The sequence below is a fragment of the Bradyrhizobium sp. C9 genome, assembly GCF_002532045.1.
Taxonomy (GTDB): Bacteria; Pseudomonadota; Alphaproteobacteria; order Rhizobiales; family Xanthobacteraceae; genus Bradyrhizobium.
Genome location: NZ_NWTG01000014.1, coordinates 1 through 113,345, shown reverse-complemented (window position 1 = coordinate 113,345; position 113,345 = coordinate 1). Strand labels below are relative to the sequence as shown.

Here is a 113,345-nt window from a genome sequence, read left to right as displayed (position 1 = left end):
GCCAACACCGACGCGCAGGCGCTGACCATGTCGAAGGCGCAGCGCATCATCCAGATGGGCACCCAGGTCACCCAGGGCCTCGGCGCCGGTTCGCAGCCCGATGTTGGCGCTGCCGCCGCGCAGGAGGTGATGGACGAGCTGCGCGATCACCTCACCGGCGCCAACATGGTGTTCGTCACCGCCGGCATGGGCGGCGGCACCGGCACCGGGGCAGCGCCCGTGATCGCCAAGGCTGCCCGCGAGATGGGAATCCTCACCGTCGGTGTGGTGACGAAGCCGTTCCACTTCGAGGGTCAGCGCCGGATGCGCACCGCCGAGCACGGCATCTCCGAGCTCCACAAGGTGGTCGACACGCTGCTGATCATCCCGAACCAGAACCTGTTCCGGGTCGCCAACGAGAAGACCACCTTCGCCGACGCGTTCGCGATGGCCGACCAGGTGCTGTACTCGGGCGTCGCCTGCATTACCGACCTGATGGTCAAGGAAGGCCTGATCAACCTCGACTTCGCCGACGTCCGCGCCGTGATGCGGGAAATGGGCAAGGCGATGATGGGCACCGGCGAGGCCACCGGCGAGAAGCGCGCGCTGACCGCCGCCGAAGCTGCGATCGCCAACCCGCTGATCGACGATAGCTCGATGAAGGGCGCCCGCGGCCTGTTGATCTCGATCACGGGCGGCAAGGACCTCACCCTGTTCGAGGTCGACGAAGCCGCAACCCGCATCCGCGAAGAAGTCGATGCCGACGCCAACATCATCGTCGGCGCCACCTTCGACGAATCGCTCGACGGCGTCATCCGCGTCTCGGTGGTCGCAACCGGTATCGAGCAGGCCGCGATCGCCTCCCGCGCCCAGGCTCCCGCACAGCAGGCGGGCGGATCGCCCGAGAGCCGGCTGGCCGATCTGACCGCTCGCCTGCGCGCCGACAATCAGCGGATGGCCGAGCGCGCCCAGAAGCTGGAGCCGCCGACGGGCGTGACGGTTGCTCCGATTGCAGCTCCCGCCGCAGCCCAGCAGCGTCCGGCCGTCGAGCGCGCCGCGCTCGCGGCAATCGCTGCCGCCGTTGCCCCGGACAGCGCATCGGCTCAGGCGCCGATGCAGCCCGGGTCCTACGGTGACGTTACCGTGCGGCCGATCGCCCAGAAGCCCACCCTGTTCCCGGACCACGAGGCGGCCCGTGCCGAACAGCACGAGCCGATGCCGCCCGAGACCTTCATCCCGCAGGCGGCGGAGCGGTCGCCGGTCCGTGCCCCGCGGATGCCGAAGTTCGAGGATCTGCCGATGCCGGCGCAGGCGGAGATCCGCCAGGCCAGCGGTGACGGCGAGGCAGAGCACCCACAGAAGACCCGGCTGTCGCTGCTGCAGCGGCTGGCCAATGTCGGCCTCGGCCGCCGCGACGAAGAGACCGAGCCGCCGATCGCGGCCCGTGCCTCGGGTCCGGCGATGCCGACGATGCCGCCGCTGCCCGAGCGCAAGGCGGCCCGCAACGTCGCCCAACAGATCTCGGCGAACGAATCGCCGGTATCGGAATATGCGAAACGCCCGGCGCCGCAAGGTTTGGATGCCCATGGCCGCCAAGCGCCTGTTGCACCGGCGCCACAGGGTGACGACCATCTTGATATCCCGGCCTTCCTGCGCCGGCAGGCAAACTGAAGTTTGTTACAACCTTGGCGACGAAGAAGGCCTCGGCGGGGAACCGCCGAGGCCTTCTCCTTTTGGCGGGCAGGCGGTTGCGTCGGATAAACAAGCAACTGATTTTAAATGATTAATTATTATTTCGGTGGTCAGATGGCCACTCGCCGAGGGTCGTTTTCGCTGCCGCAATTTGGTTAACCTTGGGCGCGAATGCGGCAGAGGTGGGGTAACAATCGGTAAACAAGCGTGAGTTGGCGCGCTTTAGGGCAATCACTATGGTCTGCCCGGACTTGGGGAGCTCAAGCGAGTCGGCCTTGGGGAAGTTTGGCCACTTGAATTGAGCGAAGTCGGGTAGTGGGCATTATCGAATGAAGTTCAGCCGTCAGACAACGCTTCAGTCGCAAGCCACCGTGACTGGCGTAGGCGTTCATTCCGGTCTTTCTGCCAGTCTCACGCTGGGACCTGCACCTGTCGATGCAGGTTATATTTTTATCCGCACCGGCCTCGACGGTGCCGACCGCGAAATCCACGCCGACGCCGATGCTGTGATCGCCACCGAGTTTTCGACGGTGCTGGGTGACCGCGAAGGGCCCCTGGTTTCCACCGCGGAACATGTGCTCGCTGCGCTGCGCGGTATGGGCATCGACAACGCTACCATCGAAGTCGATGGACCCGAAGTTCCAATCATGGACGGCAGCTCGGCTGCCTTCGTTGCCGCCATCGAGCAGGCCGGCATCGTCACCCAACCCGCCGTGCGCCGCTTCATCCAGGTGTTGAAGCCGGTGCAGGTCAAGATCGGCGAAGCGCTCGGCGAGCTGCGTCCGTTTGCCGGCGGATTCCGGGCCGAGGTCGAGATTGATTTCGCCAACCCGGTGATCGGCCGCCAGAGCTTCTTCTTCGACCTGTCACCGGAAAGCTTCCGCCGCGACGTCGCCCGCGCCCGGACGTTCGGATGCATCAGCGACACCGCGCGGCTCTGGAGCGCGGGTTTCGCGCTCGGCGCCAGCTTCGACAACACGGTGGTGTTCGACGATACCCGGCTGCTCAATGCTGAGGGCCTGCGCTACAGCGACGAATGCGTCCGCCACAAGGTGCTCGACGTGATCGGCGATCTCGCGCTGGCCGGCCTGCCGCTGCTTGGCAGCTACCGTTCGGTCCGGGGCGGTCACAAGCTCAACAACGCAGTGCTGAAGGCGCTGCTCGCCGACCGCAGCGCCTGGCGCGTGGTCGAAGCGGAGACCGCCCGGCGGCCGGTCCGTGGCCATGTCGAGGCCGGTGCAGGCACCGTAGGCGGTCTCGTCGCCCCTGCCTACGGCCCGGACGTGTCCTGATCGCCCAATTCCTGATCGCCTGGCCGGTCGACCCCAATTTCCGTAATAACCACAGCAGGCTGTGAGCTTCGCCGGGTCGCCTTATTCCCGGCGGATTGGCTCCCTATTCGGTTGGTCGACGGTCATTTTTCGGTTAAACAGGCCCGCGGTTGCCTTGATACGGCGCCAACGGTGCGAGAGATATTGCATCCATGATCGCGGTTCATGGGTGGAGTGGGGTCGCCGTTAACCGCATCAAAGGCGTCAGGTTTTACAATCCATGTCGGCAATGCGTATGGCGCTCGAACCACGCTCTTCTTCTGACGTCTCCGGCCTGACCAAGGCCGCGCGCGCGCTGCGTTTCGCGGCGGGCCTGATCGTGCTGGCACTGCCGCTGAGCGGCTGCGGCACCGGCGCGCTGTGGGACAAGTTCATGGCCAAGGACGACACGTTCGTCGATGAGCCCGCGGACAAGCTCTACAATGAGGGCTTGTACATGATGAACGAGAAGAAGGACCTGAAGGCCGCTTCGAAGAAGTTCGAGGAAGTCGACCGTCAGCATCCCTATTCGGACTGGGCGCGCAAGTCGCTCCTGATGTCGGCCTATTCGTACTATCAGGCGGGCGACTACGACAGCTGCATCGGCTCCGCCACCCGCTACGTAACGCTGCATCCCGGTAGCCCGGACGCCTCCTACGCCCAGTACCTGATCGCGGCATCGCATTTCGACCAGATCCCGGACATCTCGCGCGACCAGAGTCGTACCGAGAAGGCGATCGCGGCGCTCGAAGAGGTGGTGCGCAAATATCCGACCTCGGAATACGCCACCCAGGCCAAGAACAAGATCCAAGCCGCGCGCGACCAGCTCGCCGGCAAGGAGATGGCGGTCGGGCGCTATTACATCGAGAAGCGCGACTTCACCGCCGCGATCAACCGCTTCAAGACCGTCGTCACCCAGTACCAGACCACCCGCCACGTCGAAGAGGCGCTCTACCGGCTCACCGAAGCCTATATGGCGATCGGCATCGCCGGCGAGGCGCAGACCGCCGCCGCGGTGCTCGGCCACAATTTTCCAGACAGCCGCTGGTACAAGGACGCATATAATCTAGTAAAGTCCGGCGGTCTCGAGCCGAGCGAGAATCAGGGATCCTGGATCAGCAGGACCTTCAAGAAGATAGGTCTCGGCTAGGAATTGTCCTCGCATGCTGGCCCGTCTGTCGATCCGTGACATCGTCCTGATCGAACGGCTTGATATCGAATTTTCCCGTGGCCTGGCGGTGCTAACCGGCGAGACCGGCGCCGGCAAATCCATCCTGCTTGATGCCTTCGCGCTGGCGCTCGGCGGCCGCGGCGATGCCGGACTGGTGCGCCATGGCGCCGAGCAGGGCCAGGTCACCGCCACCTTCGGTGTCCCGAAGGGGCACCCGGCCGCAAAAATCCTCGCCGAGAACGGCCTCGACGACACCGGTGAAATGATCCTGCGCCGCGTGCAGCTCGCCGACGGCCGCACCCGCGCCTTCATCAACGACCAGGCAATCAGCGTGCAGACCCTGAAGGCGGTCGGCGCGGTCCTGGTCGAGATCCACGGCCAGCACGACGAACGTGCTCTGGTCGACGCCTCCACCCATCGCCAGCTGCTCGATGCCTTCGCCGGCCACGAGAAGGACGTCGCGGCGCTGGAGGCGCTGTGGGAGATCAGGCGGACCGCGAGCACCGCGCTCGAAGAGCATCGCGCCGGCATGGAGCGCGCCGCGCGCGAGGCCGACTATCTGCGCCATGCCTCCCAGGAGCTGAAGACGCTGGCGCCGAAGGAGGGCGAGGAGACCGAGCTCGCCAATCGCCGCACCACCATGATGCAGGGCGAGAAGGTCGCGACCGATCTGCGCGAGGCGCAGGAGGCGATCGGCGGCTCGCATTCGCCGGTGTCGGCCCTGTCGGCCGCAGTGCGGCGGCTGGAGCGGCGCGCTGCCAACGCGCCCAGCCTGATCGAGCCGGCGGTGAAGGCGATCGATATCGCGATCAACGCGCTGGAAGAGGCCGACCAGCATCTCCACGCTGCGCTGGCCGCGACCGACTTCGATCCGGCCGAGCTCGAGCGCATCGAGGAGCGGCTGTTCGCGCTGCGGGCCGCCTCGCGCAAATATTCGACACCGGTCGATCTGCTGGCGGCGCTGGCGGCGCAATACGCCGGTGACGTCGCGCTGATCGATGCCGGCGCGGACCAGCTGAAGAAGCTGGAAGCGGCCGCCACTGAGGCCGACAAGCGCTATGGGGCGGCGGCGGCGAAGCTCTCGGCGGCGCGCGTCAAGGCGGCCGAGAAGCTCAACAAGGCCGTCAATGCCGAGCTCGCGCCACTCAAGCTCGAGCGTGCGAAATTCATGACCCAGGTCGAGGCCAATGCCGCCGCGCCGGGGCCGCAGGGCATCGACCGCGTCGAGTTCTGGGTTCAGACCAATCCGGGCACCAAGCCGGGGCCAATGATGAAGGTCGCCTCCGGCGGTGAGCTGTCGCGCTTCCTGCTGGCGCTGAAGGTCGTGCTGGCCGATCGCGGCTCGGCGCCGACTTTGGTGTTCGACGAAATCGACACCGGTGTGGGCGGCGCGGTGGCGGATGCGATCGGCTCGCGGCTGGCGCGTCTCGCCGGCAAGGTGCAGGTGATGGCGGTGACGCATGCGCCGCAGGTCGCAGCTCGCGCCAGCCAGCATCTTCTGATCTCCAAGGATGCGCTCGACAAGGGCAAGCGCGTCGCCACCCGCGTCAACGCGCTCGCCGCCGACCACCGCCGCGAGGAGATCGCGCGCATGCTGGCCGGCGCCGAGATCACCGCGGAGGCGAGGGCCGCGGCGGAACGGCTGCTCAGGGCGGCGAGCTAGTCTGCCGATGGCTGCCAAGGCGAAGAAAGCGCTGGTCGACGTCGACAAGCTCACCAAGGCCCAGGCCAAGGTCGAGCACATGCGGCTTTCGCTCGAGATCGAGGGGCACAACGAGCGCTACTACCAGAAGGACGCGCCGACCGTATCCGATGCGGCCTACGACGCGTTGCGGCAGCGCCTGGAAGCAATCGAGGCCAGGTTTCCCGATCTCGTCACCAAGGACTCGCCGACCCAGACGGTCGGCGCTGCGCCGGCCCGCGGCTTTGCCAAGGTGCAGCACGTCGTTCCGATGCTGTCGCTCGGCAACGCATTCAGCGACGAGGACGTCACCGAATTCGTCGAACGTATCAGGCGCTTTCTCAAGCTGGACTCCGACCACATTCCGGCGTTGGTCGCCGAGCCGAAGATCGACGGCCTGTCGCTCTCGCTGCGCTACGAAAATGGCGAACTGGTCCGCGCCGCGACGCGTGGCGACGGCTTCACCGGCGAGGATGTCACCGCCAACGTCCGGACCATCAAGGACATTCCGCACACCCTGAAGGGACGCAACGTTCCCGCAGCCTGCGAAATGCGCGGCGAAGTCTACATGCTCAAGAAGGACTTCCTTGAGCTGAACAAGAAGCAGGCCGCGGCCGACGACACGGTGTTTGCCAATCCGCGCAATTCGGCGGCGGGCTCGCTGCGCCAGAAAGACGTCTCGATCACCGCGTCACGACCGCTGAAATTCTTCGCCTATACATGGGGCGAGATGAGCGAGCCACCCGCCGACACCCAGCACGGCATGCTGGAGTGGATGGACAGAGCAGGCTTCGTGGTCAATCCGCTGATCACGCTCTGCAAGAGCGTCGATGACGTCCTGAAATTCTACAACAAGATCGGCGAGGAGCGGGCTTCGCTCGGCTACGACATTGACGGCGTGGTCTACAAGGTCGACCGCCTCGACTGGCAGGAGCGGCTCGGCTTCGTGTCGCGCAGCCCGCGCTGGGCCATCGCACACAAATTCGCGGCCGAACAGGCAACGACGATTCTCAAGGGGATCGATATCCAGGTCGGGCGCACGGGTGCGATGACGCCGGTCGCGCGGCTCGAGCCGGTGACGGTCGGCGGCGTCGTGGTTTCGAACGCGACCCTGCACAACGAGGACTACATCAAGGGCATCGGCAACGACGGCAATCCGATCCGGGACGGCGTCGATCTCCGCGTCGACGACACCGTCGTCGTGCAGCGCGCCGGCGACGTCATCCCCCAGGTCGTCGGCGTCGTGCTGGACAAACGGCCGAAGAGTGCAAAGCCGTACAAGTTTCCGGACACTTGCCCGGTGTGCGGCAGCCACGCGATCCGCGAGGAAGGCGAGGCGGTGCGCCGCTGCACCGGCGCGCTGATCTGTCCGGCGCAGGCAGTCGAGCGGCTGAAGCATTTCGTGTCGCGCCTTGCTTTCGATATCGATGGTCTCGGCGAGAAGCAGATCCAGGAATTCTACGAGGACGGGCTGGTGATGTCGCCGGTCGACATCTTCACCCTTCGCGAGCGAGACCAACGTTCGACCAGAAAGCTGATGGAGCGCGAAGGCTACGGCGAAACCTCGGTGCGCAACCTGTTCGACGCGATCGACGCCCGCCGCAACATCGAGCTGCACCGGTTGATCTTCGCGCTCGGCATTCGCCATGTCGGCGAAGGTAACGCCAAGCTGCTCGCGCGCCACTACCACACGATCGAGAATTTCCGTGCGGCGATGCTGGCCGCCGCCAAGGGCAGTACGGACGAGGAGAACACCACCGAAGCCTACCAGGACCTCAACGATATCGATGGCGTCGGCGAGATCGTCGCCGATGCGGTGGTCGAGTTCTTTGCCGAGCCGCGCAACGTCAAGGCGCTCGGCGAATTGTTGCGGCAGATCGAGGTGAAGCCCGCCGAGCAGCCGCGCAAGAGCTCGCCTGTCTCGGACAAGACCGTGGTGTTCACGGGGTCGCTGACCAAATTCACCCGTGACGAGGCCAAGGCGATGGCCGAACGTCTCGGCGCCAAGGTCGCGGGCTCGGTTTCAAAAAAGACCGACTACGTCGTCGCCGGCGAAGAGGCAGGCTCGAAGTTGACCAAGGCGCGCGAGCTCGGCGTTGCGGTGCTGACCGAAGACGAGTGGATGAAGCTGATCGAGGAGTAGGGTGCGCGCAGCAGTGCCGCGTTCTCCGCTGTCGTCCTCCGCGAAAGCTGGGGACCCGGTATTCCAGAGACAGTCATTGTTGAGCCGATAGGCCGCGGCGGACTGGATCCCCCGCATGTGCAGGGGGTGACGAGCTGGGGGTGAGCGCCCCTCACATCATGCCCTGCTCGTCTTCCTCGGCCTGCGCGATCAATTCTTCGCTCACCACCACGTTCCGTCGCGGTACCACGAAGATCATGGTGCAGGCGCAGGCCAGCGAGATCGCGAACAGCGCCGACGTCAGCGGCAGGGTGGTGGTGGAGTGGCCGCCGAGATAGGCACCGAACTGCGAGATCAGCGAACCGATGCCCTGCTGCAGGAAGCCCATCGCGCCGGAGGCGGTGCCGGCGGCCTCGGGGCGGATGCTGATGGCGCCGGCAGCGGAGTTGGCCATCACGAAGGCATTGGCGACCATCACGATCATCTGGGTGCCGAACAGCCAGAGCGGCGCCTGGTTTACTCCAGTGAAACTCCAGATCAGGTTCAAGAGACTGCCGCCGACCTGCAGCGCGAGCCCGAACCAGATCAGTCTCTCCAGCGAGTGGCGCGGCGCGAAGCGGACGCACAGCAGATTGCCGATGAAGTAGCCGAACCCCGTCATCGCGAACCACGCGCCGTATTCGGCGCTGCTGCGGCCCATCTGGGTGACGACGATATAGGGACCGCCGCCGGCGAAGGCGAAGATGATCTGTGACGCCAGCACCTGGCACAGCAGATAGCCGACGAAGGCGCGGCTTCGCAGCAGTTTGCCGAGGTCGCCGCGGAAGCTGGAGCTGTCGGCGCGGTCGCGGCGGGTTTCGGGCAGTGCCAGCGCGATGAAGATCGTCACGGTCAGCGACGCCGCGGTGATGAAATAGAGGATCGCGCGCCAGCCGAATGCGGTCTCCAAAAGACCGCCGGTGAGCGGGCTCACCATCTGCGCGATCATCAGCGCGGCGACGACGAGGCTGATCATGGCGCCGACCCGCTCGCGCGGATAGAGATCGCGGATGATGGCGCGGCTGATCACCATGCCGCTGGCGCCGCCAAGCGCCTGGAAGAAGCGCGCCGCGATCAGCTGCGGCAGGGTCTCGGCGAAGTCGGAGCCGATGCCGGCCACCACCATCAGGCCGAGGCCCGCGAGCAGCACCGGACGGCGGCCGAACTTGTCGGACAGCGGTCCCATGATCAGCTGCGAGAGCGCGATGCCGACCATGTAGAGCGACACCGTCATCTGCGCGATGGAAATGTCGCGGCCAAACGTGGTCGCCAGCGCCGGCAGCGCTGGAACCAGCATGTAGAGCGAGATCGGCGCGACGCCCGTCATCACGACGAGCATCAGCAGCATGACCTTCGATGTCGCGATGTTGTGTGTGGCCGCGCCGGGCGGCTTGCCCATCACGCCGTGCATTCAGGTCCGATCCAGCATTGTGGAACGACTGTAGCGTGCCCGTTCGCGCGGAATACGGGTGTTTCGGCATACGCCCATGCATTTCGGGCGACGAAGCGAGGTAGTTTCGCCTCGCGCAACATCTACACTGTCGTCCCGGCCTGCGCCGGGACGACGCCGGGGGTGGGGGCCGAGGCGCGCCGCTACTACTTCAACGCCGCGGTCGCCTCGTCGAGCCACAGCTTGGTGGCATTGTCGTCGAGATGCGGACGCACCACGCGGGCGACGCGGGCGTGGTAGTCGTTGAGCCAGCTCAACTCGGCGTCGCTCAGCATGCTGACCTCGATCAGTCGGCGATCGATCGGCGCCAGGGTCAGCGTCTCGAATGCGTTGACCGGCTTCTCGGCGCCGGCGATGTCGGTGCCGATCACCAGCTCGAGGTTCTCGATCCGGATCCCGTAGGCGTCGGTCTTGTAGTAGCCGGGCTCGTTGGACAGGATCATGCCGCGCTTCAGCGGCGTGGTCCCGAGCTTGGAGATCCGCGCCGGCCCTTCATGGACGCTGAGATAGCTGCCGACGCCGTGGCCGGTGCCGTGCTCGAAATCGATCCCGGCCTGCCAGAGATGTTGCCGCGCGAAGCTGTCGAGCTGCGCGCCGGTGGTGCCGTCAGGGAAGATCGCGCGGGCGATCGCGATATGGCCGCGCAGCACGCGGGTGAAGCGGTCGCGCATCTCGTCGGTCGGCTTGCCGATCGCGATGGTGCGGGTGACGTCGGTGGTGCCGTCCTCATATTGCGCGCCGGAATCGATCAGCAGGAGATCGCCGGGCGCGATACGGCGGTTGCTCTTGCGCGTCACGCGATAATGCACGATGGCGCCGTTTGGCCCGGTGCCGGCGATCGTCGGGAACGAGACGTCCTTGAGCGCGCCGGTCTGGCGGCGGAAGGTTTCCAGCGCCTCGACGGTATCGATCTCGGTGAGGTGGCCGGATGGCGCCTCGCGGTCGACCCAAGCGAGGAAGCGGACGAGCGCCACCGCGTCGCGCTGATGCGCCGTGCGCGTGCCGTCGATCTCGGTGAGGTTCTTGACTGCCTTCAGCAGGCTGACCGGATCGCTGCCGCGCACCGGCTTGCCGCCGGCGCCGGAGATCAGGCGGCTCAACGCATCGGCCGCGGTCGCGCTGTCGAGTGCGATCGAGGCGCCGCGTTTGGCAAGCTCGGTCAGTTTTGTCGTCAGCGCCGCCGGCTCCTCGACATCGGCGGACTGCTCGAGATGGTCGCGGGTCGCGTTGGACAGCTTGCGGTGATCGATGAACACCAGCGGCCGGCCGTCCTTCGGCACCAGCGCGTAGGACAGCGGCAGCGGCGTATGCGAGACGTCGGCGCCGCGGATGTTGAAGGTCCACGCCACCGCGTGGCTGTCGGAGAGCACCAGCGCATCGACGCCGAGCTTGTTGATCTCGAGCCGGATGCGCTTCAGCTTCTCGGCCTCGATCTCGCCGGAGAACTGCGTGCCGTGGATCGCGACCGGGCCGAGCGGCGGCGCCGGCCGTTCGTGCCAGACCGTATCGACCGGATTGCCGTCGACGGCGACCAGTTCGGCGCCGGCCTTGGCGCAGGCCGCCGCCAGCCGTTCGGCTGCCGCAGAAGTGTGCAGCCAAGGGTCAAATCCTAGGCGGTCGCCGGCTGCCAGGTGCCGGGTCAGCCAGTGCTCAGGCGGCGGCTCGACCAGCGGCTCGACCTGCCAGGCCTTGCGATCGACCTGCTTGCCGGCCTGCAGCGTGTAGCGCCCGTCAACGAACAGGGCGGCTTCCTTGCCCAGCACGATCGCGAGCCCGGCCGATCCGGTGAAGCCGGTCAGCCAGGCAAGCCGCTCCTCGGACGCCGCAACATACTCATTCTGCTGCTGATCGGCGCGCGGAACCACAAACCCGGTCAGCTTGCGCCGCGCCAATTCCTCGCGCAGTGCACTTAAGCGCGCGGTCAGCGCCACGCCGCCTTCGGGCTCTTCGAACGTTTGGAAATGGGCTTCGAACATCGCCTTTGCACTCTCTTCGGATGCAGCATGATCTTCGCGCCGACGCGCTGAGGCATGACCACATTTTTGGCATTACTTATGCTTGAATCATGGCATAGTTGAAATGACTGGACGATGTCCACCATCGCCGGTCAAGTGTGCGGGGGGTGTCCAGGAGTGTCTCAACTCAACGGTGAGGAGATGCACGATGCCTGCATTCACGTTTGAGAAGATCTCGCCGCCGGTCCGTCGCGGGCCGATCGCGCCGATCGAGCAGAAGCAACGTGGCGTCATCGTGCAGATGCTCGACCGTTTGGTCGCGACGCGCGCCAGGCGCGCAGCCGGTCAAGACAAGGTCGACACGCCCGGCCGCGATTCCGCAGCATCCGAATAACCAACTTCCAGATCGCGTTTAAGGCGCGAGGTTGGACGTCTTCGCCACCGTCACATTGACGACCCGGGTGCCGTCGAGTTCACGCACGATCCGCTCATCGGGGCCGACGACACCCAGATCGAATTCGCGCTCCGCCGTCAGCAACGTGATGCGTTGACCGACGATCACGACCACGGTCATGTCGAGCGGCTCGCCGGATATCGCCCATTCCCTGAGCTCGTTGCGAAACGGCCGCCTGCGCCAGGCGTCGGGGAAGCCCGGATCGCATCTGACCTCGAGGCCGTCGTCCGACGTGGTCAGGACGAGCTTTGATCTCGAGGGCTTCCAGTGCTCCTCCAGCAATTCGTTGACCAGCCAGACGCAGCTGAACGCGCGGCACTCCGCCGGCCGGCTTGGATAGATCCGGCAGCCGCGCCCCGGCCTGCAATGCGCACACCAAGCGTTGGCCGGCTTCGCCAGCTGCTCGATCGCCATCACCTTGCAGCAGAGCGTGCAGTCGCCGCACTGTCTGCCGGCGGCGGTCATGTCACCTGACCGAGCGCAGCAGCAGGCTGCTCCAACCCTCGATCTTCAGATGCCGCAGCGGCACCAGCCCGCGGGCGCGATAGGCGGCGATGACCGCCGGTGCCTGGTGCGTCAGCAGGCCCGAGAGGATGACCTGAGCGGATGACGCGAGGTGTCGGGCCATCGGCCCTGCCAGTTGGCGCAGCGGATTGGCGAGGATGTTGGCGAGCACCAGATCGAACGGCCCGTCCTCGGCAAACCGCGGCGCGGCAAAGCCGGTGGCACGGATCACATCGACCAGATGTCCTGCCCCGTTGAGCCGGGCATTCTCCTCGGCGACCCGGACCGACGGCGGGTCGATGTCGCTTGCCAGCACCTTGCGATGTTGTGCCTTGGCAGCGGCAATCCCCAGCACGCCGGTCCCGGTGCCCAGATCGAGCATCCGCCGGGGCTGATAGGCCTTCAGCACATGGTCGAGCAGCAGCAGGCAGCCGCGCGTGGTGCCGTGATGGCCGGTGCCGAAGGCGAGCGCTGCCTCGATCTCGATCCCGAGCTTGTTTGGCGGTATCCTGTGCCGGTCATGCTGGCCATGGACGATGAACCGGCCGGCCGCAACCGGGACCAGATCTTCCAGGCTTGCCTTGACCCAGTCCTTCGCTTCGATCGTGTCAAATACCAAAGTTGATGCGACATCCTGCCGCGACACCACCTGACCGACCAGCTCGCGCAGCAGGGCCTGGTCCGGCGCCTCGGCAAAGTGGACAGTAACGTCCCAGCGGCCGTCCGGCCGCTCGAAGGCCGCAAAAGCCGCCTGATCCTCAAAATACAGCTCGGAAAGCGCGTCGACCACCCGTCTTGCGGTCGATTCGTCCGGAAGAGTGATGCTGGCGCGGTGTGTCGGCGGGGTCATATCGGAGGCCGGTAGCGCGGTTTTTGTTAAAATATCAAGCCTGATTCAATCGAATATCGCGAGAATTGATAGGTTCCCGATTCAGGCAACTTTAGATTTCACCGTAGTAGTACCGGTTCCGGAACCGGGAACTCCCCTGTTCCAGGCATCACAACCAAGGGCAGGGCTGCCATGAAGACTCTTTTCGTTAGATTTTTGCACAATGAATCCGGGGCGACCGCGATCGAATATGGACTGATTGCGACCGGTATCGCTATCGCCATCATCGCTGCGGTGAATGGCGTCGGCACGAACTTGAGTGGGACGTTCAACACGGTCGCCAGCTCGCTCAAGTAATTTCGCGGACGGCGTTCTCGAGCAGCACCGGGCTATGAGGCCCGGTGTTTTCTTTTTGACAGGTTGTCCACAGCGCCTCGCGCAGCCAGTCCACAGGACATCCAGGGCGTCGTCCCGGAATTGTCGGCCCCTGTTCCACAGGCAGTCCACCGGGATGCTCACCGATTGTCCTGCCGAGGGACACAAGGCCTGACCACGGTCAGCCCACAGCTTCTCAACAGACCTGTCCACAGCTTGGCCTGGCCACGGTCGCGGCGCCCGACGCGGTCCGCTCTACGTGAACAGCGCACGATGGTCGGCGAGCACCGCCCGCGCGGCGTTGTGCCCCGGGGCGCCGGTGACCCCGCCGCCGGGATGGGCGCCCGAGCCGCAATGGTAGAGACCGCGCAGCGGTCCGCGGTAGTCGGCATGGCCGAGCATCGGACGCGCCGAGAACAGCTGGTTCAAGGTCAGTGCACCGTGAAAGATGTCGCCACCGAGCAAGCCGAACTGCCGCTCGAGGTCGAGCGGCGACAGGATCTGGCGGCCGATCACACTGCCTGCGAAGCCGGGAGCGTAGTGATCGACGGTTGCGATCATCAGGTCGGCGACCTCTTCGCGATGGTCGTCCCATGATTTGCCATCCGGCAATTGCGGCGCGACGTGCTGGCAGAACAGGCTCGCGACGTGCTGGCCCGGCGGGCTCAAACTGCCGTCGAGCGTCGAGGGGATCAGCACCTCGACGACGGGCGCGCGGCTCCAGCCGAACTCACGTGCATCGCGCCAGGCGCGATCCATGTAGCCGAGAGCGGGCGCGATGATGATCCCTGCGGTGAGGTGATCGCCCGGGCCGGGCAGCGCCGTGAACGAGGGCAGGGCGCTGAGCGCCACGTTCATCCTGAACGTGCCGGAGCCGTTCTGCCATCGCGCGATGCGGGTGCGAAATTCGCTCGCCAGCGCGCCCTCCGGCACCAGGCGCGTGTACAGCAGCTTCGGGTTGACGTTGGAGACGACATATCTGGCGCGCATTGTCTCGCCGTTGTCGAGGATGACGCCCGTGGCGCGATCCTTCTCGACGATCACCTCGCGGACACCAGCATCGGTTTCGATCTCGACACCATGGCTGCGCGCGGCGTGCGCCATCGCCTGGGTGATCGCGCCCATGCCGCCGATCGCGTGGCCCCAGACACCCTTCTTGCCGTTCACCTCGCCGAACGCATGGTGCAGCATCACATAGGCCGAACCGGCCGCGTAAGGGCTGGCATAGTTGCCGACGATGGCATCGAAGCCGAACAGCGCCTTGACGAGGTCGTTCTCGAAGCGCTCGTCGAGCATCTCACCGGCCGAGCGGGTGAACAGGTCGAGCAGATTGCGCTGCTGCTCGAGCGACAGCCGCCGCAGAATGTTGGCGGTGCCAAGCGCGTTGAAGGCTTCACTCAGCGCGCCAAGGCCAAAACCCTCGACCAGGTTCGGCGGCGCGCGCAGCACGAATTGGCGCAGCACGTCGGCGATGGCTTCAAGTTCCCTCGAGAATACTCTGATTGCGGCTGCGTCGTGCGGGCTCAGCCTTTCGACCGATTGCTGGGTGCGGCCTTCGCCGGTCAGCAGGTAGCTGCCGTCGGGTGCAGGGAGGAAGTTCTGCGCGCGGCGCTCGACGATCCTGAGGCCGTGCTCGGCAAGTTTCAGGTCGGAGATGATTTGCGGGTTGAGCAGGCTCACCGTGTAGGCGGCGACCGAATTGCGGAAACCCGGACAGAACTCTTCGGTGACGGCGGCGCCGCCGACCACCGTGCGGCGCTCGACGATCCTGACCTTGAGCCCGGCCATCGCGAGATAAGCCGCGCAGGTGAGGCCGTTGTGCCCCGCACCGATGATGACGACGTCGACTTCATGATTGGACATGGTGCTTCTATAGGCCGGATGATCTCATCCGGCCACCGTCGCATCCGGCGGGTCACAAAACCGTACCGATCCGGATACGATAATTCGACCGCGATGGTGCGGGCCGTGAGCCCCCACCGGGGCAGCCAGGGCGCCTCGTTCGTTCCGGGTTGCCAAGCCGTGGAGTGCAAATGCCGTTTGTTTTTGATCAAACTCAAATCGAGTGGCCCGACGACGATTCCGATCTGCCGCCGCCGCGTGCCGACCAGTTCGTCTATCTGCCGGCGCCGGAATATGGCGGGCAACACGACCCCGTTCAATTTTCCCTGGACGTCCCGCCGGAACCGCCGGCGCCGGACAAGGTGCCGGTTTCGCGACCGAGCCTGTGGGATCGCCTGCGCGGCCGCAAATCTCCGGCTGCGCCGAATCCGCAGGCGACGGCAGCCTGGCATGCCGCACGCGCCGCGCAGGCCGTCTTTGTCCGGCAGCGTTTGCTCGCTGCGGTCGTTCCGGTGCTCGCCGATCTCGGCGTGCGGCAACTCTACTGTCGCTATGACGGTGGCAACGACGAGGGATTCACCTGGCTCGAGGGTGCTACGCTTCAGGACGGCACGCGCATCGCCACCGCGGAACTGGTCGATCAACTCGTCGCGCGCAAACTGCTCGACCGGCTGGTCGCGCGCGGTGTGACGCGCCGGTACGACGGCAGGAGCGAGCGCGACCAGATCGACTCCTTTGTTCACGACTGGCTGTGCTCGGAGTTTGCGACGCTGCTGCTCGGCAGCGGCTATGGCACCGGCGAGCATGTCCTGTACGGCGCGTTCACGGTCGATCTCGACGCGGGCACCGTGACCGACGACCCCACCGCCGATGCGGTCACAAGCAACGTCGAGATCACGAGGTAGCCTGCGATGGCGCATCCCTATCATCATGCCGTGCGTTCCGCGCGCCTGTTCGGCGGTGTTGCCGAGGATTACCTGCCGATCCACGATTGGTTCGACGAGAGCAAGGCGCATCTCGCCGACGTGCGGCACCGCGCGCTGCGTCATCACAGCGAAGGCATCTTCCTCTGCGAGAAGATCTTCGGTGCCACGCTGACCAACAGCGCCGGCAAGCAGGTGCCGGTACGGACCGTCGGCGAACAGCACGTCAAGGACGATCTCGGCTGGATCCCCTCGGTCAAGGATTGGCTGCAACATCTGGAAATGCAGCCATGGATGGGACGAACGCCGTTCCGGCCGCAGATGGACGAAGCCGCTGCGCTCACCGGCGCGACAAGTTCGACAGATGATGTTGTAACCGGCTGAACCGCTCAAGCGATTGGCATCGGTGGCCGTGTTGCCCGCTGCGTGGCGCTATGATTCAATGCAATGCATGTGCCCGGTGTTGATCTGCCGGATCGTGACCGGGAGTATCCATGTCGTCTGAGCCGTCCGCCTCGCGAAACCGGCTGGTGCTGGTTGTCTACACCGCAGCGATATTCGTCAGCGCCCTGTTGCTGTTCTCGGTTCAGCCGTTGTTCACCAAGATGGTGCTGCCGCGGCTCGGCGGCTCGCCGGCGGTGTGGTCGGTGGCGATGGTGTTCTTCCAGTCGCTGCTGCTCGGCGGCTACGCCTACGCGCATCTCCTGATGAAGCTGAACAGTCGCATTGTGCCGATCGTGGTGCATCTGGTGCTGCTCGTCATCGCGCTACTGACACTGCCGCTCTCGATCAAAAGCGGCTGGGGCGAGCCGCCGACCTCGGGCTACGCGGTCTGGCTGCTCGGCTTGTTCGCGGTCTCGATCGGCCTGCCGTTCTTCGCGCTCGCCGCCAACAATCCGCTGCTGCAGGCCTGGTTCGTGCGCACCGGCCACCCCAACGGCCCCGACCCGTATTTTCTCTATGCGTCCTCGAACATCGGCAGCTTCCTGGCGCTATTGTCCTATCCGGTGCTGCTCGAGCCGATGTTCACGTTGCGCACCCAGAACCTGATCTGGACCGGCGGCTATGGCCTGCTGATCGTCCTGATCGCGGCTTGCGGCGCGCTGCTGTTGCGGTCGCCGGCCCATGCCGCGGCGCGCGACACGCAAGGTGATGATGTAAATGCGCCGCCGCCGTCCTGGCCGCGGCGGGCGCGCTGGATCTTCCTGGCCGCCGTGCCGTCGGGCCTCTTGATCGCGGTGACGGCGCACATCTCGACCGACGTCGCGGCCGCGCCCTTGCTCTGGGTGCTGCCGCTGTCGCTGTATCTGCTGACCTGGGTGCTGGTGTTCCAGTCGCGGCCACTGCTGCCGCACAAATGGATGCTGCTGGCACAGCCGCTGGCGATTGCCGGCGTCGTGATCCTGCTCGCGGTCGGCGGCGAGCAGAACCTGCTGCTCACGCTCGGCGGCCATCAGCTCTGCTTCTTCGTCATCGCGATGGCCTGCCATGGCGAACTCGCGCGCACCCGTCCCGCGGCGAAATACCTCACCGGCTTCTACGTCGCGCTGTCGTTCGGCGGCATGGTCGGCGGCCTGTTCGCGGGGCTGATCGCGCCGTTCACCTTCTCGTGGATCGCCGAATATCCGATCCTGCTGGCGCTCGCGGCGCTGTGCCGTCCGCCCGGCGGCGCGGAGCGGCTGCCGCGCTGGAGCGCCTGGTACTGGCCGTTCCTTGCGATGCTGGCGGTGGCGCTGATCGCGCCGAGCTATTCGGCCGGCGACATCTTCAACTGGTTCGATGACCACCGGGTGTGGGTGATCGGCGCAGTCGGTGTGCTTTCAGCGCTGCTCGCGCTCGCACTGAATGCCAATCGCTGGAAAATCTTCGCCACCGTCGTGGTCGCGCTGGTGGTGCTGCGCGCCTATCCATCGGACGACGGCCGCGTCGAGACCGTGCGCAGCTTCTTCGGCGTGCACAAGATCGTGGTGACGCCGAACGGGCAGTACCACGTGCTGATGCACGGGACCACGATCCACGGCGCCGAGAAGTTCAAGAACGACGACGGCACGCCGGTCACCGGAAAGCCGGAACCGATCAGTTACTATCACAAGGACGGCGGCATCGGGCGGGCGATCACCGCAATCCGCGAGCGCAAGGGCGCGCCGCTGAAGGTGGCTGTCATCGGGCTTGGCTCGGGGACGCTGACTTGTTCATCGCTCCCCGGCGAGGACTGGCGCTTCTTCGAGATCGACCAGTCGATGGTCGATACCGCGCGCGACCCGAAATACTTCACCTACATCCAGAGCTGCGAGCCGAATCTGAAGCCTGTGATCGGCGATGCGCGGCTGACCTTCGCCAAGGAGCCGGACGGCGTCTACGATCTCATCATCGTCGACGCCTATTCGTCGGACGCGATCCCGATCCATCTCGCGACCGAGCAGGCGATGGCGATCTACAAGGAGAAGCTGGCGCCGCAGGGCGCGGTCGTGATGCACGTCTCCAACCGGCATCTCGAACTTGCCAGCGTCGTGGTCGGCATTGCGGACGCCAACGACATGAAGAGCTGGGTCTATAGCGAGGATTCCGGGCGCGACAACGAGTACATCTTCTCGACCTCGGTCGTGGTCTCCGCGCGCGAGGACGCCGATGTCGGCAAGCTTGCATCGTCGGACGTCTGGACTGAGACCGACGCCAACGAGAAGCAGCGGGTCTGGACCGACGACTATTCGAATGTGCTGGGCGCAGTCTACCGGCGCCTGCGCGACGGCGAGCAGTAGGTTCGATCGTCGTCAGGCGCCGGCGTCACTACGGCGCGCAATGGGCGATGATCCTCGGTGGCGCGCAGTCGGCGCTGGCCGGTGGCTACATGATCAGCCAGTCGCCGTCTGCGCGATAGCTATTTCTTCTCCGGTGCTGTCGTCGCGGAGGCGGGTGTCGAAGCAGCGAGCAGCGGCATCGTCGGCGAGGTCTCGTCGGCGTCCTCGTCGAGGAATTGCTCCACGCCGGCCTGGATCGACGATTTCGCGCTGTCGGGGCCGCGGTCGCTGAGGTCGTTGTGGTGGAATTCGGTCCTGACCACCTTGATGCCGAGCCTGGCGCAGGTTTCGTCGTCAGGCACGACGCCCGGATCGGCCTTGAACACCGGGTCCCTGGAGCGGAACGACAGGATCTTGATCTTGCTGTCGGTGATGAAGGGGACGCGCAGATTGTCCAGCGTCACGACCTTCTTGACGAGGTCGGGGTGCTGCTTGGCGAAATACATCGAGATATCGCCGCCGTTGGAATGACCGATCAGCGTCAGCTGGCGATAGTTTGCGTTCGGATAGAGCTTCTTCAGCTCGTCGATCGCATACATGATGTTGAAGACGCCGCGATTATATTGCATGCGGCGGCCGACATATTCCTCGCCGACCTTGGTCACCATCGGCGCATCGCTGTCGAGATCATGCTGAATGCTGATCACGAGATAGCCGCGTGATGCGAACACGTTGGTGAGGAACGAGTACTCAGTGTTCCTGACGGTGTTGCCGTGGCTCAGGATCGCGACCGGCAGCTCGATCATCTCGGCCATCGCCTGCATTTGCCGGTCGCGCCGGACCGCGACCTCGACCGTGACGTTGCGATCGTCGCGCAGAACGTCGTGGAACGTCAGCGTCGTGCGACGGATGGCCCATCTGTCCGTCGTGAAATAGCCGGCCATCGCCACGATGCACAGGCAAAGGACAATGATGCCCCGTTTCATGTCGACCTCTGATATTGCCTACGCGACCCGCGCTTCGCCCTGGCTTCATGGGGCATTCCGCGTGAATCGGCCTCCAGGGGGCCAAGGCGGGCGCTCTTGCCGCCGAATATCGGGGTAATTTTACAATCAGATGACAGCGCGACAACGGGTCGCGGCGGACCACGACGCGGGCCTTTTGCGGCGGTCACAAGCGGGTGAGGGGAGCGTGAACTGACGGCGCTGCCTGCGGCGCCGTCAGCGGACCAGGCTATTCAGTCCTGATAGTTGTTGCCGTAGAAGCCGCGTTGCTGCTGCTGGTAGTAGGAGCGCGGCTGATAGTAGCCTTGCGGCGCCGCCGCGTAGCCCTGGTTGCCGTAGTACTGTTGCTGGCCATAGGCCTGCGCGTCGTAGACGCGGCGGCTTGACGGCGGCGCCGGGTAGCGCTGCGCGGTCGAGCTGCCGTCGGCCGGATAGATGTAGCCGTCGTCGACGCGGGCCTGTGCCGCCGGATATTCGCGCGGCTGCGGTGTCAGGACGACAGGGTCGCCGGCGGCGGCGGTGCCGTACTGCTCGTCCTGCTGCGGCGCGCGGCGGGCGACGGCGGTGCCGTTGCGCCCACGCGGATTGCGTGCCAACGCGACCTGCGCCGAGCCGGTGAGCGTCACCGTGGTGTTGAGCACGCCTTCCTTCTGGACCAGCGCGTAGAGCGTCGATGCGTTGTCGCGCGACAGCCGCACGCAGCCATGCGAGGCCGGCGTGCCGAGGCGGCCGACCGAGTCGGTGCCGTGGATCGCGTGCCCGATCTTGGTGAAGAAGATCGAGTGCGGCATCGGCGCGTCGTCGAATTCCTTGGAGTAATGATCCTCTTCCATGCGGAAGGCGCGGAAGGTGCCGTTCGGCGTTTCGCGCGAGGGGATGCCGCTCGAGACCGGCCAGTGATAGCGAGCGACGCCGTCGACCGCGACGGTCATCTGCTGGTTGTCCTTGTCGATGGTGATATCGACCTTGGCCTGCGCGGCGCCGGCCGTGAAAAGCATCACGGAAGTGAACGCAATGAGGAACGAACGCATTTTACCTTTGGCCTCCAGGCCCGATCGCAGTAGCGGCTCTCCGTCCCCGCAACCAATATGCACGGAATCCGAGTTTGGTTCCAGTCGCGGACCCCGTGCATCGTTAATCCCGCACGCGGCGCAAACAAGGCCGAAGCCGGGCTCTCCTGTCACGGCGGGCTGACATTTTCGCGAGCGGGCCGCGACAACGGCCCCGGTCGGTCACCGCTACGCAACCATTTGGCCGCATGGGCGTTTCACAATCCCGCCCCGGCGGCGCATTCGCGCCGCGCATCAAGGAACCAAGATGAACAACACCAAGGTTAAGACCGCGGCCGTCGTCCCAGCCGGCCTTTCCGCGCGGCTCCTGCTTGCGGCCGCAGCCCTCGCTTTGGCACTGGTGACGGTCCCCCGTGCCGGCCATGCCCAGGGCATCGTCCGCGGCGCGCATGAGGGCGCCTATGAGGGTAATCGGGCCGCCGGTCCGATCGGCGGCGTGGTCGGCGGAGCCGTCGGTGCCGGCGTCGGCGGCGCCATGGGCGCGGTCAAGGGCGTGTTCGGTATCCCGGATCGCGGCTACCGCCGTGGCCACCGCTGCCGCGGCTATTACCGCCACGGCCATTTCCATTGCTACTGATCGTTGAAGAACCTGTAGCCCGGATTTCGCTGCGCTTCATCCGGCCTACAAATGTCAGTTCTTCAGCCGGTAGCCGGTCCGGAAGATCCACGCCACGATCACCATGCAGGCGATCAGGAAGCCCGCAGTCATGCCGAGGCTGAGCCCGACGCTGACATCGGCGATCTCATAGAAGCTCCAGCGAAAGCCGGAGATCAGATAGACCACCGGATTGAACAGCGTGAGGGTGCGCCAGCCCGACGGCAGCATGTTCACCGAGTAGAAGCTGCCGCCGAGGAAGGTGAGCGGCGTCACCACCAGCATCGGGATCATTTGCAGCTTCTCGAAGCCGTCGGCCCAGATGCCGATGATGAAGCCGAACAGGCTGAAGGTGACGGCCGTCAGCACCAGGAAGGTCAGCATCCAGACCGGATGCTGGATATGCAGGGGTACGAAAAGTCCGGCGGTCGCCAGGATGATCAGGCCGAGGATGATCGACTTGGTGGCGGCCGCGCCGACATAGCCGATGACGATCTCGAAATAAGAGATCGGCGCCGACAGGATCTCGTAGATCGTGCCGGCGAATTTCGGGAAGTAGATGCCGAACGAGGCGTTCGAGATGCTCTGGGTCAGCACCGACAGCATCACGAGCCCCGGCACGATGAAGGTGCCGTAGCTGACGCCCTCAACCTCGGTGATGCGCGAGCCGATCGCAGCGCCGAACACCACGAAATACAGCGAGGTCGAGACTACCGGCGAGACGATGCTCTGCAGCAGCGTGCGCCAGGTGCGCGCCATTTCGAACAGGTAGATCGCCCGGATTGCGCGGTAGTTCATGGCGCCCTCACGAGGCTGACGAAGATGTCTTCGAGGGAGCTCTGCCTGGTATCGAGATCGGAGATCCGGACGCCGGCATTGCGCAGATCGTTGAGCAGGCTGGTGATGCCGGTGCGATCGCCCTTGGTGTCGTAGTCGTAGGTCACCGCGTGCCCGTCGTCGGAGAGTTCAAGATTGTAGGCCGCGAGCGCAGCCGGAATGGCATCGAGCTTGTTCTGTAATTGCAGCGTCAGCTCCTTCTTGCCGAGCTTCTGCATCAACGTCGCCTTGTCCTCGATCAGGATGATCTCGCCCTTGTTGATGACGCCGATGCGGTCGGCCATCTCCTCGGCTTCCTCGATGTAATGCGTGGTCAGGATGATGGTGACGCCGGCCGCCTGCAGCGTGCGGACCACCTCCCACATCCCCTTGCGCAATTCGACGTCGACGCCGGCGGTGGGCTCGTCGAGGAACAGGATCTGCGGCTCGTGCGACAGCGCTTTCGCGATCATCACACGGCGTTTCATGCCGCCGGACAGCGTGATGATCTTGCTGTCCTTCTTGTCCCACAGCGAAAGGTCTCTCAGCACCTTCTCGATATGGTCGGGGTTCTTCGGCTTGCCGAACAGGCCGCGGCTGAAGCTGACGGTCGCCCAGACCGACTCGAAGGCGTCGGTGTGCAGTTCCTGCGGAACCAGCCCGATCATCGACCGCGCCGCGCGATAATCGGCGATGATGTCGTGTCCGCCGATCGAAATGCGGCCCTCGCTCGGATTGGCGATGCCGCAGATGATGCTGATCAGCGTGGTCTTGCCGGCGCCGTTCGGCCCGAGCAGCGCGAAGATCTCGCCTTTGACGATGTCGAGATTGATGCCCTTCAGCGCCTTGAAACCGGAGCCATAGGTCTTTGACAGATTGGATACGGAAATGATCGGCGACATGCAGGATCGGAAGCGTGAGGGAAGGGGGCGCGCGGATTGGGCCCGGGCGCGCGGGGGCGTGATGCGGGTTCAGCGCAGATAGGGACGCATATTCCGTTCTGCAATCACCCGCCGGGGCAGAAAATTCGTTCTGCGGTGTGGCGGATAGGCCGCGCTAATGCCGCTTGGGCGGTTTCGCGGGCTTCTTGCCGGCCGCCGCCGGGGCGGGGTGCGCGGGCGGCGCGGTATCGGCGACCTTGCCGACCAGCATGATCTGCACCTGGTTGTTGACCGGCGCGTTAGGGCGGGCGGGGTCGAGCAATTGCTCTTCGCCGAGCCCGACCGACTGCAGGCGCTTCGCCGTGATCTTGAAGGTGTTGACCAGGATGTCGCGGATCGCATCGGCACGCCGCTGGCTCAGCAGCACGTTGTTCTCGCGCCGTCCGGTCGATTCGATGTGACCGACGATCAGGAAGGTGTAGGGCAGCAGCGAAGAGTGCGTCAGCGCATCGGCGATGCGCCCCACGGACTGGTAGGAGTCGGGCAGCACGATCGGCGTGTCGACGTCAAACTGGATGTCGGCATTGAAGGTCGGCAGGTTGGTCAGGTCGGGGGCGATCGGCGGCCGCTTCTGCGGCGGCGGCTCGTTCTTCGATCGCGACCGCGATCGCTCCAGCACCTGCTGGCGCAAGGCGGGGACATCGATCGTGGCATCCGTCTCGTAGTGATTGAGCTTGGCGATGACGTCGTCGCGCGTGATGGCGGTTTGCGCCTGTGCAGCGGTGAGCGGCATCGCCAGCAAGACCAGCGTGCCGAGCACGCCCAGAAAGCCAGGATCGCGCAAGCCTCGCGTCGTCAGGCGCATCATTGATACCCCGCGTCATTGATCGCCTGGGCGCAATTGCGGCTGAGGCCCTTGGCGGTGACGAGGCAGGGCACCGATTTGCTGGTCTCCTTGGTCGAGCCGCCACAGACCTTGACGATCTCGCGGGTGCATACGTTGGCGACGGTCACGCGCGCCGCGATTCGCTTCTGGATCGCATCGAGGGTGGAGAAGTAGCTCTCCTTGCACTGCGGCGAGATCACGTCGCGGTTGCGCGACAGGCACTCCTTGAGGCGGTTGGAGTCGAGATTGACGCCGCGGCAATTGGCGGTGATGTCGGCGCCGCAAGCCTTTGCGAGCTGCGCTGCGGAATCGCCAAAGCTGATCGTCTCCGCGACCGCCAGCGACGGCGCAGTGAGCGCGATGACAAAAAGGAAAAACCCACCCCGAACCATGGGGCCATCTCAACCCGTGAAATCAGCGATGGTCAAGGGCTACGAACAGAGAAGGCGGCCAAGGCAAGCCGCCACGCAAGGCCGCCAAGGAAAACCGCTATGTCACGCCCGTTCCACAAAGCTGTCGACCACCTTCTTCTCGCCGGCCTTTTCGAAGGCGATGGTCAGCTTGTTGCCGTCGATCTTTACGACATGGCCGTAACCGAATTTCTGGTGAAACACCCGATCATCCAGCGAAAATTCCGACGTCGTGCCGGTGGACTTCGCCACCAGCTCGCCCTCGATCACCATGGGGCCGCGCTTGCTGCGGCTGAAGCTGTCGGAGGAGGTATCGCTGCGCGAACCTGAAAATGACGATTGCCGCTCCTCGAAGCCGCCGCTGCGTCCCCCACCACCGCGGTTGCGGTTGGCCTGGGCGCGCTGCCAGCCCGGGGTCGAATAGCTCGAGCCGAATGATTCGAGATTGTCGAAGCGCGAGGCGCCATAGCCGCCGCTGCCGCCCCAGCCGGATCCGCCCTTGGATTCGGTGATCTCGACATTGTGCGCCGGCAGCTCGTCGAGGAAGCGCGACGGGATCGTGGTCGACCAGGTGCCATGGATGCGGCGGTTGGTCGCGAAATAGATTTTTGCGCGGCGGCGGGCGCGGGTCAGCCCGACATGGGCGAGGCGGCGCTCCTCCTCGAGTCCGGCGCGGCCCTGTTCGTCCAGCGTGCGCTGGCTCGGGAACAGGCCTTCCTCCCAGCCCGGCAGGAACACGTTGTCGAATTCGAGGCCCTTGGCCGAATGCAGCGTCATCAGCGACACGGCTTCGTCGCCGGCGTCGCCGTCGCGGTCCATCACCAGCGAGATATGTTCGAGAAACCCTTGCAGGTTCTCGAATTCCTCCATCGAACGCACCAGCTCCTTGAGGTTGTCGAGCCGGCCCGCGGCGTCCGCCGAGCGGTCCTTCTGCCACATCTCGGTATAGCCGCTCTCGTCGAGCACGATCTCGGCGAGCTCGGTGTGCGAGGTGACCTCGCGCTGGGCGCGCCAGCGGTCGAACTGCATCACGAGATCGCGCAGCGACCCGCGCGCCTTCGGCTTCAGCTCGTCGGTCTCGACCACGGCGCGCGCCGCCTCGAACAGCGGAATGCGGCGTTTGCGGGCGTGGTCGTGCAGCAGCTGCACGGTGGCATCGCCGAGTCCCCGCTTGGGCACGTTGACGATGCGCTCGAAGGCGAGATCGTCGGCCGGCGAATTGATGGTGCGCAGATACGCCAGCGCATCGCGGATTTCGGCGCGCTCGTAGAATCTGGGGCCGCCGATTACGCGGTAGGGTAGGCCGAGCGTGACGAAGCGGTCTTCGAACTCGCGCATCTGGAACGAGGCGCGGACCAAGATCGCGACGTTGTTGAGGTTTTCTCCCGAGCGCTGCAGCTCCTCGAGCTCCTCGCCGATCGCGCGCGCCTCCTCCTCCGAATCCCAGGAGCCGGTGACGGTGACCTTCTCGCCGTCGACATCCTCGGTGCGCAGCGTCTTGCCGAGCCGGCCTTCATTGTGCGCGATCAGATGCGAGGCCGCGGCCAGGATGTGGCCGGTGGAGCGGTAATTGCGCTCGAGGCGGATCACCTTGGCGCCGGGGAAATCGTGGTCGAAGCGCAGGATGTTGTCGACCTCGGCGCCGCGCCAGCCATAGATCGACTGATCGTCGTCGCCGACGCAGCAGATGTTTTTGAGCGGAGCACTCTCCGTCATTCCAGCATGCGCTGCGGGCGCAGACCCGGAATCTCGAGATGAGTCCTCATGACCTCTGGATTCCGGGTTCATGCCTTCGGCATGCCCCGGAATGACGGGAGAGGTAATGTCGCCCGGAATGATGTCGGCGAGCGATCGCCCTGGCCGCGACGGCGCCTGCGACAGCAGGCGCAGCCACAGATATTGCGCGACGTTGGTGTCCTGATATTCGTCGACCAGGATGAACTTGAAGCGGCTTTGATACTGCCGCAGCACGTCGGGGTTCTCGCGGAACAGCCTGATGTTCTCGAGCAGGAGGTCGCCGAAATCGGCGGCGTTGAGGATCTTCAGCCGCTCCTGATAGGTCGCGTAGATCTTGCCGCCCTTGCCGTTGCCGAACGAGGCGGCTTCGCCCGCCGGCACCTGCGACGGTGACAGCCCGCGGTTCTTCCAGCTGTCGATCAGGCCGGCCAGCATCCGCGCCGGCCAGCGCTTGTCGTCGATGTTCTCGGCCTGCAGCAACTGCTTCAGCAGTCGTACCTGGTCGTCGACGTCGAGCACCGTGAAGTTGGATTTGAGCTGCACCAGCTCGGCATGGATGCGCAGGATGCGGCCGCCGATCGAGTGGAAAGTGCCGAGCCACGGCATGCCCTCGACCGCCTGGCCCAGCATCTGGCCGAGCCGCAGCTTCATTTCGCGCGCGGCCTTGTTGGTGAAGGTCACCGACAGGATTTCCTGCGGCCGCGCGCGGCCCTGGCTCAGGATATGCGCGATGCGCGTGGTCAAGACGCGGGTCTTGCCGGTGCCGGCGCCGGCCAGCACCAATACGGGGCCATCGAGCGTCTCGACCGCCTCACGCTGCTCCGGATTGAGGCCGTTGAGATATTGCGGAGCGCCGGCCGCCGCCCGCGCACGCGCGGCGATGCCGCCAGCCACCGGCTGGTGCTCGGGAACGCCGTGATGGGGCAGTTTGCTCGGCTCGGTCATTGGCGAATCGTCTCGGCCCCACGATGGCACCGTGGGACGGTGAAGGGGAGCCTTCTTAACAGGGATTGAGGGGCATATAGGGCCTGATCGGCCGTTTTGACAGGTTTTATCGCGGCCGTTTGGAACGGTTTTGGCAGCAGCGCACACCCGGCCTGGTTCCTGAAGTCGGCGAAAATTTCGCGGTTTCGCGCTCAGGAACCAGCGTTTCCCCGCAGGATTGTTTCAACAGCTGCGACGCCGGGCAGATGCCCGCGCCAGGAAACGCACAAGGATACAAGCGGAGGTTTGATCATGTTGAGCTGGGTCGTCACATTCCTGGTCATCGCCCTGATCGCGGGCATTCTGGGCTTCGGCGGTATCGCCGGCGCCTCGATCGAAATCGCCAAGGCGATCTTCTTCATCGCCATCATCCTGTTCCTGGTGTCGGCGGTGGTCGGATTGGCGCGCGGTCGCACGAGGGTCTAGCGAAGGGCTGGGCCCGGCGCAGGGCTGGCTATCTCTTCGAGGGCATCGCCACGTTGCGGCCGATGCCCTCGGGCCGCGGCACGCCCGCATAGCTATCCACGATCTTCTGAGTGCGGGCGCGAATATCAGGCGGAAACGGCGCCACCTTGCGCGCCTCCATGTCGATGTGCAGCGTGAGGTTCTCCGAGGTCGCGGAAAGCCAGCCCTCGGTGGCGTGGCGCAGCTCCTCGAACGTGTGCAGCCGCTTCTCGTCGGCGCCGAGCAGGAAGACCGAGACCTGCACGGGATCGCCGAGATGAATCTCCCGCAAGTAGCGGACGTGGCATTCGGCGGTGAAGGTCGAGCAGTGCCGCGCCTTCATGTAGGCCGGCCCGATGCCGAGCTGCAGCCACATCTCGTCGATGGCGCGGTCGAACATCACATTGTAGTAGGCCATGTTGAGATGGCCGTTATAGTCGATCCATTGCGGGTCGATCTGCATCACGGACGATTTGAACGGGGCTGACGGAAGCGGCATCTCGCTCGTGGCAGTCTCTGACGTCATCTTCTATCCCCGGTTCGTTGGCATGCGAGCATGAACTTTTCTGTGACTCCCGCGACCACTTTTTCAAGTCAGGCTCTCTTGACCCCTTATACAAGCTTTGCCACGGTCGGCTAAAGCCGGGAGGAAAATTGACGTGGCGACAACGATTTCGAGCAATGTGACGCGACCTGAGCCGGAGGCCCTGAAGCGCGCGATCGACGCGCTGGCGGCGCGGTTCGGCAACCGGCTCGTGACGTCTTTAGCCGTGCGCGAACAGCACGCCCATACCACCACATGGCTGCCGAACCAGCCGCCGGACGCGGTGGTGATGGCGCAGGAAACCGCCGACATCCAGGACGTGGTGCGGATCTGTGCCGCAAACCGCGTGCCTGTCATCGCCTTCGGCACCGGAACTTCGCTGGAGGGCCAGGTCAACGCGCCGGCAGGCGGCGTCTGCATCGACCTGCGCGACATGAACAAGGTGCTCGCGGTGCACGCCGAAGACCTCGACTGCGTGATCCAGCCCGGCGTGACCCGCAAGGCGCTGAACGAGCATCTGCGCGACCAGGGCCTGTTCTTCCCGATCGATCCCGGCGCCGATGCCTCGCTCGGCGGCATGACCTCGACCCGCGCCTCCGGCACCAACGCGGTGCGCTACGGCACCATGCGCGAGAACGTACTGGCGCTGAAGGTGGTGCGCGGCGACGGCGAGATCATCACGACCGGCACCCGGGCCAAGAAGTCGTCGGCCGGTTACGACCTGACGCATCTGTTCGTCGGCGCCGAAGGGACGCTCGGTATCATCTCCGAGCTCACCATCCGCCTGCGCGGCATTCCCGATACGATCGCGGCCGCCGCCTGCTCGTTCGAGACGGTGCGCGGTGCCTGCCAGGCCACCATCCTGGCGATCCAGACCGGCATTCCGGTGGCGCGGATCGAGCTGCTCAATGCCGCGCAGGTGAAGGCCTGCAACAATTATTCGAAGCTGTCGCTGCCGGAGACGCCGCTGCTGCTGCTGGAATTCCACGGCAGCGAGGTCGAGGTCGCCGAGCAGTCGAAGAATTTCCGCGACATCGCCGCCGAGTGCGGCGGCGGCGAGTTCACCTGGACCACCAAGCCCGAGGACCGCACCAAGCTGTGGCAGGCCCGGCACGATGCCTATTGGTCGGTGAAGGCGATTCGTCCGGGCGACAGCATCGGCGTGGTCGCAACCGACGTCTGCGTGCCGATCTCGCGGCTTGCCGACTGCGTCACCGAGACCGAGGACGATCTGAAGCGGCTCAATCTGCTGTCGCCGATCGTCGGCCATGTCGGCGACGGCAATTTCCACTGCTCGCTGGTCTGCGACGTCAACAACAACGACGAGATGGCGCGCGGCGAGGAGTTCATGCACCGCCTCGTCGAACGGGCGCAGGCGATGGGCGGCACCTGCACCGGCGAACACGGCATCGGCCAGGGCAAGCAGAAATATCTGAAGGCCGAGCTCGGGGTGGAGGCGCTCGACGCGATGCGGGCGCTGAAGCAGGCGCTCGATCCGCAGAACATTTTCAATCCCGGCAAGATCGTTCCTGCCGTATAACCAACCGGATCTTCCGTCCACGGGACGTTGCGATGTGGTTGTTCAACAAGGCCAAGCGGAAGGATATCTGGGACGATCCCGTGGAGCAGCCGCTCGGGGATATCGAGGCCGCGCAGCGGATCCGTGCGATCTGCCGCGATGCGGCCGGCTGCGCCGAGGCGGTCGGCTCGCCCGGCAAGCGTTCGCCGAAGCAGCAGCAGATCGAGCGCGACCGCTACGAGCGCGCCGCAAAGGTCGCGATGGAGACCGCGATGAAGATCTCCGACCAGCTGGTGCGGGATTCCGCCGTGCGCGAGATCGTCGGTCTCTGCATGAAGGCCAACAACATCAAGACGGGGCGGGCGCTGTTCCGCGCCATCCACGCGGGCTCGATCAAGGCGGAGGTGCTCAAGGAGCATCCGACGCTGGAGGGCGAGCAGGCGTGAGTCGCTTGACCCGAACTGTTCGAAATCGGGCTCGATCGGTCTCGCGACGCGTTGCCAAAAAAATCGAAAACAACCCCATGCAAAGTAGCCGGCGGTGGCCTGCGTTCGACCAGGCTACTTGACACGTCGGGCAACTCACGGGTATTTTTCCAATATTCCGAAATCGCGCAGGCGCACTCGCTTCGGTCCCCGTAGCCGGATGAAGCGTAAGCGAAATCCGGGGCTATTCATCGACGTGCGAGAGGACCCCGGATCACGCTGCGCTTCATCCGGGCTACGCAGCTCCTGATCCCATCGATATCTAGATCTGCCCGCCCAGCGCCCGCACCGCTTCATCGACGCTGTGGAAGACGTGGTCCCGTTGCAGCACGGCGTAGAGATCGAAGCGCTCGAATGCGTCCTGGGCGCGGGCGGATTCGAGCCGCGCCACCGCCACCGTCACGCCGTCATCGCGGCATTCGCGAAACAGGTCGCGCAGCGCCTGCGCCGCCGTGAAGTCGATCTCGACCATGCCGCTGGCCTCGATCACCAGCAGCCTCGGCTTCGGCGGCGGTCCGCCGATGGTCTTGAGCACGCCGCTGCTGAAGCTTTCCGCGTTGAGGAACGACAACGGGGCCTGCAGGCCGACCACCGCGATGCCGGGCTTGCGCTCGCCGGTGACGTGCGGCCCCGCCGGCCACCAGATCGTGGTGCCTGGCACGTGGACGAATTCCACCAGCTGACCCCGCGTCGTGGTCCAGATGCCGTGCAGCAGCGACAGCGCGATGCCGACCGCGACGCCTTGCTCGATCGGCAGCACGATGATCGCGGCGGCCGTCGCCACCACCAGCAGGAATTCGTAGAACGACTGGCGATAGATCGCGACGATCTGCTTCACGCGGATGATGCGCAGCGCCACGAACAGCAGGACGCCGCCGAGTGCTGCATCGGGCACGTGCTGCAGCAGCGTCGCACCGAACGCCAGCAGGGCGAGCACGATGGCGGCGGCAAACAGACCCGAGACCTGTGTGCGCCCGCCGGTCTCCGACACGATGCCGGTGCGCGGCGGGCTGGCGTTGACGGGGAAGGCGCCGAACAGGCCGGCGAGCAGGCTGCCGGCGCCGGCGCCGAGGAAGTCGCGATCGACGTCGGCCGGCTTGTCCGGATCTGACAGAAACGAGCGCGTCGTTGCCGCGGTCTGCACCATGACGACGATGGCGATCAGGATCGCCAGCGACAGCAATTTGATCCACCGCTCCGGCGCGATGTCTGGAAGCGATGGCGTTGGCAGCGAGCCGGGCACGGTGCCGACCACCTTGACGCCTTTGCTCTCGAGATGGCCGACGATCACGGCGATGGTGGCCACGACAAGGCCGATCAGTGCGCCCGGAATTCGCGCGCTGATCTTCTCCGATCCGGCAACCAGCGCCAGCACGCCGAGACCGATCGCCAGCGTGTAGGCATTGGTCTGGCCGCTCTTCTCAGTGAGGACCCCGAGCTTGTAGAGCGTCGGCCCGTCCGGCGTGGTGAGGCCAAGCACGCCGGGCAATTGCGAGACCAGGATGTGGACGGAGATGCCGGCGAGGAAGCCGACTGTGACCGGCGTCGACAGCAGATTGGCGATCCAGCCGAGCTTGAACATCCCGCCGGCGATCATGATCGCGCCGACCATCAGCGCCAGGGCCATCGCCAGCGACTGATAGTCCGGCGTACCAGCGGTTGCCATCAGCGCCAGGCCGGCCGCGAAGATCGGCGTAATCGTGGAATCGGCGCCGCAGGACAGGAAGCGGTTGGCGCCGAACATCGCAAAGCCGAGCGAGCCGGCCATGAAGGCGAAGAAGCCGATCTGCGGCGAGAAGCCGCCGAGCCGGGCGGTCGCCATCTGCTCCGGGATCGCGATCGCGGCGAGCGTCAGCCCGGCGATCAGATCGCCCGGCAGGTCGCCCGGCCGGAATGCGCTGAGCGAACGGAAGATCGGCCAGTTGGCGCGTGTCTGATGAACGTCGGCCATCGGTCTCCCGTGAGGATTGTGGCGATTTCCCGATAGTCCGATATCGCGCCGGCAAAATCCAGCGCAGTGGGGCTGTGCGCCGCCGCGAAGCGCGGCGCTGCAGCATGATCCGGAAAAGTGCGAAGCGGCTTTTCCCTCGCGACCAACGCAAAGCGTTTGCGCGGAGATCATGCTCAGAAAAGCGCGCTTCAGCGCGCGCGCGCTGCGGTGATCGCCTTGCGGATATCGGCCAGCGGCGCGCTGTCGTCGAATTCGACGCTGTCGCCCTGGAGCCCGACGCCGAGGTCGCGCCACAGCGCGGCGAGATCGGGCGTCACGGGTTTCGATCCCCATTCGCCGTGCAGCTGCGTCAGCGCGTCGACGCCGACCGCCTTGTCGGCGGTCGAGAGCACGCGCGCGATCGGCCAGTCCTTTTCGTGGTTGCCACCGGCGGCGAGCACGCCGCGCATGGCATCCTGCAGGCCGAGCTTGTTGCCGGTGCGTTTGCGGATCTCGACGTCGGCGAACAGGCAGAACATCGCGCCGCCCCAGTATTTCCGGCCCCAGGTGTCGGTATGGTCGAGGCCCTCGTCGCCGGCCTCTGGCAGGCCCTTGGGCATGTCGCGCAGCATCGCCAGCCAGATGTCCCGCGCCGCGAGATCGCCGGCCTGCACGCGCGCCACCGGCTCGACATAGACCGCGAGCCCTTCCGACAGCCAGGCATAGCGGTCGTCGAGATCGGGCAGGGCGGTGTGCACCATCTCGTGCACAATCACCCAGTCGCGCTTGAGATCGCCCGCGCCCGCGTCGCGGCCGATCGGCAGCCGGATCGCCGCGCCGCGATAGCCCCATGTGGTGCCGCCGCGAACCCGCGAACCGTCGACCGGTACGATCAAGAGCCGCAACGAGCTGACGGGAAACCGGCCGTAGTAGATCGAGACAGCGCGGGCCGACGTCTTGATCCAGTCGAATATCCTGTCCTTCGGCAGCGCCATCTCGCCGGGGGCGAACCCGACATGAATGGTGGCGCCGGCGACCTCGAGATCGGTTTTGGGCAGCCGGTCGAAGGCGTCGTAGGGCATGCCTTCGCCGCGCATGAACTCGGACTGCGCTCTGACGTGGCATGATGCGATGCCGATCAGGATCGCCGCGACCAGCATCGCGGCGGCGATCACGCGATATGTCGGGATGCTCTTCATAGCGGCGTGCCGCGCCACTGCGGCATGGCGTTCTCGCCAAGGGCCGCGGTCACTTGTTCGCTGAGATCGTCGAGAATGGCCGCGAGCAGCGCCTCGCCCTTGGCTGACGTCGCCAGCGTCGGATCGCCGTAACTGCCGGAGCGGCTGTAGTTCGGCGAAGTGCCGTCCGACGGCGTCAGGCGGCCGGGCACCTCGCGCTGCAGGGCGGGGCTCGCTTCGGCGCGGTCCGGATCGACCACGTCCGGTGCCAGCGCCAGCATCAGGGACGTCTCCAACTCGTCGGCATGGCTGCCATGGCGTTGCTCGGAGATCTGCTCGGCGGTGCGGCGGAAGCGCGGGCCCTGGTAGAGCCGCAGATGCCTCACCCGGGTCGGCTCGAAGCCGGCCAGCGCGCGTTCGACCGGAGCCAGCGTGCTGATTCCCGTGTTGAGCACGAACAATGTGCTGATGCCGCCGTCGAGGATGCCGGCGGCGATCTCATGCACCAAGGCTTCGAACGTTGCTGCCGACAGGCTGGCGCTCCCTGCATATTCGACGAAAGCGGGGTAGTGGCCGTAGGTGACGGTCGGCCAGATCAGCGCGTCGATGCGTTCGGCGAGATGCGCCGCAAACCATTCGGCCTGCAGGCGGTCGGTGTTCAGCGGCAAATGGAAACCGTGCTGCTTGGCGGCGCCGCCGATCGGCAGGATCGCCGGCCGCTTGGCCGCAATTCGCCGCGCGACCTCGTCCCAGGTGAGACGTTCGATGCAATGGCTGGCGATGCCGGCGCCCATGTCGCGGGCCCTTTATTTGCCGATGGAAGCCGCGGTCAGAAGTCCCGCCGTGATCCAGCCATGCAGATAGCCGGCGCCGCGCGCTGCGGCATTATCGGGATCGTCGTAGGTCGCGAGCATCTCGCAGAGCACGCCGAACGGAACGCCATCGGAGGCTTCGTCCCACATCATCGCTTCCTCCGTCGGCAGCTCGCGGAACATCGGCGTGGTGTCCTGGCGCCAGATCAGGAGGCGGGCGGGTTCGGCGAGCGTCTCCGCTTCCGGCGGCGTCTCGTCGTTCTTCAGCGCCATCCAGATCGCAGCCGCATTGGTCGACAGGTCGACCCTCGTAGCGCTCGGATGCGGCTGGAATACGAGGTCGTTCCACTGCTCGGGCGCGAAACCGGCCATCGCCTCCAGCGCCAGCACGGCGCCCTCGCGGGCGTCGAAGGCGTCGTTCAACGCCTTCTCCAGCGCGGCGAGGTCGCCGAGCACGGGATGGTTGCTGTAGGGGGCGGTGGCCTTCAGGAAATCCGGCAATCCCTGCGAGAACCAGCGCAGGTTCGGATGCTCGGACGGCCGTGCCTTGACGTAGGCATGGCCCACCTCGTCGAACATCTCGTCGCCGAGAAAGCGATGCAGCAGCTCGTGGTCGTTGCGCATCGCTTCCACCAGCCGCGAGCCGTAGGCATAGCGATAGACGCCGAACAGCGTCGTGCGCGTCTCCTTGGGGCTGTCGAGGATTTCGGTCAGGATGCCGTCGTCGCCGGTGAGGATGGCGCGCTGGAAGTCACCTTGCTGGCGCGCGAAGTCGCTCATGCCGCCGGCGCGCCTGCGGGCAGCACCTGCCCCGCGATCTCGCGGGTGCGCTCGACCTCGCGCAGCAATTCGTCGAGCGGCGGGATGTTGTCGTCGCGCTCGATCATGGTCGAGACCCGCCCGAACCGCCTCAAGGCCGCGACATAGAGGTCCCAGACATCCTCGCACACCGGATGGTCGTGGGTGTCGATGATGTGGGTGCCCATATGGCTGTGGCCCGCCATGTGGAATTGCACCACGCGATCCGGCGGAATGCCGTTGAGGAAGGCCATCGGATCGTAGCCGTGATTGAAGGCGCTGACATAGACATTGTTGATGTCGAACAGCAGCCAGCAGCCGGAGCGGCGCGACAACTCGGAGAGGAATTCCCACTCCGTCATCTCGGAGTTGTTGAACTGCACATAGGTCGAGACATTCTCGAGCACGATGGTGCGGCCGAGGAAATCCTGCACCAGTTGCACCCGGCTCACGACGTGATCGAGCGCCTCCTGCGTATAGGGGATCGGCAGCAGATCGTGCAGGTTCTTGCCGTGCACGCCGGTCCAGCACAGATGATCCGACACCCATTTCGGCTGCACGCGTTGTGCGAGGTCCTTCAGGCCCTGCAGATAGTCGAAGTTCGGCGGCGCGGTGGAGGCGATCGACAGCGAGACGCCGTGCATCACCACGGGATAGCGCGCGCAGATCCGGTCGAGGATGCGCAGCGGCTGGCCGCCCGGCAGCATGTAGTTCTCGCTGATCACCTCGAACCAGTCGATCGGCGGATTGCCGTTCAGGATCTCGTCGTAGTGCTGGGCACGCAGGCCGAGGCCGAAACCGAGGAATGGCGGCTTGGCCGATTGCAGCGGGCGCTCTGCGAGCACCGACTTGTCCGGTGATCGGCTCGCAACGTTCATGGCGGCTCCGCGCTTCCGGCGCCAAGATCGTGGCGCCCAACTTCAGACAACTATCATGGAAACGAGGCCCGGCCTACACCGGGCCCCGCTTGGACCGATCCGTTCACCCGGCCTTGAACTTGCCCTTCGCCGCGGTGCAGTCGGCCTTCGTCATCTCCGCAAAGCCCTGGCCCTTGCAGGCATTCTGACCCTTGCAGGCGTGGTTGCCGCCCTTGCAGGCGCTCTGGCCCTTGCAGGCATTGGCGCCGACGCATTTGCCTTCGCTCGCAGCGTAGGACTGCGTCGACATCACGGCTCCGGCCAGGAAGAGCGTCGCCGCTGCGGCGGCGAGGGTGGCGCCGGACTTGGTTGTAAGCTTCATGAGCGTCTCCTCGTGCAAGATGGTTGAAGGCGCGCCGCCCGCAAGCCGCGTAAGTTGGCCGAAGGCTGCACCCAAAGTTAGCTACGGATGTGGTCCGCTTTGGTTACCAATGCCGGGATCATTTATCCGCGTTTTGGCGTGAAAAGGGCCCGGCGCAGTCGTCGGGCCCTCTTGGGACGATGCGATCAGCCCTTGACGAACTTGCCGCCCATCGCGTTGCACTGCTTTTCGGAGCTCAGCGAGAAGCCGGTGCCCTTGCAGGCATTCAGGCCCTTGCAGGAATTCGCGCCGCCCTTGCAGGCACTCTGGCCCTTGCAGGCATTGCCGGCCATGCACTTGCCGGTGGCCGCATTCGCGGCCGTCGAGGTGGTCGAAACCACGGAGCCGGCGAGGAACAGGGTGGCCGCAGCGACGGCGAGCGTTGCGCCGGACTTCGAATTCAACTTCATGACGATCTCCTCGGTGATTGTTTGAAAGCAAAAAAACATGGCGCCGTGAGCATCCTTCGATCGTTCGATCCCGGACCGCACAACGGATGGACATTCGGAGAACAATCAGATCGCAGGGGCGTCCGCGGTGCGGTGCTTCCCGCGATTTGAGTGCTCGTCCAAGATCAGCTACGGGGTAGCAGCCGATTTGGTTACAGCGTTTCAAAAGAAAATTTTGTTTGATCCGGGTCTGACGCCCGGTCCATATCAAACACCGTCGGCCAAAGAGTATTTCATTGCGTCGGGCTGATCGGATTGCTGCATCGCACAGTCTGCATTTTAGTCAGTTTTGCGCCGCGCGCGCCGGCTTCAGCTTCGCCATCTGCGCCACGTTCGCCTGCAATTCCTCGGCGCTGAACGCCGGGAACGAGCAGATGCGGTTGCTGCAGGCAAAGGCCGCCGGCTCGCCGAGGTCGGGGTAGTCGACGTCCGGGTTGGGCAGCTTGCCCTCGCGCAGGTCGAGCCATTCGAGCCGCTTATAGCGGGCGGGCAGGGCGCGGGCGATGGCATGCAGGCGTTGCGCGCGGGCGTCGTCCTTGTGTCCGACGATGGTGACATGCGTCGGCTCGGTGGCCAGCTCCTCATCGGCGAGCAGCACGCCGGGCATCGGCCGCGGCATCTCGCTCGAAGCCGCACCGAGATAGCGCATCGCGTGCGCGGCCAGTTCGTGCGTGCCGTCGCCGCCGACATAGCGATTGAGCATGTTCATGAAGCGCGCGACCTGGATCTGGTCGTCAATCAGCTTGGCAGGCTTGGCGAACACGCCGGCTTGGCCCTCCGACGTCTTCGAGGTGAAGAAGCCGCCGGCGTCGTCGCGGAACGTCGCTGTGAAGTCGCCGGCACGCACCGCCGACGTCAGCCAGTCGCGATTGCCAGTCGCGGCGTAGAGATCGAGCAGCGCCTGACCCATCGCGACGGTGTCGCCGAGGAACGGGCCGCCGCGATCCTTGTCGCCGTGGCGAAAGCCGCCGTCCGGCAGCGCGCGATTGGCGAGCACCCATTTGGCTGCGCGCTCGGCGATCTCCAGTGCCTTGGGATCGGCGCTCGCATCGTAATAGGCCACGAGGCCGGAGATCGTCCAGCCGTTCTCGCGCGCATAGAGGTTCTTGTCGATGCGAGGCAGGCCGAGCTTGCGGCGCGCTGCACCATCAAGCGCATAATAGGCGTGGCCGTCGACGTCGTGATTGAGATCGGCGTCCTGGCTGACATAGAAGGCGCCGTCGGGGCCCAGCAGGAAATCGGTGAGGTAGCGTTCGACATCGCGCGCGGCCGCGAGATATTTCGCCTCCTTCCACTGCGCATAGGCCTGGCTGTACTGTCGCAGATATTGCGACTGGAACGAGATGATCTTCTCGAAATGCGGATGGCTCCAGGAGCCGGCCTCCGAATACTGGAACACGCCGCCCCACACCGGATCGATCAGCGCGATCGCGGCATCGAGCGTCTGCCTTGCGCGCCTTGCTGCCGTCGCGTCGCCGGCTTCGGCGCGGCTGATCGCAAGATCGAGGCTGTCGGCATCGATGTATTTCTGGTTCTCGCCCCAGCCGCCGAGCTTGTCGTCGTAGGATTCGTCGAACGTCCTGGTCAGCTCGGTGCGTTGCGCCTTGCCGAGAAAGGCCGAGGTGGCGGGCTTGATCTCGAACGCCTCGCCGACCGACGGGCCCGGCGAGGGATCATCGATGATGGCCTTGAGCAGCGCCTGCATCCGCTCGGGCTCGACATAGCCTCTGATCTTGGCGATCTCGCTGCCGTCGGGCGCAAACACGATGGTCGCAGGCCAACCCCAGTCGCCATAGCGGCTCGAGAGGTCCGGATTGGCATCCTGGTCGACGCGGACCGGGAGATATTTCGCCGCAAGCAGCTCCTGCACCTTGGGGTCGGCGTAGGTGGTCTTCTCCATCACGTGGCACCAGTGGCACCACACCGCTTCGAGATCGAGGATGACGAAGCGCTGCTCGGTCGTGGCGCGCGCGAACAGATCGTGGCTCCAGCCGCTCCATGCCGGGGCGTCCGCCGCAAGTGAGGGCGACGCGCTCAACGCCATGAGAATTGCGATGCTGCGGACAAGTCTCATGGCGCGCTCCCGGAGGCGAAGGTTGCTTGAGCTACGGGGCCACCGGGATCGAGGCTCGCCATGTCACGGGATTGTGAGCCGGCCTTGCGGCTGCTCTCAGGTCGGCGCCTTCTGGCCCTCGGTCGCGTTGACCAGCAGGCGGTCCAGCGAGGCGGCGCCGGGACCTGCGATCGCAAGCCACATGAAGGCGGCGAAGTAGGTCGCTTCCTCGAACCCGAGCAGGGTCTCCAGCGAATCGACGTCGCCCCATTTCGCCGACTTGATCGCGACGATCATCACCACCGCGAGCATCGCGGCTGGGATGCGGGTGAACAGGCCGAGGATCAGCATCGCGCCGCCGAAGCATTCGACGCCGGACACGAAGGGCGTGAGGATGGTCGGGAAGGGAATGCCCCAGCCGACGAAGTTCTCGGTGACTTGGGCGAGGTTGGTGAGCTTGCCCCAGCCGGCCAGCATGAAGGTGTAGCCGACGATGATCCGCATGATCAGCGGCCCGGCCCAGGCAAAGTGCACGGCGATCCGCGCCGGCAGCAGAATCAGCAGGTTGACGATGAAATTCATGCGAAACCCTCCCAATATCCGCCACGCAGCCGGCGCCCGCATTCAGTGCCAACGCACGTCAATCGGCACGAGCCAAGAGCTACGGCAGCGTCTTGGTGGGAGTTTCGCCTGACATGGCCCGCTTGTTACGGGCCTAGCCGATATTTTGCAGCGCCGGGAAGGTTTCCAGCAGCCAGACGCTGACGCCGGACACCGCGCCGGTCAGGAAGCCGATGCCGGTGACCACCATCAGCACGCCCATCACGCGCTCGACGGTGTCGAGATGGCGCTTCATCCGCGCGAACACCGAGGAGAACTGCTCGACCAGAAAGGCGGCGAGCAGGAAGGGGATGCCGAGCCCGGCGGAATACACCGCGAGCAGGCCGGCGCCCTTGGTCACCGTGGCCTCCGCGGCCGCAATCGAGAGGATCGCGGCCAGGATCGGCCCGATGCAGGGCGTCCAGCCGAACGCGAACGCCAGCCCCATGACATAGGCGCCCCACAGCCCGACCGGCTTGGGCGCGGTCAGCCGTCCCTCGCGCATCAACAGGCCGATCCGGGTGATGCCGAGGAAGTGCAGGCCCATGATGATGATGACGATGCCGGCCAGGATCGAGAGCTCGGCCGACCAGGCGCGCACCAGCCCGCCGACGATCGAGGCGCTGGCGCCAAGCGCCACGAACACGGTCGAGAAGCCGAGCACGAACATCACCGCCGCGGTCATCACCGCGCGCTTGGAGGCCGCGGTGGCGCCGTCCTGATTCACCTGCTCGATGGTCGCACCGGTCAGGTAGATCAGATAGGGCGGCACCAGCGGCAGCACGCAGGGCGACAGGAAGCTGACTAGACCGGCGATCAGGGCGGCCGGGATCGTGACGTCGTGCATCAAGGAACCTTCGAAGATAGCTGTCTTGTCTTGGCGTGTACGCCGCCAACAATCCAGAAGTTTCGTCGCAGATGCATTCAACTATGGTCACAGGCCCGTGTCCGGAGGCTGCGCTGCGTCCCGGGCTGGCGAAACAATCGCGGATATGTTCCGTAATGCGGTAAAGCAACCGCTGATCCGGACCTCATCGATGCGCATCGGCATCCGCAGTGCGATCTCCGCCCTCGTCCTGACCTCGATCGTGGTCAGCGCCGTCGGCGTGCATCTGTTGTGGTGGCGCACCGCACAACGGGTGAGCCAGACGCTGGCCGACACCATCAACGACCAGATCGTCTCCGCGGTCGGCGACGAGCTGCAGTCGATCACGACCGAAGCGCGCTCGTCGATGACGGCGGTACGGACGCTGCTGACCGAGAAGGTGCTGGACGCCCGCGACGCGCGCAAGCGACAGTTCGTGTTCCTGTCGCAGCTGCAGTCGCAGCCGACCATCTCGTGGGTCGCGTTCGGCTGGCCGGACGGCTCGTTTTTTGGCGCCCACAAGCTCGGCGACGCCGGCGTCGAGATGCTGACCATCTCGCCCGACCGCAAGCTGCGCGCCGATCAATACGATTATGCCGGCATCGACATCAAGCCGAAGGGCAGCACGGTCGAGGACGGCAAATATCTTGTCACGGAGCAGCCCTGGTTTCGCGATGCGATCGCGGCCCGCGACCAGCAATGGTCGACGCTGACGACGCTGCCCCGCGGCGAGCGGCTGGCCGCGATGCTGGCGGTGCCGATCGACGTCGACGGTGAGCGCACCGGCGTGCTCGCCATCATCATCGAGCTGACCCGGGTGTCGAACTTCCTCTCGCAGCTCACGGTCGGCAAGTCAGCGGGCGCCTTCCTGCTCGATCGCGACGGCAGCGTGATCGCGTCTCCTGATGCTGACGCCGACGAGCTGAATGCGCTGAAGACCGATCACCCGTTGCTGCCGGTTGCGGTGGCCGCAGTCAGGCAGGCCGGCAAGGCCTACGATCCCGGCGAGGGCGAGGCGTTCCGCTCCCAGGTGACGCGGGACGGGCAGGCCTACCAGGCGGTGCTGACGCCGATCTCGTTCCCGGGCTGGTCGCTGGTGACGGTGGTGCCCGAGTCCGAATTCCTCGGCCCGGTGCGGATGACGATCCGCAACCTGCTGATCGGGCTCGCGGCGCTGATCGCGGCCGCCGGACTGTTGTCGGCCTGGCTGGCGCAGCGCCTGATCGCGGCGCCCCTGATCAAGGTGGTCGGCGAGATCAGGCATGTCGAGCGCTTCGACCTCGACAAGGTCGAACGGCATCCGTCGCGCCTTGCCGAGATCGAGAACCTGTCGGGGGCGATCGGCGACATGGCGCAGGGGCTCGCCGCGTTCCGCAAATACATTCCGGCCGATCTGGTGCGGCGGCTGGTCAGCGACGGCAATGGTGCGCGGCTCGGCGGCGCGGTGCGACCGATGAGCGTGATGTTCGTCGACCTCGCCGGCTTCACCGGCATGTCGGAACGGCTCGGCGACCGCATCATCCCCTTGCTGTCGCGCTATTTCGACATCGTCTCCGCGGCGATCCAGCAGGAAAACGGCACCATCGACAAGTTCATCGGCGACGCCGTGATGGCGTTCTGGGGCGCGCCTGCGGCCAATCTCGATCATGCCGCCGATTGCTGCCGGGCGGCGCTCGCCTGCCAGCGCGCGGTCGCACAGGCCGGCCTCGCCGACGACAAGGGAGAGCCGGTCAGGATCCGCATCGGCATCAATTCCGGCGACATGCTGGTCGGCAATATCGGCTCGGAGGTGCGGCTCAACTACACCGTGATCGGCGATGCCGTGAACATCGCAAGCCGCCTCGAGGGCACCAACAAGGTCTATGGATCGACCATCATCATCGGTTCGGAGACGCGGCGTCTGGCCGGCGATCGCATCGTCGTCCGTGAGCTCGACCGGCTCGCCGTCTACGGCCGCGCCGGCGGGCTGGAAATCTACGAGTTGATCGCAATGGCCGACGAGGGCGCGATCGCGCGCGACTGGATCGTGCCGTATGAGGCCGGGCTTGCGGCCTGGCGCGCCGGCGATTTCACCGCGGCGATCGCGGCGTTCGAGAACTCCTTGCAACTTCGCGGTACGGATGCGGCCTCGGCGCAGATGATCGCGCGATGCAGGCATCAGCTCGCCAACCCCAGCGATGAGGATTGGGACGGCACGACGGTGGCGCGATCGAAGTAGCGCGCTCGTGCAGCGGCGTGTGCAAGCCGCGGTGAGGTGCGGCTACATTCGGTGTCGTCCTGGCTTTCGCCAGGACGACGATGGGGAAGCAGTGAGCTCATCACGACCGCCGTCGCCAGCATCATCTTCGCTTGGCTGGACGTGTCGCCTCGAACTCGCGTCCCCGAATCCGCACCAGATCGTCGGCGGAGTGCGTCAGCAGCACCACCGTGGCCTCGCGCGCTGCCTCGGCATCTCCCGCGGCGATCGCGTCCAGCACCGCGCGGTGCTCGATCAGCGCGCGCGGCCGGTGCGAGCCGGGGGCTGCGATCGTGAAGCTCTGGCGCAGGGTGATCTCGAACATTTGCGCGATCGGCCAGAAGAACTCGTTGCGGGTCGCGAAATAGATCGCCTGATGGAACATGATATCGGCGGTGACGAAGTCCTCGTTGGTCTTGGCCGCGTCCATGCCGTCACAGCCGGCGCGGATGCGGGCGATGTCGTCAGCCTCGGCATGGCTCGCCGCCAGCGCCGCGGCGGCGGGCTCGACCGCGGAGCGCAGCTGGAACAGCTTGGCCAGATAGCGATCGATCTCCGCGGTTTCGAGGTGCCAGCGCAGCACGTCGGGATCGAGCTGATTCCACTGCTCGGGCGGCCGCACCCGCGTGCCGCTCTTCGGCCGCGACTCGATCAGCCCCTTGCCGGTCAGTGTCCGCATCGCCTCGCGCACCACGGTGCGGCTGACATCCATCATCTCGCAGATCTGCATTTCCGGCGGCAGCGTCTCGCCGACACCGATCTCGCCGCGCACGATGCTGCTGCCGACCCGGTCGGCGACCTGGCTGTGCACGCTCCGGCGCAACGCGTTGGAGGTCTGGAACATCGGAAGCCTCGCTGCGGTTGGTTGCCTGCACCGCCGTCGCGCGGCGCTCTTGCACAACCGAATTCGTTTTGTCATACATTATGACAAAACGGCTGCCAAGCTCACGCCAACAAGGCGGGCGGCTGAGACAACAAGATCCGTTCCTGGGGAGGAGCGCCATCATGATCCCGAAGCACGTGAACCGCCGCATCGTGTTGCGGTCGTCGGCCGCCGCTGCGGCGTGGCTTGCCGCGGCGCCCGCGATCATCGGTCGCGCGCAGGCTGCGACCATGAAGATGCGGTGCTCGTCGTCGCTTCCGAACGATCCCAAATACGCCAACGGCCGCGTCTATTACGACAACCTCGTCAAGAGCCTGAAGGCGAACGGGCTCGGCGAGCAGATCGAGGTCACCTTCTTCCCCGATAACCAACTCGGCCAGGAGATCGACGTCATCAACTCGGTGAAGCTCGGGGTGATCGACCTGATGGTCTCGGGCTCGTCGATCTCGGCGAACCTGGTGCCGCTGGTCGGCACGTTCGATCTCGGCTATCTCTTCACCAGCTATCAGCAGCAGACCAAGGCGTTCGATGCCGGCGCTGCGAAGCCGATCGAGGATGCGCTGCTCAAGGGCGGCAGTATCCATATCATCGCCTGGACCTACAATTTCGGCGCCCGCAGCGTGCTGGCGAAGAAGCCGGTGAAGACGCCGGAAGATCTCGCCGGCCTGAAGATCCGTACGCTGCCCAACCCGATCATCACCGAATGCCTGCGGCTCATGGGAGCCGCGGCGACGCCGCTGGCGTTCGGCGAGATCTACACGGCGCTGCAAGCCGGCGTGCTCGATGGCCTCGAGCACGATCCGCCGACCATCCTGGCCAGCAAGTTCTACGAGACGGCCAAGCACTACGCGCTGACCCAGCACATCTTCTCGCCGCTCGCGGTCTATTTCAGCGACACGACATTCAACCGCATGGCCCGGAAGCTGCGCGAAGGCTTCCTCGACGCCGCGAAGCAGGCTGCGACCGACACCCGCGCGCACGGACTTGCGGTGGAGAAGGAGGCGCTGGCGACACTGGTGGAGAAGGGAGTCACGGTCGTCGAGTGCGACAAGGAGGCGTTCCGCAAGCGCGTGCTGCCGCAGACCGACCATTTCATCAAGGCGCGGCCCGAGGCGAAAGCCGTCGTCGAGCTGATCCGCGCCACCCAGGCCTGAGGTCGGCATGTCAGTCGCCGCAGTCGCGACGAGAAGCAGTGCAGACCGGATCACGGCGCCGCTGCTCGCCATCAGTGACGCGATCGCCGCGGCCCTGCTCGCGGCCGATCTCGTGGTGGTCTGCGTCTCGGTGCTGGCCCGCTTCCTGTTCAATGCGCCGGTCGAATGGTCGGACGACGTCGCCCGCGGGCTGATGGTCGGGTCGAGCTTCTTCGGCGCGGCGAGCGCGCTCGCGCGCAGCGAGAATCTCGGCGTCGCCTTCTTCGTCGACATGCTGCCGCCGGGTGTGCGGCGCGTGGTCGACGCGGTCGGCACGCTGCTCGTCACCATCATCTCCGGCTATGTCGCGTTCAACGCCGTCAAGATGGGCTGGTTGACCACCGGCCAGACCTCAGGCTCCGGCCTGCCGCTGGAATGGACGTTCTATCCGATGGGCGTCGGCGCGGCGTTCATGACGGTCTTCGCGTTCGAGACGTTCTGTGGCCGGCCGCTGCGCGACATGATGGCCGGCATCGTCGCGACCGCAATCATCGCCGGCGTCTATCTGGCCTGGGATGCGCTGGCGCCATCGTCGGTGCCGTCGTCGCAGGCGTTGATGCTGATCGGCTTCTTCCTCACGCTGTTCGGCGGACTCCCGATCGGCTTTGCGCTGGCGCTGGCGGCGCTGATCTTCATCTGGGTGGAAGGCACGCTGCCCGGCGTCATCTTCGCCCAGCAGATGGCGCGCGGCATCGACAATTTCGTGCTGCTGGCGATCCCGTTCTTCATCCTGGTCGGCTATCTGATGGAAGCCAACGGCATGTCGGTCAGGCTGATCGAGCTGTTGCAGCGCGCGGTCGGGCGGATGCGCGGCGGGCTCAACGTCGTGATGGTGATGTCGATGGTGCTGTTCTCCGGCATCTCGGGCTCGAAGATGGCCGACGTCGCCGCGGTCGGTTCGGTGCTGATCCCGGCGGCGCGGCGCTCGCGGCAGAACCCGGGCGGCGCGGTGGCGCTGCTCGCCGCTTCCGCCGTGATGGCGGAAACCATTCCGCCTTGCATCAACCTGATTATCCTCGGTTTCGTCGCCAATCTGTCGATCGGCGGCCTGTTCGTCGCCGGCATGCTTCCGGCCGCGCTGATGGCGCTGGCACTGATCGCGGTATCGATCGTGTTCGGCAAGCGTCCCGCCGCGACTGAGGAAGCCGAGCCGCGTGCCGCAGTTTCCGGCCTGTGGACCGGCGCGACTGCCTCGTTCGGGCTGATCTTCATGATCTTCTTCGGCTTCAAGAGCGGTTTTGCCACCGCAACCGAGATCTCGGCGTTTGCCGCGGTCTACGCCATCGCTGTCGGCAGCCTGTTGTTCCGCGAACTCGGCGCCAAGAGCCTCGCGCATTGCTTCGTGCAATCGGCGGTTCGTTCGGGCCTGGTGCTGTTCATCGTCGCGGCGGCGCAGTCACTCGCCTTCATCCTGACGCTGCAGCAAGTGCCGCACGCCGTCGGCGAGCTCATGCTGGCGATCTCGGGCAGCCACGGCGTCTGGCTGTTCATGCTGCTGTCGATCCTGGTGCTGGTGGTGATGGGCTCGGTGCTGGAAGGCGCCGCGGCGCTGATCATCTTCGGGCCGCTGCTGCTGCCGGTTGCGGTCAAGCTCGGCATCGATCCCCTGCATTTCGGCGTCGTGCTCGTCATCGCAATGGGGCTCGGGCTGTTTGCGCCACCCCTTGGTCTTGGCCTCTACGGCGCCTGCCTGATCGGCAATGTGCCGATCGAGCAGACCATCAAGCCGATAGCAGGCTATCTCGGCCTGCTGTTGCTGTGCCTGCTGGTGATCGCCTTCGTTCCCGCCATCAGCACGGCCTTGCCGCATGCACTCGGCTACTAGGGGATTCGAAACGTGAAGGTCCTGCTCGCCCATACCCCGCAGATGCGCCGCGACTATTACGGCGAGCGCAGCCTGAACGATCTGCGCGCGGTCGCCGACGTCAGGCTGCATCAGGGCGACGAGGCGCTCGACGCGGCGGCGCTGGTCGCAGCCGCGGCTGATGTCGACATCATCGTCGCCGATCGCATGACGCCGGGGCCTAGCGAAATATTTCCGCGGCTGCCAAGGCTGCGCGCCTTCGTGCGCTGTGCGGTCGATATCCGCAACATCGACGTGGCGGCGGCGTCGGTTGCCGGCGTGCTGGTGACGCAGGCGAGCGCCGGCTTCGTCCAGTCGGTCGCCGAGCTCGCGCTCGGCTTCATGGTGGATTTATCACGCGGCCTCTCGCGCGCCACCGCCGACTATCATGCGGGCAGGGCGCCCGAGGTTGCGATGGGCCGCCAGCTCGCGGGCAGCACGATCGGAATCATCGGCTTTGGCAGCATCGGACGCTATCTGGCCGGCCTTGCCAAGGCGCTGGGCATGAGCGTGCTGGTCGCCGATCCCTTCGCGACGCCGGATGATGCCGCGATCCAACATGTTTCGCTCGACGATCTCCTGGCGCGTGCCGACTACGTCGTCTGCCTCGCGATCGCCAATGCGGAGACCGAGAACCTGATCGGGCAGGCTGCGCTGGCGCGCATGCAGACGCACGCGTTCTTCATCAACCTGTCGCGCGGCAACCTCGTCGATGAGGCGGCGCTGGCGGCCGCGCTGCGCGAGGGCCGCATCGCGGGCGCGGCAATGGATGTCGGCCGCGCGCCGGACCAGATGCCGACGCCGGAACTCGCGAAGCTGCACAATGTCATCGCAACCCCGCATGTCGGGGGCCTGACGCCGCAAGCGATCGAGCATCAGTCGTCGGAGACCGTGCGCCAGGTTGCGAAGATCGTCGCCGGAGAGATCCCGGTTGGCGCTGTCAATGCCGGGCACTGGACGCGGCGAGCGCGGCCATGAAAGTTCGGCTGATCCCAATGCCGCGGAAGGGCTGGACAAGACCTTCGCATCCAGCTCAAACTTGAGCCTGTCAAACCGCGGCCCCAGAGCGTGCGGAAAATCAATCAACGGACGTCCCGCAGCAAACGACGGGCGCCGAGAGGGAAACAGGGAGTGCATCACATGGCCATTTCACGCCGTGACGTCTTATTGGGCAGCGCCGGCGTACTCGGCGCCGCATCATTCTCCTTCCCGGCACCTGCGATCGCACAATCGGAACCAATCAAGATCGGCTGTCTCGCGGCGATTACCGGGCCGAGCTCGGCACCGACGGTCGGATTCAACCGCGGCGTCAACTTCGCGGTCGATGCCATCAACGGCGCGGGCGGGGTGAAGGGCCGCAAGATCGAGCTTGTGATGCGCGACACCCAGGGCGATCCGACCAAGGCGGTGAACGCCACGCAGGAGCTGATCAGCCAGGCCAAGGTTCACGCGATCTGGGGCCCGTTGAATTCGGGCGAGGCGCTGGCGACCACGCCGATCATGGCGCGCGCCAAGATGCCTGACCTGCATCCTTGCGTCGTTGAGACCCTGATCGATCCGGTCAAGTTCCCCAACGCATTCCGCATCGCGCCGTCGAACAATCAGTGGGACGACGCCGTGCGCAACTATTGCCTCAAGATCCTCAAGGTGAAGAAGGTCGCGGTGATCGGCGACACCACCGGCTACGGCGTCACCGCAGTGGGTGCGTCGGTCGCGGCGTTCAAGAAGGACGGCGCCGAAGTGGTCTATCAGGCCAATATCGACGCCACGCAGCCCGACATGACGCCGGACATGCTGCGCGCCAAGAACGCCGGCGCCGAGGCGATCGTGGTGTGGAGCGTCTCGACCGGCATGGAGGCGCGCATGTTCAACACCCGCGCCGCGATGAACTGGGACGTCCCCTTCGTAGGCCACCCCTCGATGGCGTCGGGCGAGCTCGCGAGCCTCGTTGCCAAGCCGGAGAACTGGAAGAAGGTCTATGCGATCGGCTACAAGAGCTGCAGCTATGACAGCGCCGGCAAGCTGCCGCCGAAGAGCGAGGACCTGGTCGCGCGCCTGACCAAGGCCAACATCGCGCTGAACGATACGCTGCTGTGGTGGGTTGCTGGCGGCATCGATTGCATCGAGCTGATCGCCAAGGCGGTTGCGGAAAGCGGCTCGACCGACAGCGCCGGCATCATCAAATACTGGAATTCGCTGTCGACCTATCCCGGCTATTTCGGCAACTACCGTTTCTCGCCGACCGAGCATAACGGTTATCTGACCGAAGAGATCGTGATGTCGGAATCCTCGACCGCCAGGAACGGCACCTTCGCGCTGGCGCCGGGATACACATAGCAGGGCGAGGGCGCAGCCGATGCTGGCCTCTATCCTTGCATCCGGTCTCGCGGCGGGCGCGATCTACGCGCTGGTCGGCGTCACCTACAACACGATGTTCTCGACCTCGCGGGTGATGAGCTTCACCGCCGGCCAGCTTGCGATGCTGGGCGGCGTGTTCGGCTCGATGTTCACGCTGAAGCTCGGCCTGCCGGTCGCCGTAGGCTTCGTGCTGACGCTGCTGTGTTGCGCGGTGATCGGGATCATCACCGAATTCGTCGCGGTGCGGCCGGTGCTCAAGAGCCTCGACCAGCATCTCTACGTGCTCTCGACCCTGGCGGTCGCGCTGATGATCCAGCAGGTCACCGCGATCAAATGGGGCACCGAGCCGCAGCCGTTCCCGCGCATCGCAGGATTCGGCGAGGGCGTTTGGGACGAGAAATTCTGGCTGCCGGTTGCTGCCTGCGCGATCACCATCATCGGCCTTGAATATCTCTATCGGCGTACGCTGGTCGGCCGCGCATTCCTCGCCATCGCTGAGGACAATTTCGCGGCGCGGGCGCTCGGCCTGCCGGAGCGCAATCTGCGGGTCGCAAGCTACGCGCTTGCCGGTGTGGTCGGCGGCATCGCCGGATTCTCCGGCGGGCAGTTGCTGCTCGCCTTCTTCGCCAATGGCGCGCTGCTCAATTTCTATGGCTTCGTGCCGGTGGCGCTCGGCGGGCTCGGCAACAACAGGGGTGCGATCATCGGTGGGCTGGCGCTCGGCCTGTTCCAGCAGGCGGCGAACTTCCTGGTGGGCGGCATCTTCTCCTCGGTCGCGGTGTTCACGCTGTTCATCGTGGTGCTGCTCGCCGCGCCGCAAGGCTTGTTCGGCGCCTTGACCGCGCGGAGGGTGTGATGACCTCGGTCGCAGCTGCTCCGCCCCGAACCGACAGCGGCGCATGGCGGGCGGCGCTCTCGCACATCTTGCCGTTCCTCGGCATCCTCGTGCTGGCGATGCTGCTGCCCTTCGTCAGCAACGACTATTGGGTGCTGATCGGCACCCGCGCCGCGATCTACTGGGTGTTGGTATCGGGCCTCAATCTGGTGGTCGGCTTCGCCGGCCACCTTGCGATCGGCTATGTTGCGCTGCTGACGCTCGGCGCCTACACGACCAGCGTGCTGGTCGCCGGCAACGTGATGCCGGCGATTCCGGTGTTTGCCGCCTTGCCGATCGCAGGCCTGATCGGCGCGATCTTCGGCGTGATCGTCGGCCTGCCGGCCTTGCGCCTGCGCACCTTCTATTTCGCGATGTCGACACTCGGTTTTGCGACCATCGTGACCCAGATCGCGCTGGCCTGGCAGAGCGTAACCGGCGGCGGCATCGGCATTTCCGGTCCGGAATTCCCGGCACCGTTCAACACGCCATGGGGCTTCTATGGCCTCTGCATCGCGTTCGCCGCATTCACCACTTGGATGAGCGCCAACGTCGCGCGCAGCCGCTTCGGCCGCGCCTTGATCGCGGTGCGCGACGCCGAGGTCGCCGCCGAAGCGAGCGGCATCTCCAAGCCGAACATGCTGATCGCGATCTTCCTGTTCGCCGGCGCGCTGGCGGCGATCGCCGGCGGATTGTTCGCGACCTTGCAGACGTACATCACGCCCGATGCCTTCACCTTCGATCTCTCGGTGCTGTTCTTCATCGCGATCCTGATCGGCGGCCGCGGTTCGATTCTCGGGCCGATGCTCGGCACCATCATTCTGACCATCCTGCCCGAAATCGCCGCGCCGCTCGCGGCGTGGTCGACCTTCCTCTACGCGGTGTTGCTGCTCTTGATCGTGCTGGTGATGCCCGGCGGCATCGCGGCGCTGCTCGACTTCCGCAACCGCCGTCCGCTCGCCAGCAACCGCGCCATCGTGCCACGTCCGGCCGCGCTCGCCGACATCGTGCGCCGGCGCGACGGCGGCAAGCCGCTGCAGTTGCGCGGCATCGCGCTGAGCTTCGGCAATGTGAAGGCGATCGATGGCCTCGACCTCGATGTCGCGCCCGGCCAGATCCACGGCCTGATCGGGCCGAACGGCAGCGGCAAGACCACCACGCTGAACGTGATCTCGGGCTACTACGCGGCGAAGGCCGGCACCATGACGCTCGGCGACGCGCTGTTGCCCGCGGGCCAGCCGGTCAGGCGCGCGGCCAACGGCATCGCGCGCACCTTCCAGACGCCGCGCGTGATCGGCGAAGCCTCGGTGCTGGAGAACGTCATGATCGGCGGCTCGATCGAGGGCAGGGCCAATTTCGTCGAGGCGATGCTGGCACTGCCGCGCAATGCCGCGGACGAGCGGATGCTCGCCGCGAAGGCACGGGCGCTGCTCGGCATCGTCGGCCTCGAGGCGCTGGCGGACGTCCGCGCCGACCGCCTTCAGCACAGCGAGCTGCGCTTCATCGAGATCGCACGCGCGCTGATGCTCGATCCGGATTTCCTGCTGCTGGACGAGCCCGCGGCGGGCCTCTCCAATGACGAGATCGAGCGGCTCGCCAGCCTGATCAAGGCGGTCTGCGGCCGCGGCACCGGTGTGCTGCTGGTCGAGCATCATGCCGACCTGATCTTCGACATCTGCCACCAGGTCACCGTGCTCAATCTCGGCCGCATCCTGGCGGCGGGAACGCCGGCGGAGATCCGCGTCCACAAGGAGGTCGTCAGTGCTTACCTCGGCGGCTGAACCGCTGCTTGACGTGCGCGCGCTGGAGTCCGGCTACGGCAAGATCCGTGTGCTGCACGGCATCGACATGACGATCGCCGCCGGCGAGGTCGTCGCATTGCTCGGTCCGAACGGCGCTGGCAAGACCACGCTGCTGCGCGCGATGTCGGGTCTGTTGCCCGTCAATGCCGGGCAGGTCCGGTTCGGCGGTCGCGACATGACCAACGCCACGCCGCGCGAGGCCGCACGCGCCGGACTCGTGCACGTCATCGAGGGCCACCGCGTGTTCACGCAGATCTCGGTCACCGACAATCTGCTGCTCGCCGGCTACGACCTGCCGCGCGCGGAGCGCGCCGGGCGCATCGAGGAGGCGCTGTCATTCTTCCCCGAGATCGCCGAGAAGCGGCATGAGCGCGGCGGCGCACTCTCGGGCGGGCAGCAGCAGATGCTGACGGTGGCGCAGGGCCTGGTCCGCCGGCCGCGGCTGTTGATGCTCGACGAGCCCTCCGCGGGACTGTCGCCGGTGCTGGTCGATCGCGTCCTCAACGTCATCGGCCGGCTGCGCGAGCAGGGCACCTCCGTGCTGTTGGTCGAGCAGCTGCTGGAGAAGGCGCTGGCCTGTGCCGATCGGGTCTACGCGCTGGTGCAGGGGACGGTCGCGCTGGAGGCCGTGACCGGCGAGAGCGACCTCGCGCACCGGCTCGAGCGCGCCTATTTCGGCCATGAAAGCCACGCGTTGGGGGCCTGAGGCGGCCTTTCCCCGCACGCTCAAAACTCGGGCTTGGCGCGTTATGCCGTTTCTGGCTTGATTGCCCGGTGGGGCTGGTCTTGTTAAGCTGCACCGGAATCCGCAAGCGGACAGTGTATCGGGAAGGTGGTGTTCATGCTGTGCCCGGCCTGTCAATCCGAGACCTTGGCAGAGGACGGTGTCTGCCGGTCGTGCGGGCTGAGCTTCTCTTCCGTCTGTCCGAATTGCCAGCACCCGAATCTCGAGACCGCACGCTTTTGCGGCGCGTGCGGCGAACGTCTTGACCAGGCCCAGCCGGTTGGCGAGCGCAAGGTCGTCACCGTGATGTTCGCCGATATCGTCGGCTCAACCGAACTGATCGGCGACAACGACCCCGAGCTTGCGTTGGCCCGTCTGCCGCCCGCGCTGGAGCGGATGGGCTATGCGGTCCAGCAATATCACGGCACGATCATGCGCAACATGGGCGATGGGCTGATGGTGATCTTCGGCATCCCCCACGCCCAGGAGGATCATGCATTGCGCGCCTGCCAGGCCGCGCTCGCCATGGTCCAGTCGTCGCGCGACAATGGCATCGTGCTGCGGGTCGGGATCCACTCCGGCGAGATCGTCGCCGGTGTCCCGGACAAGTTCACGAAAGAGCAGGGCGTCTACGGTGCTGCCGTGCACCTTGCAAGTCGCCTCGAACACATGGCGCAACCGGGCGACATCTGCGTCACGGAGTCGACGTTCAAGCTCGTGCAGGCGTCCTGCGATGGGCGCGCACTGGGCCACCAGGACGTCAAGGGGTTTCCGCGGCCGGTCGCTGTCTACCGGCTGGTCGGAATGAAGCCGGCGCGCGCGCCGTTCCGCGATGCCGTCGTCGGCGCCTATCGCGGCCGCGACGCCGAGCTGGCCGTCCTGCACGACGCCTTCGCCGGGGCCGAACGGGGCGAGGGCAAGGCGATCGGCATCTCGGCGCCACCCGGCCTTGGCAAGAGCCGCCTGTGCTTCGAATTTGCCCGGACCGTCAAGGAGCGTCTGGTGCCGGTGCAGGAGGCGCGGGCATCGCCCTACGATCATTCCGGTCCTTTGCAGCCGTTGCTGGAATTCTTCCGCAACTTCTTCCGGATCGCTTCCACCGACGATGCGGAGACGGCACGCGCCAAGATCGCGGCACGGATCGAGCCTACGGTCCCGCATCTGATTGACGACGTCGCGTTGCTCGCCGATTTCCTCGGCATTCGTGACGCGCAGGCGCCGGCGCCTGCGATGGACCCGAAGGTGAGGCACGCGCGGCTCGTCAATCTGGTCGCAAGTCTCGTGCGCGACGGCACGCGGACGCCCTCGGTGATCATCATCGAGGACATCCACTGGCTGGACGAGGCGAGCATCGAGTTCGTCTCGGCGTTGGTGAATATCGCGCATATCAGCCGTGCCCTGATCATCCTGACCTATCGGCCGACCTATCAGGCGCCCTGGACTGCCGGCTCCGGGTTTCAGGAGCTGCGGCTCGATGAACTGCGCGACGAGGACCTGTCCGCCCTGACGCGCGACCTGGTCGGTGATCACCCGTCGACTGCCCCGCTTCGCGACCGCATCGTCGAGCGGAGTGGCGGCAATCCGTTCTTTGCCGAGGAGCTCATCCGTTCGCTGGTCGACAGCGGCGAACTCGATGGCCGGCCGGGCCACTACGAGGCATTCGGGCAAATGCCGACCGAGACCTTGCCGGCGACGGTTCAAACCGTGATCGGCGCGCGCATCGACCGGCTCGCGCCGGCAGACAAGGAGGTCCTGCAGGTTGGCGCGACGATCGGCCGGGAGTTTCCGCTGCCGGTGCTCGCCGAGGTCACGCGGGCCCATGCGCCCAATCTCTCCGACATCCTTGGGCGCTTGCTGGAAGTTGAACTGATCGAGAATTTGCCCGGAGAGACCGAACAGGAACGCTTCGCCTTCCGCCATCCGCTGATCCAGGAGGTTGCCTATGCCATGCTCCTGCGCACCCGCCGCGTCGAGCTGCATGCCGCAGTGGCAAGGGCGCTCGAACGCTTCCACCACAACCAGCTGAGCGAATATGCCGGCCCGATCGCTTATCATTTCGAGGCGGCCAAGGAGTTTGGGCCGGCGGCCGCCTACAGCGCGCGCGCCGCGGCCTGGATCGGGACCACAAATTCGCGCCTGGCGATGAAGGCGTGGCTGAAGGTCAGGTTGCTGGCACAATCGCTTCCCCGTTCGGCCGAGACCGACCGGCTGCGCATGCACGCGTCGGGGCAGATCGTGAACCACGGCTGGCGCGAGGGCATGAGCGCGGAGGAGGCTGCGCCGTTCCACGCCGAGGCGCTGGACATGGCACGGCAATTGAAGGACTCCGTTTCGGAAGTTCTGATCCTCGCCGGCTATGGCCGCGTCATGGCCTGCACCGGCTCGGCGGACGAATACGTCGGGCAAGTGCTGCACGCGATCGAGGTTTGCGAGGATCCGAGCATCGGGACCATCCTGCAGGTGTTTCTGTGTCAGGCCTATGGCTATGCCGGCAAGCTTCGCGAAGCGCTCACGGCAGGCGAGACCGCGCTCAGGCAGGTTGCGAGCATCGAGCGGTCCCACGAAGCCCAGCTCGGCTTCAATGTGGAACGATGGGTTGCGGGCCTGCACGCGCGACTGCTGGTGCGGACGGGCAGTTTCGATCTTGCGCGGGAGAACATCGCCAAACTGGTCGCCAGCGAGAGCGGTCACCCCGATCCGGCGGTCCTGTTCATTCCGCATCACGCCGGAGTCGAACTGGCCTGGCTCACGCAGGACGAAAGGCTCGCCGATCTTCACAGCCTGCGTATCGACGAGATCGCCAGGAGAAACAATACCCCCTATGTTGCGGTGTATGCGAGCGTCTGCCGCGGACTGGCGCTGTCGCTGGCGGGCGACCACGTTGCGGCGATCCAAAAGCTTGAATCGGCGATCCGGCTGGCGCGAGAGGCTTTCACCGGCCTCGAATATGAAAGCGACATGCTGGCATTCCTTGCCGAAATTCACCTGAGGAGCAACAGCCTGGCCGCGGCCTTCGGCGTCGCCGAACAGGGGATCGCGCTCGCGAGGGAGCGGCGGGGGCGGCTCGCCGAATGCCGCTCGACGCTGGTGCTGGCGCAAGTGGTGAACGCGGATGGGTTGCGCTATCCGCGATATCAGCTGAGTGAACTGCTTGCGCGCGCCCGGCATCTCATCGAGGAGACCGGCGCGCGGCCTTACGAGAGCCTGTTCCCGATCGCGCAGTCGCCGGCGGCGTCTTGCGGACAAGAAGCGTGAATTCGCGAAGTCCGTAGCCAGTGATCAATTCGACGCGGCCGAACCGCTCGCAAAGCGGTGTCCAGCGCTCCGGCGCGGTGCGATACAGACCGGCCTCGGCCGGGGCTTCGTCGCGAGGCAACATGAAATTGACGGCGAAACCGATCCGGCTGCTGGCCTCGAGGTCGGTGAGGATCGCCTCGATATAAGCTTCCCATTCCGCGACGGGATGACCGAGCCGGACGTTCAAGGTCCCGCTCGCGAGCGAGTAGTCGGCGAGTGCGCCGCACTGCGAACCCTCGGCGAACACGGCCCGCTTGTTGGCGGCCCAGCGGGCACGGGCAGCCGCGATCATGGCCGGTGAGATGTCGATGCCGCGATAGGTTACGGCGGCATCGCCGTGGCGCATCGCCAGGAACTCGAGCAGCGCGCCATAGCCGCAGCCGAAATCGTTCAGGCTGAAAGGTTTCCCGAAACGACAAAGCTTCAGCAACTGCACGAAGCGCAGGTATTGCGAGAGCACGTTCGGCCAATCGACCCCGAGCGGGGTCGGGCCGTGGCGTTGCAGCGTTCCCGAATAGTATTCGCGAACCTTGGTCTGCAGTGCGCGCATCGCGCCGGCGTCGCGCTACTTCTTGCGCTTGCCGGCCTTGGGACGGTTCGCGCGGATCGTCGGGACGGAGATCGTGAGAAACCCCTTGCTGGAGAAGCTCAGAACGCGATCGCCGCTTGTGATCTGCACGATTCCCTTCGGGTGCTCACCGGGATGCCAGGTGAAGAATACCGGCATCGCCCTGCCGCTTTCGAGATTGCCCTGCAGCGAGGCGACGATCTGATCGTGCCCGTTCTTCCGTGAGGCCTTGCCGTCGATCGATGCGCCCGTCCGCTTCAGCAGCTTCAGGTACTTGAAAAATCCGTGACGATCGGCTTCGCCGACCGGCGCAATGTTGAGAAGCCCAAAGGACATCTGCAGCGTGTGCTGCGGCGAGAATACTTTGAACTCCTTTTGAAACTGGACCATCTCGTCCAGCGCTTCGCCAATGAACCGGGAATTCAACTGCTCCTGAACGTGCGGGACGTACCCGTCGGCAACCAAACCGCCCATAGTATTCCTCCTGAGTATTGCCTGCTGAAAAGAGGATGATAACGCGCTTCGTGGTCTCCGGCCAGACGCGAAGTGATCATCTGCTGATCCTACAATCATCGGTAGGTACAATTGTCTATGAATTGCTTCACAGATTTGACCGTGCATTATGCAAGAGAACGTATTTCCCTTCTTGCTGGTCGCACCCGTCAGGTTGCGCCCTTACGACGGTCATGTCATGCGACTTCCCTTCTTCTACGGCTGGATCATCGTCGCGGTAACCTTCGTCACCATGGCGATCGGCGTCAACGCGCGGACGGCCTTCTCGCTGTTCTATCCGCCGATCATCTCCGAATTCGGCTGGGAGCGCGGCGTCACCGCGGGCGCATTCTCGTTCGGCTTCGTCGCCTCCGCGATCGCGAGCCCGCTGATCGGCCGGCTGATGGACCGTCGCGGTCCGCGCGCGGTGATGGAGCTCGGCGTGCTCTTGATGGGCTCCGGCCTGCTGCTCGCGCCGCTGACCACGCAGCCCTGGCATCTCTATCTCACCATCGGCGTGCTGGTTGGTTCCGGCAGCGTCTGCCTCGGCTATTCCGGCCAGTCCCTGTTCGTGCCGAACTGGTTCATCCGCAGCCGCGGCCTCGCAATCGGGCTTGCCTTCGCCGGCGTCGGCATCGGCTCGGTGACATTGCTGCCATGGGTGCAGCACATGATCGAGCAGACCGGCTGGCGCACCGCCTGCACCGCGATGGGGATCCTGGTGCTGGTCGTGCTGGCGCCGATCAACCTGTTGCTGCACAAGAAGCCGGAGGACATCGGGCTGCAGCCGGACGGCGATGCGGCGCCGACGGCGACGTCGGCGAGGCCCGCATCGAACATCGTCGATCCGGTGTGGGCCGGCATCGACTGGACGCTGTCGCGCGCGCTGCGCACCGCACGGTTCTGGTGGATCGCGACCGGCTATTTCTGCGGCCTGTATATCTGGTACGCGGTGCAGGTGCACCAGACCAAATTCCTGCTCGACATCGGCTTCAGCTCCAATGTCGGCGTCTGGGCGCTCGGCGTCGTCAGCCTGCTCGGCATTCCCGGCCAGATCTGGCTCGGGCATCTCTCCGATCGCATCGGACGCGAATGGGTGTGGGCGATTTCCTGCTTCGGCTTCGTGATCTGCTTTGCCGCGCTCGCCGCCTTGAAATACTGGCCGAGCATGACGCTGATCTACCTCATGGTCTTCACCCAGGGCGCGCTCGGCTACGGCCTGACCTCCGTGATGGGACCGGTGGTGCTGGAGATCTTCCAGGGCAAGCAATACGGCAGCATCTTCGGCACCGTGATGCTGGCCGCGCTCGCCGGCGGAGCCGCGGGTCCGTGGATCACGGGCCAGCTCTACGATCTCTCGGGCAGCTATACGAGCGCGTTCCTGCTCGGCATTGCCGTCAGCCTGCTGTCGGCGTTCGCGATCTGGCAGGCTTCGCCGCGCAAGGTCCGTGCCGTCGCCGGCCAGATGCACAAGGTCGCCAGCGCAGCCTGACGCGTCATGCGGATGAAACGCCGATCGCCCGCTGCAGGTCGGTGATCGCGCGCAGGCAACTGTCGGCGGGTGTGGTCTCCGGATCGATCAGGCGGTGCAGGCGGAAACCATCTTCCAGCGCCAGCACGATGGCGCCGGTCCAGTCCGGATTGAGCCTGGCGTTCCTGCCGCTGTTCTTCTGCGCGGTCTCGACGATGTCGGCGATCAGCTTGCGCCGCGCGCGCAGGCGCTTGGCGAGCTCGGGCCGGCGCTTCTCGGCGCGCGCCACGAACAGGATCATCTCCATGTGCAGGAGAGGGGAGCGGCCGAGCGGATCCTGCCGGCTGCGGTCCACGGTGCGCAGCGCCTCCAGGAAGTCGGCGAGGTCCTTGTGCTTGGCGAGCAAATCGAGATTGCGCCGGATCGATTGCTCGACGTGATCCTCGAGCATCGCGAAGATCAGCTCGTCCTTGCTCTTGAAGTTCGAATAGAAGGCGCCGCGGGTGAAACCCGCCGCGGCCGCAATCGTCTCGATGCTGGCGCCGCCGATGCCCTGTTCCTCGAACACCCGCGCCGCCGCCTCGAACAGCTTCTCGCAGGTGTCGTCCCGTGTCGGTCTGGTTCGAACCCTTGACATCAGCGCAGTTTAAGGCACAATGCAACTCGATACAATAGTGTATCGAGTTGCGGTTGACAAAACCGGAGCTGCTGAAACCAGAGTTGCCCAAACCAGAATAGCCGTGCCCGTGTTGGTGCGGTCTTGAGGATGACACCAAGGTGCGCCAGAGTGCAGGCACCGGCGTAACGCACGAACGAGGTCACCATGAACGAGCAAGTTCAGCCGGCCAGCGGCGAGCCGCTTTTCAACCCACTGGCGCCCGAATTCATTCGCAATCCCTATCCGTATTATGAGCGGCTGCGCCGCCTCGATCCGATGCATCTCAATGCGCATGGGGCCTTCGTCGCCAGCCGTCATGCCGAGGCCAGCCTTGTGCTGCGCGACAAGCGGTTCGGAAAGGACTATGTCGAACGCTCGATCCGCCGCTACGGTCCCAAGATCATGGACGAGCCGGTCATGCGCAGCATGGGCCACTGGATGCTGCAGCAGGATCCGCCCGACCACACCCGCCTGCGCGGTCTCGTCGTCAAGGCGTTCACCGCGCGCCGGGTCGAGGACATGCGGCCGCGCATCCAGCGCGTCGTCGACGAAACGCTCGACCGCATCATTCCGCAAGGCAAGATGGACCTGATCGAGGACTTCGCCTTCCGCCTGCCGGTCACGATCATCTGCGACATGCTCGGCATCCCCGAGGAGCATCGCGAGGCCTTCTACAACGGCTCGCGCGACGGCGGACGCCTGCTCGAGCCGGTGCCGATGTCGGCGGAGGAGATCAAGCAGGGCAACGCCGCCAACGCGATGGCCGCGATGTATTTCCACCAGCTGTTCGAGTTGCGCCGCAAGCAGCCCGGCGACGACCTCACCACCCAGCTGGTACAGGCCGAGGAGGACGGCCAGAAGCTCACCAATGAGGAGCTGACCGCCAACATCATCCTGCTGTTCGGCGCCGGCCACGAGACGACCGTGAACCTGATCGGCAACGGCCTGCTCGCGCTGTTCCGCAACCCGGACCAGCTCGCGCTGCTGAAGGCCAATCCCGGCCTGATCACCAATGCGATCGAAGAGTTCCTGCGCTACGATTCCTCGGTGCAGCTGACCGGCCGCGTCGCGCTGGAGGATATCGAGGATCTCGGCGGCAAACGCATCCCGAAGGGGGAGAGCGTGCTGTGCCTGCTGGGCTCGGCCAACCACGACGAGGCTGTCTATCCCGACCATCCCGAGAAGCTCGACATCCGGCGGCCGAACGTGAAGCCGCTATCGTTCGGCGGCGGCATCCATTTCTGCCTCGGCGCCCAGCTGGCGCGGATCGAGGCCGAGGTCGCGATCTCGACGCTGCTGCGCCGGATCCCCGACCTGCGGCTCGATGACGCGGAAAATCCGGAATGGCGGCCGACCTTCGTGCTGCGCGGGCTGAAGCGGCTTCCTGCGAGCTGGTGACATCCCCGATGTGGTGACATCCGGGACGTGCGGCAGGGCATTGACCCTGCCGCAGCGGCCGGCGTGCACGCACGCTTGAGCGGAAAACCGTCATCCACCTGAGGTCGCAGCGGTAATGCCGCTGTGACTTCGCCATACTTGTCTCTATATTTGGGTTGCTCCGGCCGAGCGTTCAGCACCGCGGAGCGGGCTCAAAGGGAGACACCGTGCAGACGACGCTGCTCGGCCTGGCAATTGCCTTCATTCTTGCACTGGTCGCTGCGCTGGTCGGTCCGTATTTCGTTGACTGGAACCAGTTCAGGCCGCAGTTCGAGGCGGAGGCGTCCAAGATCATCGGCACGCCGGTTCGTGTCGCCGGCAATCTCGACGCGCGCCTGCTGCCTGCACCCTCGCTGCGGTTGAAAACCGTCACCGTCGGCGGCGCCAACGACCTCGGCAAGATCCGGGCCGCCAATCTCGACGTCGAGTTCAGCCTGAGCTCGCTGATGCGCGGTGAGTGGCGCGCGAACGAACTCACCGTCAATGGCATGTCGCTGGATCTCGGGCTCGATCCGAAGGGGCGGATCGATTGGTCGCCGTCGAGCGGGAGCTTCAACCTGGCCTCGCTGGCGATCGATCGCCTCAATCTGACCGGCCGCATCGCGCTGCACGATGCGGCGAGCCGCAGCACGCTCGAGCTGAACGACATTGCCTTCAGCGGCGATGTCCGCTCGCTTGCCGGCGCGGTCCGCGGTGACGGCAATTTCATGTTCGACGGCAACCGCTACCCGTTTCGGATCTCGTCGGGGCAAAGCGCCGACGGCAGCGGCACCCGCCTGCACTTCAACATCGATCCCGGGCAGCGGCCGGTGTCGGCCGATCTCGACGGCATCCTGACCTTCGAGGCCCGCGCGCCGCGGTTCGAGGGGAGCCTGACGCTGGCGGGCACACCTGGCCAGCGCGGCGGCAGCGACATGCCGCCCTGGCGGATCGCGGCCAGGATCAAATCGGACTATTCGGCGGCACGTCTCGACCAGGTCGAGGTGAGCTATGGCGCCGAGGACCGCGCGCTGAAGCTCGCAGGAAATGGCGATCTCAGGTTCGGTGCGTCGCCGCTGCTACACGCCGCGCTTTCGGCGCGACAGCTCGATGGCGACAAGTTCGCCGCCAAAGATGGCGCCAAGGATAGCGCCAAGGACAGCGCCAAGGACAGCAACAACAATGTCGAGCCGGTGCGCGTGCTGCCGGCGATGCGCGCGGTGTTGTCGGGTCTTCCGCAAGGCCCGATCCCGGCGCAGGTGGAGCTCACCTCCGAGCAGATCATGCTCGGCGGCCGCCCATTGCAGGACATCTCGGCAGAGCTGCAATCGGATGCGAAGTCGTGGACCGTGCGCAGGCTGGAGTTTCGCGCACCGGGATCGACGCGGGTTTCGATGAGCGGCGCGAGCGCGCAGCCCGGCGCCTCCAGCAGCTTCAAGACCGCGCTCAATATCGAATCGTCCGATCCCGATACGCTGATGAGCTGGCTGCAGGGGCGGAGCGATATCGCCTACCGCAGCCAGAAGCCGCTGCGGTTGCGTGGCGATGTCACGGTGTCGCCATCAGGTTTTTCGATCGACGCGATGAAGGCGGAGATCGAGGGCGGCGCGGTCGAGGGCCGCGTTGCGGTCGCGCATCGCGAGGCGACCAGCGGCTCCAAGGTCGAGGCGCAGTTGAAGGCGGAGCGGCTCGATCTCGATGCGACGGTGGCCTTCATCCGCTCGCTGGCCGGCCCGCAAGCCGAATGGCCGGACGAGGCGCAACTGTCGCTCGATGTCGGTCGCGCGATCTCTTCGGGGCAGGAATTGCGGCCGCTGCTCGCGAAGATCGCCTACAGCCCGAAGACCATCGTGCTCGAGCGCGTCAAGATCGGTCAGCCCGACAATGTCACGCTCGACGGCAGCGGCAATTTCGATCGCACCAATGCGACCGGCAAGCTTGCGGTCGATGCGACCGCCGCGTCGCTCGGCCGGCTGACCGCCGTGGTGCAGCCATTCGCGCCGGCGCTTGCCGCGCGGCTCGGCGTGCTGCGCGCGGATGCCGGTCCGGTCCGTGCCAGGCTTGCGCTCGACCTCGGCAAGGGCAAGGCCGCCGATCGCGTCAGCGCGCGCGCGACGGTCGATCTCGACACGCCGCAGCTCAAGGGCAATACCGTGATCTCGGCGACGCCGCCGGTGGCTGCGATCCGTGCGCTGGATGTCGACGCACTTCGCAGCAGCGACGTGACGGCGGAAGCGAAATTCTCCGCCAGCGAGGGCCATGCACTGCTGGCGCTGCTTGGACTTGACCGCGCGGTCGCAGCCGGTGCGGGCCCGACGCAATTCGAGGGTACCGCGAGCGGCGCGTGGCACGCGCCGTTGCGGCTGAAGGCGCGGCTCTGGGGCGCCGGGCTCGATGCGGATGCGGAAGGGACCGCGGAGCCGTGGTCCAAGGATGGGGCCGGCGAGAGCAAATCGAGCGTCAGCCTCCGTGTCCGCAGCGCCGACATCAGTCCGCTGCTCAATCTGAAATCATCCGATCCGGCGGCAAACATCCGCCTGTCGTCGCGGGTCACGCTTGCGGGTGACAGGCTGACCTTCGACGATCTCGACAGCATCGTCGCCGGTTCGCGGCTGCGCGGCCGGCTGGCGCTGACGCTTGCCGATCAGAAGAGCATCGACGGCGAAGTCGGCCTCGATCAGATCACGCTGGGGCCGATCTTCGCGGCGGCAATCGGCGCGGCTGGTCACGATGCGATCGAGCCGCTCGGCCAGGGGCTGACGAGTGCCTGGCGCGGCAAGGTCACGTTCGAAGCGCTGCACGGTCTATTGCCGGGCGGCGCCGAGCTGCAGCCGGTCAGCGGCACCATCAGGTCGGACGGGCAGTCGCTGACCTTCGACGGTGTCAAGGGCAAGATCGGCGGCGGTGAGGCGACCGCGTCCATCGATGCGCGGCAGGGCGTCAACGGACTCGCCTTAAATGCAAATGTGCAGGTCTCGGGTGTCGACGGCTCGGCCTTGCGCTATCGCAGTCTTGCGATGCCTAAGGCACGCACTTCGATGCAGATGACGTTGTTGACGCAGGGCCGCAGCGCCTCGGCGCTGATCGGTGCGCTGTCCGGCAGCGGCGCCGTGACGCTGGAGGGGTTGAATCTTCCGGGGCTCGATCCGCGCGCGTTCGACGTTGCGATCCGCGCCAGCGATTCCGGGCAGGCGACCGACGACACGCGGCTGAGGCAGATCGTCGAGCCGGCGCTCGCCGCCGGCGGGCTGTCGGTCGGTTCGGCGCAAATCCCCTTCAACATCCGTGACGGCCGCGTCCGGTTCGGCACCACCACGCTCGCGGCGAGCGGTGCCAACGTCATCGTGTCCGGCGGCTACGACATTCCGGCCGACCAGGCCGACATCCGCGCCGCGCTGGCGTCGACGCAGGTCGGCACCGCCAACAGCCGCCCGGAAATCCAGCTGCTTGCGGTGGGCACACCCGACGGATTGTCGCGCAGCATCGACATTGCGGCGTTGTCGTCGTGGCTGGCGGTGCGTGCGATCGACCGGGAGACCAAGCGCCTCGACGCGATCGAGCGCGGCGAACCGGTGCCGCCGGCGACCCCCGCAGCCCTTCCGCCGCCCGCCGCGCCGGCGCCGGACGCGTCCGTTCCAAATTCGGCAGGAGTGCCTTCGGCGAACTTGCCGGCGCCCGGTCCTGACCCGCGCCGCGTGCCGGCGAAGCCGAAGATCGTTGCGCCGCGGCCGCCGGCTGTCCCGCCGGTCGCCACCGCGCCCGCCATTGCAGTGCCTGCGCCGGTTGCGAGCCCGCCGCAGCTGGCGCCGCTGCCGCCGCCCATCGAGGTCAAGCCGGTGCCCGGCGCGGCCAGGTCGAGGCCGTTGCGGCCGCCGCTCTCGCTGACGCCGCAGGTTGCCAATCCGCCGCCGCGGCCGGCGATGCAGAACTAGAAGCGAAATGGGTGCACGGTTCGCGTGACGAAAACGCGTCGGAACAAGATCCAGGGCTTACGAGCGGTGCTGGAGAATATTGATCAACCGGCCGAAGGGATCGCGGACGAAGAAGCGCCGCACGTCCCATGGCTCCTCGGCCGGTCCGTATTCGATCACGATGCCGGCGGCCCTCATACGATGCAGCGCTTCGTCGAGGTCGTCGACCTCGATCGAGAGATCGGGCACCGGCGTACCGGAGCCGCCTTCGGAAGCGAAGCTGATTTGAACCTGCATCGTTTCGGATGAACCGTAAGTCGCAACCCAACCGAAATCCATCAGCGGCGCGAGGCCGAGGATGTCGCGATAGAACGCCTTCGCTGCCGCGACATCTGATGCGGCAACGTTCGCGACGATGCGATTGACCTTCATGCTGAAGTCCGCGCGGCGGAACGACCGCCTGCCGAAGCGACGGTCGGCAAGGCAATCAGGCTTGCTGGCGCGTGTCGACCTGTTGCGGCCTGACATCCGTCGGCACGGCCGGGGTGGCGCGCGAGCGGAAATAGTCGAGCACGAAAAGCCGGATCGCCGAGGACAGATTGCCCTGCTGACGGTTGCTATCGATCTCGCCGACCAGTTCCGACAGCGTCATGTTCCGCAGACCGGAAATCTCCTTCATGCCGTTCCAGAAGGCTTCTTCGAGGCTGACGCTGGTCTTGTGACCAGCGACGACGATCGAACGCTTGACGACAGGAGACTTCATGATGCGTCACCACTTTCGATGCGGTGCTGATCGAGCACGCGCTCACTGCGCTCGCCGAGAAATTCGTCACGCGCCCGTTCGGATTTGGTGCGACCGAATAGCGCACGATTGGCTTCGGCCTGCTTTGCTGCTTGTTCGCGCTCACCGCGCTTCTTGAATCGTTTCAGGTTGACCACGTCGCCCATGCTCGTCGTCCTTATCGTCCCCAGAGCGGAATTGGTGATGCATCGTGACGAAAGCAAGAGCGATCGCGCTAAGCGCCCGGCTCGATATCCATCCCGAATCCCCATTTGATGCTTCTGATAGCATCAAAGAATCCGTTTCGCTCTGCGAAAACTAGACGTCTGTACCATGCGCCAGCGCAGAGCTGATAGGCAAACAGCCTTAGCCTTTAGGCGTTATGATCCATAATTATATCACGCGCGCTGACCGTAATTATCCGGACATTGCGCGCTTCACTTCAGCCGGGGTGTGTCATTTTGTCCGGCTGCACGAGGCGATCAAATTCGTCGGCAGTTACGAATCCGAGCCGCAAAGCCTCTTCCTTCAACGTCGTTCCATGCGCGTGCGCCGACTTCGCGACCTTGGCTGCGTTGTCGTAACCGATCTTCGGCGCGAGTGCCGTCACCAGCATCAGCGAGCGCTGCATCAGCTCGTTGATGCGCTTTTCGTCGGCGCGTATTCCGACAACGCAATGCTCAGCAAATGAGCGGACAACGTCAGACAGCAACTGAATGGAATTTATCATACAATATGCCAACACGGGCTTGTACACGTTGAGCTCGAAATGGCCCTGGCTGCCCGCGACGGTGATCGTGGTCTGATTGCCGAACACCTGGCAGCAGACCATGGTCATGGCCTCGCACTGGGTCGGATTGACCTTGCCCGGCATGATCGATGAGCCCGGCTCGTTCTCGGGCAGAATCAACTCGCCGAGGCCCGAGCGCGGGCCCGAGCCGAGGAAGCGGATATCGTTGGCGATCTTGAACAGGCCGGTCGCCACCGAATTGATCGCGCCATGCACCAGCACATAGGCGTCGTTGGAAGCCAGCGCCTCGAACTTGTTTGCCGCGCTGGTGAACGGCAGCTTGGTGATCTCCGCGACATGCCTGGCGAAAGCGTTGGCGAACTCCGGTTTCGAGTTGAGGCCGGTGCCAACAGCGGTGCCGCCCTGCGCCAGCGGAAACAGCTCCTTCACCGCGGTGCGTAGCCGCGCGATGCCGCTCTCGACCTGCGCGGCGTAGCCGGAGAATTCCTGGCCGAGCGTCAGCGGTGTCGCGTCCTGGGTATGCGTGCGGCCGATCTTCACGATCTTGGCAAACGCGTCCTGCTTCTGGTGCAACGCCTGATGCAGCTCGGCGAGGGCAGGGATCAGGTCGGCGATGATGCGGCCCGCCGCTGCGATATGCATCGCGGTCGGGAACGAGTCGTTCGACGACTGACTCATGTTGACGTGGTCGTTCGGATGGATCGGCTGCTTGGCGCCGAGCTCGCCGCCGAGCATCTGGTTGGCGCGGTTGGCGATCACCTCGTTCACGTTCATGTTGGTTTGCGTGCCCGAGCCGGTCTGCCAGACGACCAGCGGAAAATGATCGTCGAGCTTGCCCTCGATCACTTCCCTGGCGGCGCCGATGATGGCGTCGGCGCGGCGTGCATCGAGCTGGCCGAGTTCGCGATTGGTTTCGGCTGCGGCGAGCTTGACGATGGCGAGTGCATGAATGATCGCGATCGGCATGCGGTCGTGGCCGATCTTGAAATTCTGCCGCGAGCGCTCGGTCTGCGCGCCCCAGTAGCGATCGGCGGCAACGTCGATCGGACCGAAGCTGTCGGTCTCGCTGCGGGTGGCGGCGCTGGATGGTGTCGTCGATTGAGCCATGCATGCTCTCCGTTGCGTGGTCAGAACGTGGTCCGGCGGGGCGCCAGCTTTCCGGCGCGGCCACACGACAGCGTCCGCGCGGAGGCACGTTCATGCAGAAGATAGTCCGGGATGACGATCTGTCATCCCGGCCCTCGCAAGCATCCTACAAGGTCGAGGATCGATCTGCGTTTAGATTATTTCTTGCGGAAGCGGTCCAGCCGCACGACCTCGGCGCCCTCGCTGGGCTTCGCCGGCTCCTGCTCGGTCTCGGCCGTCTCGGTCTCGACTGCCGGCCGGGCGGCCGGTGCGGGAAGGGGGGAGGACGGTGCCGTCGCGGGCGGGGCTTCCTCGGACAACGCGTCCGAGACGTCGAACCGCAGATCGAACGGAGCGGACGGATCGAGGAAGCGGGTCACCGCGGCGAACGGCACGTTCAGCCGCTCGGGAATCCCGCCGAACGACAGGCCGACCTCGAACCGGTCTTCGGTCACCACCAGATCCCAGAACTGGTGTTGCAGGATGATGGTCATCTCCTCCGGATACTGCGCGAGCAGCCGCGGCGACAGCTTCACGCCATCGCCGTGCGAGAGGAAGGTGATGTAGAAATGGTGCTCACCCGGCAGGCCATGTTCGGCGGCGTCGGACAACACCCGCCGCAGCACCCCGCGCAGCGCGTCGCGCGCCAGCACGTCATATCGGATGTGATCGGTCGCCATGGTGATCCTGTCGCTTCGAAAATGGCCGGGGTGGCGCCGCCGGACCGTCCGACTCGCCCTTTTGGCCATATGCTACCCCGCCGGGACCCGGAAATCAGCAGGGCCGGCAGCGGAAAATAAGGGCGGACGCCCGATCGGAAATTAAAGTGGAGGCTTCTGTTGCCAGGTGCCTCCGAACCCCGCCTAACGGAGCTTAACCCGTTAGGACTTTAAGATGGTCTTTCAAACTGCGTTACGCAGCCTGAGCAACCGGAGCAAAGTTGTCGTTGGCAACTATTGCATTAGCCCGATAACGGCGGAACCATACCGAGAAAAAACACGCCCTTTACGCCCTCGTCGATCCTATTTCGCCCCCGCCAAAAGCCACCGAAGCAAGGGGCTCGGGATGGGTTTTGGTGGAGGCGCCGGGTACCGCCCCCGGGTCCGAATGGTTTATTGCGACGGCCATTTATTTCCATAGCCGGCGAACCGGCACCCCCAATATAGGCGGCACGAACGAAGAAAAATAGAGCCGATTCAGGCTTGTTCAGGTGTGAAAACACGCCGATTTGGGTTGGCCCGCGTCCTGACGCCGTTCTAGATTTTGCCCATGCCCCCGGAATCCCCGCCGGTTGCCGCCCCGGCGCCGGATGCCTCCGCACCGCCCGCGCCCCTCCAGCCCGGCCTGCTCGAGCTGTTCCTGGCCTTTGCCAAGATGTCGCTGGCCGGCTTTGGCGGGGTCCTGGTCTGGGCCCGACGGTCGATCGTCGAGCAGCACCGCTGGATGACGGCCGAGGAGTTCAACGAGACCTTCGCGCTGTGCCATTTCCTGCCAGGTCCGAACATCGTCAACCTGTCGGTCGTGTTCGGCTCGCGCTTTCGCGGCATAGCCGGCGGCCTTGCGGCCTTTGCCGGACTGGTGGGGCCTCCAATGGTGATCGCGACAATCCTTGCCGCGCTCTACGCCCGCTACGGCGATATCGACGTCCTGCGCCGGACGCTCGCCGGCGTCGCCTGTGCCGCGGTCGGGCTGCTGTTCGCGGTCGTCCTCAAAATGATGATGCCGCTGTTGAAGCGGCGTGATGTCACAGGCCTCGTCATTCTGGCGACGGTTTTCGTCGCGATCGGTCTGATCCGATGGCCGCTCCAGATCGTGCTGCTGGTGGCGATCCCGCTCAGCATTGCGACGACGGTCCTTGCGCGACGCATGGTGAAGGCATGAGCTCGGAGTCCAGCCCGATCGCAGCACTGGTCTGGACCTTCGGCCTGATGTCGCTGTTTGCGGTCGGCGGGGCCAATTCGGCGATCCCCGAAATGCACCGCGCTGCCGTCGACGTGCATCACTGGCTGACCGACAAGCAGTTCGCCGACGTGTTCGCGATCTCGCAACTCTCGCCGGGACCGAACGTGCTGATCGTGACACTGATAGGATATTCTGTCGCAGGCGTCGCCGGGGCGTTGGCCGCGACGGTTGCGATGTGCGGACCGACCGCGTTGCTTGCCTATTATGTGAGCCGTTTTCTCGATCGCTCGCGAGACGCGCGTTGGCCGGCGATCATTCAGGCCGCATTGGTTCCGCTGTCGATCGGCCTGATGGCTGCCTCCGGCCTGATCGTGGCGCAGACATCAGACCAAAGTTGGATCGCGGTCCTGATCACCATTGTCGCAGCCGCGCTTGCTTTTGCGACACGGATCAATCCCTTATGGATGCTGCTTGCCGGAGGTCTCTTGGGTTTTGCTGGCGTTGTCTGACGAAAATCGCTAGCAAGGCTTTCGGTCAACGCACCACAAGCCAAGCCATTCAATCACAACGGGCGGGACAGCCCTGACGGGGGAAGCGAAGTCATGAGCGATACGCCAAGCGAGGCGCCGGTCAAATCGATCTTGCCGAAATGGGTGCGCGGTCCGCAGGACTTTGTCGGCGGGCTTGTCATGATGGCGGTTGCGCTGTTTGCGTTGTGGGCTTCGAGCGATCTGCAGGGCATGCATGGATTCTCGTTTGGTGCCGGCACCGCACCGCGCATGTTCGCCGTGCTGCTGCTGCTGCTCGGCGGCGCTGTCGCGCTGATGGGGCTCCTGAACGACGGCCCGCATATCGCGGCCTATTCATGGCGCGGGCCGCTGTTCGTATCGGCAGCGATCGTGTTCTTTGCGGTGTCGATCCGGCCGCTTGGGCTCGTCGTCACGGCATTTGCCAGCTTCATGATTGCGGCACTCGGCTCGGAGGAGACGAAGTGGCTGGAAACGACCATCGTAGGTGCCTGTCTGACGCTGGGCTGCGCATTGCTGTTTCCTTACGTGCTGGGACTTCCGATGCCGATGTTCCCTCGTTTCCTGGTTCAGTGAGGGCGCAATGGAACTGTTCGCCAATCTAGCCCACGGTTTTGCCGTTGCGCTTTCGCCGATTAATCTTCTGATGTGCCTGATCGGCGCACTGGTCGGGACGCTGGTTGGCGTGCTGCCGGGCATCGGCACCATCGCCACCGTCGCCATGCTGCTGCCGATCACCTTCGGCCTACCGCCGGTCGGCGCGTTGATCATGCTCGCCGGCATCTATTACGGCGCCCAGTATGGTGGCTCGACCACCTCGATCCTGGTCAATATTCCGGGCGAGGCGACCTCCGTGGTCACCGCGCTCGACGGTCACCAGATGGCACGACAGGGCCGCGCCGGCCCGGCGCTCGCGATCGCCGCGATCGGCTCGTTCTTTGCCGGCTGCGTCGCAACCGTCCTGATCGCCGTGCTCGGCGCGCCGCTGACCAAGCTCGCGCTGGCGTTCGGCCCGGCCGAATATTTCTCGCTGATGGTGCTCGGCCTGATCTTCGCGGTGGTGCTCGCCAAGGGCTCGGTGCTGAAGGCGATCGCAATGATCGTGTTCGGCCTGTTGCTGTCGATGGTCGGCTCCGACATCGAGACCGGCGCCTCGCGCATGGCCTTCAACATCCCCGAGCTTGCCGACGGTCTCGGCTTTGCCACCGTGGCGATGGGTGTGTTCGGCTTCGCGGAGATCATCCGCAATCTCGACGCCGGTGCCGAGATGAGCCGCGATCTGGTGCAGCAGAAGATCACCGGCCTGATGCCGACCAGGAAGGACCTGACGGATTCCGCGCCGGCAATCGTGCGCGGCACCATCCTGGGCTCGATCCTTGGCATCCTGCCGGGCGGCGGCGCCGTGATCGCGTCGTTTGCCGCGTATACGTTGGAGAAGAAGATTGCCAAGGATCCGTCGCGGTTCGGCCGCGGCGCGATCGAGGGCGTCGCATCGCCGGAAAGCGCCAACAACGCCGCGGCGCAGACCTCGTTCATCCCACTGCTCACGCTCGGCATCCCGCCGAATGCGGTGATGGCGCTGATGGTCGGCGCGATGACCATTCATGGCATCGTGCCGGGTCCGCAGGTGATGGTGAAGCAACCCGACCTGGTCTGGGGCATGATCGCCTCGATGTGGATCGGCAATCTGATGCTGATCATCATCAACCTGCCGCTGGTCGGCATATGGGTCCGTCTGCTGCGCGTGCCGTACCGGCTGATGTTCCCCTCGATCGTGATCTTCTGCGCGATCGGCATCTACTCGGTAAACAACGCGCCGGTCGACGTCGTGCTCGCAGGCGCGTTCGGTCTGATCGGCTACTGGTTGATCAAGCACGATTTCGAGCCGGCGCCGCTCCTGCTCGGCATGGTGCTCGGCCCGCTGATGGAAGAGAACCTGCGCCGTGCACTGCTGATCTCGCGCGGCGACTGGAGCGTGTTCCTGTCGCGGCCGCTGTCGGCAGTGCTGCTGGCGATCGCGGCGGGTCTGCTGGTGCTCGCCGTGCTGCCGACCTTGCGTGCGAAGCGCGACGAAGTGTTCGTGGAGTCCGAGGGCTAGAGCGCGGCCCGGAAAAGCGTGAAGCGGTTTTCCCTCGCGACAAACGCGGAACGTGTTTGCGCGGAGAGCATGCTCAAACAAGGAGCGCCGGCCTGCGTCGGCGCGCCGCAGGCGGAAGTCGAATCGACACTCGATGTCGTCTCATGAAATGAAAATGCCGGCCGATTTGGCCGGCGTTTTTATTTGGTTAAAACGTTCCCGGGAGGAATTGAGATGATGTCCATTCGCTCGCTTGCGGGCGCATGCCTTTCGGCATTTGCTGCGCTCGGCGCATTCGCCGTGCCGGCGTCGGCGCAAACCTATCCGACCCGCACCATCACCATGATCGTGCCGTTCGCGGCCGGCGGTCCGACCGACGTGATCTCGCGCATCGTCACCGCGCACATGGCGCAGACGCTCGGACAGAGCATCGTCATCGAGAACGTGGTCGGCGCCGGCGGCACCACGGCGACGACGCGCGCCGCACGCGCCGCCAATGACGGCTACACGCTGGTCACCGGACATATGGGCACGCACGCGGCGTCCGTGCCGCTCTATCCGAAGCTCGCCTACCATCCGGAAAAGGACTTCGAGCCCGTCGCGCTGCTCGCGGGCACGCCGATCCTGATCCTTGCCCGCAAAGATTTCCCGCCGAAGGATCTGAAGGAATTCGTCGCCTACGTGAAGGCCAATGCCGACAAGGTCAACGCCGCGCATGCCGGCATCGGCTCGGTCTCGCACGCCTCCTGCGAGCTGTTGAACTCGATCCTCGACGTCAAGCCGGTGGGCGTGCCCTTCAACGGCACCGGCCCCGCCATGAACGCGCTGGTCGCCGGCCAGGTCGATTACATGTGCGACCAGATCGTCAACGCGGTGCCGCAGATCAACGCCGGCACCATCAAGGCCTATGCGGTCGCCACCTCCGAGCGCAATCCGTCGCTGCCCAATGTCCCGACCACGGCAGAGGCCGGCCTGCCGGCATTCCAGGCCCAGGCCTGGAACGCGATCTTCGCGCCGAAGGGAACTTCGCCCGCGATCATCGCCACGCTGAATGCCGCGGCCATCAAGGCGCTCGACGACGAGAACGTGCGCAAGCGGCTGCTCGAACTCGGCAGCGTGATCCCGGCACCCGCCAACCGCACGCCGGAGGCGCTCGCGACCCTCGTCAAAAGCGAGATCGCGAAGTGGACCCCGGTGCTGAAGCCGGCGAGTTAACTTAACGCGATCAAGCGGATAGGGCAGGGGCGGAACACAAGTTCCGCCCCTTGTCGTTTGGCGCAAGGGTGCTCACTTTTCGGGGTATAATCGGTGCAATCAGCCGAATCGGGATGTCGATAGGCAGCCTCGGCCGTTAAGTTCGCCATTCCGGCTAGTTTTGACGCGTTTTCTTTACGCGAACCGGTATCCACTTCGCTCGAAAACGCTTTGAGGGTCCGAAACCAACGCCATGAACCAGTATCACGACCTGCTCGAACGCATCCTCGCCGATGGCGCGGAGAAGCACGACCGCACCGGCACCGGCACGCTGTCGATCTTCGGCCACCAGATGCGCTTCAACCTGTCGGCCGGCTTCCCGATGCTGACCACCAAGCGGTTGCCGCTGAAGGCGATCGTGCACGAGCTGCTCTGGTTCCTCGCCGGCGACACCAACATCAAATATCTCAACGACAACGGCGTCACGATCTGGGACGAATGGGCCGACGCCAATGGCGATCTCGGCCCGGTCTACGGCTCGCAATGGCGCTCGTGGCCCGCGCCCGACGGCCGAAGCATCGACCAGATCGCTGGTGTGATCGAGATGATCAAGCGCAATCCGGACTCGCGGCGGCTGATCGTCAGCGCCTGGAATCCGGCCGAGGTCGACAAGATGGCGCTGCCGCCGTGCCACTGCCTGTTCCAGTTCTATGTCGCGAACGGCAAATTGTCCTGCCAGCTCTATCAGCGCTCCGGCGACGTCTTCCTCGGCGTGCCCTTCAACATCGCCTCCTATGCGCTCTTGACCATGATGGTGGCGCAGGTGACCGGCCTCAAGCCCGGCAATTTCGTCCACTCGCTCGGCGATGCGCATCTCTACTCGAACCACCTCGAACAGGCGCGGCTGCAATTGACGCGGCCGACGCGGCCGTTGCCCACGATGGCGATCAATCCCGACGTGAAGGATATCTTCGCGTTCCGTTACGAGGACTTCAAACTCGAGGACTACGACCCGCATCCGCATATCAAGGCTGAAGTCGCGGTCTGATGTCGCTCACCATCCGCCGCGCGCGGCCCGATGAGGCCGGACTGGTGTTCTCGCTGGTCCGCGAGCTCGCCGATTACGAAAAGCTTTTGCACGAGGTCCACGCCACCGAGGCCGATATTGCCGAGGCGCTGTTCGGCGCCAACCCGCGGCTTACTTGCGACATCGCCGAATGGAACGGCGAGCCGGCCGGCTTCGCGGTCTGGTTCGTCAACTTCTCGACCTTCGCCGGCCGCCACGGCATCTATCTCGAAGACCTCTTCGTGCGCCCGGCGCTGCGCGGCAAGGGCATCGGCAAGGCGCTGCTGGTGCATCTGGCCAAGCAATGCCTCGCCAATGGCTGGGCGCGCCTGCAATGGGCGGTGCTCGATTGGAACGCGCCGTCGATCGCCTTCTACAAGTCGCTCGGCGCCGAGATGATGGACGAATGGACGATTTGCCGCGTCTCCGGCGAGGCGCTGTCGGCACTCGCGGAAGGAGCGCGCTGATGGAGATCGTGCTCGTCGTCGCCGTCGCCGAAAACGGCGTGATCGGGAAGGACAACGCCATTCCGTGGCGGCTCAAATCCGATCTGCGACGCCTCAAGGCGATCACGCTCAACAAGCCCGTCGTGATGGGACGCAAGACCTTCGAATCCCTGCCCAGGCCGCTGCCGGGACGCACCAACATCGTGGTGACGCGCGATGCGAACTACCGTGCGCGCGGCGCCATCGTCACCAATTCGTTCGAGAACGCCCACGCAATTGCGCTTGGTGACGCGCTGCGGCGTTTCGCCACTGAAATTGCAATCATCGGTGGCGCTGAAATCTATGCGCAGTGGATGGGCATAGCCGACCGGCTTGAGATCACCGAGGTTCACGCTAGCCCGGACGGCGATACACGGTTCGACAAAATCGACACCAAGGCGTGGGAGGAGGTCGCGCGTGTGCGAAATCCGGCAGGTCCGGATGACAGCGTCGACTTCTCCTATGTGACATATCGTCGGCGCGGCCGGGGTTAACCAATGTTTGCATTGACAATTATGCCCCGGCGCATAGCTCGTCCGGCGAGGAAGCTTGCGTTGTAAGGGCCTGAGCGGTCCCCTATAACCGGGCCGGACATTCGAGGCCGGGCGTCCCGTCCGGACTTGCCGAGGAGATGTTTGATGCCGTGGAAAAATCAAGGCGGGGGGCCATGGGGCTCGGGTCCGAAAGGACCATGGGGCACGGGTCCGCAGTCAGCCGGGCCGAGGCCGCCGGATCTTGAGGATCTGCTGCGGCGCGGCCAGGACCGGCTGCAGCAGTGGCTGCCCGGCGGTCATTTCAGCGGCATGGGCATCGCGCTGGTACTGGTCGCCGCGCTGGCGATCTGGTTCGCCACCGGGATCTTCCGCGTCCAGTCCGAAGAGCTCGGCGTCGTGCTGCGCTTCGGCAAATACGTCCGCGACGCGCAGCCGGGCCTGCGCTATCACCTGCCGTATCCGATCGAGACGGTGCTGCTGCCGAAGGCGCTGCGCGTCAACACGATCTCGATCGGCATGACCCTGATCGACGATCCCGCACGGCGCGGCCGCACCATGCGCGACGTGCCGGAAGAGAGCCTGATGCTGACCGGCGACGAGAACATCGTCGACGTCGACTTCACCGTGTTGTGGCGGATCAAGCCCGGCGGGGCCGGCGCCTATCTGTTCAACATCCAGAATCCCGAAGGCACCGTGAAGGCGGTTGCCGAAAGCGCGATGCGTGAGGTGATCGGGCGCTCGCAGATCCAGCCGATCCTGACCGGGGCGCGCAACGTCACCGAGCAGAACGTCCAGGAGCTGATGCAGAAGACGCTCGACAACTACAGCGCGGGCATCCAGATCACCCAGGTGCAGATGCAGAAGGTCGATCCGCCGGCGCAGGTGATCGACGCATTCCGCGACGTGCAGGCGGCGCGCTCCGATCTCGAGCGCAAACAGAACGAGGCGCAGACCTACGCCAACCGGATCGTGCCGGAAGCGCGTGGTCGGTCCGCGCAGATCCAGCAGGCCGCCGAAGGCTACAAGGAGCAGGCGGTCGCCGAGGCCAAGGGCCAGAGCGCACGCTTCCTGAAAGTCTATGATGAGTACAAGAAGGCACCCGAAGTGACGCGCGAGCGCATCTATCTGGAGACCATGGAACGCGTGCTCGGCAGCTCCGAGAAGCTCGTCTATGACGGCGGCCAGGGCCAGAACATCGTGCCCTACCTTCCGCTCGGAGAACTGACGCCGCGGCGTCCGCCGGCAGCAGCACCGGCCACGACCGGTCAGCAGCAGGGAGCCACCCGATGAGGTCCCCTGTCACCGGCATTGTGTCCCTGATCGTCCTCTTCATCGTGCTCGCCGTCGGCTACAGCTCGATGTTCACCGTGGCGCAGACCGAGCAGACCATCGTCTTGCGGTTCGGCGAGCCGGTTGAGGTCGTCACCGATCCCGGCCTGCACTTCAAGGCGCCGTGGAATTCGGTGATCAACGTCGACAAGCGCATCCTCGATCTCGAAAATCCGTCGCAGGAAGTGATCGCCTCCGACCAGAAGCGGCTCGTGGTCGACGCCTTCGCGCGCTATCGCATCAAGAATGCGCTGCGCTACTACACCAGCGTCGGCTCGATCCAGGCCGCCAATCTGCAGCTGACCACGCTGCTCAACGCGGCCCTGCGCCGCGTGCTCGGCGAGGTCAACTTCATCACAGTGGTGCGCGACGAGCGCGAGAAGCTGATGGCACGGATTCGCGAGCAGCTCGACAAAGAGGCCGACGGCTACGGCATCGAGGTCGTCGACGTCCGGATCCGCCGCGCCGACCTGCCGGAGCAGAACAGCCAGGCGGTGTACGACCGGATGAAGTCCGAGCGTCAGCGCGAAGCGGCCGAGTTCCGGGCCCAGGGCGACCAGAAGGCGCAGGAGATCCGCTCGAAGGCCGACCGCGAAGCGACCGTGATCGTCGCCGAAGCGAATTCGGCTGCGGAGCAAACCCGCGGTGCTGGTGACGCCGAGCGCAACCGCCTGTTCGCCGAGGCCTATGGCAAGGACAAGGACTTCTTCGCGTTCTATCGCTCGATGACGGCCTATGAGAACAGTCTGCGTTCCGGCGACACGCGTTTCCTGTTGCGGCCGGACTCGGAATTCTTCAGATACTTCGGCAATGCGAACGGCAAGTTGCCCGAGGCGGCCGCCGCGCCGAAACAGTAACGTCAAGACCTGAACATCACGACTTGAACGATTTGGCGGCGATGCGGACACCGCGTCGCCGCCACTCGACAACAACAAGCATCGAGCGGGAGGCTGCCATCCGATGAAGTCCATAGCGTTCGGCGACTTCCTCATCGGGTTGGGAATACTGTTCGTGCTCGAAGGCATCCTGTTTGCGGCAAGTCCCGACTGGATGCGCCGGGCGATGAAGAGCGCGCTGGCCACGCCCGACAACATCCTGCGCATCGTCGGCATCGGTTCGGCGCTCGCGGGACTGATCCTGATCTGGGTGGTCCGGCGCTGATCATTGCCTGTTCCACCGCGCAGATCGCGCCGGAATGAACATAATCGTGAGCCTCTTGCAGCCGGTTTTTCGCCGAAATGCCTGGCTGAGATGCTTGCGCCATACGCCCGTTCGGGCGCACTCTGTAACCAGCTAATTTGAACCCGTTTGCCTGGAGAAACTCCGACATGATCGCTGCCAGACCAGCCCTGAGCCGCCGCCTCCGCATGATGGGAGCTGCGATCTCGATCGGTGCTGCGAGCATGCTGAGCTCTGTGCCGGCGTCCGCACGCGGCCCCGAGGGCATTGCCGACATCGCCGAGAAGGTGATCGACGCCGTCGTCAACATCTCGACCTCGCAGACGATCGAGGCCAAGGACCGGACGATGCCGCAGCTGCCGCCCGGCTCCCCGTTCGAGGAATTCTTCGACGACTTCTTCAAGAACCGCCGCGGCCCGCCCGGCAAGGGCGGCGACAAGAGCGGCGAGTTCCAGCCGCGCAAGACCAACTCGCTCGGCTCCGGCTTCATCGTCGACACCGCGGGTATCGTCGTCACCAACAACCACGTCATCGCCGACGCCGACGAGATCAACGTCATCCTCAACGACGGCACCAAGATCAAGGCCGAGCTGGTCGGCGTCGACAAGAAGACCGACCTCGCGGTCCTGAAGTTCAAGCCGCCGAAGCCGCTCACCTCGGTGAAGTTCGGCGACAGCGACAAGATCCGCCTCGGCGATTGGGTGGTCGCGATCGGCAACCCGTTCAGCCTCGGTGGCACGGTGACGGCAGGCATCGTGTCAGCCAAGAACCGTGACATCAGCCAGGGCCCGTATGACAGCTACATCCAGACCGACGCGGCCATCAACCGCGGCAATTCCGGCGGCCCGCTGTTCAACCTCGATGGCGAGGTGATCGGCGTCAACACGCTGATCATCTCCCCGACCGGCGGCTCGATCGGTCTCGGCTTCGCCGTGCCGTCGAAGACGGTGGCGGGCGTCGTCGACCAGCTGCAGAAGTTCGGCGAGCTGCGCCGCGGCTGGCTCGGCGTGCGCATCCAGCAGGTCACCGACGAGATCGCCGACAGCCTCAACATCAAGCCGGCGCGTGGCGCGCTGGTTGCCGGCGTCGACGACAAGGGCCCGGCCAAGCCGGCCGGCATCGAGCCGGGCGATGTCGTCGTCAAGTTCGACGGCAAGGACGTCAAGGATCCGAAGGACCTGTCGCGCATTGTCGCTGACACCGCGGTCGGCAAGGAAGTCGATGTCGTCATCATCCGCAAAGGCAATGAAGAGACCCGCAAGGTCACGCTCGGCCGGCTCGAGGACAACGACAAGGCTCAGCAGGCCAATGCCAAGCCCAAGGACGACACCGCCGAGAAGCCGGTGACCCAGAAGGCGCTCGGTCTCGATCTCGCGGCGCTGAGCAAGGATCTGCGCACCAAGTACAAGATCAAGGACAGCGTGAAGGGCGTCGTCGTCACCGGCGTCGACAATGCCTCCGACGCTGCCGAAAAGCGGCTGTCGGCCGGCGACGTCATCGTCGAGGTGGCGCAGGAGGCGGTGTCCAGCGCCGCCGACATCAAGAAGCGCGTCGACCAGCTGAAGAAGGACGGCAAGAAGTCCGTGCTGCTGCTGGTTTCCAACGGCGACGGCGAATTGCGCTTCGTCGCGCTCGGCGTGCAGTAGGCGCGCGCTGAGGCCTCACCGTCACTGTCATCCCCCGCGAAAGCGAGGGATCCAGTACGCCGCGGCCGTCCTTGTTGAGGAAGTAGGCAACGGCTTCGAGGTAATCGGCATCGGTGGTTATGGGTCCCGGCCTGCGCCGGGACGACATCGTAGCCTACCCCGCCACGAATTCGTCCCGGCGATAGCCCTGCGCGTACAACAGCGCGGTGAGGTCGCCGTGATCGATCCGCGCCGCGGCGGCGGCTGCGACCGCGGGCTTGGCGTGATAGGCGACGCCGAGACCTGCGGCCTGGATCATGCCTAGATCATTGGCGCCGTCGCCCGTGACCAGCGTGTCGATGTCGTCGAGGTCGAAGGATTCGGTCAGCTCGACCAGGGTGGCGAGCTTGGTGGCGCGGCCGAGGATCGGCTCGACCACTTCGCCGGTCAGCTTGCCGTCCGCGACCTGCAGCTGGTTGGCGCGGTTCTCCTGGAAGCCGATCTTCTCCGCGACCACCTTGGTGAACAGGGTGAAGCCGCCGGAGATCAGGCAGGTATAGGCGCCGTGCGCGCGCATCGTCATGACCAGCGCGCGGCCGCCCGGCGTCGGCGTGATGCGCTTCTCCAGCACCTCGTCGACGACGCCGACCGGCAGGCCCTTGAGCAGGGCCACCCGCTCGCGCAGCGCGGACTCGAACTCGATCTCGCCGCGCATCGCGCGCTCGGTAATGGCTGCGACATGGGCCTTCAGCCCGGCGAAGTCGGCGAGCTCGTCGATGCATTCCTGGCCGATCATGGTCGAATCCATGTCAGCCAGAAAAAGCTTCTTGCGCCGGCCGAGCCGAGGCTGCACGACAATGTCGATCGGCAGGTCGCCGCGGGCCTGTCGCAGCCGCTCCTCGATGGCCTTGATCTCGTCCCTGCCGGCGTCTCCGCTCGAATCTTGGCTCTCGAACGGAATGTCGACGGCGACTTCGTTGAACAGCCACTGCGCCGGGCCCGGTGAGGGCAGCACGGCCCGCGCACCGTCGACGATGGTGGAGTCGAGCGCGGGACTTGCAGGATTGCAGATCAGCGTGGCAACGAGGGACATGCAGGCGCATTCAGGATTGTTGGACAAGGCAGTGCTTATCGCAGGGCCGACCGCCAGCGGCAAGTCGGCGCTGGCGCTCGAGCTTGCGCAGCGGACCGGCGGGGTCGTGATCAACACCGATTCCATGCAGGTCTATCGCGACCTCCGGATCATCACGGCGCGGCCGACCACCGCCGAGGAGGCACAGGTTCCGCACAGGCTCTATGGCCATGTCGACGCCGGCGTGAATTTCTCCGCGGGGGCCTGGGTGACCGACGCGGCAAGAGTGCTGGGTGAGGCGCGTGCGCAGCGACGGCTGCCGATCTTCATCGGCGGCTCGGGCCTCTATTTCAAGGCACTGACGCGCGGCCTGTCGGCGGTGCCGCCGATCCCCCCTGATGTGCGCGACGGCGTGCGCGCGCGGCTGGAGCAGCACGGCGTCGAGGCGCTGCATGCCGAGCTTGCGGCACGCGATCCGGTGTCGGCCGAACGGCTGAAGCCGCGCGACCGCACCCGCATCGCGCGGGCACTTGAGGTCGTCGAGGCCACCGGCCGCCCGCTGCCGGACTGGCATCGCGATGGCCTGCCGCCGTTGCTGCCGCCGGGCCAATTCCATGCGCTGTTTCTGGCGCCGGAGCGCGAGCGACTCTATGCGCGGATCGACGCGCGGTTCGGCGCGATGCTCGATGCCGGCGCGCTCGACGAGGTCGCGGCGCTGGCGGCGCGCGAGCTTGATCCGCTGCTGCCGGCCATGAAGGCCCATGGCGTCCCGGCGCTGATCCGTCACCTCAAGGGAGAGATCAGCCGGGAGCAGGCCGCGGAGATCGGCCGGGCCGACACCCGCCACTACGCCAAGCGCCAGTTCACCTGGTTTCGCCACCAGCTGCCGGAGTTTGAGTGGGTCGCGCCCGAGGCCGCGAGGGACTGGCTGAAGGAGCAAATCCCATAGCCGTTGGCTCCCATCCGGGCTACGGCCTCTCGGACTGCGGCGCCGCCGCGCGCCCGTCTGCCATGCGCGTTGCGCCGCGCAAAAACACTCGCCGAACGGTCGGAACCCCGTTACACTTCAAAAATCGCGAAATTGCTTGCCTTGCCTTGACATTCGGGCTTTGGCCGCTATGTTCGCGCAACCTTTGGGAAGACTGGGTCGTCTCGTGCGCAACATTATTACCAAACTGCTTATCGTCGTCGTACCCAGGCACACCGCCGGGGATGGCTAGCGGCCATCCAAATTCGGGCGGTGTGCATGGGGCCTCTGGGCCCCTTTTTATTGCCCGAAACAGAACTGACGAGAACTGACAAAAGCCGCGCAAAAACAAGCGCATCCGGAGCGAACCATGACCGACAAGAGCCACGATCCCAATCAGATGACCGGCGCCGCGATGATCGTGCGCGCGCTCATCGATCACGGCGTGCAGCATGTCTTCGGGTACCCCGGCGGCGCGGTGCTTCCGATCTACGACGAGATTTTCCAGCAGAGCGAAGTCGAGCACATCCTGGTCCGCCACGAGCAGGGTGCCGGCCATGCCGCCGAAGGCTATGCCCGCTCGACCGGCAAGCCCGGCGTGGTGCTGGTGACGTCGGGGCCCGGCGCCACCAACATGGTGACGCCGCTGACCGACGCGCTGATGGACTCGATCCCGCTGGTCTGCATCACCGGCCAGGTGCCGACCCATCTGATCGGCAACGACGCCTTCCAGGAATGCGACACCGTCGGCATCACGCGGCCCGCCACCAAGCACAACTGGCTGGTGCGCGACGTCAACGACCTCGCCAGGGTGCTGCACGAAGCCTTCTATGTCGCGACCACCGGCCGCCCCGGTCCGGTGCTGGTCGACGTGCCGAAGGACGTGCAGTTCGCCACCGGCACCTATCATCCGCCGCGCAAGTCGGACGTTCACATCTCCTACACGCCGCGCGTCAAGGGCGATGCGACCCAGATCCGCAAGGCGGTGGCGCTGCTCGCCAATGCCAAACGTCCCGTGATCTATTCCGGCGGCGGCGTGATCAATTCCGGTCCCGAGGCCGCGCAACTGCTGCGCCAGCTGGTGGAGGCGACCGGCTTCCCGATCACCTCGACCCTGATGGGGCTGGGCGCCTATCCGGCGTCGGGGCCGAACTGGCTCGGCATGCTGGGCATGCACGGCACCTACGAGGCCAACATGACGATGCATGATTGCGACGTCATGCTGTGCGTCGGCGCGCGCTTCGACGACCGCATCACCGGCCGCGTCGATGCTTTCTCGCCGGGCTCGAAGAAGATCCACATCGATATCGACCCGTCCTCGATCAACAAGAACATCCGCGTCGACGTGCCGATCATCGGCGACGCCGGCAATGTGCTCGGCGACCTGCTGCAGGTGTTCAAGGCGGAAGCCAAGAAGCCCGACATCAAGGCGTGGTGGCAGCAGATCGCGCAATGGCGCGCGCGCAACTCGCTGTCCTACCGCAAGAACAACGATATCATCCTGCCGCAATACGCGATCCAGCGGCTGTTCGAGCTGACCCGCGGCAAGGACACCTACATCACGACCGAGGTCGGTCAGCACCAGATGTGGGCCGCGCAGTTCTTCGGCTTCGAGGAGCCGCACCGCTGGATGACATCAGGCGGTCTCGGCACCATGGGCTACGGCCTGCCGGCCGCGGTCGGCGTGCAGGTGGCGCATCCGGACAGCCTGGTGATCGACATCGCCGGCGACGCCTCTGTGCAGATGACGATCCAGGAGATGTCGACGGCGGTTCAGTTCGAGCTGCCGATCAAGATCTTCATCCTGAACAACCAGTACATGGGCATGGTGCGGCAGTGGCAGCAGCTGCTGCACGGCAACCGCCTGTCGCATTCGTACTCCGAGGCGCTGCCGGACTTCGTCAAGCTTGCCGAAGCCTATGGCTGCGTCGGCCTGCGGGCGGCCAAGCCGTCCGATCTCGACGGCGCGATCAAGGAGATGATCTCGATCAAGCGCCCGGTGCTGTTCGACTGCCGCGTCGCCGCGCTGGAGAACTGCTTCCCGATGATCCCGTCGGGCAAGGCGCACAACGAGATGCTGCTGCCGGAAGAAGCGACCGACGAGGCCACCGCGAAGGCCTTCTCCGGCGGCAAGGCGCTGGTGTGAGGTGAAGGTGGATCATGTTTGACCTCAACGAGCTCGAGCGCGCGCACAGGATCGTCGGCACCGCGGTGCCGGCGACGCCGGCGTATGCCTGGCCGTTGCTGGCCGAGCGGCTCGGCACCGAGGTCGTGGTCAAGCATGAGAACCACACGCCGATCGGCGCCTTCAAGGTGCGCGGCGGTCTGGTCTATCTGGAGCGGCTGAAGCGCGAGCGGCCCGATGTGCCCGGCATCATCTCGGCGACGCGCGGCAATCACGGCCAGAGCCTGGCGTTTGCCGCGAGCCGCCACGGCGTGCCGGCGGTGATCTACGTGCCGCGCGGCAACTCGGTCGAGAAGAACCGCGCCATGCACGCGTTCGGTGCCGAGCTCGTCGAGCACGGCGAGGACTTTCAGGCCGCGCGCGAAGAGGCCGAGCGCCGTGCCCAGTTCGCGGGCCTGCACATGGTGCCGTCGTTCCACCCGGACCTGGTGCTGGGTGTTGCGACCTACGCGCTCGAACTGTTCCGTACCGCCCCCGAGCTCGACATTCTCTATGTGCCGATCGGGCAGGGCTCCGGCATCTCCGGCTGCATCATGGCGCGCGACCTGCTCGGCCTGAAGACCGAGATCGTCGGCGTGCAGTCGACCGAGGCGCCGTCCTATGCGCTGTCGTTCGCGGCCGGCAAGATCGTGACCACCGAGACCAGCAACACGCTGGCCGACGGCATGGCAACGCGGATTCCGGACGCCGATGCATTCGCCCTGATCCGCAAGGGCGCCTCGCGCATCGTGCAGGTCACCGACGACGAGGTCGGGCAGGCGATCCGCGCCTACTGGACCGACACCCACAATCTCGCCGAGGGCGCAGGCGCCGCGGCGCTCGCAGCCGCGCTGCAGGAAAAGAGCAGGCTCGCCGGCAAGCGGGTCGGCCTGATCTTGAGCGGTGGCAATATCGATTTCGATTTGTTCCGAACCTGGATCGGGACGGATGCTGCGCCGGCCGCCCAGCGGGCGGTGGCGTGAAAAGAATGTAAGGGGACGACCATGAACCAGCCCGCATCCGCCTACTTCCTCGAAGAGCGTCACGATCCGAACGAGACGCACACGCTGTCCGTCCTCGTGCAGAACGAGCCCGGTGTGCTCGCGCGCGTGATCGGGCTGTTCTCCGGCCGCGGCTACAACATCGAGAGTCTCACGGTTTCGGAAACCGAAAGCCAGAAACACCTCTCGCGGATCACCATCGTCACCACGGGCACGCCGATGGTGATCCAGCAGATCAAGCATCAGCTCGACCGCATGATCCCGGTCTACCGCGTCGTCGACATGACGCTGACCGGCAGCTCGATCGAGCGCGAGCTTGCGATGGTCAAGGTGAGGGGCGGTGGCGATCACCGCGTCGAGGCGCTGCGACTGGCGGATGCGTTCCGCGCCCGGGTGATCGATGCCACGACCGAGAGCTTCGTGTTCGAGATCACGGGCAACTCGTCCAAGATCAGTCAGTTCATCGACCTGATGCGCCCGCTGGGCCTGGTCGAGGTGTCGCGAACCGGGGTGGCCGCGATCACGCGTGGGCCGGAAGGGATGTGAATCATGTTGGCGCGCGACTGGTACTACACGCAACGGCGGCAGGTCGGTCTCGATACCGCGGTTGCCTCGATCTATGACGTCAGTGAGGACAGCGATGTCCGTGCCCGACAGGCGCTGACCATGCTCGGCGTCAAGCCGGGCTGGCGGATCGCCGATATCGGCTGCGGCAACGGCGTGCTGGCGACCGAGGCGGCGCTGATGGGGGCCGAGGTCGACGCCATCGACATCTCGCCGGCGATGATCGGGCTCGCCGAGATCTATGCGCGCGATCGCAAGGCGAAGATCCGGACCCAGCCGGCCGGGCTGTTGTCCTTTGCCTACCAGCCGAATTCCTACGACCTCATCGTCAGCGAGTTCACGCTGCACCATCTGCCCGACTTCTGGAAGGCCGTGGCGCTGTCGCGGATCTTCAACGCGTTGAAGCCCGGCGCGAATTTCTACCTGCGCGACATGGTGTTCGTCAGCATGCCCGACGGCGTCGATCGCGATGTCGAGGGCTGGGCCGATTTCTCGATCAAGAACCACGATTTCGAGCGCGAAAGCGTCATGACCCACATGCGCGACGAGTACTCGACCTTCGGCTGGGTGATGGAGCGCATGCTGACCGAGACCGGTTTCACCCTGGTCGCCGCCGACTATCACGCGCCGCTGCACGGCACCTATCTGCTGCGCAAGCCGAAGCCGGACGAACAGATCTAGAGCTTGCATCGACAGAGCCAAACCGAACCAAAGAAGAAGAACAATGAAGCCGGCCGATGTTGGCATCGCCGTCATGGTCGCGGTGATCTGGGGACTTGCGTTCGTCGCAACCCGGTTCGCGCTCGATGAGCTGCCGCCCGAATTGATGACGGCGCTGCGCTTCGGCATCGCGGCCGTGCCGTGCCTGTTCCTGTGCAAGCCGCGTCAGGTGTCGTGGCTGCTGCTGATCGCAATCAGCCTCACCTTGTTCCTCGGCCAGTTCCTGGCGCAGTCCATCGCCATTGCCCATGGCATGCCGGTCGGGCTCACCAGCGTGATCGTGCAGAGCCAGGCGCTGTTCACCATCGGCTTTGCCGCTGTCCTGTTCGCCGAACTGCCGTCGCGGTTGCAGACCGTCGGCATCGGCATCGCCGCGATCGGCCTGCTGATGATCTGCGGCACCGTCGGATACGATTTCAGCGTCGCCGCCTTTGCCATCCTGATGATCTCGCCGATCTCGTTCGCAATCGGAAACCTGCTGCTGCGGCCGGCGCAGGGCGCGCGCATGTTCGACCTGTTCGCATGGCTGTGCCTGTGTGCGGCGATCCCGCTGTTCTGCCTGTCGCTGCTGACGCTTGGCGCGAAGCCGATGTTGCAGGCGCTGTCGCATCTGTCACCGGCCGGCATTGTCTCCATGCTGTTTGTCGGCACCGTTTCCACCAGCATCGCCTATTGGCTGTGGGGCCGGCTGCTCAGGGATTATCCGGCGGCCCAGGTGGTGCCGTTCGCGCTGCTGGTGCCGTTCGTCGGCTCCGCCGCCTCCAGCATCGTGTTCGGCGAGCGGTTCGGGCCGCTGCGGCTCGCCGGCATGCTCACGGTGATCGCCGGCATCGCCGTGATGCTGCTGTCGAAGCGGCCAAAAGCTCTGCCGAAAGTCGCGTGAGGGCACCATGTCGCATTCGCTAATGTTTGCCTTTGTCGTGTTTGCGGTCGTGATGTTCTTCACGCCGGGCCCCAACAACATCATGCTGCTGTCGTCGGGGCTGACCTACGGCTTCCGCCGCACTGTGCCGCACATCGCCGGCATCACGGTCGGCTTCGCCTTCATGGTCGGCGCGGTCGGCGTCGGGCTCGGGGCGGTCTTCATCGCCTATCCGGTGCTGCAGACCATCCTCAAATATGGCGGCGTCGCCTACCTGGTGTATCTGGCGGGCGTCATCGCCATGGCTGAGCCGCCCTCGGCGGACAAGGACGACAAGCCCGGCCGCGGCCCCATGACCTTCTGGGGCGCGGCCATGTTCCAGTGGATCAATGCCAAGGGCTGGGTGATGGTGATCGGCACCATCACGGCCTATGCGGCGATTGCCGCCTTCCCCTGGAACATCGCGATCCAGGTCGGCCTGAGCCTGCTCCTGGGAACGGTATCCTGCATCGTCTGGGCGCTGTTCGGCACGGCCCTGCGGCCGGTCCTGACCTCGCCCCGGGCGATCCGCGTCTTCAATGTGGTGATGGCCATCCTGCTGCTGGCCTCGCTCTACCCGGTCTTCATGGACGCATGATGCCGCACCGCGCCATGCGAGATGGGGGTTTCCCCTGAGGGGAAAAATGCTCTAGACAACGCCGGAAATTCGCGGGCGCCCGGCGGTTCTGACCTTCCGAAAGCCTGACTCATCGGCCGATTTTGGCCCCCTTCAAACGAGGAAAACACGATGCGAGTTTACTACGATCGCGATGCCGACCTGAACCTGATCAAGGGCAAAAAGGTCGCCATCGTCGGCTACGGCAGCCAGGGCCACGCCCACGCGCTGAACCTGAAGGATTCCGGCGTCAAGGACGTGGCGATCGCGCTGCGCAAGGGTTCGGCCTCGGCCAAGAAGGCCGAGAACGCCGGCTTCAAGGTGATGGAAGTCGCCGAGGCCGCCAAGTGGGCCGACCTCGTCATGATGCTGACCCCGGACGAGCTGCAGGGCGACATCTATCGCGAGCACCTGCACGACAACATGAAGAAGGGCGCGGCGCTCGTGTTCGCCCACGGCCTCAACGTGCACTTCAACCTGCTCGATCCGCGCGCCGACCTCGACGTGCTGATGATCGCGCCGAAGGGCCCCGGCCACACCGTGCGCTCGGAATATCAGCGCGGCGGCGGCGTGCCGTGCCTGATCGCGATCGCCAAGGATTCGTCGGGCAACGCCCATGACCTCGGCCTGTCCTACGCCTCGGCGATCGGCGGCGGCCGCGCCGGCATCATCGAGACCACCTTCAAGGAAGAGTGCGAGACCGACCTGTTCGGCGAGCAGGTGGTGCTCTGCGGCGGCCTGGTCGAGCTGATCAAGGGCGGCTACGAGACGCTGGTCGAGGCCGGCTACGCGCCCGAGATGGCCTATTTCGAGTGCCTGCACGAAGTGAAGCTGATCGTCGACCTGATCTATGAAGGCGGCATCGCCAACATGAACTACTCGATCTCCAACACCGCCGAATACGGCGAGTATGTCACCGGTCCGCGCATCGTCACGGCCGAGACCAAGGCGGAGATGAAGCGCGTGCTCGCCGACATCCAGGGCGGCAAGTTCGCCCGCGACTGGATGCTGGAGAACAAGGTCAACCAGACCTCGTTCAAGGCGACCCGCGCCAAGCTCGCCCAGCATCCGATCGAGGAAGTCGGCGCCAAGCTGCGCGACATGATGCCTTGGATCAAGAAGGGCGCGCTGGTCGACAAGAGCAAGAACTAAGCTCGGGCGTGTAGGGTGGGTTAGCCGAAGGCGTAACCCACCAATTCGTTCCGCGGAGACGCGGTGGGTTACGCTTCGCTAACCCACCCTACGCATCGAATCAAAAAGGGTGGGTGCGTTGCCCACCCTTTTTCTTTGTCACGACAAGGCAGCAGCAGCTAGCCGGCCGCCATCGGCTGCTTCTCGATCCTGTTGTGCAGCTGCCAGAACCGCACGGTGCGCTGGGCGGTTTCCAGCGACAGCCGCCGGTAATCGCGGTGCGCGATCTCGAGCGTCGCATGGTCGATCTGATGCGGCAACGGCCGCTTGCGCAGGATGGTTTCGACCGTCGGCCAGTTGAGCCGCGCCGAGCGGCACGGGATCAGCAGCAGGTCGGAGCGCAGCCCGAGCATCAGGCGCTCGATCATCGCGATCGGCATGTCGTTGAGCACGGCGAGCGCGACCGTGACCTCGTCGAACTTGCCGTCCTCGGCGAACTTGTACACCGCCGCATCGTCGAGCTCGTTGAGCTGCTTCATCAGCTTCACCAGTTCTTCGGCGATGCCGTAGTTGCGGCGCGGGGCGGCGGCCTCTTCCTGCGCGATGTCGTTCAGCACCTGGCTGATCTCCTCGCGTGCCCTGGGCGATGCGAGCGCGAGCAGGCGGGCCCGCACCGTCTCCTTGGCGCGCTGCAGCAGGTCGCGCAGCAGCTTGGCCGGAATATCGATGCGCAGCCCGAGGATCTCGACCAGCTCGTCGTCGCCTTCGGCGCGGGCGACGATCGTGGAATAGCCGCTGTCGGAGAACTCAGCGCCGGCGTTCTTGGCGAGGCGCCGGATCACCCGGTCCTCGCCGCGGTCGATGATCACGTCGGTGACGAATGCGGGCAGGTTTTCCCGCGCCGAGATCGCGAACAGATGGTCCTGTCCCTTGCTGCTGGCGATCTCCCGCAGTGCGGCGTTTGAGAGGCGGCTGGAGTGGGTCAAAACCTCGCCGGCGACGCCGATATCGTCGTCCCAGGCTAGATGGTGAATCACATCAAACGGCGCATAGTCGAGCGGCGCGAGCCGCTTGCTGAGCTCGGCCCGCGCACGCGTCTCGACGCGCGCGACGAGCAGGCAGAGCACGTCGTCGAACACCTTGACCTGTTCATCGTTGAGGCGGTCGCCGTCGTTCAGGAACAGATCGGTGACCTGCCGCAGCGTCTGCACGCGCTTGGCCGATGTCCCGTCCCGGACCGCATCTTCGAGTTCGGCAATAATCGATTGTGACGCCTGTTGCGCCATCGATGGGCAACCTTGTTTTTCTTGGATGACAACGGACTGCACGATATCGCTAGCGATCTTACACCTGCGTTAAGGTGGAACCCGGTGCAAATACGGGTCCATTGCCATCCTTAACGGGCCGCGACCAGACTTGATCAAATTCATGCTTTCGGCCCAACGGAAGCCGATGCCGGTGCAGTGTAAGGAATTGTTTAGGACGTTGCGCGCCGCGCGACCGCGAAGACCTCGATCGATGCGGCGCGCCCGCGCAATTGCGTCGAGCCGAGCGGCTCAACGGCAAGATCAAGGTTCAGAGGCAGCAGGCGACGCAGCTCGCCCGAGATCAGCAGCGGCCGGCCGGCCTCCTTGCAATGCGCCTGCAGCCGCGCCGTGACGTTCACGGTATCGCCGAAATAGGCGATCTGCCGCCGCGAGTCGCCGCATTCGCCGATGACGACCGGCCCAGCATGCATCCCGGCGCGGAATGCCGGCACCACGCCGAACTCCTTGCGATAATGGTCGGCCCGCTTGGCGAGGCGGTCTTCGATCGCGAACACGCAGTCGAGGTAGCGCCGCGACGGCTGACCCGTGCCGGCCGGCCAGGTCACGATGACCTCGTCGCCGACATAGGCATGAACCTCGCCGCCATGCGCCACGATCGGCTCATCGATGTCCGAGAAGAAGCGCGTCAAGAGCTCCTGCACACGCAGCTCGCCCATCGCCTCCGCCAGCGTCGTCGAGCCGACCAGGTCGAGGAACAGCAGCGCGCGTTCCTCGCGCACCGGCTGGCGGTAGCGTCCCAGCACGATGCTGAGCAGCGTATGGCCACCGATCATCCGGACCAGTTCGTAGATCGTGGTGATCGGGATCGACAGCAGCAGGCCGACACCGATGATCTTGAAGAAGGTCTCGCGAATCCACTTCGCCTCGACGCCATGCCCGTAGAGGACGACCTCCAGCACAATCGCAGCGACCGCAACGATAACGGCGAGGATCACGGAGCGGGCAATCAGCTCGACGATGAGCGGCCGCCGCCGTAGCCAGCCGCCACGCGCGGCCAGATTGAGATGCGTTGCCCAGACGATCAGGGTGATGACGGCGCCTTCGAGCGCGCTGCGCGTATAGTTCGCAACGGAGGCCTCGTCGGATTGGTCGAAGGCGTAGCGAAACAGCCCGCCGACGAGCAGGCCGAGCACGGTCAAAACGATTGCAGGCGTCACGCTCCGCCGCATGAATCCCTCCATGTCCATCAAATATCCTGCACGGATCGGGAAGGCCAGCCGCGGTGCGACCGATATGAACGGGATGGGCTACGGCGGCACTAACGTGTGGCTCCATGGGATTCATCGAAAGGGAAGGCGGCATGAAATCGGCTATCACGACAGGCGTGTGCAGGCTCGGGCGCCTGGTTGCGGCCGTTTTCGTCGTCGCCACCTCGTCGGCCTGGGCCGGCGATCAGGGCGATGGAGAACAATCCTGCGACGGCAGCACCTACCAGATGGTCGAGTGCCTCAAGGCCAAGACCGCGCAATGGGACAAGCGGATGAACGTCGCCTATCAGCAGGCGCTGAAGGATGCCGCCGGCGACAAGCAGCGCGACCAGTTGCGCACCGCGCAACGGCTATGGATCCAGTACCGTGACGCGAATTGCCTGTATTACGACCTCGGCGAGGGCACCATCGCCCGGCTCGATGCCGGCGAATGCATGCGCAGCATGACGGAAGCCCGCGCCAAGGAACTGGAAAATCTCGGCCATCAGTGAGCCATCTTCCGGAGTCAGGACCTCGGTCATGACTGACGGAAAGAGCCAGCACGAATTGACCCAGCTTGCCGAGGAGGCGCTGCGCGCCCAGCCCGGCTGCGAGACCGCCCGCGTGCCGGCGGTCGCCGCGCTGCCCGATGGGCAGGCCGGGCGCAACTGGGAGATTCCGAACGTGGTGCTCGGCGACAGCCTGATCAGCGACGTCGACCGCGCGGTGCTGTCGGTGCATCGTCGGCTCGGCCGCAAGTTTCACCTGGTGTGAGGCGGCCTGAATTCAGCTCGCCTGTGCCTGGCGTGGCGCAGGCCGCGCGGCCATGCTGATCATCCTGAGCGCGAACACCGCGGCGAGCGGCACCAGGAACAGCGCGTAGAGCGGCATCTCGGGAATCCGCTTGCCGAACGAGACCGTGAACTGCAGCAGCAGATAATAGCCGCCAACCAGATGCAGCCTGCGCCAGGCGCGCTGGCCCAGCAGCGCAGCGGTGCGATCGAACGAGGTCGCGGTCAGCGCGATGATGACGAGATAGCCGATGCCGCCGAAGATGTAGGAGACGATAGAGGTTGCGGCGGCGAAGCCGGCCGGATCGAACATGGCGAACGCCGTGATCGCGGCCGCGTGGATGGCGTGCGAGGCAGCGAAGGTGACGCCGAGATAGCGGCGGTTGCGGCGCTGCCAATGCGTCCAGCCGTTCGGCCAGAGCCGCGCCAGCGCGGCCGCCGAGAAGGCGAGGCAGAAGAAAAGCAGCGAGGTCCGCGCCGTGAAGCGGATCACCATCCGCACGCCATCGACCTCGAACTGCCGCATCGCGGCGATCCAGATCGAAAGCCCGATCAGGGTCAGTGTGAGCAGGCCGAACAGCCGCCAGCCCTCGAACCAGTTTCGACGCGTCGCCATATCCTGCCTCCCGTGTTGATGTAATCGCCAGTTACATTTCGCGATGGGATACGGTCAAGCCGTGTAATCGCCGCTTACATTCACAAGCGGGTGATGCTAGAGGTGCGTCATGCGCCGCCCCGCCAAGAACCCGCCGCCCACCGGACGCCGGTCCAACAAGCCGCGTCCGGCCGTCGCGGCGCGGGCGCCGGCGGCCAAGCCGTATCATCATGGCGACCTCCGCCGGGTCCTGATCGAGGCTGCCATGCAGCTGGTCGGCGAGGGCGGGCCGGAGGCGGTCAGCGTCCGCGAGGCCGCCCGCCGCGCCGGGGTCTCGCCCGGTGCGCCGTTCCGGCATTTCCCGAGCCGGGATGCGCTGATGAACGCGGTGGCGGAGGAGGCGCAGCGCCGCTTCCGCGCCGAGATCGAGATGGCGCTGGCCGATGCACCGTCAGGCGATCCGCTCGGCCGCTTCCGCTGCCTCGGGATCGCCTATCTGCGCTGGGCGATGAAGAACCCGACCCATTTCGAGATCATCTCCAGCCGCCGCTTCTTCGACCACGACCGCTCGGCCGGGGTCTCCAGCGACAATGCGGAGCTGATCGGCCTGACCGAGCGCATGCTGGCCGAAGCATTTTCGGCCGGTCAGCTTCGGATCCAGGATCTGAAGCAGGTCCAGATCGCCGGCCGCGCGCTGGTCTATGGTTTCGCGCGGATGCATATCGACGGCCATTTGCCGCGCTGGGGCGTCGCAGAAGCGGAGGTCGAGCAGATGGCCGCTGACATCGTCGACCTCTTCATCGCCGGCATTGCAGGGCCTGCGGCGAAGGTCTGAGGCGCACCGCGCCGGCCGGCGCGCTCCGGGCGGGCAAATTCATTGCGCGTTCATGACGATTCAATTACGGTTTTGTGACACGGCACAGACTCCGGCTGTGCCGTTTGCCTCCTGGCCGTTGCCAGTCAAGGCGGTGGCATTGCGCCGGGTTGTATTGCGTACCGCCCATGGCGCCCGCGCCTCAGCAAAACTCGTCCGTTGCCGCGCTGGCCGGCGGTCTTGCCGCGATCGGCATTTGGCGGTTGATGGCGGTCGCTGCGCCGCATCTCGGCGCGCTGATCCTGATGCTGCGGACCGAGACCGATTTCGGTTCGCGGCTCTGCTTCCTGCTCACCTGGGGAATCCTGAACTTCCTGTTCATCGCGCTGCTGCGCCGGCCGGCGATGTCGGGCGCGCTGTCGCTGACGCTGGTCGTGGTGCTGGTGCTGCTGTCGCGGTTCAAGCACGACGTGGTGCAGATGACTGCGAACTTCGTCGACCTGATGGTGATCGATCGCGACACCGCGGCGTTCCTGCTCACGATCTTTCCGAACCTGCGCTGGTCGATCATCGGCGCCGGCCTCGTGACGCTGCCGCTGATGTACGCGCTGTGGTGGCTCGATCCGTTCCGCATCCGCCGCCTGCCGGCCGCGGCCGCCTGCCTTGCCTGCACCGCGGCGCTCTCGGGCTATGCTTTCGCCTGGCCGGACGAGGCCTGGCGCGGCTACTACGACGACGGCTATCTGTCGAAATTCGCGCGCTCCGGCGTGACCGCGGTGTCGGACTTCGTCGCCTATGGCTTCATGGAGTCGGATCCGAGCGCGAGCGACCAGCTCAAGATGCCGCTGGTCGACGCCTGCCACCCGGCCGGACGGCGGCCGAATATCATCATGATCCATGATGAATCGAGCTTCGACATCCGCGCCGCTTCCGGCGTCAAGGTTCCGCCGGGCTATGGCAGCCAGTTCAAATCCTATGACGGCGTCGAGCGAAAATTCCTCGCCGAGAGCAATGGCGGACCGAGCTGGTTCACCGAGTACAACGTGCTGGCGGGATTGTCCTCGCGCTCGTTCGGCCGGTTCGCCTATTTCGTCACCCGCATCGCATCGGGCCGTGTCGAGCGCGGCCTGCCGCTGGCGCTGCGCCGCTGCGGCTACGACACGCTGTCGCTCTATCCGGCGTTCGGCGCCTTCATGAGCGCGCGCAGCTTCCAGACCACGACCGGCATCCAGCAATTCTACGACGCGCATGACCTGCATGCGAAGGACGTCGAGCCCGACGGCTTCTTCTACGACAAGGCGCTGAAGCTGATGGCCGAGCAGAAGACATCAGGCACGCCGCTGTTCACCTTCGTCTATCTCGCCGCCAATCATTTCCCGTGGGAGAGGAAATTCCGTCCCGAGCTGCTGCCGGCGTGGAAGCGGCCGGGCAACACGCCGTCGGTCGACGAATATCTGCGGCGGCAGGCGATGAGCGCCAACGACTATGCCGGCTTTGTCGCGGCGCTGAAGAAGAAGTTTCCTGCGCAGCCGTTCCTGATCGTGCGCTATGGCGATCACCAGCCGGAGTTCTCGCCGCAGCTGCTCGATCCCGGGCTCGACGAGGCCGGCATCGGCAAGAAACTGATGAATTACGATCCGCGCTACTACGCGACCTATTATGCGATCGATGCCATCAACTTCGAACCGGTGAAGAGCCCGACGGTGATGGACACGATCGACGCCGCCTATCTGCCGCTGGTGATCCAGGAAGCCGCGGGCATTCCGCTCGATCCGTCGTTCGAGGAGCAGAAGGCAATCATGCTTCGCTGCAACGGCGCGTTCTACGCCTGCAAGGACGGCGCGGAAGCGCGCCGCTTCAACCGCCTGCTGATCGACGCGGGGATCATCAAGGGACTTTGAGCCACCGGAACGTTCGCGCGACAGCTTGCACAGGCGCAACGACTAATCCGCACATCAAGGCGATCGCATCGCGACCTAGACTAACGTCGGTAGACGAAGGTTGCCCGCGCGAAACCGCGTGCATTACTCATTTGTAATTGCGCTGCCGAGATTTCGTCACGATTGGCTCGATGATCGGTCATGCCGCTGCCACGGTGTTCATCGGCGCGCAGTGTCAAATCAGCCAATCCCGCCCTTCTTGCAGGAGTGTTTGCCCATGCGAGCGCTCGATGTTGCGCGCCTTGTCGTCGCCTTCGGACTTGCTATTCCCCTTGCCATTCCCTCCGCCTCCGCCGCAGAGCCGCCTCACGACATCAAGGGGCTCTACATGATGACGGACTATCCGGCCGTCACCATCAGGCCCGGCACCACCTCCAACATCTCGCTGCGTCTGCAGAACTACGATCTCGGTCCGCAGCGCTACAAGCTTTCGGTCGAGGGCGTGCCGAGCGGCTGGACCGCGACGCTGCTCGGCGGCGGCCAGCCGGTTGCGGCTGCGATGCCGGCGCCCGACTCCAGCGTGCCGTTGCAGCTGCGGCTCGACGTGCCCGCCAATGCCTCGCTCGCCGAGCAGACGCTGACGGTGAAGGCCGAAGGGCAGGGCAGCGAGGCAACATTGCCGATCGTGGTCGCGCTTGCCAAGGAATTGCCGGCAAAGCTGACGGTGAGCTCGAAGCTCCCCGAATTGCGTGGCAGCCCGAAATCGAATTTCGAGTACACGCTGACCATCAAGAACGACAGCGGCCGCAACCTGGTCGCAAGTTTCGCCGCTGCGGCGCCGCAGAACTTCGAGACCTCGTTCACCGAGGCCTATGGTACGCAGGAACTGTCCTCGATCCCGATCGATGCCGGACAGTCCAAGGACATCAAGCTCAAGGTGCGACCGCCGAGTGCGATCGATGCCGGGCATTTCCCGGTCAAGGTCACGGTCAATGCCGAGGATGCGTCGGCGCAGGCCGAGGTGGCGCTCGACATCGCAGGTCAGCCGCAGCTTCAGCTCTCCGGCCGTGACGGGCTGTTGAGCGCGCGCGCGGTCGCCGCCGAGCAGAGCACGATCCCGGTCGTCGTCACCAACAGCGGCACCGCGCCGGCCGACAATATCGAGCTCGCCGCAACGGCGCCGAGCGGCTGGAAGGTCACGTTCCAGCCGGCGAAGATCGAGCGTCTGGTGCCCGGCAAGGACACCGAGGTGCAGGCGCTGGTGACGCCGAGCGACAAGTCGCTCGCCGGCGACTACCAGCTCGCGATGCGCGCCACCGCACGCGGCGAGACCGCGTCGAGCCAGTTCCGCGTCACCGTGAGCACGTCCACCGCCTGGGGCATGGCCGGCGCTGGCGTAATCGGCGTTGCGCTGCTGTTGATGCTGGGTGCCGTTGCGAGGTTCGGACGGCGATGAGCGAACAGCAGAACAACAGTGCTGCAACACGGCCGGAGGCCGTCATCGCAGCGCGCGATCTCACCAAGCGCTACGGCAAGACCAGTGTCGTCGACGCCATCAACTTCGACATCGCAAAGGGCGAGGTGTTCGGGCTGCTCGGCCCGAACGGCGCCGGCAAGACCACGACCATCCTGATGATGCTCGGACTCACCGAGATCTCGGCCGGCCGGGTCAGCGTGCTCGGCTTCGATCCGGCGCGGCAGCCGCTGCAGGTCAAGCGGCGCGTCGGCTATCTGCCCGATGCCGTCGGCTTCTACGACCACCTGACCGCGGTGGAGAACCTCGCCTACGCCGCCAAGCTGATGGGCCTCTCGATGGCCGAGCGCACGCGGCGGATCGCAGCGGCGCTGACCCGCGTGCGCTTGCTCGACGTCGCCGACAAGCGGGTCGCGACCTTTTCGCGCGGCATGCGGCAGCGCCTGGGGCTTGCCGAGATCATCGTCAAGCGCGCCGAGATCGCGATCCTCGACGAGCCGACCTCGGGTCTCGACCCGCAGGCGACGCTGGAATTCCTCGATCTGATCAGGGAATTGAAGGCCGAGGGCGTCACCGTGCTGCTGTCGTCGCATATGCTTGACCAGGTCCAACGCGTCTGCGACCGCGTCGCGCTGTTTCGTGCCGGCAAGATCGCGATGATGGGCTCGGTCGCCGAGCTCTCCGTCCAGGTGCTGGGCGCGGGCTTCGTCGTCGAGGTCGAGGCTGATGGCGCCGGGATTGCCCGGCGACTTGCGGCGATCCCGGGTGTCGGCAATGTCGAGACGCTGGCCGATGACCGTTTCCGCATGACCGCCGACCGCGACGTGCGGGCCGACGCTGCCCGCGCGGTGGTCGCCGCCAACGGCGCGTTGCGGCGGCTCTCGGTCGACGAGCCGAGCCTCGAGGCGATCTACGCTCATTACTTCCAGGCCACCCCGTCAGGAGGCGTGCGCGATGCGGCGTGAAGGTTCTGCATTCCAGGGCGTTGGCGCCGTCTTCGTCAAGGAGCTGTCGGACAACATCTCGAGCGTCCGCATGCTGATGCTCGAGCTCTTGATCGTGCTGACCGCGATGGCGGCGCTGTACGAGGCGATCACCGCCTTGCGTCAGAACACGGCGGAGGATCCGTTCCTGCTGCTTCGGCTGTTCACGGTAAGCCAGGCGCCGCTGCCGTCCTTCGTCGCCATCCTCGGCTTCCTGATCCCGCTGATGGCGATCGGGCTCGGCTTCGACCTGATCAACAGCGAGCACAACCGGCGCACATTGTCGCGCATCCTGGCGCAGCCGATCTATCGCGACGCGCTGCTGCTCGGCAAATATCTCGCTGGGCTCGCCACGATCGCGATCAGCCTGACCGCGTTGTGGCTGCTGGTGATCGGGCTCGGCCTGATCTTCCTCGGGGTGCCGCCGGGCGGCGAGGAGATCGCCCGTTCGCTCGCCTTCCTGGTGATCGCGGTCTTCTATGCCGGGGTCTGGCTGTCGCTCGCGATGCTGCTCTCGATCGTGTTTCGCTCGCCAGCCACCGCGGCATTGGTGGCGCTCGGTATCTGGCTGTTCCTGACCGTGCTGTGGCCGATGCTGGCGCCGGCGATTGCGCAGGCCATTGTGCCGCCGGATCCGCGCTTTGCGGCGCTCGGGCTCGACACGCCGGGGACCGCGATCTGGAGCCAGCTGCTGCAACGCTTCTCGCCGAACGATTTGTTCGGGGAGGCGATGCTGGCGGTGCTGTCGCCGACCACGCGCACGCTCGGCCCGGTGTTCCTCGATCAGATCCGCGGCGCGGTGATGGGGGCTCCGCTGCCGTTCGGCCAGAGCGTGCTGATCGCCTGGCCGCAGACGGTCGGCCTGATCGCCTGCACCATCGTGCTGTTCGTCGCGGGCTACGTCCTGTTCCAGCGCCAGGAGGTGAGGGCCTGAGGCGGAGGGCCGCTCAGCGCGGTCCGACCTTCTCCCACAACCAGCGCGCCACGGCGTCGGGCGATGATGACGCGTCGTTGCCGGACGCGCGCAGGTTCGCCTCGCGCATTTCGGCGATGCCGATCCTGCCGAGCAGCGGCCGCAGCGCGGCCTTGAGAACCTCGTCGTCGCGCCGCTTCGGCGATAGCAGCACGATCGCGTCATAGGGCGGGATCGCGTGCCTGTCGTCCGCGAGCGCGACCAGGTCGTATTTCGCGATCAGCCCGTCGCTGGTGTAGCCCGCGATGACGTCGACCTCACCGGAGGCGACCGCGGCATACATGAAATCCGGCTGCATCTGGCGTTGGGCGCGGAACGTCAGCCCGTAGGCCTTCTGGATGCCGGCCCATTCCGGACGCGAGAAGAATTCATAGTCGCCGGCGATCGACATCGTCGCGGCGCGCGATGCGAGATCGGCGATCGAATGGATGCCGAGCTGATCGGCGCGTTTCTTCGGCATCACCAGCGCATAGGCGTTCTCGAAGCCGAGCTCGCCGAACAGCGTGATGTCCTGCTTCGCCAGCGTCGTCTTCAGTTCGCTCAGCAGCTCGGCACGGGGCTTGATGTCGGTGTGGTGGAACTGGTTCGCCCACAGCGTCCCGGAATAGTCGACATAGACATCGATGTCGCCGGCCGCGAGCGCATCGAAGATCACGTTGGAGCCGAGGCCGGCGCGGGTCGCCGTCGACAGACCGGCCGCCTGCAGCCGCTGCGCCATCAGCGCCGACAGCACATACTGCTCGGTGAACGTCTTGGCGCCGACGACGTAGCGCGCCTGCGGCCGCGCGATCGCGGGTACCAGCGTCGCTGCGATCAGGGCAGCGATGCCGAGCCCGCCGAGCGCGGTCCGGACGCGCCTGCGATTGCGCAGGCCATTCTCGATCAGCGCCAGCAATTGATCGACGACGAGCGCGAGCACGGCGGCGGCGAAGCAGCCGAACAGCACGAACACCCAGTTCTGGGTCTGCAGCCCGGCGAAGATATAGTTGCCGAGGCTGGTCTGGCCGATCGGCGTCGACAGCGTCGCGGTGCCGATCACCCACACCGCAGCGGTGCGGATGCCGGCCATCATCACCGGCAGCGCCAGCGGCAACTCGACCATGGTGAGCGATTGCCGCGGCGTCATGCCGACGCCCTGGGCGGCCTCCAGCACCGCCGGATCGACGCCCGAGAGGCCGGTGATGGTGTTGCGCAGCACCGGCAGCATCGAATAGAGCGCGAGCGCCAGCACCGCCGGCAGGAAGCCGAAGGCGGAGAAGCTGAAGCCGAGCCACGTCGCGGTCAGCGCCGTGAGCGCCAGCAGCAGCGGATAGAACAGCGCGAGCAGCGCGAGACCGGGCACCGTCTGCACGATGCTGGCCACTCCAAGCAGCGTGCCGCGCAACACCGGCCGGTTGCGCGCGATGATGGCAAGCGGCAGGCTGATCAGAAGTCCGAGCGCCAGCGCGGCGACGCTGACGCGGACATGATTGCCGAGATAGTCTGGCAGATGCGCAAGCGCCTCGCTCCAGCGTGGATCGCTCATGCCGTGCCGTCCCGCGGCAGCAATGCGCCGAGCCGCTCCGCCTGTCGCCGCGGCGTCCGCAAGAGTTCGCCGACATAGGCGTCGGTGTTGGCCGCAAGCTCCGCCGGCGTGCCCAAGGCGAGCAGCTTGCCGCCGCGCATCACCGCGACGCGATCGGCCAGCAGCAGCGCCTCGGTCATGTCGTGGGTGATCATCACCGTGGTCAGGGCGAGCTCGCGATGCAGTGTGCGATAGTCGTCGCCGAGCGCGTCGCGGGTCAGCGGATCGAGCGCGCCGAACGGCTCGTCCATCAGCACGATGCGCGGCTTCGCAGCCAGCGCACGCGCGACGCCGACGCGTTGGCGCTGACCGCCGGAGAGTTCGTGCGGCAGGCGGTCGCGATGTTGGGCGCGGTCGAGCCGCACGAGGTCGAGCAGCTCGTCGACCCGCGCCGAGATCTCGGCCTGCGGCCAGCCGAGCAGCTTCGGCGTGATGCCGACATTGTCGGCAACGGTGAGATGCGGAAACAGCCCGCCGCTCTGGAACACATAGCCGATGCGGCGCCGCAGCAGGATCGGATCGATGCGGCTGACGTCTTCGCCCTCGACGGCGATCCGGCCGCGGTCGGCCTCGATCAGGCGATTGGCGAGCCGCAGCAGCGTCGTCTTGCCGGAGCCCGAGCCGCCGACAACGGCGAGGAATTCACCCTCGGCGACGTCGAGCGAGACGTCGTCGACCGCCACCACGCGACCATCGTCAAAACTCTTGCCGACATGCGCGTAGGCGATCAGCGGCGTTGCGGGCATTCTCGGGCCATTCCTGGGCGACCTCACGTCTCACTATCGTGAGCGACAGTGATAGCCCATAAAATGGACTTTGACTCGAGATGCACGCGCCTGCATCACGCGGGCTCGCAGGCTGTTCCAGGTGGGCACGCGAAGCGGGTCAGCCCCTTCGGGGGCTGTGAGCACACATCACACTTCGTTCTTTGGGACGTATTTGCCCATGATGCACTTGTAGCTCTGCAAGCGCCAATCGTGATACGGGCCCTTGGCGAGCCAGTCGGCGATGCCGATTTGGGCGTTCACGGCGCAGGCGCCCATGGTGATGCCGGATTGGTCGCTGTTGGTGACGACCTTTTCCATGCAGAGCTGAGCATTACAAAGGATGGCGACGAGCGTAACGAGCATGATGGTCTTTATCCGTAGGATTAACCCGGTCTGAACCGAATCATGCACGGTTCATGCCACTATCAGCGGCTTTGGCGTCACAGCCGGCAAGACCGGGAAAGTACGGCGGACCGAATCACGCGCTCGCCGGCGCGTAGCCGCACGTCCGCAGATACGCTATAGTTCTCCCCAACTACGACGTGAGATCGGGGGCGAGTGAGGAACGTTGCGCGGTCGGGGGCTGCATCGATGATGACGTTGCCTGAGTTGGCGGCAGGTGCTCTGGAGAAGTTTCTCGCCACATGGGTCAGCCGCACCTTTGGGGCATCGCAGGCGCGATTTGGCGAACTGCTGCCCGCCGCCGCGCGCATCGCGCTGGAATGCATCGGCAACAGCGATGCGCTTTACCACAATGTCGAGCACACGATGCTGGTCACGCTGGCCGGGCATGACATCATTCGCGGTCGCGCGCTGCATACCCATGTCACTGCGGAGGATTACACCCACACGATGATCGCCTGCCTGACGCACGACATCGGCTATGTGCGCGGCCTGTTGAAGGGCGATGGACCGGATGGCTATGTCATCGATGCCTCCGGCAACAAGGTCGTGCTGCCGCGCGGCTCGTCGGATGCCGGCCTGATGCCGTATCACGTCGATCGCTCGAAGCTCTATGTGCTCGACAGGCTCGAGGCCGTGCTTCCGCTGGATCGCGAGCGCGTCGCGCGCAACATCGAAGGCACGCGGTTTCCGGCACCCGAAGGCCAGCAATATGACGATGAGGCGGCGATCGTTCGGGCCGCCGATTTCATCGGACAACTCGGCGATCCCAACTACATCAGGAAAGCCAACGCGCTCTATCACGAGTTCGAGGAGGTCGGCATCAACCGCCAGCTCGGCTATGAATCGCCGGCGGATATCGTCGACCGATATCCGCAATTCTACTGGAATATGGTCGCGCCGCACATCCAGGGCGCCATCAACTGCCTGAACATGACGGCAAGCGGCCGTCAGTGGATCGCGAACCTCTACAGCAACGTCTTCCGCGCCGAGCGCGAAGTCACGCTGTCCGGCCCGCAAATCTGACGCAAGGCGCCAGCGGCGCGGCCTTTCAGCACGGCCCGCCTGCGTTCCCCGGTCTCCACATTTCGGCCTGCTTCATCGTTGCACAGTCGGTGGAAATCGGCGACCTTGCGCCATGGACCTCTCCATCGACCGTGTTCTCGACCGTTTCAGCATGATCTCCCGTTTCGCTCAATTGATTGCGATCGCCATCGTGTGCTGGCCTGCGCTCGCCGTTGCCGCCGGCCCGGTCTACGACGTCGACCTGTATGCGCTGATGTCCGGCACCTGCCGCAATGTCAGCGTCGCCGGCCGCAACTATACCTGCAAGGCGGTGGCCTATTTCCACACCCTGCGCGGCCGTTCCGAATTCACCGTGGTGCTCGACGATCCCGCCGACAAGAGCCACATCGTCTCGTTCTCCGGCGAGAGCACCGAGCGCACCCAGGACAATCTGTTCGAGCTCGCGGTCGACCGCATGTTGCTGAAGTCGAGCGATCGCCCGCGTGTCGATGGCCTGCCGGTGCCGCTGGTCGAGATGTCGACCGGCTCCTGCCGTCAGGTCGGAAGCTTCATCACACGGCAGGTGTCGACCATCACCTGTGCCGCCACCGACCAGAGCGGCAAGCGGTACGAGCTGAGCTTCGAGTCGGATGGCTCGCCGATGACCTTGCGCCGGCTGCGGCAATCGACGCTGCCGTCGGAGCGGCAGCGGGCACGCCAGATCGCGCAGCTCGAATGCCGCCTCAAGGCGCGGGCTGCGCAGGTCCTGCCGCGGGACACCACGGCCTTCATGATCCGTTGTCTCGGTGAGGACGACGGCAAGCCGGCCGGCGAACAGCGATAGCCGCGCGCCCTGCGTTGCGAAGCAAGCTCGAGGAGAATTCGATGCGCTTGAAATTCACCATCATCGCCGCCATCGGCATCGGCATCACCGGGCCCGCCGCCGCGCAAATGTACGATCCGAATTATCCGGTTTGCTTGGAAGTCTATGGCGGCAGGCTGACGCCCGAGTACATCGATTGCAGCTTCACGTCGCTTCCGCAATGCCAGGCAACGGCCTCGGGACGGTCGGCGACATGCTCGGTCAATCCGTTCTACAAGGGTCCCAAGAAGCCGACCAGGGAGCGGGGTCAACGACGGCGTCAGCCCGCCGACTAGCGCGTTTTCGAGCTGCGATGGCCCGCATGGCCGTCGCGTCGCTGGCGCAGTTGACCAACTCCGGCGGTTGTGAGGAAACCTTCCGAGCGGCAAGGAGAGACCGATGCGCTTGAAATTGTTCGCGATCGCCGCATTTGCGGTCGCCCTGGCCGGACCTGCCGCCGGGCAGGCCTATGACCCGAACTATCCGGTGTGCATGCACGTCTTTCAGGGCAAATTCGGCGGCAGCTACATCGATTGCAGCTTCACCTCGATCCCGCAGTGCCAGGCGTCGGCCTCGGGCCGGGGTGCGATGTGCTCGGAGAATCCGTTCTTCGCACCGCCGCCACCTCCGAAGCGCCGGGCCCACCGCGGACGGCATCGCGCCCACTGATGCGGGAGCACCCGGCAGCTCGGACGCCTGCCGTGGCGGGGCGGGGAAGCCGACCCTGCCGCTATCGCCGATGGTAGGCGCCGTATCAGGCAGACATTAACGAATCTTCACGATAATGCGGGTTCCCTTTCGGCAGCGGTCGGCAAGATCGACACGCGTCCAGAATTCGTTCACAACTATGGCGATAGTTACGCAATCTATTGCTGGATTCGTCGCGACGGGGCGCGCGCAACCTCGCCCGGACAGGCCTGGCCGACAGCAATCGTATCGCGTCAAGATTTGCGAAGGAATTCCATGACGGCAAGCTGGGTCAATTCCCTCGTCGACAGCGGCATCAAGTCCGACATGCTCAACTTTGCTGCGGACGGTGTCTTCACCGACGCTGAAGCCATCCAGTTGCTGGCAGATGTCGCCAATCGCGGGAGTGTCACCGCGAATGAGCTGAACTCGCTGCAGCTGATTGCCGCCAATCTGAACAGCGGCCTCTACACGTCGGACTATGTCTCCCATCTCTTCAACCAGCTCGTTGATGGGAATCCGGCGAACGCCACCTGGACAGGGGGCGGCACCGCTCACGTCACGCTCGGCAATCTGCAGGTTGGCACGACGTCGACGCAGATGTCCGAACTGATCGGAAAGTGGTTTCAGGGGACCGATCTTCCGGATCCGACTTTGCCGCCCGATGCAGGCGGGAGCGGCTGGACGCTGCAGGGCTACAGCGCGGTTGTCGGGCCGTTGTATTCTTCGGCGGGCGCGGCCACCGTCAACGACATCTGTCAGGGCGCAGACGGCGATTGCGAGTTGATGTCGGGATTGATCGACGTCGTCGTCTTTCATCCCCAGGTCATGAGCTCCATGATCGTCGACAATGGAAACGGCACCTATGGCGTGCGCTTCTATGTCAATGGTCAGGAGACATGGGAAACCGTCAATGACGAGTTTCCGGTCGTCAGTGGCACAGAGCTTGACTATGGCCACAACTACAATGAGCAGCCCACTGCAATGTGGGTTGCCCTGGTGGAGAAGGCCTACGCGCAGCTCAGCGCAACGGGCCAGATCGGGCACCCGGCGGTCAACAGCTACAACAATATCTCCGCTGATCCCCCGACGGACGTCCTCGAGAATCTGACCGACGCGACGAGCGTCAATTATTATCTGAGCAGCGCGTCCAATTGGTACAGCAGCAAGTCCGTCTATATCGCAGCACTCTCCAGCCACGACGACGTCATCCTCGAGATTCCCTCAACGTCTCCGTATACGTATGACAGTGCGGGAAATATCCAGCTGGTCCCGGACCATGCTTTCGGGGTCGTCGGCTATGACAGCGCGACGGGCAATTTCATCGTTCGCAATCCATGGGGAAACAGCTATCCCGGCCAGAACTGGGATGTGCAGTTTGAGGTCTCGCTGACCCAGATCGCCAGCGAGGACGGCGACTTCGTCATCGACAATTCCGGCGCCGTTGACGTCGCGCCCACGGTGGTCGCATCAAACATAACCGGCCGCGTGCAAACCTCGGTCGCAGCGTCGTCCATGTTCTATACGACGGGCAGTCCTCTGCCCATTGTCGAATATGCGCTTTGGAACTCCACGGGTAACGGGCACTTCACCGTGGGCGGGGTGGCGCAGGCGAACGGGGCCGAGATCGACGTCGCTGCTTCACAATGGTCCAGCATTGCCTACCAGTTCGGTCCCGCGAGCGACCAGCTGTGGGTGGAGGCGTTCAACGGCGTCTCCTGGAGTGCCTGGAGCGAATTCACGGCAACCCCGGAAGGGCCCGCGGTGACGGTCGCAAACGTGACGGCAACGCACGGCCAGAGCTTTGCCGCGTCCTCGCTGTTCACCTATTACGATCCGTTCGGTCTCGCAGCCACCGAATACGATGTCTGGGACAGCGGCGCCGGTGGCGGCCACTTCGTCCTGAACGGGGTGGCGCTTGCCGCCAATCAGGACAATTACATCACGGCCGCGCAGCTGTCGTCGTTGAGCTATCAATCCGGCTCCGGCGCGGACACGCTGTGGATCCGCGCCAACGACAGCACGGTGTGGGGGCAGTGGTCGAGCGCCTTCACCGTCACCGCGCCGGTCGACAGCGGTCCCGTCGAGGCGGTGTCGAACATTGTCGCGGCGCATGGCCAGAGCTATGCGGCCTCGTCCTTGTTCACCTACAGCGATCCGTTCAGCAGTCCCGCAACGCAATATGACGTCTGGGACAAGGGAACTGGTGGCGGACATTTCGTTCTGAACGGGGTGGCGCTTGCCGCCAACCAGGACAACTACATCACGTCCGCCCAGCTGACCTCGTTGAGCTATCAATCCGGTTCCGGTGTCGACACGCTCTGGATCCGCGCCAATGACGGCACAGTGTGGGGCGCTTGGTCGAGCCCCTTCACCGTCAGTGCGCCGGTCGACAGCGGTCCCGTCGAGGCGGTGTCGAACATTGTCGCGGCGCATGGCCAGAGCTATGCGGCCTCGTCCTTGTTCACCTACAGCGATCCGTTCAACAGTCCTGCAACGCAGTATGACGTCTGGGATAGCGGTACTGCCGGCGGGAGCTTCGTTCTGAACGGCGCGGCACTGCCGGCCAATCAGGACAATTACATCACGGCCGCCCAGCTGGCGTCACTGACCTATCAATCGGGCTCCGGCATCGACAAGCTTTGGATCCGTGCCAATGACGGCACGGTGTGGGGCGCGTGGTCGAACGCCTTCACCGTCAATGCGCCGGTCGACAGCGGGCCTGTTGAGGCGGTGTCGAGCATCGTTGCGGCACACGGTCAGAGCTATGCGGCTTCGTCGCTGTTCACCTACAGCGATCCGTTTGGCAGCGCTGCGACCCAATATGACGTCTGGGATACCGGCACAGGCGGCGGGCACTTCGTTCTGAACGGGTGGGCGCTGTCGGCCAATCAGGACAATTACATCACGGCGGCCCAGCTGTCGTCATTGACCTATCAATCCGGTTCGGGCACCGACACGCTCTGGATCCGCGCCAATGACGGCACGGTGTGGGGGGCGTGGTCGAGCGCCTTCACCGTCAATGCTCCCCTCGACAGCGGACCCGTCGAGACGGTGTCGAGCATCGTTGCTGGTCACGGGCAGAGCTATGCGGCCTCCTCGCTGTTCACCTACAGCGATCCGTTTGGCAGCGCTGCGACACAATATGACGTCTGGGACACGGGCACAGGTGGCGGGCATTTTGTCTTCAGCGGGGTGGCGCTTGGGCCCAACGTGGACAACTACGTCACGGCGGCCCAGCTGGCGTCGCTGAGCTATCAATCCGGTTCGGGCGCGGACACGCTGTGGGTCCGCACGAACGACGGCACCGTCTGGGGAGCATGGTCAAGTGCCTTCACCGTGACCGCGCCGGTGGACACGGGTCCGGTGCTGACTCCGATCAGTTCAAACACGCTGTCCGTTCAAGGCCAGACGTTTTCGGTGTCCTCGCTCTTCAGCTATTCGGATCCATTCGGCAGTTCCGCGACATCGTATGATGTCTGGAATAGCGGAGGCGGCAACGGCTACTTCACGCTCAACGGCGTTGCGCTCGGAGCAAATCAGGACAACGTCGTCGCTGCCTCGCAGCTCTCCCAACTCGCGTACCACGTCGGATCGGGCACCGACACGCTCTGGATCAAGGCCAATGACGGAACCGTCTGGGGCGCCTGGTCCAGTGCCTTCACGATCAGCGATCCCTCGATCATTCCAGCCGGACAGACCCTCGAGCTTGCGTCGGCGAGCTCGGCGCAAATCTCCTTTGCATCAAGCTCCGGGACATTGAAGCTCGATGACCCCACGGGCTTCTCCGGTACCGTCGCCGGCATGACGGGAGCCGACGCGATCGATTTCGCCAATATCGATTTTGTGGCCGGGCAAACCGTGGGCTTTGCCGGCAACACCGCGGGCGGATCGCTCTCCGTCTCGGACGGCGTCCACGCCGCCAGCATCGCCTTGCTCGGAAACTACATGGCTTCCACCTTCGTCGCCGCGAGCGATGGACATGGCGGCACGGCCATCACGGTGCATCCCGATCAGGTCGCAACGCTTGCCCCGCCGCAACATGCCTGAGCGGGGTCGCTGCTCCGGCGCGCGGCTGGCTGCCTACGACGGCGTGCCCATCGCATAGGGTTTCAGCACGGCATAGAGGAAGTCGTGCGTCGGGGTCGGCACGCCGAGCTTCCGGCCGAGCTCGACCACCTTGCCGCTCAGCCATGGCAGTTCGAGCCGGTTGCCGCGCTCCAGATCGAGCGCCATCGAGGCCTTCATTGCCGGCGGCGCGTGCCCGATGAAGTCGAGCACCTTCGCAAGGGGGTCTGGCGGCAGCTTGATGCCGCTGGCGTGGGCGATGGCGATGATCTCCTCGCAGGCCGAGACGAAGTACGGGCGCAGGTCGGGATCGTCGCGCAGCCGGCCGATCGGCTGGCGCGTGACCGCGGTCATGCCGGCATTGGTGGCGAGGCCAACGAACTTCATCCACAGCTCGGTGTTGATCTGCTCGCTCAGCGTGGCATCGAAGCCGGCCTTCAGGCAAAGCTCGAGCAGCGCCTTGCCGCGCGGCGTGATGCGGCCGTCGAGCTCGCCGAAGATCATCCGCATGAAGGTGCCGACCTGGTTGATCACGCCGGGCTTGATGATCGAGGCGGAGATCTGCGCCACGCCGCCCATCACGGCGTTGCGCCCGAGGATCGGGATCAGCCGGTCGGGGGCGTCGATGCCGTTCTGCAGCGGGATCACGGCGGTGTCGGGACCGACCATCGGCTTGATGTGCTCGCCGGCGCTCTCGACATCCCACAGCTTGACGCAGAACAGCACGATATCGACCGGGCCGACGCTCGCGGGGTCGTCGGTCCCCTGGGTCGGGACCAGGTGGGTCTCGCCGCGGCCGCCCTGAACCTTCAGGCCTTCGCTGCGCATGGCGGCGAGGTGCGCGCCGCGCGCGATAAAGGTGACGTCGGCGCCGGCGTGCGCCAGCGCCGCACCAAAACCGCCCCCGACGCCTCCAGCGCCCACCACTGCGATCCGCATGATTGTCTCCTTGTTCAACGCTTTGGCCCGCAGCCTCGACGAAGTCGGTGCGCTGCGCAACCCCGGTTACGCAGCGCTTAACACGGTTGCGCCGTGCGCAATCCGGCTTGTCTGAAAACTGCGTGACCGCGGCCTGCGTCTTCTTCCTGCGTTGAACTTGCCCGAGCGAACCGCTAAGCCTTTTGCCTGATGTTCGGGAGGAATGCGTGGCGATGACGGAGCCGACGGCGGTCGCGCTTGACGGTGCGACGGTGGCGTTTCGGTTGGCGGATGGACGCGTCTATACCGCGGTCGAGCAGGCCAATCTTGCGGTTGATCATGGCGAGTTCGTCGCCATTGTCGGCCCGACCGGATGCGGAAAGTCGACGCTGCTCAACGTCGCCGCGGGGCTGTTGAAACCCGCGGCCGGGTCGGCGCGGATCTTCGACAAGCCGCTCAGCGGCCTCAACCGCGATGCCGGCTATCTGTTTCAGGCCGACGCGCTGTTCCCGTGGAAGACCGCGATCGACAATGTCGCGATCGGGCTCGAGATCCGGGGCACGCCGCGCACTGACGCGCTGGCGCGCGCGCAGCAATGGCTGACCTCGGTCGGGCTCGGCGCCTTCGCGGGCCGCTATCCGCACATGCTGTCGGGCGGCCAGCGCAAGCGGGTCGCGCTGGCGCAGGTCCTGATCCGCGATCCGAAGATCCTGCTGATGGACGAGCCGTTCGGCCCGCTCGACGCCCAGACCCGGCAGATCATGGGCAATCTGCTGCTGGAATTGTGGACCGCCGACCGCAAGGCGGTGCTGTTCGTCACCCACGATCTCGAGGAGGCGATCGCGCTCGCCGACCGCGTTGTGATCATGTCGGCCGGTCCTTCCGCACGTATCATCGGCGACTGGCGTATCACGCTGCCGCGCCCACGCGATATCGCGGAAATACGGATGGAGAAGGATTTCCACGCCCTGCACCGCGAGATCTGGGGCGTGCTGAAGGACGAGGTGATGAAGGGCTATGTGCAGTCGACGCAGGCGGGAGCCGCCTGATGTCGCGCGTAACGTTGCTGTCCCTGCAGGTCCTGGTCGCGGTCGTCACGCTGGCACTGTGGCAGTTCTTCTCCACCGTGCCTGTGTTCGGCAAGATGCTGCTGCCGCCGTTCTTCTTCTCCAACCCGGTCGATGTCTTCAGCCAAATTGTAAAGTGGTTCTCCACCGGGGTGATCTGGAAGCATCTGGCGATCACATTGTGGGAATCCATCCTCGCTTTCGTGATCGGTTCGGCCGGCGGCATTCTGGTCGGCTTCTGGTTCGCGCGGCAGCCGCGCGTCGCCGCAGTGTTCGATCCCTATGTCAAGATGGTCAACGCGCTGCCGCGCGTGGTGCTGGCGCCGATCTTCGCGCTGTGGTTCGGGCTCGGCGTCTGGTCCAAGGTCGCGCTCGGCGTCACGCTGGTATTCTTCATCGTGTTCTTCAACGTCTACCAGGGCGTCAAGGAAGTGCCGACCACGGTGCTCGACAATGGCCGGATGCTCGGCATGAACGAGCGGCAGCTGATGCGCCACGTCTACTGGCCTTCGGCGCTGTCGTGGATGTTCTCCTCGCTGCACACCTCGGTCGGCTTTGCGGTGGTCGGCGCGGTGGTCGGCGAGTATCTCGGCTCCGCCGCCGGCCTCGGTTATCTGATCCAGCAGGCCGAAGGCGTGTTCGACGTCGCCGGCGTGTTCGCCGGCATGTTCGTGCTGTCGGCCTTCGTCATCCTGATCGACATGGCGGTGACTGTCGTGGAGAAGCGGCTCTTGGTGTGGCGGCCGACGGCGGCCGCGCGGGATTAGGGCACTTTCGGCGCAGCCTCCATCAGCCCGCGGATCTTCTCCGTCACCTCCGGGTCAACAGGATTGTAGACGATCATGCTGAGGTCGGACCGGCCGTCGACGGCAAACGCCGAATATTCGAACTTGACCGGTCCGAGGATCGGATGGCGGAGCTGCTTGACGCCTTCGCCATGGGCGCGCACGTCGTTGTCGCGCCACAGCGCCGCGAACTCCGGGCTGAGCCGGCAGAGCTCATCGACAAAGGGTTGCACCTCGGCGGCAGCACCGGCGCGCATTGCGTCCACCCTGAAGGCGCCGACGACGAAGCGTGCCACGCTGGCCCAGTCGTGCTGCGCGGCGCGGACGCGCGGATCGAGGAACATGAAGCGCAGCACGTTGCGTTCGCCCGGCGGCAGCGATCCGTAGTCCGTCAGCATCACGGTCGCCGCCCGGTTCCAGGCGACGATGTCCCAGGTCGCGGTCCTGATCACGGCGGGGCTCGGCAGCAACGCGTCGAGCACGTGCTGCAGCCGCGGCGAAACGCCTTCGTTCTTCTGGTAGCGCACCTCGGGCGTGCGGCCGAGGCCGAGCAGGAACAGGTGCTCGCGCTCGACGTCGGTCAGCATCAGCGCACGTGCGATGCGATCGAGCACATCGGCTGACGGTGCGCCGCCGCGGCCCTGTTCGAGCCAGGTGTACCAGGTCGCCGAGATGTTGGCGCGCTGCGCCACTTCCTCGCGGCGAAGCCCCGGCGTGCGCCGCCGCTCCGGCGGAAAGCCGAACGTCGCCGGATCGAGCTTGCTGCGGCGGTCCTTCAGGTAGGCGCCGAGCAGGTTCTCATGCGCGAGCGGGTCGCTCATCCTGTTAGCCATTATACCATGATAAGGTCACTACTTTAACAGGATAGCGCGCGGGGCCAGATTTGTCTCCAGTGAAACCTGGAGACTTGCTGATGCGTGTGTTTGTCACTGGTGCGACCGGATTTATCGGCGCTCCTGTCGTCAAGGATCTGATCGCCGCCGGACATCAGGTTCTTGGCATGGCCCGTTCGGACGAAGGCGCGAGCGCGATCTCTGCGCTCGGTGCGGAGGTTCTTCGCGGCTCGCTCGAGGATCTCGATGGCTTGCGCAAGGGGGCGACCGCTTCGGATGCCGTCATTCACCTCGGCTTCGTTCACGACTGGTCCAATTTCGCGAAGAGCTGCGAGATCGACCGCTGCGCCATCGAAGCCCTGGGTTCTGTTCTGGCTGGATCAGACAGGCCGCTGATCATAACCGGGGGCTTGGCGGGATTGGCCAAGCCTGGCGAGACCGCGACTGAGGACCAAACCATATCGCCCGATTTCCCGTTTCCCCGCGTGTCGGAACAGACGGCCCTCTCGCTGAATGGCGTCCGCGCGGCGGCGATGCGGCTTCCCCAGGTCCACGATCCCGTCAGGCAGGGCCTCATCACCCCCTTGATCGCGGTGTACCGCGAGAAGGGCGCGTGCGCCTATCTCGGCGACGGACAGAACCGCTGGCCGGCGGCGCATGTTCTCGACGTGGCGCGTCTCTACCGGCTGGCCATCGAAAGGGCTGAGCCGAACGCGAGGTATCACGCCGTTGCGGAAGAAGGGGTCCCGATGCGCGTTATTGCCGAAACGATCGGTCGGCGCCTGAAGCTGCCGGTGAAATCCATATCCCCGGAAGAGGCGCAGGCCTTCTTTGGCTGGCTCGGCACGTTCGCAGGATACGACATGGCGGCCTCCAGCGAGCAGACGCGCAGGAAGCTCGGATGGCAGCCGACCGGGCCGGGGTTGATTGCCGATCTCGAACAGCTGGTCTATCCCGCGCAGTAGCGCCAGTAGATGCGCAGGGTGGGCTGGCAGGCGTAGTTTGCCCTACGCATTCGGCTCAGAGCGGGAAGCACCGCATGTAGGCCGCGAACAGAGTCTCGTCGCTGGAACTCACCAGCCCCGAGGCGACCGCGTCGGCCAGGTCGAGGTCGCGGTTCTGGATGCGCAGCCATGCCTGGGTGTCGGCGGTGATGGTCAAGGCCGCATCGCCGACATGACGCCCCGGCACCACTTGCAGATCCTTGCCCTTGATCACGACCGTCATGTCCAGCGCGCTTGCCCCGGTGAAGCGCAGATGCGTCACGAAATCGAGACCCCGCGCCCGGCCGCGCTGAAATCCGAGCGAGAGCGAGAAGATGTAGGACTGGATGCTGCCGGTATGGCGGCCGGACGTGACGTGCTGGACTTTCTTGTGCGGAAAGCGCCGCGTCACCGTGTCCTCGGCGTCAGTATCCGGGATCACATAGACGAACTCGTCCTTGTCGATCAGCGGCTGCACCACCTCGGTGAAATGCGCGTCGCGATCGTGCAGGAAGGGGCCGATCACGTCTTCGCCGGCCGGACAGGCCGAGATGCAATAGGCCGCCTTGTAGCCCGGCTTGAACGACAGCGATTGCCAGATGTTCAGCGTCTCGGTGCGGGGGACGCGGGCGCGATAATCCCTGGCGTCCTTGGAATCCGCGACCTTCTCCACCCACTGCGTGAAGTTGCCGAGGAAGTCGTGATAATTGTGGGTGTGGCAGGACAGGAAATCGAAGCCGCCGTCCGGCTTGATGGCGCCGACCGGGCAGGCGGCGACGCACAGCTTGCACTCCAGGCAGGGATTGTAGTCGATCGGCTGGTCATAGGCGTCCACCTCGGATCCGAGCAGGACGGTGCCGAGCAGCACGAAGCTGCCGAATTTCGGATGGATGACGCTGCGATGGATTCCCATCCGCCCGAGCCCAGCTTCCACCGCGATCGGCTTGTGCTGCACCATCATGATCCGCGGCAGGTCCATCTCCATCGGGAAGGCGGCGACCGAGTTGCAGGCCGGGATGCCGTGCTCGTCGAGTGCGCGAACGATGGCGCGCGCGGTTTCGTTGACATGGTCGTAGGTGCCGTGGAATTCCTCGTTGGCGACCGAGCGTGACGGAGAGCGCACCGGCTCGCGATTCATGTGGCACACGATCGCGAGCAGGGAACGCGTCCGGCCATAGACCTTGCGGATGAAGTCGCGCTGCGGCGCGATGGCGGCACGGTCGAACTCGATGATGCCGACGTCATCGGCGCCGCACTCGCGTGCAATCCGCTTGATGAGTTCGGAAGAGACCTGGACGTCGCGAACGTGCTGGCTGCTGCGCGCGCGTACCGCCCTGACCGTGGGATGATCGTCCAGGCTCATCGTGCTGCCTCTATAAAATGACGATCATAATATTATTGGGCGGGCGGACGCGAGGCAAGTGAATTATCTGTCAGTCGTCATGCAATGGAACCTGTCAGGCACGTTCGCGCGTCGTGAATGGCGCGACCCTGAAGGCGGACGAATCGTGCAATCGTAGGGTGGGTTAGCTGTGGAATCTCAGGAGGTCGTCCATCGGAAGGCCGAGGCGGCTGATGGG

At 65.3% G+C, this 113,345-nt stretch carries 103 protein-coding genes, 1 other RNA gene and 3 pseudogenes (1 of these 107 running past the window's edge); 63 read left to right on the top strand and 44 right to left on the bottom strand.

Annotation, left to right across the window (positions count from 1 at the left end; translation table 11 throughout):
• The 5 genes from ftsZ to ligA all read left to right on the top strand — a co-directional run.
• Positions 1-1,650 carry the 3' portion of a cell division protein FtsZ gene (gene ftsZ, locus CO675_RS25410; RefSeq protein ID WP_097674574.1) on the top strand. The gene continues 135 nt to the left of window position 1, outside the view, so only the last 1,650 of its 1,785 coding nucleotides appear in the window; its start codon lies beyond the left edge, outside the window; the stop codon is at positions 1,648-1,650.
• A 350-nt stretch (positions 1,651-2,000) separates the two neighbouring features.
• Complete coding sequence (gene lpxC, locus CO675_RS25405; protein WP_097674573.1) at positions 2,001-2,963, top strand: UDP-3-O-acyl-N-acetylglucosamine deacetylase; 963 nt, start codon at positions 2,001-2,003, stop codon at positions 2,961-2,963.
• Positions 2,964-3,222: 259 nt separating this feature from the next.
• Positions 3,223-4,131: an outer membrane protein assembly factor BamD gene (locus tag CO675_RS25400; RefSeq protein ID WP_502693404.1), complete on the top strand. Its 909-nt coding sequence runs from the start codon at positions 3,223-3,225 to the stop codon at positions 4,129-4,131.
• A 13-nt stretch (positions 4,132-4,144) separates the two neighbouring features.
• Positions 4,145-5,815, top strand: a complete 1,671-nt coding sequence (recN, locus tag CO675_RS25395; RefSeq protein ID WP_097674571.1) for a DNA repair protein RecN — start codon at positions 4,145-4,147, stop codon at positions 5,813-5,815.
• 7 nt (positions 5,816-5,822) lie between these two features.
• Positions 5,823-7,976 carry an NAD-dependent DNA ligase LigA gene (gene ligA, locus CO675_RS25390; protein WP_097674570.1) on the top strand — a complete coding sequence of 718 codons (2,154 nt, stop codon included), beginning with the start codon at positions 5,823-5,825 and terminating at the stop codon, positions 7,974-7,976.
• Between the two features lie 151 nt (positions 7,977-8,127).
• Here ligA and CO675_RS25385 read toward each other — a convergent pair whose 3' ends face one another.
• Positions 8,128-9,405, bottom strand: coding sequence for a multidrug effflux MFS transporter (locus CO675_RS25385; RefSeq protein WP_097674569.1), 1,278 nt, complete (start codon positions 9,403-9,405; stop codon positions 8,128-8,130).
• Between the two features lie 185 nt (positions 9,406-9,590).
• Positions 9,591-11,420 carry an aminopeptidase P family protein gene (locus CO675_RS25380; protein ID WP_097674568.1) on the bottom strand — a complete coding sequence of 610 codons (1,830 nt, stop codon included), beginning with the start codon at positions 11,418-11,420 and terminating at the stop codon, positions 9,591-9,593.
• A gap of 187 nt (positions 11,421-11,607) precedes the next feature.
• Between CO675_RS25380 and CO675_RS25375 the strand changes: the two genes are divergently transcribed.
• On the top strand, positions 11,608-11,793 hold the full coding sequence (locus tag CO675_RS25375) for a hypothetical protein (protein ID WP_097674567.1): 186 nt from the start codon (positions 11,608-11,610) through the stop codon (positions 11,791-11,793).
• Between the two features lie 18 nt (positions 11,794-11,811).
• Here the strand turns inward: CO675_RS25375 and CO675_RS25370 are convergent, their stop codons facing one another.
• The gene (locus CO675_RS25370; protein ID WP_097674566.1) at positions 11,812-12,318 is read right to left on the bottom strand and encodes a hypothetical protein; all 507 of its coding nucleotides are present in this window, start codon (positions 12,316-12,318) and stop codon (positions 11,812-11,814) included.
• Position 12,319: 1 nt separating this feature from the next.
• The gene (locus CO675_RS25365) at positions 12,320-13,207 is read right to left on the bottom strand and encodes a 50S ribosomal protein L11 methyltransferase (RefSeq protein ID WP_097674565.1); all 888 of its coding nucleotides are present in this window, start codon (positions 13,205-13,207) and stop codon (positions 12,320-12,322) included.
• A gap of 171 nt (positions 13,208-13,378) precedes the next feature.
• Here CO675_RS25365 and CO675_RS25360 point away from each other — a divergent pair, with 171 nt between their 5' ends.
• Positions 13,379-13,543, top strand: a complete 165-nt coding sequence (locus CO675_RS25360) for a Flp family type IVb pilin (RefSeq protein ID WP_097674564.1) — start codon at positions 13,379-13,381, stop codon at positions 13,541-13,543.
• A 273-nt stretch (positions 13,544-13,816) separates the two neighbouring features.
• On the opposite strand, the gene CO675_RS25355 is transcribed toward CO675_RS25360, so the two are convergent.
• Positions 13,817-15,424 (bottom strand): phytoene desaturase family protein, encoded by a 1,608-nt coding sequence (locus tag CO675_RS25355; protein ID WP_097674563.1) that lies wholly within the window; start codon positions 15,422-15,424, stop codon positions 13,817-13,819.
• A gap of 170 nt (positions 15,425-15,594) precedes the next feature.
• On the opposite strand from CO675_RS25355, the gene CO675_RS25350 reads away from it, so the two are divergent.
• From CO675_RS25350 to CO675_RS41525, 4 genes and pseudogenes are all read left to right on the top strand, one after another.
• Positions 15,595-16,308 (top strand): hypothetical protein, encoded by a 714-nt coding sequence (locus CO675_RS25350; protein WP_097674562.1) that lies wholly within the window; start codon positions 15,595-15,597, stop codon positions 16,306-16,308.
• A gap of 6 nt (positions 16,309-16,314) precedes the next feature.
• Positions 16,315-16,710, top strand: coding sequence for a DUF6915 family protein (locus CO675_RS25345; RefSeq protein ID WP_097674561.1), 396 nt, complete (start codon positions 16,315-16,317; stop codon positions 16,708-16,710).
• Positions 16,711-16,820: 110 nt separating this feature from the next.
• A complete protein-coding gene (locus CO675_RS25340; RefSeq protein WP_097674560.1) occupies positions 16,821-19,085 on the top strand; it encodes a fused MFS/spermidine synthase in 2,265 nt (754 codons plus the stop codon).
• A gap of 11 nt (positions 19,086-19,096) precedes the next feature.
• Positions 19,097-19,189, top strand: a pseudogene (locus CO675_RS41525) (DUF308 domain-containing protein); the annotation flags it as partial.
• Positions 19,190-19,204: 15 nt separating this feature from the next.
• On the opposite strand, the gene CO675_RS25330 reads toward CO675_RS41525, so the two are convergent.
• Together CO675_RS25330 and CO675_RS25325 are read right to left on the bottom strand one after the other, a co-directional pair.
• Positions 19,205-20,050: an alpha/beta fold hydrolase gene (locus CO675_RS25330; RefSeq protein ID WP_245452914.1), complete on the bottom strand. Its 846-nt coding sequence runs from the start codon at positions 20,048-20,050 to the stop codon at positions 19,205-19,207.
• A 251-nt stretch (positions 20,051-20,301) separates the two neighbouring features.
• Complete coding sequence (locus tag CO675_RS25325) at positions 20,302-21,099, bottom strand: L,D-transpeptidase (RefSeq protein WP_097674558.1); 798 nt, start codon at positions 21,097-21,099, stop codon at positions 20,302-20,304.
• 286 nt (positions 21,100-21,385) lie between these two features.
• On the opposite strand from CO675_RS25325, the gene CO675_RS25320 reads away from it, so the two are divergent.
• Positions 21,386-21,715 (top strand): hypothetical protein, encoded by a 330-nt coding sequence (locus CO675_RS25320; protein WP_097674557.1) that lies wholly within the window; start codon positions 21,386-21,388, stop codon positions 21,713-21,715.
• Positions 21,716-21,769: 54 nt separating this feature from the next.
• On the opposite strand, the gene CO675_RS25315 is transcribed toward CO675_RS25320, so the two are convergent.
• The 5 genes from CO675_RS25315 to CO675_RS25295 form a co-directional block, all read right to left on the bottom strand.
• Entirely contained in the window at positions 21,770-22,531 is a 762-nt protein-coding gene (locus tag CO675_RS25315) for an ABC transporter permease (RefSeq protein WP_097674556.1), read from the bottom strand.
• Positions 22,528-23,451, bottom strand: a complete 924-nt coding sequence (locus tag CO675_RS25310; RefSeq protein ID WP_097674555.1) for an ABC transporter ATP-binding protein — start codon at positions 23,449-23,451, stop codon at positions 22,528-22,530. Before CO675_RS25310 ends, CO675_RS25315 begins: the two co-directional genes overlap by 4 nt.
• Positions 23,452-23,605: 154 nt before the next feature.
• Positions 23,606-24,298 (bottom strand): OmpA family protein, encoded by a 693-nt coding sequence (locus CO675_RS25305; protein WP_097674554.1) that lies wholly within the window; start codon positions 24,296-24,298, stop codon positions 23,606-23,608.
• Entirely contained in the window at positions 24,295-24,708 is a 414-nt protein-coding gene (locus tag CO675_RS25300) for a hypothetical protein (RefSeq protein WP_097674553.1), read from the bottom strand. The genes CO675_RS25305 and CO675_RS25300 overlap by 4 nt, the downstream gene beginning before the upstream one ends.
• Before the next feature lie 102 nt (positions 24,709-24,810).
• On the bottom strand, positions 24,811-27,408 hold the full coding sequence (locus tag CO675_RS25295; RefSeq protein WP_097674552.1) for an ATP-dependent helicase: 2,598 nt from the start codon (positions 27,406-27,408) through the stop codon (positions 24,811-24,813).
• A 291-nt stretch (positions 27,409-27,699) separates the two neighbouring features.
• Here CO675_RS25295 and CO675_RS25290 point away from each other — a divergent pair, with 291 nt between their 5' ends.
• Positions 27,700-27,873, top strand: a complete 174-nt coding sequence (locus CO675_RS25290; protein ID WP_021077209.1) for a DUF1328 domain-containing protein — start codon at positions 27,700-27,702, stop codon at positions 27,871-27,873.
• Positions 27,874-27,901: 28 nt separating this feature from the next.
• Here the strand turns inward: CO675_RS25290 and CO675_RS25285 are convergent, their stop codons facing one another.
• Positions 27,902-28,390: a thioesterase family protein gene (locus CO675_RS25285; protein WP_097674644.1), complete on the bottom strand. Its 489-nt coding sequence runs from the start codon at positions 28,388-28,390 to the stop codon at positions 27,902-27,904.
• Positions 28,391-28,550: 160 nt separating this feature from the next.
• Between CO675_RS25285 and CO675_RS25280 the strand changes: the two genes are divergently transcribed.
• Both CO675_RS25280 and CO675_RS25275 read left to right on the top strand, forming a co-directional pair.
• Positions 28,551-29,975: an FAD-binding oxidoreductase gene (locus tag CO675_RS25280; RefSeq protein WP_097674551.1), complete on the top strand. Its 1,425-nt coding sequence runs from the start codon at positions 28,551-28,553 to the stop codon at positions 29,973-29,975.
• 32 nt (positions 29,976-30,007) lie between these two features.
• Positions 30,008-30,400: a hypothetical protein gene (locus CO675_RS25275; RefSeq protein ID WP_097674550.1), complete on the top strand. Its 393-nt coding sequence runs from the start codon at positions 30,008-30,010 to the stop codon at positions 30,398-30,400.
• A gap of 301 nt (positions 30,401-30,701) precedes the next feature.
• On the opposite strand, the gene CO675_RS25270 is transcribed toward CO675_RS25275, so the two are convergent.
• The 10 genes from CO675_RS25270 to CO675_RS25225 form a co-directional block, all read right to left on the bottom strand.
• On the bottom strand, positions 30,702-32,390 hold the full coding sequence (locus CO675_RS25270) for a SulP family inorganic anion transporter (protein WP_097674549.1): 1,689 nt from the start codon (positions 32,388-32,390) through the stop codon (positions 30,702-30,704).
• A 188-nt stretch (positions 32,391-32,578) separates the two neighbouring features.
• Positions 32,579-33,568, bottom strand: a complete 990-nt coding sequence (locus CO675_RS25265; RefSeq protein ID WP_245452913.1) for a gluzincin family metallopeptidase — start codon at positions 33,566-33,568, stop codon at positions 32,579-32,581.
• Positions 33,565-34,341, bottom strand: coding sequence for a creatininase family protein (locus tag CO675_RS25260; protein WP_097674548.1), 777 nt, complete (start codon positions 34,339-34,341; stop codon positions 33,565-33,567). Before CO675_RS25260 ends, CO675_RS25265 begins: the two co-directional genes overlap by 4 nt.
• Positions 34,342-34,353: 12 nt before the next feature.
• Positions 34,354-35,139: an HvfC/BufC N-terminal domain-containing protein gene (locus CO675_RS25255; RefSeq protein ID WP_097674547.1), complete on the bottom strand. Its 786-nt coding sequence runs from the start codon at positions 35,137-35,139 to the stop codon at positions 34,354-34,356.
• Complete coding sequence (bufB, locus tag CO675_RS25250; protein ID WP_097674546.1) at positions 35,136-36,035, bottom strand: MNIO family bufferin maturase; 900 nt, start codon at positions 36,033-36,035, stop codon at positions 35,136-35,138. The genes CO675_RS25255 and bufB overlap by 4 nt, the downstream gene beginning before the upstream one ends.
• 103 nt (positions 36,036-36,138) lie before the next feature.
• Positions 36,139-36,396 carry a BufA2 family periplasmic bufferin-type metallophore gene (bufA2, locus tag CO675_RS25245; RefSeq protein ID WP_097674642.1) on the bottom strand — a complete coding sequence of 86 codons (258 nt, stop codon included), beginning with the start codon at positions 36,394-36,396 and terminating at the stop codon, positions 36,139-36,141.
• A gap of 185 nt (positions 36,397-36,581) precedes the next feature.
• Positions 36,582-36,845: a BufA2 family periplasmic bufferin-type metallophore gene (gene bufA2, locus CO675_RS25240; protein ID WP_198964736.1), complete on the bottom strand. Its 264-nt coding sequence runs from the start codon at positions 36,843-36,845 to the stop codon at positions 36,582-36,584.
• A gap of 322 nt (positions 36,846-37,167) precedes the next feature.
• Complete coding sequence (locus CO675_RS25235; RefSeq protein ID WP_097674545.1) at positions 37,168-38,958, bottom strand: thioredoxin domain-containing protein; 1,791 nt, start codon at positions 38,956-38,958, stop codon at positions 37,168-37,170.
• Between the two features lie 96 nt (positions 38,959-39,054).
• Complete coding sequence (locus CO675_RS25230) at positions 39,055-39,519, bottom strand: DoxX family protein (RefSeq protein WP_097674544.1); 465 nt, start codon at positions 39,517-39,519, stop codon at positions 39,055-39,057.
• 133 nt (positions 39,520-39,652) lie between these two features.
• Positions 39,653-40,384 carry a cytochrome c biogenesis CcdA family protein gene (locus tag CO675_RS25225; RefSeq protein ID WP_097674543.1) on the bottom strand — a complete coding sequence of 244 codons (732 nt, stop codon included), beginning with the start codon at positions 40,382-40,384 and terminating at the stop codon, positions 39,653-39,655.
• Positions 40,385-40,574: 190 nt separating this feature from the next.
• Between CO675_RS25225 and CO675_RS25220 the strand changes: the two genes are divergently transcribed.
• Complete coding sequence (locus tag CO675_RS25220) at positions 40,575-42,620, top strand: adenylate/guanylate cyclase domain-containing protein (RefSeq protein ID WP_158231301.1); 2,046 nt, start codon at positions 40,575-40,577, stop codon at positions 42,618-42,620.
• 121 nt (positions 42,621-42,741) lie between these two features.
• Here CO675_RS25220 and CO675_RS25215 read toward each other — a convergent pair whose 3' ends face one another.
• The gene (locus CO675_RS25215) at positions 42,742-43,482 is read right to left on the bottom strand and encodes a FadR/GntR family transcriptional regulator (protein ID WP_245452912.1); all 741 of its coding nucleotides are present in this window, start codon (positions 43,480-43,482) and stop codon (positions 42,742-42,744) included.
• 161 nt (positions 43,483-43,643) lie between these two features.
• On the opposite strand from CO675_RS25215, the gene CO675_RS25210 reads away from it, so the two are divergent.
• From CO675_RS25210 to CO675_RS25175, 9 genes and pseudogenes are all read left to right on the top strand, one after another.
• On the top strand, positions 43,644-44,675 hold the full coding sequence (locus CO675_RS25210) for a TRAP transporter substrate-binding protein (RefSeq protein ID WP_097674541.1): 1,032 nt from the start codon (positions 43,644-43,646) through the stop codon (positions 44,673-44,675).
• Between the two features lie 7 nt (positions 44,676-44,682).
• The gene (locus tag CO675_RS25205; RefSeq protein WP_097674540.1) at positions 44,683-46,539 is read left to right on the top strand and encodes a TRAP transporter large permease; all 1,857 of its coding nucleotides are present in this window, start codon (positions 44,683-44,685) and stop codon (positions 46,537-46,539) included.
• Positions 46,540-46,551: 12 nt separating this feature from the next.
• The gene (locus CO675_RS25200) at positions 46,552-47,535 is read left to right on the top strand and encodes an NAD(P)-dependent oxidoreductase (protein WP_097674539.1); all 984 of its coding nucleotides are present in this window, start codon (positions 46,552-46,554) and stop codon (positions 47,533-47,535) included.
• A gap of 162 nt (positions 47,536-47,697) precedes the next feature.
• Positions 47,698-48,894 (top strand): ABC transporter substrate-binding protein, encoded by a 1,197-nt coding sequence (locus tag CO675_RS25195; protein ID WP_097674538.1) that lies wholly within the window; start codon positions 47,698-47,700, stop codon positions 48,892-48,894.
• Positions 48,895-48,913: 19 nt separating this feature from the next.
• Complete coding sequence (locus CO675_RS25190; protein WP_097674537.1) at positions 48,914-49,771, top strand: branched-chain amino acid ABC transporter permease; 858 nt, start codon at positions 48,914-48,916, stop codon at positions 49,769-49,771.
• Positions 49,771-51,570, top strand: coding sequence for a branched-chain amino acid ABC transporter ATP-binding protein/permease (locus tag CO675_RS25185; protein WP_097674536.1), 1,800 nt, complete (start codon positions 49,771-49,773; stop codon positions 51,568-51,570). The genes CO675_RS25190 and CO675_RS25185 overlap by 1 nt, the downstream gene beginning before the upstream one ends.
• On the top strand, positions 51,551-52,297 hold the full coding sequence (locus CO675_RS25180) for an ABC transporter ATP-binding protein (protein WP_097674535.1): 747 nt from the start codon (positions 51,551-51,553) through the stop codon (positions 52,295-52,297). The genes CO675_RS25185 and CO675_RS25180 overlap by 20 nt, the downstream gene beginning before the upstream one ends.
• Before the next feature lie 135 nt (positions 52,298-52,432).
• Positions 52,433-52,573, top strand: a pseudogene (locus CO675_RS42015) (zinc-ribbon domain-containing protein); the annotation flags it as partial.
• Between the two features lie 45 nt (positions 52,574-52,618).
• Complete coding sequence (locus CO675_RS25175) at positions 52,619-55,570, top strand: ATP-binding protein (RefSeq protein ID WP_158231300.1); 2,952 nt, start codon at positions 52,619-52,621, stop codon at positions 55,568-55,570.
• Here CO675_RS25175 and CO675_RS25170 read toward each other — a convergent pair.
• On the bottom strand, positions 55,485-56,162 hold the full coding sequence (locus CO675_RS25170) for a methyltransferase domain-containing protein (protein WP_097674533.1): 678 nt from the start codon (positions 56,160-56,162) through the stop codon (positions 55,485-55,487). The two genes, CO675_RS25175 and CO675_RS25170, sit on opposite strands and share 86 nt — an antisense overlap.
• 15 nt (positions 56,163-56,177) lie before the next feature.
• Positions 56,178-56,654, bottom strand: coding sequence for a hypothetical protein (locus CO675_RS25165; protein WP_097674532.1), 477 nt, complete (start codon positions 56,652-56,654; stop codon positions 56,178-56,180).
• Positions 56,655-56,871: 217 nt separating this feature from the next.
• Here CO675_RS25165 and CO675_RS25160 point away from each other — a divergent pair, with 217 nt between their 5' ends.
• Positions 56,872-58,164 carry an MFS transporter gene (locus CO675_RS25160; protein ID WP_097674640.1) on the top strand — a complete coding sequence of 431 codons (1,293 nt, stop codon included), beginning with the start codon at positions 56,872-56,874 and terminating at the stop codon, positions 58,162-58,164.
• Between the two features lie 4 nt (positions 58,165-58,168).
• Here the strand turns inward: CO675_RS25160 and CO675_RS25155 are convergent, their stop codons facing one another.
• On the bottom strand, positions 58,169-58,780 hold the full coding sequence (locus CO675_RS25155; RefSeq protein ID WP_097674531.1) for a TetR/AcrR family transcriptional regulator: 612 nt from the start codon (positions 58,778-58,780) through the stop codon (positions 58,169-58,171).
• A gap of 186 nt (positions 58,781-58,966) precedes the next feature.
• On the opposite strand from CO675_RS25155, the gene CO675_RS25150 reads away from it, so the two are divergent.
• Both CO675_RS25150 and CO675_RS25145 read left to right on the top strand, forming a co-directional pair.
• A complete protein-coding gene (locus CO675_RS25150; RefSeq protein WP_097674530.1) occupies positions 58,967-60,199 on the top strand; it encodes a cytochrome P450 in 1,233 nt (410 codons plus the stop codon).
• Positions 60,200-60,405: 206 nt separating this feature from the next.
• The gene (locus tag CO675_RS25145) at positions 60,406-64,149 is read left to right on the top strand and encodes an AsmA family protein (protein WP_097674529.1); all 3,744 of its coding nucleotides are present in this window, start codon (positions 60,406-60,408) and stop codon (positions 64,147-64,149) included.
• Positions 64,150-64,206: 57 nt separating this feature from the next.
• Here CO675_RS25145 and CO675_RS25140 read toward each other — a convergent pair whose 3' ends face one another.
• The 6 genes from CO675_RS25140 to ssrA all read right to left on the bottom strand — a co-directional run bounded on the left by CO675_RS25140 (position 64,207) and on the right by ssrA (position 67,977).
• Entirely contained in the window at positions 64,207-64,560 is a 354-nt protein-coding gene (locus tag CO675_RS25140; RefSeq protein WP_097674528.1) for a VOC family protein, read from the bottom strand.
• Positions 64,561-64,615: 55 nt separating this feature from the next.
• On the bottom strand, positions 64,616-64,891 hold the full coding sequence (locus tag CO675_RS25135) for a ribbon-helix-helix domain-containing protein (RefSeq protein WP_021077181.1): 276 nt from the start codon (positions 64,889-64,891) through the stop codon (positions 64,616-64,618).
• On the bottom strand, positions 64,888-65,076 hold the full coding sequence (locus CO675_RS25130; RefSeq protein WP_097674527.1) for a DUF4169 family protein: 189 nt from the start codon (positions 65,074-65,076) through the stop codon (positions 64,888-64,890). The genes CO675_RS25135 and CO675_RS25130 overlap by 4 nt, the downstream gene beginning before the upstream one ends.
• Positions 65,077-65,351: 275 nt before the next feature.
• The gene (gene fumC / locus CO675_RS25125; RefSeq protein ID WP_097674526.1) at positions 65,352-66,767 is read right to left on the bottom strand and encodes a class II fumarate hydratase; all 1,416 of its coding nucleotides are present in this window, start codon (positions 66,765-66,767) and stop codon (positions 65,352-65,354) included.
• 176 nt (positions 66,768-66,943) lie between these two features.
• The gene (locus tag CO675_RS25120; RefSeq protein ID WP_097674525.1) at positions 66,944-67,465 is read right to left on the bottom strand and encodes an SspB family protein; all 522 of its coding nucleotides are present in this window, start codon (positions 67,463-67,465) and stop codon (positions 66,944-66,946) included.
• A gap of 145 nt (positions 67,466-67,610) precedes the next feature.
• Positions 67,611-67,977: a transfer-messenger RNA gene (ssrA, locus tag CO675_RS25115) on the bottom strand.
• 77 nt (positions 67,978-68,054) lie between these two features.
• On the opposite strand from ssrA, the gene CO675_RS25110 reads away from it, so the two are divergent.
• The 12 genes and pseudogenes from CO675_RS25110 (at position 68,055) to CO675_RS25055 (ending at position 78,684) form a co-directional block, all read left to right on the top strand.
• Positions 68,055-68,666: a chromate transporter gene (locus tag CO675_RS25110; RefSeq protein ID WP_097674524.1), complete on the top strand. Its 612-nt coding sequence runs from the start codon at positions 68,055-68,057 to the stop codon at positions 68,664-68,666.
• Positions 68,663-69,196: a chromate transporter gene (locus tag CO675_RS25105; RefSeq protein WP_092115859.1), complete on the top strand. Its 534-nt coding sequence runs from the start codon at positions 68,663-68,665 to the stop codon at positions 69,194-69,196. The genes CO675_RS25110 and CO675_RS25105 overlap by 4 nt, the downstream gene beginning before the upstream one ends.
• A gap of 144 nt (positions 69,197-69,340) precedes the next feature.
• Positions 69,341-69,790, top strand: a pseudogene (locus CO675_RS25100) (tripartite tricarboxylate transporter TctB family protein); the annotation flags it as partial.
• A 7-nt stretch (positions 69,791-69,797) separates the two neighbouring features.
• Entirely contained in the window at positions 69,798-71,312 is a 1,515-nt protein-coding gene (locus tag CO675_RS25095; RefSeq protein ID WP_097674522.1) for a tripartite tricarboxylate transporter permease, read from the top strand.
• 213 nt (positions 71,313-71,525) lie between these two features.
• Positions 71,526-72,506: a tripartite tricarboxylate transporter substrate binding protein BugD gene (locus CO675_RS25090; protein WP_097674521.1), complete on the top strand. Its 981-nt coding sequence runs from the start codon at positions 71,526-71,528 to the stop codon at positions 72,504-72,506.
• Between the two features lie 232 nt (positions 72,507-72,738).
• Complete coding sequence (locus CO675_RS25085; RefSeq protein WP_097674520.1) at positions 72,739-73,533, top strand: thymidylate synthase; 795 nt, start codon at positions 72,739-72,741, stop codon at positions 73,531-73,533.
• Positions 73,533-74,018 (top strand): GNAT family N-acetyltransferase, encoded by a 486-nt coding sequence (locus CO675_RS25080; RefSeq protein ID WP_097674519.1) that lies wholly within the window; start codon positions 73,533-73,535, stop codon positions 74,016-74,018. Before CO675_RS25085 ends, CO675_RS25080 begins: the two co-directional genes overlap by 1 nt.
• Positions 74,018-74,530 carry a dihydrofolate reductase gene (locus tag CO675_RS25075; RefSeq protein WP_097674518.1) on the top strand — a complete coding sequence of 171 codons (513 nt, stop codon included), beginning with the start codon at positions 74,018-74,020 and terminating at the stop codon, positions 74,528-74,530. Before CO675_RS25080 ends, CO675_RS25075 begins: the two co-directional genes overlap by 1 nt.
• Positions 74,531-74,674: 144 nt before the next feature.
• On the top strand, positions 74,675-75,820 hold the full coding sequence (gene hflK, locus CO675_RS25070; RefSeq protein WP_097674517.1) for an FtsH protease activity modulator HflK: 1,146 nt from the start codon (positions 74,675-74,677) through the stop codon (positions 75,818-75,820).
• On the top strand, positions 75,817-76,716 hold the full coding sequence (hflC, locus tag CO675_RS25065; RefSeq protein WP_097674516.1) for a protease modulator HflC: 900 nt from the start codon (positions 75,817-75,819) through the stop codon (positions 76,714-76,716). Before hflK ends, hflC begins: the two co-directional genes overlap by 4 nt.
• A gap of 103 nt (positions 76,717-76,819) precedes the next feature.
• On the top strand, positions 76,820-77,020 hold the full coding sequence (locus CO675_RS25060; protein WP_097674515.1) for a DUF2065 domain-containing protein: 201 nt from the start codon (positions 76,820-76,822) through the stop codon (positions 77,018-77,020).
• A gap of 167 nt (positions 77,021-77,187) precedes the next feature.
• A complete protein-coding gene (locus tag CO675_RS25055) occupies positions 77,188-78,684 on the top strand; it encodes a Do family serine endopeptidase (protein WP_198964735.1) in 1,497 nt (498 codons plus the stop codon).
• 154 nt (positions 78,685-78,838) lie between these two features.
• Here the strand turns inward: CO675_RS25055 and serB are convergent, their stop codons facing one another.
• Positions 78,839-79,756, bottom strand: coding sequence for a phosphoserine phosphatase SerB (serB, locus tag CO675_RS25050; RefSeq protein ID WP_097674514.1), 918 nt, complete (start codon positions 79,754-79,756; stop codon positions 78,839-78,841).
• Between serB and miaA the strand changes: the two genes are divergently transcribed.
• The 8 genes from miaA to ilvC all read left to right on the top strand — a co-directional run bounded on the left by miaA (position 79,755) and on the right by ilvC (position 87,820).
• Positions 79,755-80,684, top strand: coding sequence for a tRNA (adenosine(37)-N6)-dimethylallyltransferase MiaA (miaA, locus tag CO675_RS25045; RefSeq protein ID WP_097674513.1), 930 nt, complete (start codon positions 79,755-79,757; stop codon positions 80,682-80,684). The two genes, serB and miaA, sit on opposite strands and share 2 nt — an antisense overlap.
• A 388-nt stretch (positions 80,685-81,072) precedes the next feature.
• Positions 81,073-82,848: an acetolactate synthase 3 large subunit gene (locus tag CO675_RS25040; RefSeq protein ID WP_097674512.1), complete on the top strand. Its 1,776-nt coding sequence runs from the start codon at positions 81,073-81,075 to the stop codon at positions 82,846-82,848.
• A gap of 14 nt (positions 82,849-82,862) precedes the next feature.
• Positions 82,863-83,849, top strand: a complete 987-nt coding sequence (locus CO675_RS25035) for a threonine dehydratase (RefSeq protein WP_097674511.1) — start codon at positions 82,863-82,865, stop codon at positions 83,847-83,849.
• Positions 83,850-83,870: 21 nt separating this feature from the next.
• Positions 83,871-84,413 carry an acetolactate synthase small subunit gene (gene ilvN / locus CO675_RS25030; protein ID WP_016841057.1) on the top strand — a complete coding sequence of 181 codons (543 nt, stop codon included), beginning with the start codon at positions 83,871-83,873 and terminating at the stop codon, positions 84,411-84,413.
• A 3-nt stretch (positions 84,414-84,416) separates the two neighbouring features.
• The gene (locus tag CO675_RS25025) at positions 84,417-85,112 is read left to right on the top strand and encodes a class I SAM-dependent methyltransferase (RefSeq protein WP_050628421.1); all 696 of its coding nucleotides are present in this window, start codon (positions 84,417-84,419) and stop codon (positions 85,110-85,112) included.
• A gap of 43 nt (positions 85,113-85,155) precedes the next feature.
• On the top strand, positions 85,156-86,034 hold the full coding sequence (locus CO675_RS25020; protein WP_097674510.1) for an EamA family transporter: 879 nt from the start codon (positions 85,156-85,158) through the stop codon (positions 86,032-86,034).
• Positions 86,035-86,041: 7 nt separating this feature from the next.
• Complete coding sequence (locus tag CO675_RS25015) at positions 86,042-86,650, top strand: LysE family translocator (protein ID WP_097674509.1); 609 nt, start codon at positions 86,042-86,044, stop codon at positions 86,648-86,650.
• 150 nt (positions 86,651-86,800) lie between these two features.
• Entirely contained in the window at positions 86,801-87,820 is a 1,020-nt protein-coding gene (gene ilvC, locus CO675_RS25010; protein ID WP_021077157.1) for a ketol-acid reductoisomerase, read from the top strand.
• A 158-nt stretch (positions 87,821-87,978) separates the two neighbouring features.
• Here the strand turns inward: ilvC and CO675_RS25005 are convergent, their stop codons facing one another.
• Positions 87,979-89,085 carry a DUF2336 domain-containing protein gene (locus CO675_RS25005; RefSeq protein WP_097674508.1) on the bottom strand — a complete coding sequence of 369 codons (1,107 nt, stop codon included), beginning with the start codon at positions 89,083-89,085 and terminating at the stop codon, positions 87,979-87,981.
• Positions 89,086-89,276: 191 nt separating this feature from the next.
• On the bottom strand, positions 89,277-90,314 hold the full coding sequence (locus CO675_RS25000; RefSeq protein ID WP_245452911.1) for an adenylate/guanylate cyclase domain-containing protein: 1,038 nt from the start codon (positions 90,312-90,314) through the stop codon (positions 89,277-89,279).
• Positions 90,315-90,427: 113 nt separating this feature from the next.
• Between CO675_RS25000 and CO675_RS24995 the strand changes: the two genes are divergently transcribed.
• On the top strand, positions 90,428-90,826 hold the full coding sequence (locus CO675_RS24995) for a lysozyme inhibitor LprI family protein (RefSeq protein ID WP_245452910.1): 399 nt from the start codon (positions 90,428-90,430) through the stop codon (positions 90,824-90,826).
• Positions 90,827-90,854: 28 nt separating this feature from the next.
• A complete protein-coding gene (locus CO675_RS24990) occupies positions 90,855-91,088 on the top strand; it encodes a hypothetical protein (RefSeq protein WP_097674507.1) in 234 nt (77 codons plus the stop codon).
• 12 nt (positions 91,089-91,100) lie between these two features.
• Here CO675_RS24990 and CO675_RS24985 read toward each other — a convergent pair whose 3' ends face one another.
• Complete coding sequence (locus CO675_RS24985) at positions 91,101-91,721, bottom strand: hypothetical protein (RefSeq protein WP_097674506.1); 621 nt, start codon at positions 91,719-91,721, stop codon at positions 91,101-91,103.
• Between the two features lie 109 nt (positions 91,722-91,830).
• Between CO675_RS24985 and CO675_RS24980 the strand changes: the two genes are divergently transcribed.
• Entirely contained in the window at positions 91,831-92,535 is a 705-nt protein-coding gene (locus tag CO675_RS24980) for a TetR/AcrR family transcriptional regulator (RefSeq protein ID WP_097674505.1), read from the top strand.
• Positions 92,536-92,702: 167 nt separating this feature from the next.
• Positions 92,703-94,415 carry a sulfatase-like hydrolase/transferase gene (locus CO675_RS24975; RefSeq protein WP_097674504.1) on the top strand — a complete coding sequence of 571 codons (1,713 nt, stop codon included), beginning with the start codon at positions 92,703-92,705 and terminating at the stop codon, positions 94,413-94,415.
• Between the two features lie 80 nt (positions 94,416-94,495).
• On the opposite strand, the gene CO675_RS40655 is transcribed toward CO675_RS24975, so the two are convergent.
• Positions 94,496-94,642, bottom strand: a complete 147-nt coding sequence (locus CO675_RS40655; protein ID WP_158231299.1) for a hypothetical protein — start codon at positions 94,640-94,642, stop codon at positions 94,496-94,498.
• A 29-nt stretch (positions 94,643-94,671) separates the two neighbouring features.
• Between CO675_RS40655 and CO675_RS24970 the strand changes: the two genes are divergently transcribed.
• Genes CO675_RS24970 through CO675_RS24960 form a run of 3 tightly spaced genes read left to right on the top strand, consistent with a single transcriptional unit; the run spans position 94,672 to position 97,785 of the window.
• Positions 94,672-95,850 (top strand): COG1470 family protein, encoded by a 1,179-nt coding sequence (locus CO675_RS24970; protein WP_097674503.1) that lies wholly within the window; start codon positions 94,672-94,674, stop codon positions 95,848-95,850.
• Positions 95,847-96,833 carry an ABC transporter ATP-binding protein gene (locus CO675_RS24965; RefSeq protein WP_097674502.1) on the top strand — a complete coding sequence of 329 codons (987 nt, stop codon included), beginning with the start codon at positions 95,847-95,849 and terminating at the stop codon, positions 96,831-96,833. Before CO675_RS24970 ends, CO675_RS24965 begins: the two co-directional genes overlap by 4 nt.
• Positions 96,823-97,785 (top strand): ABC transporter permease, encoded by a 963-nt coding sequence (locus tag CO675_RS24960; protein ID WP_097674501.1) that lies wholly within the window; start codon positions 96,823-96,825, stop codon positions 97,783-97,785. Before CO675_RS24965 ends, CO675_RS24960 begins: the two co-directional genes overlap by 11 nt.
• Before the next feature lie 13 nt (positions 97,786-97,798).
• Here CO675_RS24960 and CO675_RS24955 read toward each other — a convergent pair whose 3' ends face one another.
• From CO675_RS24955 to CO675_RS24945, 3 genes are all read right to left on the bottom strand, one after another.
• The gene (locus CO675_RS24955) at positions 97,799-99,349 is read right to left on the bottom strand and encodes an ABC transporter permease/substrate-binding protein (RefSeq protein WP_097674500.1); all 1,551 of its coding nucleotides are present in this window, start codon (positions 99,347-99,349) and stop codon (positions 97,799-97,801) included.
• Entirely contained in the window at positions 99,346-100,134 is a 789-nt protein-coding gene (locus tag CO675_RS24950) for an ATP-binding cassette domain-containing protein (protein WP_097674499.1), read from the bottom strand. Before CO675_RS24950 ends, CO675_RS24955 begins: the two co-directional genes overlap by 4 nt.
• Before the next feature lie 168 nt (positions 100,135-100,302).
• Complete coding sequence (locus CO675_RS24945) at positions 100,303-100,518, bottom strand: hypothetical protein (RefSeq protein ID WP_021077148.1); 216 nt, start codon at positions 100,516-100,518, stop codon at positions 100,303-100,305.
• Between the two features lie 228 nt (positions 100,519-100,746).
• Between CO675_RS24945 and CO675_RS24940 the strand changes: the two genes are divergently transcribed.
• The 5 genes from CO675_RS24940 to CO675_RS24920 all read left to right on the top strand — a co-directional run bounded on the left by CO675_RS24940 (position 100,747) and on the right by CO675_RS24920 (position 107,161).
• Complete coding sequence (locus CO675_RS24940) at positions 100,747-101,583, top strand: metal-dependent phosphohydrolase (protein ID WP_097674498.1); 837 nt, start codon at positions 100,747-100,749, stop codon at positions 101,581-101,583.
• A gap of 112 nt (positions 101,584-101,695) precedes the next feature.
• A complete protein-coding gene (locus tag CO675_RS24935) occupies positions 101,696-102,406 on the top strand; it encodes a hypothetical protein (protein ID WP_245452909.1) in 711 nt (236 codons plus the stop codon).
• A 41-nt stretch (positions 102,407-102,447) separates the two neighbouring features.
• A complete protein-coding gene (locus CO675_RS24930; protein ID WP_097674635.1) occupies positions 102,448-102,720 on the top strand; it encodes a DUF3551 domain-containing protein in 273 nt (90 codons plus the stop codon).
• Positions 102,721-102,823: 103 nt separating this feature from the next.
• Entirely contained in the window at positions 102,824-103,093 is a 270-nt protein-coding gene (locus CO675_RS24925) for a DUF3551 domain-containing protein (protein ID WP_097674497.1), read from the top strand.
• Positions 103,094-103,387: 294 nt separating this feature from the next.
• Positions 103,388-107,161: a C2 family cysteine protease gene (locus CO675_RS24920; protein ID WP_097674496.1), complete on the top strand. Its 3,774-nt coding sequence runs from the start codon at positions 103,388-103,390 to the stop codon at positions 107,159-107,161.
• Between the two features lie 33 nt (positions 107,162-107,194).
• Here CO675_RS24920 and CO675_RS24915 read toward each other — a convergent pair whose 3' ends face one another.
• Complete coding sequence (locus CO675_RS24915) at positions 107,195-108,118, bottom strand: ketopantoate reductase family protein (protein WP_245452908.1); 924 nt, start codon at positions 108,116-108,118, stop codon at positions 107,195-107,197.
• A gap of 212 nt (positions 108,119-108,330) precedes the next feature.
• On the opposite strand from CO675_RS24915, the gene CO675_RS24910 reads away from it, so the two are divergent.
• Both CO675_RS24910 and CO675_RS24905 read left to right on the top strand, forming a co-directional pair.
• Complete coding sequence (locus tag CO675_RS24910; RefSeq protein ID WP_097674494.1) at positions 108,331-109,146, top strand: ABC transporter ATP-binding protein; 816 nt, start codon at positions 108,331-108,333, stop codon at positions 109,144-109,146.
• Positions 109,146-109,931 (top strand): ABC transporter permease, encoded by a 786-nt coding sequence (locus CO675_RS24905; protein ID WP_097674493.1) that lies wholly within the window; start codon positions 109,146-109,148, stop codon positions 109,929-109,931. Before CO675_RS24910 ends, CO675_RS24905 begins: the two co-directional genes overlap by 1 nt.
• Here the strand turns inward: CO675_RS24905 and CO675_RS24900 are convergent.
• The gene (locus CO675_RS24900; RefSeq protein ID WP_097674492.1) at positions 109,928-110,770 is read right to left on the bottom strand and encodes a helix-turn-helix transcriptional regulator; all 843 of its coding nucleotides are present in this window, start codon (positions 110,768-110,770) and stop codon (positions 109,928-109,930) included. The two genes, CO675_RS24905 and CO675_RS24900, sit on opposite strands and share 4 nt — an antisense overlap.
• 92 nt (positions 110,771-110,862) lie before the next feature.
• On the opposite strand from CO675_RS24900, the gene CO675_RS24895 reads away from it, so the two are divergent.
• Positions 110,863-111,747, top strand: a complete 885-nt coding sequence (locus CO675_RS24895) for an SDR family oxidoreductase (protein WP_097674634.1) — start codon at positions 110,863-110,865, stop codon at positions 111,745-111,747.
• A 55-nt stretch (positions 111,748-111,802) separates the two neighbouring features.
• Here CO675_RS24895 and CO675_RS24890 read toward each other — a convergent pair whose 3' ends face one another.
• Entirely contained in the window at positions 111,803-113,128 is a 1,326-nt protein-coding gene (locus CO675_RS24890) for a 4Fe-4S binding protein (protein WP_097674491.1), read from the bottom strand.
• Positions 113,129-113,345: the final 217 nt, after the last annotated feature.

Excerpts from the sequence above, each read along its gene's own strand:
- lpxC (WP_097674573.1), top strand. The coding sequence starts at position 2,001 with ATGAAGTTCAGCCGTCAGACAACGCTTCAGTCGCAAGCCACCGTGACT.
- CO675_RS25400 (WP_502693404.1), top strand. The coding sequence starts at position 3,223 with ATGTCGGCAATGCGTATGGCGCTCGAACCACGCTCTTCTTCTGACGTC.
- recN (WP_097674571.1), top strand. The coding sequence starts at position 4,145 with ATGCTGGCCCGTCTGTCGATCCGTGACATCGTCCTGATCGAACGGCTT.
- ligA (WP_097674570.1), top strand. The coding sequence starts at position 5,823 with ATGGCTGCCAAGGCGAAGAAAGCGCTGGTCGACGTCGACAAGCTCACC.
- CO675_RS25385 (WP_097674569.1), bottom strand. The coding sequence starts at position 9,405 with ATGCACGGCGTGATGGGCAAGCCGCCCGGCGCGGCCACACACAACATC.
- CO675_RS25380 (WP_097674568.1), bottom strand. The coding sequence starts at position 11,420 with ATGTTCGAAGCCCATTTCCAAACGTTCGAAGAGCCCGAAGGCGGCGTG.
- CO675_RS25375 (WP_097674567.1), top strand. The coding sequence starts at position 11,608 with ATGCCTGCATTCACGTTTGAGAAGATCTCGCCGCCGGTCCGTCGCGGG.
- CO675_RS25370 (WP_097674566.1), bottom strand. The coding sequence starts at position 12,318 with ATGACCGCCGCCGGCAGACAGTGCGGCGACTGCACGCTCTGCTGCAAG.
- CO675_RS25365 (WP_097674565.1), bottom strand. The coding sequence starts at position 13,207 with ATGACCCCGCCGACACACCGCGCCAGCATCACTCTTCCGGACGAATCG.
- CO675_RS25360 (WP_097674564.1), top strand. The coding sequence starts at position 13,379 with ATGAAGACTCTTTTCGTTAGATTTTTGCACAATGAATCCGGGGCGACC.
- CO675_RS25355 (WP_097674563.1), bottom strand. The coding sequence starts at position 15,424 with ATGTCCAATCATGAAGTCGACGTCGTCATCATCGGTGCGGGGCACAAC.
- CO675_RS25350 (WP_097674562.1), top strand. The coding sequence starts at position 15,595 with ATGCCGTTTGTTTTTGATCAAACTCAAATCGAGTGGCCCGACGACGAT.
- CO675_RS25345 (WP_097674561.1), top strand. The coding sequence starts at position 16,315 with ATGGCGCATCCCTATCATCATGCCGTGCGTTCCGCGCGCCTGTTCGGC.
- CO675_RS25340 (WP_097674560.1), top strand. The coding sequence starts at position 16,821 with ATGTCGTCTGAGCCGTCCGCCTCGCGAAACCGGCTGGTGCTGGTTGTC.
- CO675_RS25330 (WP_245452914.1), bottom strand. The coding sequence starts at position 20,050 with ATGAAACGGGGCATCATTGTCCTTTGCCTGTGCATCGTGGCGATGGCC.
- CO675_RS25325 (WP_097674558.1), bottom strand. The coding sequence starts at position 21,099 with ATGCGTTCGTTCCTCATTGCGTTCACTTCCGTGATGCTTTTCACGGCC.
- CO675_RS25320 (WP_097674557.1), top strand. The coding sequence starts at position 21,386 with ATGAACAACACCAAGGTTAAGACCGCGGCCGTCGTCCCAGCCGGCCTT.
- CO675_RS25315 (WP_097674556.1), bottom strand. The coding sequence starts at position 22,531 with ATGAACTACCGCGCAATCCGGGCGATCTACCTGTTCGAAATGGCGCGC.
- CO675_RS25310 (WP_097674555.1), bottom strand. The coding sequence starts at position 23,451 with ATGTCGCCGATCATTTCCGTATCCAATCTGTCAAAGACCTATGGCTCC.
- CO675_RS25305 (WP_097674554.1), bottom strand. The coding sequence starts at position 24,298 with ATGATGCGCCTGACGACGCGAGGCTTGCGCGATCCTGGCTTTCTGGGC.
- CO675_RS25300 (WP_097674553.1), bottom strand. The coding sequence starts at position 24,708 with ATGGTTCGGGGTGGGTTTTTCCTTTTTGTCATCGCGCTCACTGCGCCG.
- CO675_RS25295 (WP_097674552.1), bottom strand. The coding sequence starts at position 27,408 with ATGACCGAGCCGAGCAAACTGCCCCATCACGGCGTTCCCGAGCACCAG.
- CO675_RS25290 (WP_021077209.1), top strand. The coding sequence starts at position 27,700 with ATGTTGAGCTGGGTCGTCACATTCCTGGTCATCGCCCTGATCGCGGGC.
- CO675_RS25285 (WP_097674644.1), bottom strand. The coding sequence starts at position 28,390 with ATGCCGCTTCCGTCAGCCCCGTTCAAATCGTCCGTGATGCAGATCGAC.
- CO675_RS25275 (WP_097674550.1), top strand. The coding sequence starts at position 30,008 with ATGTGGTTGTTCAACAAGGCCAAGCGGAAGGATATCTGGGACGATCCC.
- CO675_RS25270 (WP_097674549.1), bottom strand. The coding sequence starts at position 32,390 with ATGGCCGACGTTCATCAGACACGCGCCAACTGGCCGATCTTCCGTTCG.
- CO675_RS25265 (WP_245452913.1), bottom strand. The coding sequence starts at position 33,568 with ATGAAGAGCATCCCGACATATCGCGTGATCGCCGCCGCGATGCTGGTC.
- CO675_RS25260 (WP_097674548.1), bottom strand. The coding sequence starts at position 34,341 with ATGGGCGCCGGCATCGCCAGCCATTGCATCGAACGTCTCACCTGGGAC.
- CO675_RS25255 (WP_097674547.1), bottom strand. The coding sequence starts at position 35,139 with ATGAGCGACTTCGCGCGCCAGCAAGGTGACTTCCAGCGCGCCATCCTC.
- bufB (WP_097674546.1), bottom strand. The coding sequence starts at position 36,035 with ATGAACGTTGCGAGCCGATCACCGGACAAGTCGGTGCTCGCAGAGCGC.
- bufA2 (WP_097674642.1), bottom strand. The coding sequence starts at position 36,396 with ATGAAGCTTACAACCAAGTCCGGCGCCACCCTCGCCGCCGCAGCGGCG.
- bufA2 (WP_198964736.1), bottom strand. The coding sequence starts at position 36,845 with ATGAAGTTGAATTCGAAGTCCGGCGCAACGCTCGCCGTCGCTGCGGCC.
- CO675_RS25235 (WP_097674545.1), bottom strand. The coding sequence starts at position 38,958 with ATGAGACTTGTCCGCAGCATCGCAATTCTCATGGCGTTGAGCGCGTCG.
- CO675_RS25230 (WP_097674544.1), bottom strand. The coding sequence starts at position 39,519 with ATGAATTTCATCGTCAACCTGCTGATTCTGCTGCCGGCGCGGATCGCC.
- CO675_RS25225 (WP_097674543.1), bottom strand. The coding sequence starts at position 40,384 with ATGCACGACGTCACGATCCCGGCCGCCCTGATCGCCGGTCTAGTCAGC.
- CO675_RS25220 (WP_158231301.1), top strand. The coding sequence starts at position 40,575 with ATGCGCATCGGCATCCGCAGTGCGATCTCCGCCCTCGTCCTGACCTCG.
- CO675_RS25215 (WP_245452912.1), bottom strand. The coding sequence starts at position 43,482 with ATGTTCCAGACCTCCAACGCGTTGCGCCGGAGCGTGCACAGCCAGGTC.
- CO675_RS25210 (WP_097674541.1), top strand. The coding sequence starts at position 43,644 with ATGATCCCGAAGCACGTGAACCGCCGCATCGTGTTGCGGTCGTCGGCC.
- CO675_RS25205 (WP_097674540.1), top strand. The coding sequence starts at position 44,683 with ATGTCAGTCGCCGCAGTCGCGACGAGAAGCAGTGCAGACCGGATCACG.
- CO675_RS25195 (WP_097674538.1), top strand. The coding sequence starts at position 47,698 with ATGGCCATTTCACGCCGTGACGTCTTATTGGGCAGCGCCGGCGTACTC.
- CO675_RS25190 (WP_097674537.1), top strand. The coding sequence starts at position 48,914 with ATGCTGGCCTCTATCCTTGCATCCGGTCTCGCGGCGGGCGCGATCTAC.
- CO675_RS25185 (WP_097674536.1), top strand. The coding sequence starts at position 49,771 with ATGACCTCGGTCGCAGCTGCTCCGCCCCGAACCGACAGCGGCGCATGG.
- CO675_RS25170 (WP_097674533.1), bottom strand. The coding sequence starts at position 56,162 with ATGCGCGCACTGCAGACCAAGGTTCGCGAATACTATTCGGGAACGCTG.
- CO675_RS25165 (WP_097674532.1), bottom strand. The coding sequence starts at position 56,654 with ATGGGCGGTTTGGTTGCCGACGGGTACGTCCCGCACGTTCAGGAGCAG.
- CO675_RS25160 (WP_097674640.1), top strand. The coding sequence starts at position 56,872 with ATGCGACTTCCCTTCTTCTACGGCTGGATCATCGTCGCGGTAACCTTC.
- CO675_RS25155 (WP_097674531.1), bottom strand. The coding sequence starts at position 58,780 with ATGTCAAGGGTTCGAACCAGACCGACACGGGACGACACCTGCGAGAAG.
- CO675_RS25150 (WP_097674530.1), top strand. The coding sequence starts at position 58,967 with ATGAACGAGCAAGTTCAGCCGGCCAGCGGCGAGCCGCTTTTCAACCCA.
- CO675_RS25140 (WP_097674528.1), bottom strand. The coding sequence starts at position 64,560 with ATGAAGGTCAATCGCATCGTCGCGAACGTTGCCGCATCAGATGTCGCG.
- CO675_RS25135 (WP_021077181.1), bottom strand. The coding sequence starts at position 64,891 with ATGAAGTCTCCTGTCGTCAAGCGTTCGATCGTCGTCGCTGGTCACAAG.
- CO675_RS25130 (WP_097674527.1), bottom strand. The coding sequence starts at position 65,076 with ATGGGCGACGTGGTCAACCTGAAACGATTCAAGAAGCGCGGTGAGCGC.
- fumC (WP_097674526.1), bottom strand. The coding sequence starts at position 66,767 with ATGGCTCAATCGACGACACCATCCAGCGCCGCCACCCGCAGCGAGACC.
- CO675_RS25120 (WP_097674525.1), bottom strand. The coding sequence starts at position 67,465 with ATGGCGACCGATCACATCCGATATGACGTGCTGGCGCGCGACGCGCTG.
- CO675_RS25110 (WP_097674524.1), top strand. The coding sequence starts at position 68,055 with ATGCCCCCGGAATCCCCGCCGGTTGCCGCCCCGGCGCCGGATGCCTCC.
- CO675_RS25105 (WP_092115859.1), top strand. The coding sequence starts at position 68,663 with ATGAGCTCGGAGTCCAGCCCGATCGCAGCACTGGTCTGGACCTTCGGC.
- CO675_RS25095 (WP_097674522.1), top strand. The coding sequence starts at position 69,798 with ATGGAACTGTTCGCCAATCTAGCCCACGGTTTTGCCGTTGCGCTTTCG.
- CO675_RS25090 (WP_097674521.1), top strand. The coding sequence starts at position 71,526 with ATGATGTCCATTCGCTCGCTTGCGGGCGCATGCCTTTCGGCATTTGCT.
- CO675_RS25085 (WP_097674520.1), top strand. The coding sequence starts at position 72,739 with ATGAACCAGTATCACGACCTGCTCGAACGCATCCTCGCCGATGGCGCG.
- CO675_RS25080 (WP_097674519.1), top strand. The coding sequence starts at position 73,533 with ATGTCGCTCACCATCCGCCGCGCGCGGCCCGATGAGGCCGGACTGGTG.
- CO675_RS25075 (WP_097674518.1), top strand. The coding sequence starts at position 74,018 with ATGGAGATCGTGCTCGTCGTCGCCGTCGCCGAAAACGGCGTGATCGGG.
- hflK (WP_097674517.1), top strand. The coding sequence starts at position 74,675 with ATGCCGTGGAAAAATCAAGGCGGGGGGCCATGGGGCTCGGGTCCGAAA.
- hflC (WP_097674516.1), top strand. The coding sequence starts at position 75,817 with ATGAGGTCCCCTGTCACCGGCATTGTGTCCCTGATCGTCCTCTTCATC.
- CO675_RS25060 (WP_097674515.1), top strand. The coding sequence starts at position 76,820 with ATGAAGTCCATAGCGTTCGGCGACTTCCTCATCGGGTTGGGAATACTG.
- CO675_RS25055 (WP_198964735.1), top strand. The coding sequence starts at position 77,188 with ATGATCGCTGCCAGACCAGCCCTGAGCCGCCGCCTCCGCATGATGGGA.
- miaA (WP_097674513.1), top strand. The coding sequence starts at position 79,755 with ATGCAGGCGCATTCAGGATTGTTGGACAAGGCAGTGCTTATCGCAGGG.
- serB (WP_097674514.1), bottom strand. The coding sequence starts at position 79,756 with ATGTCCCTCGTTGCCACGCTGATCTGCAATCCTGCAAGTCCCGCGCTC.
- CO675_RS25040 (WP_097674512.1), top strand. The coding sequence starts at position 81,073 with ATGACCGACAAGAGCCACGATCCCAATCAGATGACCGGCGCCGCGATG.
- CO675_RS25035 (WP_097674511.1), top strand. The coding sequence starts at position 82,863 with ATGTTTGACCTCAACGAGCTCGAGCGCGCGCACAGGATCGTCGGCACC.
- ilvN (WP_016841057.1), top strand. The coding sequence starts at position 83,871 with ATGAACCAGCCCGCATCCGCCTACTTCCTCGAAGAGCGTCACGATCCG.
- CO675_RS25025 (WP_050628421.1), top strand. The coding sequence starts at position 84,417 with ATGTTGGCGCGCGACTGGTACTACACGCAACGGCGGCAGGTCGGTCTC.
- CO675_RS25020 (WP_097674510.1), top strand. The coding sequence starts at position 85,156 with ATGAAGCCGGCCGATGTTGGCATCGCCGTCATGGTCGCGGTGATCTGG.
- CO675_RS25015 (WP_097674509.1), top strand. The coding sequence starts at position 86,042 with ATGTCGCATTCGCTAATGTTTGCCTTTGTCGTGTTTGCGGTCGTGATG.
- ilvC (WP_021077157.1), top strand. The coding sequence starts at position 86,801 with ATGCGAGTTTACTACGATCGCGATGCCGACCTGAACCTGATCAAGGGC.
- CO675_RS25005 (WP_097674508.1), bottom strand. The coding sequence starts at position 89,085 with ATGGCGCAACAGGCGTCACAATCGATTATTGCCGAACTCGAAGATGCG.
- CO675_RS25000 (WP_245452911.1), bottom strand. The coding sequence starts at position 90,314 with ATGGACATGGAGGGATTCATGCGGCGGAGCGTGACGCCTGCAATCGTT.
- CO675_RS24995 (WP_245452910.1), top strand. The coding sequence starts at position 90,428 with ATGAAATCGGCTATCACGACAGGCGTGTGCAGGCTCGGGCGCCTGGTT.
- CO675_RS24990 (WP_097674507.1), top strand. The coding sequence starts at position 90,855 with ATGACTGACGGAAAGAGCCAGCACGAATTGACCCAGCTTGCCGAGGAG.
- CO675_RS24985 (WP_097674506.1), bottom strand. The coding sequence starts at position 91,721 with ATGGCGACGCGTCGAAACTGGTTCGAGGGCTGGCGGCTGTTCGGCCTG.
- CO675_RS24980 (WP_097674505.1), top strand. The coding sequence starts at position 91,831 with ATGCGCCGCCCCGCCAAGAACCCGCCGCCCACCGGACGCCGGTCCAAC.
- CO675_RS24975 (WP_097674504.1), top strand. The coding sequence starts at position 92,703 with ATGGCGCCCGCGCCTCAGCAAAACTCGTCCGTTGCCGCGCTGGCCGGC.
- CO675_RS24970 (WP_097674503.1), top strand. The coding sequence starts at position 94,672 with ATGCGAGCGCTCGATGTTGCGCGCCTTGTCGTCGCCTTCGGACTTGCT.
- CO675_RS24965 (WP_097674502.1), top strand. The coding sequence starts at position 95,847 with ATGAGCGAACAGCAGAACAACAGTGCTGCAACACGGCCGGAGGCCGTC.
- CO675_RS24960 (WP_097674501.1), top strand. The coding sequence starts at position 96,823 with ATGCGGCGTGAAGGTTCTGCATTCCAGGGCGTTGGCGCCGTCTTCGTC.
- CO675_RS24955 (WP_097674500.1), bottom strand. The coding sequence starts at position 99,349 with ATGAGCGATCCACGCTGGAGCGAGGCGCTTGCGCATCTGCCAGACTAT.
- CO675_RS24950 (WP_097674499.1), bottom strand. The coding sequence starts at position 100,134 with ATGCCCGCAACGCCGCTGATCGCCTACGCGCATGTCGGCAAGAGTTTT.
- CO675_RS24945 (WP_021077148.1), bottom strand. The coding sequence starts at position 100,518 with ATGCTCGTTACGCTCGTCGCCATCCTTTGTAATGCTCAGCTCTGCATG.
- CO675_RS24940 (WP_097674498.1), top strand. The coding sequence starts at position 100,747 with ATGATGACGTTGCCTGAGTTGGCGGCAGGTGCTCTGGAGAAGTTTCTC.
- CO675_RS24935 (WP_245452909.1), top strand. The coding sequence starts at position 101,696 with ATGGACCTCTCCATCGACCGTGTTCTCGACCGTTTCAGCATGATCTCC.
- CO675_RS24930 (WP_097674635.1), top strand. The coding sequence starts at position 102,448 with ATGCGCTTGAAATTCACCATCATCGCCGCCATCGGCATCGGCATCACC.
- CO675_RS24925 (WP_097674497.1), top strand. The coding sequence starts at position 102,824 with ATGCGCTTGAAATTGTTCGCGATCGCCGCATTTGCGGTCGCCCTGGCC.
- CO675_RS24920 (WP_097674496.1), top strand. The coding sequence starts at position 103,388 with ATGACGGCAAGCTGGGTCAATTCCCTCGTCGACAGCGGCATCAAGTCC.
- CO675_RS24915 (WP_245452908.1), bottom strand. The coding sequence starts at position 108,118 with ATGCGGATCGCAGTGGTGGGCGCTGGAGGCGTCGGGGGCGGTTTTGGT.
- CO675_RS24910 (WP_097674494.1), top strand. The coding sequence starts at position 108,331 with ATGACGGAGCCGACGGCGGTCGCGCTTGACGGTGCGACGGTGGCGTTT.
- CO675_RS24905 (WP_097674493.1), top strand. The coding sequence starts at position 109,146 with ATGTCGCGCGTAACGTTGCTGTCCCTGCAGGTCCTGGTCGCGGTCGTC.
- CO675_RS24900 (WP_097674492.1), bottom strand. The coding sequence starts at position 110,770 with ATGAGCGACCCGCTCGCGCATGAGAACCTGCTCGGCGCCTACCTGAAG.
- CO675_RS24895 (WP_097674634.1), top strand. The coding sequence starts at position 110,863 with ATGCGTGTGTTTGTCACTGGTGCGACCGGATTTATCGGCGCTCCTGTC.
- CO675_RS24890 (WP_097674491.1), bottom strand. The coding sequence starts at position 113,128 with ATGAGCCTGGACGATCATCCCACGGTCAGGGCGGTACGCGCGCGCAGC.